Annotated in this window: 113 protein-coding genes and 1 pseudogene (1 of these 114 only partly in view); 67 read left to right on the top strand and 47 right to left on the bottom strand. The window is 64.3% G+C overall.

Features of this window, described 5'->3' with window-relative positions:
* Positions 1-105 precede the first annotated feature (105 nt).
* From AC1RR3_RS32040 to AC1RR3_RS32055, 4 genes are all read left to right on the top strand, one after another.
* Positions 106-1,824 (top strand): AMP-binding protein, encoded by a 1,719-nt coding sequence (locus AC1RR3_RS32040; RefSeq protein ID WP_492828193.1) that lies wholly within the window; start codon positions 106-108, stop codon positions 1,822-1,824.
* Positions 1,825-2,304 (top strand): MaoC family dehydratase, encoded by a 480-nt coding sequence (locus AC1RR3_RS32045; protein WP_211409380.1) that lies wholly within the window; start codon positions 1,825-1,827, stop codon positions 2,302-2,304.
* A 221-nt stretch (positions 2,305-2,525) separates the two neighbouring features.
* Complete coding sequence (locus AC1RR3_RS32050) at positions 2,526-3,443, top strand: SDR family NAD(P)-dependent oxidoreductase (protein ID WP_492828195.1); 918 nt, start codon at positions 2,526-2,528, stop codon at positions 3,441-3,443.
* The gene (locus AC1RR3_RS32055; RefSeq protein WP_492828522.1) at positions 3,440-4,657 is read left to right on the top strand and encodes a BaiN/RdsA family NAD(P)/FAD-dependent oxidoreductase; all 1,218 of its coding nucleotides are present in this window, start codon (positions 3,440-3,442) and stop codon (positions 4,655-4,657) included. Before AC1RR3_RS32050 ends, AC1RR3_RS32055 begins: the two co-directional genes overlap by 4 nt.
* Before the next feature lie 109 nt (positions 4,658-4,766).
* Here the strand turns inward: AC1RR3_RS32055 and AC1RR3_RS32060 are convergent, their stop codons facing one another.
* From AC1RR3_RS32060 to AC1RR3_RS32070, 3 genes are all read right to left on the bottom strand, one after another.
* A complete protein-coding gene (locus tag AC1RR3_RS32060; protein WP_492828197.1) occupies positions 4,767-5,846 on the bottom strand; it encodes a D-TA family PLP-dependent enzyme in 1,080 nt (359 codons plus the stop codon).
* 64 nt (positions 5,847-5,910) lie between these two features.
* Positions 5,911-7,722: an ABC-F family ATP-binding cassette domain-containing protein gene (locus tag AC1RR3_RS32065; RefSeq protein WP_492828198.1), complete on the bottom strand. Its 1,812-nt coding sequence runs from the start codon at positions 7,720-7,722 to the stop codon at positions 5,911-5,913.
* Between the two features lie 2 nt (positions 7,723-7,724).
* Positions 7,725-8,216, bottom strand: a complete 492-nt coding sequence (locus tag AC1RR3_RS32070; RefSeq protein WP_492828200.1) for a YaiI/YqxD family protein — start codon at positions 8,214-8,216, stop codon at positions 7,725-7,727.
* Between the two features lie 106 nt (positions 8,217-8,322).
* Here AC1RR3_RS32070 and AC1RR3_RS32075 point away from each other — a divergent pair, with 106 nt between their 5' ends.
* Positions 8,323-9,123: a hypothetical protein gene (locus tag AC1RR3_RS32075; protein WP_492828202.1), complete on the top strand. Its 801-nt coding sequence runs from the start codon at positions 8,323-8,325 to the stop codon at positions 9,121-9,123.
* Positions 9,124-9,299: 176 nt separating this feature from the next.
* Here AC1RR3_RS32075 and AC1RR3_RS32080 read toward each other — a convergent pair whose 3' ends face one another.
* Positions 9,300-11,672 (bottom strand): xanthine dehydrogenase family protein molybdopterin-binding subunit, encoded by a 2,373-nt coding sequence (locus tag AC1RR3_RS32080; RefSeq protein WP_492828204.1) that lies wholly within the window; start codon positions 11,670-11,672, stop codon positions 9,300-9,302.
* A 212-nt stretch (positions 11,673-11,884) separates the two neighbouring features.
* Here AC1RR3_RS32080 and AC1RR3_RS32085 point away from each other — a divergent pair, with 212 nt between their 5' ends.
* Positions 11,885-12,970 carry a Ppx/GppA phosphatase family protein gene (locus AC1RR3_RS32085; protein ID WP_492828206.1) on the top strand — a complete coding sequence of 362 codons (1,086 nt, stop codon included), beginning with the start codon at positions 11,885-11,887 and terminating at the stop codon, positions 12,968-12,970.
* 1 nt (position 12,971) lies between these two features.
* The gene (locus AC1RR3_RS32090) at positions 12,972-13,658 is read left to right on the top strand and encodes an RlmE family RNA methyltransferase (RefSeq protein ID WP_492828208.1); all 687 of its coding nucleotides are present in this window, start codon (positions 12,972-12,974) and stop codon (positions 13,656-13,658) included.
* Between the two features lie 19 nt (positions 13,659-13,677).
* Here AC1RR3_RS32090 and AC1RR3_RS32095 read toward each other — a convergent pair whose 3' ends face one another.
* Positions 13,678-15,168: an MFS transporter gene (locus AC1RR3_RS32095; RefSeq protein ID WP_492828210.1), complete on the bottom strand. Its 1,491-nt coding sequence runs from the start codon at positions 15,166-15,168 to the stop codon at positions 13,678-13,680.
* A 441-nt stretch (positions 15,169-15,609) separates the two neighbouring features.
* Here AC1RR3_RS32095 and guaB point away from each other — a divergent pair, with 441 nt between their 5' ends.
* The 3 genes from guaB to AC1RR3_RS32110 all read left to right on the top strand — a co-directional run bounded on the left by guaB (position 15,610) and on the right by AC1RR3_RS32110 (position 18,796).
* Positions 15,610-17,100 (top strand): IMP dehydrogenase, encoded by a 1,491-nt coding sequence (gene guaB / locus AC1RR3_RS32100; RefSeq protein ID WP_492828212.1) that lies wholly within the window; start codon positions 15,610-15,612, stop codon positions 17,098-17,100.
* 225 nt (positions 17,101-17,325) lie between these two features.
* A complete protein-coding gene (gene curA / locus AC1RR3_RS32105; protein ID WP_492828214.1) occupies positions 17,326-18,348 on the top strand; it encodes an NADPH-dependent curcumin/dihydrocurcumin reductase in 1,023 nt (340 codons plus the stop codon).
* A 151-nt stretch (positions 18,349-18,499) separates the two neighbouring features.
* On the top strand, positions 18,500-18,796 hold the full coding sequence (locus AC1RR3_RS32110) for a hypothetical protein (RefSeq protein WP_492828215.1): 297 nt from the start codon (positions 18,500-18,502) through the stop codon (positions 18,794-18,796).
* A 10-nt stretch (positions 18,797-18,806) separates the two neighbouring features.
* Here the strand turns inward: AC1RR3_RS32110 and AC1RR3_RS32115 are convergent, their stop codons facing one another.
* The 10 genes from AC1RR3_RS32115 to AC1RR3_RS32160 all read right to left on the bottom strand — a co-directional run bounded on the left by AC1RR3_RS32115 (position 18,807) and on the right by AC1RR3_RS32160 (position 27,261).
* Positions 18,807-19,871, bottom strand: a complete 1,065-nt coding sequence (locus tag AC1RR3_RS32115; protein ID WP_492828217.1) for a LacI family DNA-binding transcriptional regulator — start codon at positions 19,869-19,871, stop codon at positions 18,807-18,809.
* A 41-nt stretch (positions 19,872-19,912) separates the two neighbouring features.
* Positions 19,913-20,941, bottom strand: coding sequence for a succinylglutamate desuccinylase/aspartoacylase family protein (locus AC1RR3_RS32120; protein ID WP_492828219.1), 1,029 nt, complete (start codon positions 20,939-20,941; stop codon positions 19,913-19,915).
* Between the two features lie 62 nt (positions 20,942-21,003).
* Positions 21,004-21,348, bottom strand: a complete 345-nt coding sequence (locus AC1RR3_RS32125; protein WP_092183004.1) for a RidA family protein — start codon at positions 21,346-21,348, stop codon at positions 21,004-21,006.
* 57 nt (positions 21,349-21,405) lie between these two features.
* Positions 21,406-22,203: a transporter substrate-binding domain-containing protein gene (locus AC1RR3_RS32130; RefSeq protein WP_492828221.1), complete on the bottom strand. Its 798-nt coding sequence runs from the start codon at positions 22,201-22,203 to the stop codon at positions 21,406-21,408.
* 31 nt (positions 22,204-22,234) lie between these two features.
* The gene (locus AC1RR3_RS32135; RefSeq protein ID WP_492828223.1) at positions 22,235-22,963 is read right to left on the bottom strand and encodes an amino acid ABC transporter ATP-binding protein; all 729 of its coding nucleotides are present in this window, start codon (positions 22,961-22,963) and stop codon (positions 22,235-22,237) included.
* A complete protein-coding gene (locus tag AC1RR3_RS32140) occupies positions 22,950-23,600 on the bottom strand; it encodes an amino acid ABC transporter permease (RefSeq protein WP_492828225.1) in 651 nt (216 codons plus the stop codon). Before AC1RR3_RS32140 ends, AC1RR3_RS32135 begins: the two co-directional genes overlap by 14 nt.
* Positions 23,601-23,610: 10 nt before the next feature.
* Entirely contained in the window at positions 23,611-24,270 is a 660-nt protein-coding gene (locus AC1RR3_RS32145; protein WP_492828227.1) for an amino acid ABC transporter permease, read from the bottom strand.
* Between the two features lie 8 nt (positions 24,271-24,278).
* Positions 24,279-25,574 (bottom strand): amino acid deaminase, encoded by a 1,296-nt coding sequence (locus tag AC1RR3_RS32150; RefSeq protein ID WP_492828228.1) that lies wholly within the window; start codon positions 25,572-25,574, stop codon positions 24,279-24,281.
* Positions 25,575-25,715: 141 nt separating this feature from the next.
* Positions 25,716-26,555, bottom strand: coding sequence for a metallophosphoesterase family protein (locus AC1RR3_RS32155; protein ID WP_492828230.1), 840 nt, complete (start codon positions 26,553-26,555; stop codon positions 25,716-25,718).
* A gap of 70 nt (positions 26,556-26,625) precedes the next feature.
* On the bottom strand, positions 26,626-27,261 hold the full coding sequence (locus tag AC1RR3_RS32160; RefSeq protein ID WP_492828232.1) for an acriflavin resistance protein: 636 nt from the start codon (positions 27,259-27,261) through the stop codon (positions 26,626-26,628).
* Between the two features lie 155 nt (positions 27,262-27,416).
* Between AC1RR3_RS32160 and AC1RR3_RS32165 the strand changes: the two genes are divergently transcribed.
* Both AC1RR3_RS32165 and AC1RR3_RS32170 read left to right on the top strand, forming a co-directional pair.
* Entirely contained in the window at positions 27,417-27,839 is a 423-nt protein-coding gene (locus tag AC1RR3_RS32165) for an MAPEG family protein (RefSeq protein WP_492828234.1), read from the top strand.
* A 34-nt stretch (positions 27,840-27,873) separates the two neighbouring features.
* On the top strand, positions 27,874-29,175 hold the full coding sequence (locus AC1RR3_RS32170) for an RsmB/NOP family class I SAM-dependent RNA methyltransferase (protein ID WP_492828236.1): 1,302 nt from the start codon (positions 27,874-27,876) through the stop codon (positions 29,173-29,175).
* Positions 29,176-29,293: 118 nt separating this feature from the next.
* On the opposite strand, the gene AC1RR3_RS32175 is transcribed toward AC1RR3_RS32170, so the two are convergent.
* The 3 genes from AC1RR3_RS32175 to AC1RR3_RS32185 form a co-directional block, all read right to left on the bottom strand.
* Entirely contained in the window at positions 29,294-29,503 is a 210-nt protein-coding gene (locus AC1RR3_RS32175) for a cold-shock protein (protein WP_008141931.1), read from the bottom strand.
* A 268-nt stretch (positions 29,504-29,771) separates the two neighbouring features.
* The gene (locus AC1RR3_RS32180) at positions 29,772-30,104 is read right to left on the bottom strand and encodes a DHCW motif cupin fold protein (RefSeq protein WP_492828241.1); all 333 of its coding nucleotides are present in this window, start codon (positions 30,102-30,104) and stop codon (positions 29,772-29,774) included.
* A gap of 345 nt (positions 30,105-30,449) precedes the next feature.
* Positions 30,450-30,821, bottom strand: a complete 372-nt coding sequence (locus AC1RR3_RS32185; protein ID WP_492828243.1) for a nuclear transport factor 2 family protein — start codon at positions 30,819-30,821, stop codon at positions 30,450-30,452.
* 149 nt (positions 30,822-30,970) lie between these two features.
* Here AC1RR3_RS32185 and guaA point away from each other — a divergent pair, with 149 nt between their 5' ends.
* The 9 genes and pseudogenes from guaA to AC1RR3_RS32230 all read left to right on the top strand — a co-directional run bounded on the left by guaA (position 30,971) and on the right by AC1RR3_RS32230 (position 38,757).
* Positions 30,971-32,569, top strand: a complete 1,599-nt coding sequence (gene guaA, locus AC1RR3_RS32190) for a glutamine-hydrolyzing GMP synthase (RefSeq protein WP_492828244.1) — start codon at positions 30,971-30,973, stop codon at positions 32,567-32,569.
* Between the two features lie 208 nt (positions 32,570-32,777).
* Positions 32,778-34,247 carry an Eco57I restriction-modification methylase domain-containing protein gene (locus tag AC1RR3_RS32195; protein WP_492828246.1) on the top strand — a complete coding sequence of 490 codons (1,470 nt, stop codon included), beginning with the start codon at positions 32,778-32,780 and terminating at the stop codon, positions 34,245-34,247.
* 77 nt (positions 34,248-34,324) lie between these two features.
* Complete coding sequence (locus tag AC1RR3_RS32200) at positions 34,325-35,344, top strand: hypothetical protein (RefSeq protein WP_492828248.1); 1,020 nt, start codon at positions 34,325-34,327, stop codon at positions 35,342-35,344.
* Between the two features lie 62 nt (positions 35,345-35,406).
* Positions 35,407-35,758: pseudogene (locus AC1RR3_RS32205) on the top strand (6-aminohexanoate hydrolase); the annotation flags it as partial.
* Between the two features lie 145 nt (positions 35,759-35,903).
* Positions 35,904-36,305 (top strand): transposase, encoded by a 402-nt coding sequence (locus AC1RR3_RS32210; RefSeq protein WP_492828250.1) that lies wholly within the window; start codon positions 35,904-35,906, stop codon positions 36,303-36,305.
* Positions 36,302-37,159, top strand: a complete 858-nt coding sequence (locus AC1RR3_RS32215) for an IS3 family transposase (RefSeq protein ID WP_492828252.1) — start codon at positions 36,302-36,304, stop codon at positions 37,157-37,159. Before AC1RR3_RS32210 ends, AC1RR3_RS32215 begins: the two co-directional genes overlap by 4 nt.
* Before the next feature lie 429 nt (positions 37,160-37,588).
* Positions 37,589-37,831, top strand: coding sequence for a ribbon-helix-helix domain-containing protein (locus AC1RR3_RS32220; protein WP_492828254.1), 243 nt, complete (start codon positions 37,589-37,591; stop codon positions 37,829-37,831).
* Positions 37,828-38,229 carry a type II toxin-antitoxin system VapC family toxin gene (locus AC1RR3_RS32225; protein ID WP_492828256.1) on the top strand — a complete coding sequence of 134 codons (402 nt, stop codon included), beginning with the start codon at positions 37,828-37,830 and terminating at the stop codon, positions 38,227-38,229. The genes AC1RR3_RS32220 and AC1RR3_RS32225 overlap by 4 nt, the downstream gene beginning before the upstream one ends.
* A 54-nt stretch (positions 38,230-38,283) precedes the next feature.
* Entirely contained in the window at positions 38,284-38,757 is a 474-nt protein-coding gene (locus AC1RR3_RS32230; RefSeq protein ID WP_492828258.1) for a hypothetical protein, read from the top strand.
* Positions 38,758-39,037: 280 nt separating this feature from the next.
* Here the strand turns inward: AC1RR3_RS32230 and AC1RR3_RS32235 are convergent, their stop codons facing one another.
* Both AC1RR3_RS32235 and AC1RR3_RS32240 read right to left on the bottom strand, forming a co-directional pair.
* Positions 39,038-39,631 carry an NADPH-dependent F420 reductase gene (locus AC1RR3_RS32235; protein ID WP_492828260.1) on the bottom strand — a complete coding sequence of 198 codons (594 nt, stop codon included), beginning with the start codon at positions 39,629-39,631 and terminating at the stop codon, positions 39,038-39,040.
* Positions 39,632-39,647: 16 nt separating this feature from the next.
* On the bottom strand, positions 39,648-40,382 hold the full coding sequence (locus tag AC1RR3_RS32240) for an SDR family NAD(P)-dependent oxidoreductase (protein WP_492828524.1): 735 nt from the start codon (positions 40,380-40,382) through the stop codon (positions 39,648-39,650).
* A 281-nt stretch (positions 40,383-40,663) separates the two neighbouring features.
* Between AC1RR3_RS32240 and AC1RR3_RS32245 the strand changes: the two genes are divergently transcribed.
* Positions 40,664-41,560: a LysR family transcriptional regulator gene (locus tag AC1RR3_RS32245; RefSeq protein WP_492828262.1), complete on the top strand. Its 897-nt coding sequence runs from the start codon at positions 40,664-40,666 to the stop codon at positions 41,558-41,560.
* A 152-nt stretch (positions 41,561-41,712) separates the two neighbouring features.
* On the opposite strand, the gene AC1RR3_RS32250 is transcribed toward AC1RR3_RS32245, so the two are convergent.
* Both AC1RR3_RS32250 and AC1RR3_RS32255 read right to left on the bottom strand, forming a co-directional pair.
* Complete coding sequence (locus tag AC1RR3_RS32250) at positions 41,713-42,144, bottom strand: type II toxin-antitoxin system VapC family toxin (RefSeq protein ID WP_492828264.1); 432 nt, start codon at positions 42,142-42,144, stop codon at positions 41,713-41,715.
* Positions 42,141-42,440, bottom strand: a complete 300-nt coding sequence (locus tag AC1RR3_RS32255; RefSeq protein WP_492828526.1) for a hypothetical protein — start codon at positions 42,438-42,440, stop codon at positions 42,141-42,143. Before AC1RR3_RS32255 ends, AC1RR3_RS32250 begins: the two co-directional genes overlap by 4 nt.
* A 221-nt stretch (positions 42,441-42,661) precedes the next feature.
* On the opposite strand from AC1RR3_RS32255, the gene AC1RR3_RS32260 reads away from it, so the two are divergent.
* Positions 42,662-43,024, top strand: coding sequence for a hypothetical protein (locus tag AC1RR3_RS32260; RefSeq protein ID WP_492828266.1), 363 nt, complete (start codon positions 42,662-42,664; stop codon positions 43,022-43,024).
* A gap of 58 nt (positions 43,025-43,082) precedes the next feature.
* Here the strand turns inward: AC1RR3_RS32260 and AC1RR3_RS32265 are convergent, their stop codons facing one another.
* Positions 43,083-44,555, bottom strand: coding sequence for an NAD-dependent succinate-semialdehyde dehydrogenase (locus AC1RR3_RS32265; RefSeq protein ID WP_492828268.1), 1,473 nt, complete (start codon positions 44,553-44,555; stop codon positions 43,083-43,085).
* Between the two features lie 161 nt (positions 44,556-44,716).
* Between AC1RR3_RS32265 and AC1RR3_RS32270 the strand changes: the two genes are divergently transcribed.
* The 3 genes from AC1RR3_RS32270 (at position 44,717) to AC1RR3_RS32280 (ending at position 47,531) form a co-directional block, all read left to right on the top strand.
* The gene (locus tag AC1RR3_RS32270; protein WP_492828270.1) at positions 44,717-45,976 is read left to right on the top strand and encodes a serine hydrolase domain-containing protein; all 1,260 of its coding nucleotides are present in this window, start codon (positions 44,717-44,719) and stop codon (positions 45,974-45,976) included.
* Between the two features lie 130 nt (positions 45,977-46,106).
* Positions 46,107-46,985 (top strand): AraC family transcriptional regulator, encoded by an 879-nt coding sequence (locus AC1RR3_RS32275; RefSeq protein ID WP_492828272.1) that lies wholly within the window; start codon positions 46,107-46,109, stop codon positions 46,983-46,985.
* A 96-nt stretch (positions 46,986-47,081) separates the two neighbouring features.
* Positions 47,082-47,531, top strand: a complete 450-nt coding sequence (locus AC1RR3_RS32280; RefSeq protein WP_492828274.1) for a GNAT family N-acetyltransferase — start codon at positions 47,082-47,084, stop codon at positions 47,529-47,531.
* 27 nt (positions 47,532-47,558) lie between these two features.
* Here the strand turns inward: AC1RR3_RS32280 and AC1RR3_RS32285 are convergent, their stop codons facing one another.
* Positions 47,559-48,698, bottom strand: coding sequence for an FAD-dependent oxidoreductase (locus AC1RR3_RS32285; protein WP_492828275.1), 1,140 nt, complete (start codon positions 48,696-48,698; stop codon positions 47,559-47,561).
* An 81-nt stretch (positions 48,699-48,779) separates the two neighbouring features.
* On the opposite strand from AC1RR3_RS32285, the gene AC1RR3_RS32290 reads away from it, so the two are divergent.
* Together AC1RR3_RS32290 and AC1RR3_RS32295 are read left to right on the top strand one after the other, a co-directional pair.
* Entirely contained in the window at positions 48,780-49,451 is a 672-nt protein-coding gene (locus tag AC1RR3_RS32290) for a TetR/AcrR family transcriptional regulator (RefSeq protein ID WP_492828277.1), read from the top strand.
* A gap of 667 nt (positions 49,452-50,118) precedes the next feature.
* Positions 50,119-50,322 carry a hypothetical protein gene (locus AC1RR3_RS32295; RefSeq protein WP_492828279.1) on the top strand — a complete coding sequence of 68 codons (204 nt, stop codon included), beginning with the start codon at positions 50,119-50,121 and terminating at the stop codon, positions 50,320-50,322.
* A 105-nt stretch (positions 50,323-50,427) separates the two neighbouring features.
* On the opposite strand, the gene AC1RR3_RS32300 is transcribed toward AC1RR3_RS32295, so the two are convergent.
* Complete coding sequence (locus tag AC1RR3_RS32300) at positions 50,428-51,309, bottom strand: LysR family transcriptional regulator (protein ID WP_492828281.1); 882 nt, start codon at positions 51,307-51,309, stop codon at positions 50,428-50,430.
* Between the two features lie 152 nt (positions 51,310-51,461).
* Here AC1RR3_RS32300 and AC1RR3_RS32305 point away from each other — a divergent pair, with 152 nt between their 5' ends.
* Positions 51,462-52,115 carry a hydrolase gene (locus tag AC1RR3_RS32305; protein WP_492828283.1) on the top strand — a complete coding sequence of 218 codons (654 nt, stop codon included), beginning with the start codon at positions 51,462-51,464 and terminating at the stop codon, positions 52,113-52,115.
* Positions 52,116-52,229: 114 nt separating this feature from the next.
* Here AC1RR3_RS32305 and AC1RR3_RS32310 read toward each other — a convergent pair whose 3' ends face one another.
* Positions 52,230-52,727, bottom strand: coding sequence for a peptide deformylase (locus AC1RR3_RS32310; RefSeq protein WP_492828285.1), 498 nt, complete (start codon positions 52,725-52,727; stop codon positions 52,230-52,232).
* A 76-nt stretch (positions 52,728-52,803) separates the two neighbouring features.
* Here AC1RR3_RS32310 and AC1RR3_RS32315 point away from each other — a divergent pair, with 76 nt between their 5' ends.
* The 7 genes from AC1RR3_RS32315 to AC1RR3_RS32345 all read left to right on the top strand — a co-directional run bounded on the left by AC1RR3_RS32315 (position 52,804) and on the right by AC1RR3_RS32345 (position 62,016).
* The gene (locus AC1RR3_RS32315) at positions 52,804-53,388 is read left to right on the top strand and encodes a TetR/AcrR family transcriptional regulator (RefSeq protein WP_492828287.1); all 585 of its coding nucleotides are present in this window, start codon (positions 52,804-52,806) and stop codon (positions 53,386-53,388) included.
* A 102-nt stretch (positions 53,389-53,490) separates the two neighbouring features.
* Positions 53,491-54,078 (top strand): DUF308 domain-containing protein, encoded by a 588-nt coding sequence (locus AC1RR3_RS32320; protein ID WP_492828289.1) that lies wholly within the window; start codon positions 53,491-53,493, stop codon positions 54,076-54,078.
* Positions 54,079-54,300: 222 nt separating this feature from the next.
* Positions 54,301-57,618 carry a DEAD/DEAH box helicase gene (locus tag AC1RR3_RS32325; RefSeq protein WP_492828291.1) on the top strand — a complete coding sequence of 1,106 codons (3,318 nt, stop codon included), beginning with the start codon at positions 54,301-54,303 and terminating at the stop codon, positions 57,616-57,618.
* A gap of 119 nt (positions 57,619-57,737) precedes the next feature.
* Complete coding sequence (locus AC1RR3_RS32330; RefSeq protein WP_492828293.1) at positions 57,738-59,162, top strand: amidase; 1,425 nt, start codon at positions 57,738-57,740, stop codon at positions 59,160-59,162.
* A gap of 113 nt (positions 59,163-59,275) precedes the next feature.
* The gene (locus tag AC1RR3_RS32335; RefSeq protein WP_492828295.1) at positions 59,276-60,292 is read left to right on the top strand and encodes an alpha/beta hydrolase; all 1,017 of its coding nucleotides are present in this window, start codon (positions 59,276-59,278) and stop codon (positions 60,290-60,292) included.
* A gap of 75 nt (positions 60,293-60,367) precedes the next feature.
* On the top strand, positions 60,368-60,703 hold the full coding sequence (locus AC1RR3_RS32340; protein WP_492828296.1) for a hypothetical protein: 336 nt from the start codon (positions 60,368-60,370) through the stop codon (positions 60,701-60,703).
* Positions 60,704-60,795: 92 nt separating this feature from the next.
* Positions 60,796-62,016 carry an MFS transporter gene (locus AC1RR3_RS32345; protein ID WP_492828298.1) on the top strand — a complete coding sequence of 407 codons (1,221 nt, stop codon included), beginning with the start codon at positions 60,796-60,798 and terminating at the stop codon, positions 62,014-62,016.
* A gap of 6 nt (positions 62,017-62,022) precedes the next feature.
* Here AC1RR3_RS32345 and AC1RR3_RS32350 read toward each other — a convergent pair whose 3' ends face one another.
* The 7 genes from AC1RR3_RS32350 to AC1RR3_RS32380 all read right to left on the bottom strand — a co-directional run bounded on the left by AC1RR3_RS32350 (position 62,023) and on the right by AC1RR3_RS32380 (position 71,065).
* Complete coding sequence (locus tag AC1RR3_RS32350) at positions 62,023-62,901, bottom strand: bifunctional helix-turn-helix transcriptional regulator/GNAT family N-acetyltransferase (protein WP_492828300.1); 879 nt, start codon at positions 62,899-62,901, stop codon at positions 62,023-62,025.
* Positions 62,902-63,177: 276 nt separating this feature from the next.
* Entirely contained in the window at positions 63,178-64,044 is an 867-nt protein-coding gene (locus AC1RR3_RS32355) for a Csu type fimbrial protein (RefSeq protein WP_492828302.1), read from the bottom strand.
* A gap of 109 nt (positions 64,045-64,153) precedes the next feature.
* Positions 64,154-66,517, bottom strand: coding sequence for a fimbria/pilus outer membrane usher protein (locus tag AC1RR3_RS32360; protein ID WP_492828304.1), 2,364 nt, complete (start codon positions 66,515-66,517; stop codon positions 64,154-64,156).
* Between the two features lie 84 nt (positions 66,518-66,601).
* Positions 66,602-67,318: a fimbrial biogenesis chaperone gene (locus tag AC1RR3_RS32365; RefSeq protein ID WP_492828306.1), complete on the bottom strand. Its 717-nt coding sequence runs from the start codon at positions 67,316-67,318 to the stop codon at positions 66,602-66,604.
* Positions 67,319-67,327: 9 nt separating this feature from the next.
* Positions 67,328-67,819: a Csu type fimbrial protein gene (locus AC1RR3_RS32370; protein ID WP_492828528.1), complete on the bottom strand. Its 492-nt coding sequence runs from the start codon at positions 67,817-67,819 to the stop codon at positions 67,328-67,330.
* 392 nt (positions 67,820-68,211) lie between these two features.
* Positions 68,212-69,885: a methyl-accepting chemotaxis protein gene (locus AC1RR3_RS32375; RefSeq protein WP_492828308.1), complete on the bottom strand. Its 1,674-nt coding sequence runs from the start codon at positions 69,883-69,885 to the stop codon at positions 68,212-68,214.
* 235 nt (positions 69,886-70,120) lie between these two features.
* Positions 70,121-71,065: an alpha/beta hydrolase gene (locus tag AC1RR3_RS32380; RefSeq protein WP_492828310.1), complete on the bottom strand. Its 945-nt coding sequence runs from the start codon at positions 71,063-71,065 to the stop codon at positions 70,121-70,123.
* Positions 71,066-71,781: 716 nt separating this feature from the next.
* Here AC1RR3_RS32380 and AC1RR3_RS32385 point away from each other — a divergent pair.
* Both AC1RR3_RS32385 and AC1RR3_RS32390 read left to right on the top strand, forming a co-directional pair.
* Complete coding sequence (locus AC1RR3_RS32385; protein ID WP_492828312.1) at positions 71,782-73,515, top strand: tetratricopeptide repeat protein; 1,734 nt, start codon at positions 71,782-71,784, stop codon at positions 73,513-73,515.
* A 213-nt stretch (positions 73,516-73,728) separates the two neighbouring features.
* Complete coding sequence (locus tag AC1RR3_RS32390; RefSeq protein WP_492828314.1) at positions 73,729-74,469, top strand: 2-keto-4-pentenoate hydratase; 741 nt, start codon at positions 73,729-73,731, stop codon at positions 74,467-74,469.
* Between the two features lie 13 nt (positions 74,470-74,482).
* Here the strand turns inward: AC1RR3_RS32390 and AC1RR3_RS32395 are convergent, their stop codons facing one another.
* The gene (locus AC1RR3_RS32395) at positions 74,483-74,632 is read right to left on the bottom strand and encodes a hypothetical protein (RefSeq protein WP_492828315.1); all 150 of its coding nucleotides are present in this window, start codon (positions 74,630-74,632) and stop codon (positions 74,483-74,485) included.
* Positions 74,633-74,734: 102 nt separating this feature from the next.
* Entirely contained in the window at positions 74,735-75,088 is a 354-nt protein-coding gene (locus AC1RR3_RS32400; protein WP_492828317.1) for an MmcQ/YjbR family DNA-binding protein, read from the bottom strand.
* A gap of 69 nt (positions 75,089-75,157) precedes the next feature.
* On the opposite strand from AC1RR3_RS32400, the gene AC1RR3_RS32405 reads away from it, so the two are divergent.
* The 3 genes from AC1RR3_RS32405 to AC1RR3_RS32415 all read left to right on the top strand — a co-directional run bounded on the left by AC1RR3_RS32405 (position 75,158) and on the right by AC1RR3_RS32415 (position 77,128).
* On the top strand, positions 75,158-75,709 hold the full coding sequence (locus tag AC1RR3_RS32405; protein WP_492828319.1) for a carboxymuconolactone decarboxylase family protein: 552 nt from the start codon (positions 75,158-75,160) through the stop codon (positions 75,707-75,709).
* A gap of 128 nt (positions 75,710-75,837) precedes the next feature.
* Positions 75,838-76,461 carry a PadR family transcriptional regulator gene (locus AC1RR3_RS32410; protein WP_492828320.1) on the top strand — a complete coding sequence of 208 codons (624 nt, stop codon included), beginning with the start codon at positions 75,838-75,840 and terminating at the stop codon, positions 76,459-76,461.
* Positions 76,462-76,483: 22 nt separating this feature from the next.
* Positions 76,484-77,128 (top strand): O-methyltransferase, encoded by a 645-nt coding sequence (locus AC1RR3_RS32415; RefSeq protein ID WP_492828321.1) that lies wholly within the window; start codon positions 76,484-76,486, stop codon positions 77,126-77,128.
* Here AC1RR3_RS32415 and AC1RR3_RS32420 read toward each other — a convergent pair.
* Both AC1RR3_RS32420 and AC1RR3_RS32425 read right to left on the bottom strand, forming a co-directional pair.
* Entirely contained in the window at positions 77,109-77,342 is a 234-nt protein-coding gene (locus AC1RR3_RS32420; RefSeq protein ID WP_492828323.1) for a tautomerase family protein, read from the bottom strand. The two genes, AC1RR3_RS32415 and AC1RR3_RS32420, sit on opposite strands and share 20 nt — an antisense overlap.
* A 35-nt stretch (positions 77,343-77,377) precedes the next feature.
* Entirely contained in the window at positions 77,378-78,118 is a 741-nt protein-coding gene (locus AC1RR3_RS32425; RefSeq protein ID WP_492828325.1) for an SDR family oxidoreductase, read from the bottom strand.
* Positions 78,119-78,222: 104 nt separating this feature from the next.
* Here AC1RR3_RS32425 and AC1RR3_RS32430 point away from each other — a divergent pair, with 104 nt between their 5' ends.
* The 4 genes from AC1RR3_RS32430 (at position 78,223) to AC1RR3_RS32445 (ending at position 83,109) form a co-directional block, all read left to right on the top strand.
* The gene (locus tag AC1RR3_RS32430) at positions 78,223-79,116 is read left to right on the top strand and encodes a LysR family transcriptional regulator (RefSeq protein WP_492828327.1); all 894 of its coding nucleotides are present in this window, start codon (positions 78,223-78,225) and stop codon (positions 79,114-79,116) included.
* Positions 79,117-80,179: 1,063 nt separating this feature from the next.
* On the top strand, positions 80,180-81,844 hold the full coding sequence (locus AC1RR3_RS32435) for an acetolactate synthase large subunit (protein ID WP_492828329.1): 1,665 nt from the start codon (positions 80,180-80,182) through the stop codon (positions 81,842-81,844).
* 220 nt (positions 81,845-82,064) lie between these two features.
* Positions 82,065-82,412, top strand: coding sequence for a Lin0512 family protein (locus AC1RR3_RS32440; RefSeq protein ID WP_492828331.1), 348 nt, complete (start codon positions 82,065-82,067; stop codon positions 82,410-82,412).
* A 4-nt stretch (positions 82,413-82,416) separates the two neighbouring features.
* Positions 82,417-83,109: a GNAT family N-acetyltransferase gene (locus tag AC1RR3_RS32445; protein ID WP_492828333.1), complete on the top strand. Its 693-nt coding sequence runs from the start codon at positions 82,417-82,419 to the stop codon at positions 83,107-83,109.
* Positions 83,110-83,140: 31 nt separating this feature from the next.
* Here AC1RR3_RS32445 and AC1RR3_RS32450 read toward each other — a convergent pair whose 3' ends face one another.
* Positions 83,141-83,680 (bottom strand): hypothetical protein, encoded by a 540-nt coding sequence (locus AC1RR3_RS32450; RefSeq protein ID WP_492828335.1) that lies wholly within the window; start codon positions 83,678-83,680, stop codon positions 83,141-83,143.
* A gap of 300 nt (positions 83,681-83,980) precedes the next feature.
* Here AC1RR3_RS32450 and AC1RR3_RS32455 point away from each other — a divergent pair, with 300 nt between their 5' ends.
* The 6 genes from AC1RR3_RS32455 (at position 83,981) to AC1RR3_RS32480 (ending at position 87,779) form a co-directional block, all read left to right on the top strand.
* A complete protein-coding gene (locus AC1RR3_RS32455; RefSeq protein WP_492828530.1) occupies positions 83,981-85,123 on the top strand; it encodes a serine hydrolase domain-containing protein in 1,143 nt (380 codons plus the stop codon).
* 112 nt (positions 85,124-85,235) lie between these two features.
* Complete coding sequence (locus AC1RR3_RS32460; protein ID WP_492828337.1) at positions 85,236-85,445, top strand: YgaP family membrane protein; 210 nt, start codon at positions 85,236-85,238, stop codon at positions 85,443-85,445.
* Positions 85,442-85,963 carry an RNA polymerase sigma factor gene (locus tag AC1RR3_RS32465; protein WP_492828339.1) on the top strand — a complete coding sequence of 174 codons (522 nt, stop codon included), beginning with the start codon at positions 85,442-85,444 and terminating at the stop codon, positions 85,961-85,963. Before AC1RR3_RS32460 ends, AC1RR3_RS32465 begins: the two co-directional genes overlap by 4 nt.
* A 3-nt stretch (positions 85,964-85,966) precedes the next feature.
* Positions 85,967-86,314 (top strand): carboxymuconolactone decarboxylase family protein, encoded by a 348-nt coding sequence (locus tag AC1RR3_RS32470; protein ID WP_492828341.1) that lies wholly within the window; start codon positions 85,967-85,969, stop codon positions 86,312-86,314.
* Between the two features lie 31 nt (positions 86,315-86,345).
* Positions 86,346-87,011 (top strand): DUF429 domain-containing protein, encoded by a 666-nt coding sequence (locus AC1RR3_RS32475; protein ID WP_492828343.1) that lies wholly within the window; start codon positions 86,346-86,348, stop codon positions 87,009-87,011.
* 63 nt (positions 87,012-87,074) lie between these two features.
* Positions 87,075-87,779, top strand: a complete 705-nt coding sequence (locus AC1RR3_RS32480; RefSeq protein ID WP_492828345.1) for a glutathione S-transferase family protein — start codon at positions 87,075-87,077, stop codon at positions 87,777-87,779.
* Positions 87,780-87,781: 2 nt separating this feature from the next.
* Here the strand turns inward: AC1RR3_RS32480 and AC1RR3_RS32485 are convergent, their stop codons facing one another.
* From AC1RR3_RS32485 to AC1RR3_RS32495, 3 genes are all read right to left on the bottom strand, one after another.
* The gene (locus tag AC1RR3_RS32485; protein WP_492828347.1) at positions 87,782-88,564 is read right to left on the bottom strand and encodes a sulfite exporter TauE/SafE family protein; all 783 of its coding nucleotides are present in this window, start codon (positions 88,562-88,564) and stop codon (positions 87,782-87,784) included.
* Between the two features lie 3 nt (positions 88,565-88,567).
* Positions 88,568-89,200: a TetR/AcrR family transcriptional regulator gene (locus AC1RR3_RS32490; protein WP_492828349.1), complete on the bottom strand. Its 633-nt coding sequence runs from the start codon at positions 89,198-89,200 to the stop codon at positions 88,568-88,570.
* 218 nt (positions 89,201-89,418) lie between these two features.
* On the bottom strand, positions 89,419-89,790 hold the full coding sequence (locus tag AC1RR3_RS32495; RefSeq protein ID WP_492828532.1) for a tRNA-binding protein: 372 nt from the start codon (positions 89,788-89,790) through the stop codon (positions 89,419-89,421).
* 105 nt (positions 89,791-89,895) lie between these two features.
* Here AC1RR3_RS32495 and AC1RR3_RS32500 point away from each other — a divergent pair, with 105 nt between their 5' ends.
* The gene (locus AC1RR3_RS32500) at positions 89,896-90,249 is read left to right on the top strand and encodes an ArsC family reductase (protein WP_492828351.1); all 354 of its coding nucleotides are present in this window, start codon (positions 89,896-89,898) and stop codon (positions 90,247-90,249) included.
* 24 nt (positions 90,250-90,273) lie between these two features.
* Here the strand turns inward: AC1RR3_RS32500 and AC1RR3_RS32505 are convergent, their stop codons facing one another.
* A complete protein-coding gene (locus AC1RR3_RS32505; RefSeq protein WP_492828353.1) occupies positions 90,274-90,915 on the bottom strand; it encodes a hypothetical protein in 642 nt (213 codons plus the stop codon).
* A 339-nt stretch (positions 90,916-91,254) separates the two neighbouring features.
* Between AC1RR3_RS32505 and AC1RR3_RS32510 the strand changes: the two genes are divergently transcribed.
* From AC1RR3_RS32510 to AC1RR3_RS32540, 7 genes are all read left to right on the top strand, one after another.
* Positions 91,255-92,010 (top strand): ABC transporter ATP-binding protein, encoded by a 756-nt coding sequence (locus AC1RR3_RS32510; RefSeq protein WP_200474204.1) that lies wholly within the window; start codon positions 91,255-91,257, stop codon positions 92,008-92,010.
* A complete protein-coding gene (locus tag AC1RR3_RS32515) occupies positions 92,003-92,749 on the top strand; it encodes an ABC transporter ATP-binding protein (RefSeq protein WP_492828356.1) in 747 nt (248 codons plus the stop codon). The genes AC1RR3_RS32510 and AC1RR3_RS32515 overlap by 8 nt, the downstream gene beginning before the upstream one ends.
* A gap of 62 nt (positions 92,750-92,811) precedes the next feature.
* Positions 92,812-94,032 carry an ABC transporter substrate-binding protein gene (locus AC1RR3_RS32520; RefSeq protein ID WP_492828358.1) on the top strand — a complete coding sequence of 407 codons (1,221 nt, stop codon included), beginning with the start codon at positions 92,812-92,814 and terminating at the stop codon, positions 94,030-94,032.
* 74 nt (positions 94,033-94,106) lie between these two features.
* Positions 94,107-94,970 (top strand): branched-chain amino acid ABC transporter permease, encoded by an 864-nt coding sequence (locus AC1RR3_RS32525; protein ID WP_298240777.1) that lies wholly within the window; start codon positions 94,107-94,109, stop codon positions 94,968-94,970.
* Between the two features lies 1 nt (position 94,971).
* A complete protein-coding gene (locus tag AC1RR3_RS32530; protein WP_492828360.1) occupies positions 94,972-95,940 on the top strand; it encodes a branched-chain amino acid ABC transporter permease in 969 nt (322 codons plus the stop codon).
* 156 nt (positions 95,941-96,096) lie between these two features.
* Positions 96,097-96,741: a DUF47 domain-containing protein gene (locus tag AC1RR3_RS32535; RefSeq protein WP_008143646.1), complete on the top strand. Its 645-nt coding sequence runs from the start codon at positions 96,097-96,099 to the stop codon at positions 96,739-96,741.
* 15 nt (positions 96,742-96,756) lie between these two features.
* The gene (locus AC1RR3_RS32540; RefSeq protein WP_492828362.1) at positions 96,757-97,764 is read left to right on the top strand and encodes an inorganic phosphate transporter; all 1,008 of its coding nucleotides are present in this window, start codon (positions 96,757-96,759) and stop codon (positions 97,762-97,764) included.
* Here the strand turns inward: AC1RR3_RS32540 and sugE are convergent.
* Positions 97,757-98,071, bottom strand: coding sequence for a quaternary ammonium compound efflux SMR transporter SugE (gene sugE, locus AC1RR3_RS32545; protein ID WP_492828364.1), 315 nt, complete (start codon positions 98,069-98,071; stop codon positions 97,757-97,759). The two genes, AC1RR3_RS32540 and sugE, sit on opposite strands and share 8 nt — an antisense overlap.
* 158 nt (positions 98,072-98,229) lie before the next feature.
* Between sugE and AC1RR3_RS32550 the strand changes: the two genes are divergently transcribed.
* The 8 genes from AC1RR3_RS32550 (at position 98,230) to AC1RR3_RS32585 (ending at position 107,060) form a co-directional block, all read left to right on the top strand.
* Positions 98,230-99,852, top strand: coding sequence for a peptide chain release factor 3 (locus tag AC1RR3_RS32550; protein WP_492828366.1), 1,623 nt, complete (start codon positions 98,230-98,232; stop codon positions 99,850-99,852).
* Positions 99,853-99,954: 102 nt separating this feature from the next.
* Positions 99,955-100,533: a UCP034077 family protein gene (locus AC1RR3_RS32555; protein WP_492828368.1), complete on the top strand. Its 579-nt coding sequence runs from the start codon at positions 99,955-99,957 to the stop codon at positions 100,531-100,533.
* A 190-nt stretch (positions 100,534-100,723) separates the two neighbouring features.
* Positions 100,724-101,308 (top strand): NnrU family protein, encoded by a 585-nt coding sequence (locus tag AC1RR3_RS32560; protein WP_492828370.1) that lies wholly within the window; start codon positions 100,724-100,726, stop codon positions 101,306-101,308.
* A gap of 72 nt (positions 101,309-101,380) precedes the next feature.
* Positions 101,381-102,973, top strand: coding sequence for a class I adenylate-forming enzyme family protein (locus AC1RR3_RS32565; RefSeq protein WP_492828372.1), 1,593 nt, complete (start codon positions 101,381-101,383; stop codon positions 102,971-102,973).
* Positions 102,974-103,139: 166 nt separating this feature from the next.
* A complete protein-coding gene (locus tag AC1RR3_RS32570) occupies positions 103,140-103,793 on the top strand; it encodes a tetratricopeptide repeat protein (RefSeq protein WP_492828374.1) in 654 nt (217 codons plus the stop codon).
* Positions 103,794-103,823: 30 nt separating this feature from the next.
* Complete coding sequence (locus AC1RR3_RS32575) at positions 103,824-104,366, top strand: hypothetical protein (RefSeq protein ID WP_492828376.1); 543 nt, start codon at positions 103,824-103,826, stop codon at positions 104,364-104,366.
* Between the two features lie 49 nt (positions 104,367-104,415).
* A complete protein-coding gene (gene der / locus AC1RR3_RS32580) occupies positions 104,416-105,798 on the top strand; it encodes a ribosome biogenesis GTPase Der (protein WP_492828378.1) in 1,383 nt (460 codons plus the stop codon).
* Complete coding sequence (locus tag AC1RR3_RS32585; protein ID WP_492828380.1) at positions 105,795-107,060, top strand: TCR/Tet family MFS transporter; 1,266 nt, start codon at positions 105,795-105,797, stop codon at positions 107,058-107,060. The genes der and AC1RR3_RS32585 overlap by 4 nt, the downstream gene beginning before the upstream one ends.
* A gap of 68 nt (positions 107,061-107,128) precedes the next feature.
* Here the strand turns inward: AC1RR3_RS32585 and AC1RR3_RS32590 are convergent, their stop codons facing one another.
* The 4 genes from AC1RR3_RS32590 to purF form a co-directional block, all read right to left on the bottom strand.
* A complete protein-coding gene (locus AC1RR3_RS32590) occupies positions 107,129-108,352 on the bottom strand; it encodes an ABC transporter substrate-binding protein (protein WP_492828382.1) in 1,224 nt (407 codons plus the stop codon).
* 167 nt (positions 108,353-108,519) lie between these two features.
* The gene (locus tag AC1RR3_RS32595) at positions 108,520-109,668 is read right to left on the bottom strand and encodes an NHL repeat-containing protein (RefSeq protein WP_492828384.1); all 1,149 of its coding nucleotides are present in this window, start codon (positions 109,666-109,668) and stop codon (positions 108,520-108,522) included.
* A 78-nt stretch (positions 109,669-109,746) separates the two neighbouring features.
* Positions 109,747-110,487: an SDR family NAD(P)-dependent oxidoreductase gene (locus AC1RR3_RS32600; RefSeq protein WP_492828386.1), complete on the bottom strand. Its 741-nt coding sequence runs from the start codon at positions 110,485-110,487 to the stop codon at positions 109,747-109,749.
* 156 nt (positions 110,488-110,643) lie between these two features.
* A protein-coding gene (gene purF, locus AC1RR3_RS32605; RefSeq protein WP_492828388.1) for an amidophosphoribosyltransferase crosses the window boundary here: on the bottom strand, positions 110,644-111,954 show its 3' portion. It continues 195 nt past the right edge of the window; the window shows 1,311 of its 1,506 coding nt (coding positions 196-1,506); its start codon lies beyond the right edge, outside the window; it ends in the stop codon at positions 110,644-110,646.

The raw sequence follows: 111,954 nt of genomic DNA on the forward strand, positions 1-111,954 counted from the left end.
CGACGCGCGCCATCAAATTGCGCCGTAGCGAGCGCGGCTTGGATGGAAGGCCGGGGGGCCCGTTACCCCATCTACGTTCGAAGATCAATTCGACGGGCTCGAACCATGACCACCTTTCAGGAAGCGCGTGCGTTTCTACTAAAGCACCGCACGGACTACGAGACAGCGGTCAAAGACTTCCGTTGGCCCGATCCGGTTCCCTTCAACTGGGCGCTCGACTGGTTCGACGCCGAGCTGGCGACGAATGCTGACAGCAAGGACCGGCCCGCGCTCTGGATCGTCGATGCCGCGCAGGACAAACAGACAAAACTGTCCTTTGCGGCGCTGTCGAAGCGCTCCAATCAGGTTGCGAACTTCCTCCGCGCGCAGGGCTTGAAGCGCGGCGATCATTTGTTGCTGCTGCTCGGCAATGTCGTCCCGTTGTGGGAGACCATGCTGGCGGCGATGAAGCTCGGCGTCGTCGTGATTCCCGCGACCACGCTGCTCACCGCCGACGAACTGCGCGACCGGCTTGATCGCGGCAAGGCGAAAGCCGTGGTCGCAGCGCAAGATCAGGTCGCGAAATTCGCGAGCCTTGGTGCCGAGAATGTCGTGCGCATCGTGGTTGGCGCAGTCTCTGACGGCTGGCTTGCCTATGACGAGGCGGCGAAGGCCTCGGAGAGTTTTGCGCCTGACAGTGCGACCAATGCCGACGACCCGATGCTGCTCTATTTCACCTCCGGCACCACCGCAAAGCCGAAGCTCGTGCTGCACAGCCAGCGCAGCTATCCCGTCGGCCATCTCTCGACGATGTACTGGATCGGGCTGAAGCCCGGCGACGTCCATCTCAACATCTCATCGCCCGGCTGGGCCAAGCACGCGTGGAGCTGCTTCTTCGCGCCGTGGAACGCCGGCGCCACCGTGTTCGTGGTCAACCAGCCGCGCTTCGATGCCAAGGCTCTGCTTGCAACTATTGGCCGCTGTGGCGTCACCACGCTGTGCGCGCCGCCGACGGTGTGGCGACTGTTCATCCAGGAGAACCTTGCGTCGTTCAAGGTCGCGTTGCGCGAGGTCTGCGGCGCGGGCGAGCCACTCAATCCTGAAGTGATCGACCAGGTGCAGGCGGCCTGGGGTCTCACCATCCGCGACGGTTACGGCCAGACCGAGACCACGGCGCTTGCCGGCAACTCGCCCGGACAGAAGATCAAGGTCGGCTCGATGGGCCGGCCGCTGCCGGGTTATCGCGTCCAGGTCAGCGACGCCGACGGCAACCCCGCAAAGGAAGGCGAAGTGGCGCTGGTGCTCGGTGCGAACCGTCCCGCTGGCCTGATGCAGGGCTACCAAGGCGATGACGGCCAGCTCTCCGGTGCGGAAGGCGAACTCTATCGCAGTGGCGACGTCGTATTCGCTGACGCGGATGGCTATCTTACCTTCGTCGGCCGCTCCGACGACGTCTTCAAATCCTCCGACTATCGCATCAGCCCGTTCGAGCTGGAGAGCGTGCTGCTCGAACATGAGCTCGTCGCCGAAGCTGCTGTCGTGCCGAGCCCGGATCCGATCAGGCTCGCGATTCCCAAGGCCTTCGTGCTGCTGACGGCAGACGCCGAGCGGACGCCCGAGACCGCGCTGTCGATCTTCAAGCACCTGCACACGCGCCTTGCGCCGTTCAAGCGCATCCGCCGCCTCGAAATCGTGACCGAGCTGCCGAAGACGATCTCTGGCAAAATCCGGCGCGTGCAGCTACGACGGCTGGAGCGCGACGATGATCGCAACGATCCGCTGCGTGGCCGGGAGTTCCGCGAGGAGGATTTTCCGGAGCTGCCGAAAACACGGAGTGAGACCTAAGTGAACGAAGTCTGGAAGAAGCCGCCGATCACGCTGGAGGCCTATCAGGCCATGGTCGGCAAGGAGATCGGCGTATCCTCGTGGCACCTGATCGATCAGCCTCGCATCGACACCTATGCCGACGTGATCGAGGATCACCAGTTCATCCACGTCGATCCTGAGCGCGCGAAGAAAGAAACCGCGTTCGGCACCACCATCGCGCACGGCTTCCTGACGATGTCGCTGCTGTCGATCATGTCCTACGAGGTGATGCCTGTGATCGCCGGCACCACGATGGGTGTCAATTACGGTTTCGACAAGCTGCGCTTCATCTCGCCTGTGCGCTCGGGAAAACGCGTCCGCGGCCGGTTCGTGCTGGCTGAAGCCAAGCTGCGCAAGCCCAACGAATTGCAGTCCCGCACCAACGTTACAGTGGAAATCGAAGGTGAGGACAAGCCGGCGCTGGTTGCCGACTGGCTCGGCTTGATCTATTTCGCGTAAGTCCGGCTGGGCTTGACCCGGTCCTCCATCGCTGCTCAAAAGCGTGTCGAAATCTCTCGCGGAGTGCTCTTACCCTCTCCCCCTGTGGGAGAGGGTGGCTTCGCGGAACGCGAAGCCGGGTGAGGGGTATCTCTCCGCGAGCTCCGCTGCCGAGAGATACCCCTCATCCGGCGCTTCGCGCCACCTTCTCCCACAAGGGGAGAAGGAAGAAAGGAAGCACAATGGCAATCAGGTTCGACGGACGCGTCGCCATCGTCACCGGGGCAGGCAATGGTCTGGGGCGCGCGCACGCGCTCGGCCTCGCCAGCCGTGGTGCAAAGGTTGTGGTCAACGATTTCGGCGGCGCGCGCGACGGCAGTGGCGGTTCGCTCTCTCCTGCGGAAGCCGTGGTCGAGGAAATCCGCAAAGCCGGCGGCACCGCGATGGCCGATGGTGCCGACGTCTCGAATTTCGAGCAGGTCACCGCGATGGTCGAGCGCGCCACCAAGGAGTGGGGCAGCGTCGACCTCATGTGCGCCAATGCCGGCATCCTGCGCGACAAATCGTTCGGCAAGATGGAAGCCGCCGATTTCCAGAAGGTGCTCGACGTGCACCTCGTCGGCACCTTCTACTGCTGCAAGGCGGTCTGGGCCGGGATGCGCGACCGCAATTACGGCCGCATCGTGCTGACGACGTCGTCCTCCGGCCTCTACGGCAATTTCGGCCAGGCCAATTACGGCGCGGCGAAATCCGGCATGGTCGGCCTGATGAACGTGCTGGCCGAAGAGGGCCGCAAGGCCAATATCCGCGTCAACATCATCTCACCGACGGCTGCAACCCGCATGACCGAAGAGCTGCTGCCGCCGCAGGCGCTGCAACTGATGAAGCCGAATGCGATCACGCCGGCCGTCGAGTACATGCTGAGCGAGGACGCGCCGACCCGCACCATCATGGGTGCCGGCGCCGGCTCGTTCGCGGTGATCAAGATTCTCGAGAGCGAAGGCATCAACCTGCCGGAATCCGAATGGACGCCGGATGCGATCGCCGCGCATTTCGCCGAGATCAGCGACATGTCGAAGGCCAAGGCCTTGCAGGGCGCGTTCGAGCAGACGCAGAAATACGTCGCGCAGGCCGCGGCGCGGGCGGGGATCAAGCTCTGACTGATGTTGCCATCATCGGTTCCGGTCCCGCCGGGCTGATGGCGGCGGAGGTGCTGTCGCAAGGCGGCGCCCGTATCACCGTCTACGACGCCATGCCGTCCGCGGGCCGTAAATTCCTGATGGCCGGCCGCGGCGGGCTCAACCTCACCCACAGTGAGCCGCTGCCGGAGTTTCTCGCGCGCTACCGGGAGGCGATGCCGCATCTGCGCGCGGCGGTCGAAGCGTTTTCACCCGAGGCGCTGCGCGCGTGGAGCGAGGCGCTGGGCGAGCCGACGTTCGTCGGCACCAGCGGCCGCGTGTTTCCGAAAGCGTTCAAAGCCTCGCCTTTGCTGCGCGCCTGGCTGCGGCGGCTCGATGCGGCCGGCGTGCGGTTTGCCTTTCGACATCGCTGGATCGGTTGGGATGCGGAAGGGCGGTTGCTGTTTCACGCACACGACGGCCCGATCGCTATCGCAGCTAACTCCACAGTCCTCGCGCTCGGAGGCGCAAGCTGGCCGCGGCTCGGGTCGGACGGCGGTTGGGCCGATATCCTCGCCGCAAAGGGCATTGCCATCTCAACGTTGCGACCGGCCAATTCCGGCTTCACCGTCGCATGGTCCGACGTGTTCCGCGATCGTTTCGAGGGCCAGCCGCTCAAGGGCGTGGCGCTGACGATCGGCGCGCACACGGTGCGCGGCGAAGCGATGATCACCCGCAGCGGCATCGAGGGCGGTGCGATCTACGCGCTGTCGGCGGAGCTGCGCGAGGCGGTGCTGGGTCTCGGACAGGCGACGCTCACAATCGCATTGCGGCCCGACCTCGAGGCTGAGGCGCTGACGAAACGCCTGTCAGGCACGCGCGGCAAGCAGTCGCTCGCGAACTTCTTGCGCAAGGCGGCGCAAGTGTCGCCGGTCGGGATCGGTCTGATGCAGGAGGCCGCCATCGCATCCGGCCGGCCGCTCGCAGCGTTCTCACCGGCCGAGCTTGCGCATTTGATCAACGGCATTCCGGTTCAGCTCACCGGCATCGCTGCGATTGATCGCGCGATCTCGACTGCGGGCGGGATCACCTTCGACGAGCTCGACGAGCGCTTCATGCTGCGCAAGCTGCCCGGCGTGTTTGCCGCCGGCGAGATGCTGGACTGGGAAGCGCCGACGGGTGGCTATCTGTTGCAGGCCTCGTTTGCGACGGGGGCTGCGGCGGGCAGGGGCGTGCTGGAATGGCTCAGCAGCTAACCACCGTCATTGCGAGCGCAGCGAAGCAATCCAGAATCCCTCGACGGAGATAGTCTGGATTGCTTCGTCGCTTCGCTCCTCGCAATGACGGCTGGGACAGTAGTGGCCTCTACCGCAGTTTCCCGCGCGCGGCCACCGGCAGCGTGCCGATGATTTCCTCGCCGCGCACCATCAGCACCTCGTCCATCATGTTGACGACGACGCAGACGTGGTTCGGCACGATCCGGACGACGTCGCCGACATTGGGCCGCGTGTTGCTGCGGGACAGATCAAGGAAGCCGTGCTCCTCGGCGAAGCGCGCGATCTTGGCTTCGGGATGCTCCAGGATCAGGCCGTGGCCGTCGAGGCCGCCGGTGTCCGTCGTCAGCGTCTTTGAGCCGGCATCCAGAATGCCGCGCTCGGGGGCGGCCCGGCTCACCACGGTCGAATAGATGTGCAGCGCGCAGTCGTCCCAGGTCGCCGAGCCGGCCGCGACCTGCATGCGGTCGTTGTAGATATAGGTGCCGAAGCGATGCTCGGTGCCACCCTTGAGCTTGCCGATGTTGACGAGGTTCGGCGTGCCGCCGGTCGAGACGATCTTCGCATCCAGCCCGTGGGCGCGCACGCCGGCCAGTGCCTCGTCGTAAAACTTCTGCGCATCGCCCCAGCCGGTCTCGGTCGGGTAGAGCATGAAACCGGCGAACTCGAGCCCCTTGGAGCCTGCGATCTCGCGTGCGAGTGCGATCGCTTCCGCCGGCGTCTCGACGCCCGCGCGCTTGCGGCCAGTGTCGCATTCGACCACGACGGAGAGCGGACGGCCGGACGCCGCTGCCGCCTTGGGCAGACCGGCGATGACGGTCGAATTGTCCGCGGCAACCGTCATGTTCGCCTTGGCCTGGAGCGCGCCAAGCCGCGCCATCTTCTCTTCGCCGAGGAGGTTATAGCTGATCAGGATGTCGTCGATGCCAGCATTGGCCATGATCTCGGCCTCGCCGATCTTCTGGCAGGTGATGCCTTTGGCGCCCGCTGCGACCTGCATCTTCGCGATCGTCGGGTTCTTGTGCGTCTTGATATGCGGTCGGTTGGCGATGCCGGCGTCATCGCAGGCCTTCTGGATGCGCGCGATGTTGCGCTCGACCTTGTCCATGTCGATGACGGCGCAGGGCGTGCCGTATTCGCGGGCAATCTTTGCGGCGAGGGGTGTGGTCATGGGAGTCTCTTAGTTGGCGCGCATTCTGATCGCAAAACCGGTGCCCACTTTTGCGGAATGCGCGCTAGGCCTGTTCGATTTCTTCACGGAGCATTTCAAGTTCGAGCCAGCGCTCTTCGGCGGCGGATAGTTCGTCATGTGCCTTGGCGATGGCGGCCGACGTATCGTCGAATTTCTTGCGATCCTTGATGTAGAGGTTGGGATCGTCCAGCACACGCTGCAGCTTTGCAATGTCGGCCTGCAACGTCTCCATCTTCTTCGGCAGCGTCTCCAGCGCGTGCTTCTCGTTGAAGCTCAAGCGCCGCTTGGGTGCGGAGGCGGGCGCAGCTAGCCGCTCCTCTTTCTTCTCGGCAGGGGTTTGCGCCTTCGCGGTCTCGCGCTTCAGGTCCGCGCCGCGCTGGGTCAGCATGTCACTGTAGCCGCCGGCATATTCGGTCCACCTGCCGTTGCCCTCGGGCGCGATCACCGAGGTGACGACGCGGTCGAGGAAGTCGCGGTCGTGGCTGATCAGGATGACGGTGCCCTCGTAGTCGCCGAGCATGTCCTCAAGCACGTCGAGGGTCTCGAGATCGAGGTCGTTGGTCGGCTCGTCGAGCACCAGGAGGTTCGATGGCTTTGCCAGCGCGCGCGCCAGCATCAGCCGGCCGCGCTCACCGCCGGAGAGCACCTCCACCGGCGTGCCGCGCTGCTCCTGCGCGAACAGAAAATCCTTCATGTAGCCGACCACATGCTTCGGCTTGCCGCCGACCATGATCTGGTCGCCGCGGCCGCCGGTCAGCGCCTCGGCCAGCGTCGATTTGGGATCGAGGCTTTCGCGGTGCTGGTCGAGCGTGGCCGTCTCCAGATTGGCTCCCAACCGTACGGTGCCGGAGTCAGGCTGCGCGCCGCCGGTGAGCAGATTGACCAGCGTGGTCTTGCCGGCACCGTTCGGCCCGACGATGCCGAGCCGGTCGCCGCGCTGGATACGCGTGGAGAAATTGTCGACGATGATGCGCTCGCCAAAGGCCTTGGTGATGCCCTTGGCCTCGATCACCAGCTTGCCGGATTGCTCGGCTTCGGCCGCGGCGAGACTGGCGGTGCCGGCTGTGCCGCGATAGTTGCGCCGCTGGTCACGCAGCGCATGCAGATTGCCGAGCCGCTTGACGTTGCGCTTGCGCCGTCCGGAGACGCCGTGGCGCAGCCAATGTTCTTCGTCGACGATCTTGCGGTCGAGCTTGTGCTGGTCGCGTTCTTCCTCGGCCAGCACCTCGTCGCGCCAGGCCTCGAATGCGCTAAAGCCACGGTCGATCTGCTTGATCCGGCCGCGGTCGAGCCAGGCGGTGGAGCGCGAGAGATTGGAGAGGAAGCGGCGGTCATGGCTGATGATCACCAGCGCGCTGCGGCGGCTGTCGAGCTCCTTCTCCAGCCATTCGATGGTGGAGAGATCGAGATGGTTGGTCGGCTCGTCCAGCAGCAGAATGTCGGGTGAGGGCGCCAGCACGCAGGCCAGCGCCGCGCGGCGCGCTTCGCCGCCGGAGACGTTTGCGGGGTTCTCGTCGCCGGTCAGCCCAAGCTGCTCCAGCAGATAGCGCGCCTGGTAGGGATCGTCGCCCGGCGCAAGCCCGGCCTCGACATAGGCGAGCGTGGTCTTGTGGTCGCCGAAGTCAGGCTCCTGCGGCAGATAGCGAACCGTGGCGCCCGGCTGCACGAAACGGGTGCCGCCATCGGGCTCGACCAAGCCGGCCGCGATCTTCAGCAGCGTCGACTTGCCCGAGCCGTTGCGGCCGATCAGGCAGACCCGCTCGCCTTGCGCGACATTGAGCTCGACGCCGCTCAGAAGCGGCGTGCCACCAAAGGTCAGCTTGATGTCCTTGAGTTGGATCAGTGGCGGCGCCATCGTCAACCCTGACTTGTCGCGGCTTGATCGGCGCGGCGGCGCTGGATCCGGCGCAGCGTCTGGTCGAGCGCCGAGAGGAATGCGGAGCGATCGCGCGGCGCGAACGATCGGGGCCCACCGGTGACTTCGCCCGCCGAGCGCAAATCCGTCATCAGATTGCGCACGGCGAGCGTCATCCCGATCGACTCCTCGGTGAACGGTTTCCCGTTCGGCGCGATCACGTCGGCCCCCGCCTTGACGCAGCGGCTGGCCAGCGGAATGTCCGATGTCACGACGACATCGCCCGGCTTGGCCCGCTCGGCGATCCAGTCATCGGCCGCGTCCATGCCGGCGCCGGCGGCGATGCGCTCGATGAGCGGATCCTGCGGCACGCGAATAAAATTGCCGGCGACCACGCTCACGGGCACGCCATGCCGGGTCGCGACGCGGTAGATCTCGTCCTTCACCGGACAGGCGTCGGCGTCGACATAGATACGGGTGGGCGTGTCAGTCATCGGCGGCGTGGTACCCCATTCGGGCCGCAAAGGCGAGGGGATTGACCGGTGTTCCCCGGGGCCTACGATCGGTCCGAAACAACAAGAATTTTGGGGAAGACCAGCCATGCCGAACCGGCTCGAAACCTACCGCGTTGAGGCCTACAACACCGCAAAGCAGTCCGAAAACAAGATGCATGACGACACGGTGGCGCGGCGCTTCGGCTTCTCCGGCGGGCTGGTCCCGGGCGTCGACGTCTTCGCCTACATGATGCACGTGCCGGTCGCCCGCTGGGGGCGCGATTTCCTGTCGCGCGGGCTGGTCGAAGCCCGCTTCATCAAGCCGGTCTATGACGGCGAGACCGCCGATGTCGATGCGACCGAGCACAATGGCCTGCTGACGATCGAAGTGTTCAGCCGCACCGAACTCTGCGCCACCGGGACGGCCTCGCTGCCGGCGGCCGCGCCGGCGGTTTCGCTGAACGACTATGTCGAGGTCCCCGTGGTTGCCGAGCGTAAGCCGGTCAGCCCGGCGACCTTCGAGACCGGCAAATGGCTCGGCACGATGCCCCGTCGCTGGGCCGGCCAGGACGCGACTGACTATCTCGCCGATGTCAGGGAAGCCGATCCGATCTTCGCGCGCGAGGGGCTCGGCCATCCCGGCCTGATCCAGCGCGTCATGAACCGCGTGCTGGTCGACAATACGATTCTGGGCCCGTGGATCCACGTCGGCAGTCGCATGCAGCTGCTGTCGGTCGCGCGCACCGGCGACGAGATCACCGCGCGAGCGAAGGTGACCGCGAACTACGAGAAGAAGGGCCACCGCTTCGTCGAGCTCGACGCACTGGTCGTCGCCAACGGCACCACGCCGGTCGCGCATTGCCAGCACACCGCGATCTACCAGCCGCGCGAGCAGGCGGCGGCGTAGGCACCGATGGCGATCGGGCGACAAGCGCTCGCCCCAAAGACGGTGTCATGCCCCGCGGGGGCGGGGCATCCAGTACGCCGCGGCCCATCGGTCAATCACTAAAGTCTCGGAGTACTGGATCGCCCGCCTTCGCGGGCGATGACAGCATTGTTGTGGAAACGGAAGCGAGCGCAGCCCTACGCCGCCTTGCCCTTCGCATCCTGGATCGCCCGCCACACCCGCTCAGGCGTCAGCGGCATGTCGATGTGCTTGATGCCGTAGTCGGCGAGCGCATCGACCACCGCGTTCACCACTGTCGACAGGCTGCCGGCGCAGCCGGCTTCGCCGCAGCCCTTGCTGCCGAGCGGATTGGTCGTGGCCGGTACCGGATGATCGCCGATCGCCATGAACGGCACGTCCTCGGCGCGGGGCAGGGCGTAGTCCATCAGCGAGCCCGTGATCGGCTGGCCGCTCTCGTCGTAGCGGACGTGCTCCATCAGCGCCTGGCCGATGCCCTGGACGACGCCGCCATGGAGCTGGCCTGCGACCAGCAGCGGGTTGATCACCGTACCGAAATCGTTCACCGCGCTGTAGCGCACGATCTGCACGACGCCGGTCTCGGGGTCGATCTCGACCTCGGCGACGTGGCAGCCGTTCGGGAAGGCCGAGGCGACCGGGTCGCTGGTGTGATCGACGTCGAGGCTGTCGGGCACACCGTCCGGCACCTTGCCGTCATGAAGCTTCTTGGCGAGCTCCATGATGTCGATGCTGCGGTCTGTGCCGGCGATCGTAAAGCTGCCGTCAGCGAATTCGATATCGGCCTCGGACGCCTCCAGCATATGCGCGGCGGCGCGCTTGCCTTTTTCGATGACGAGCTTGGCCGCCCCCACGATGGCCTGGCCGCTCGCGGTGATCGAGCGCGAGCCGCCGGTGCCGTTGCCGGTATGGACGATGTCGCTGTCGCCCTGCACGAGCTTCACGCTCTCGAAGGGAACGCCGAGCTGCGCGCACAGCACTTGTGCGAATGGCGTGGCGTGACCCTGGCCGTAATCGAGCGTGCCGGTGATGAGCTGCACGGAACCGTCAGGATCGAACACGATCTTGCCAAGCTCAGGGCTCGGCGGCGCAGTGACCTCGAGATAGGAGCCGACCGCGATGCCGCGCAGCTTGCCGGCCTTCTTGCTCTCCTTCTTGCGCTTGGCGAAATTCTCGTGGTCGGAGATTTCGAGCGCCTTGTTGAAGACGGCCTGGAAATCGCCGCTGTCATAGGTGACGCCGGAGGAGGCCGGGAACGGCATCTGGTTCGGCTTGATGAAGTTGCGCTTGCGCAGGGTCAGCCGGTTGATGCCCATCTCGTCGGCCGCGCGGTCGATCAGCCGTTCCATGTAGTAGTTCGCCTCGGGCCGGCCGGCGCCGCGATAGGCGCCCATCAGAGTGGTGTTGGTCAGCACCGTCTTGATGTCGACGCCCATCAGCGGCGTGCGGTAGACGCTGGAAAAATTCTTGCCGGTGTTGAGCGAGAGCGGCCCGGGCGCGACGCCAGTGATGTAGGCGCCGAGATTGCCGTAGCCAGAGAGCTTGGCCGCGAGGAAGTGCCCCTCGGCATCGAGCGCGAGCTCGGCATGGATCTTCTGCGCACGACCGTGGCTGTCCGAGAGGAAGCTGGTCGAGCGCTCGTCGAGCCACTTCACCGGCTTTCCCAATGCCTTCGCCGCGTACAAGATGCACATGTACTCGGGATAGTTGACGTTCTTCATGCCGAAGGAGCCGCCGACATTGGCGGTGAGGATGCGGACCTTCTCGTTCGGCACTTTCAGGTTCTTGGCGAGGTTGGCGCGGTTGCCCGCGACGCCCTGCGTCGGCATCTGGATGGTGTAGCGCTCGGTCTTCTTGTCGTAGGAGGCGAGCCCGACGCGCGGTTCCATCGAGACCACCGCGACGCGGGTGTTCTCGATGTCGATCTTGGTGACGTGGGCGGCGCTGGCGAAGGCTGCGTTGACCTTGTCCATGTCGCCGTAGTGGTAGTCGAGCGCGACGTTGTTCGGGATGTGGTCGTAGAGCAGCGGTGCGCCGGGCCTCGTCGCCTCTTCCGGATCGGTCACGGCGGGCAGCGGCTCGATATCGAGCTCGACGGCCTCGGCCGCATCGCGCGCCTGGGCCAGCGTATCGGCGACCACGAAGGCAACGGGATCGCCGACGAAGCGGACCTTGTCGGTCGCCAGCGGCTGGCGGTTGGTCTGGAGCAGGGGCGAGCCGTCACGGCTCTTCAGGGGCAGGCCGCAGGTGAAGGGGCCATAGCCGGCGGCATCGAGGTCCTTGCCGGTCCACACCCCGAGCACGCCCGGCATCGCCTTGGCGGTGTCGGTGCCGATGCCGCGGATGAGACCATGGGCATGGGTCGAGCGGACCACCACGGCATAGGCCTGGCCGGGCAGGTTGAAATCATCGGTGTAACGGCCCTTGCCGCGCACCAGGGTGTCATCCTCCTTGCGGCGGACGGGCTGCCCGACGCCATATTTTTGCAGTGCAATAGCGTTTTCGAGCGTGGACGATTTGGTGTGTTCTTGCATGGAATTGACCTGAAAAGCCGGCAATTGCGCGTTTTGGGGGGCGCCTAGAGGACCGGACCCTCTAAAAATAACCCACCGCCCCGTTCACGACAACGCACGAATGGGCATGGTCCCATGTGATGCGTTGTTGCGCAGGCCTGCCGCGCTGCTAATGTTTCAGGCGAAAAAGCAATTCCAGCTCGGCCCCAGCGGGCCGCGGAAAGACAATTTGTATGAATGACCACACGCGGCTCCGCGACGGCCATGGTACGCATCATGGGCCGCACGGTGAGCTCGAGGGGTCGATGGCGGCGGTGGCATTGGCCCCCGAACCGGCCGTCGCCGCGCAAGCGCCGGGAACCGGCGTCTATGCGGCGCTGGACCTCGGAACCAACAATTGCAGGCTGCTGATCGCCTGTCCGACCAGCGACGGCTTTCGCGTGGTCGATTCCTTCTCGCGCATCATCCGGCTCGGCGAGGGGGTCTCGGCGACCGGCTGCATCAGCGAAGCCGCGATCGAGCGCGCGATTGCGGCGCTCAGCATCTGCCGCGACAAGATCAATCTGCGCAAGGCGCGCCGCTTGCGGCTGATCGCGACCGAAGCCTGCCGCGCGGCCTCCAACGCCGAAGGTTTCCGCAGCCGCGTCGCGGCCGAGACCGGCATCGAGCTCGAGGTGATCAACCGCGAGACCGAGGCCGCGCTGGCCGTGCTCGGCTGCTCGCCGCTGGTCGACCCCAGGGGCCGGGGCGCGATCCTGTTCGACATCGGCGGCGGCTCGACCGAGCTGGTGCGGATCGAGCGCGATCCCGCAAATCCGGAGCCGCGCATCAAAGCCTGGATGTCGATCCCCCATGGGGTGGTCACGCTTGCCGAACAGTTCGGCGGCCGCGACGTGACGCCGGAGATCTACGCCGCGATGGAGAGCGAGGTCGCACGGCACGTCGCGCCGTTCGCCGAACAGCACGGCCACGATCTCACGGACATGCACCTGCTCGGCACGTCGGGTACCGTGACGACGCTCGCCGGCATCCATCTCAATCTCGCGCGCTACGACCGCCGCCGCATTGACAGCATCTGGATGAACGATACCGACATCACCGCGACCATCAACAAGCTGCTCGGCATGAGCTACGAGGAGCGCGCCGGCAACAGCTGCATCAGCGTCGAGCGCGCCGATCTCGTGCTCGCCGGCTGCGCCATCCTCGATGCGATCCGCCGTGCCTTTCCGCTGCCGCGCCTGCGCGTCGCCGACCGGGGCCTGCGCGAGGGCATGCTGGTCGAGATGATGCGCGAGGACGGCGCGCTCAGGAGCTGGTGAGATGGCCAAGGATACCACCGGCCGCTTGCACGTTCAGGTCAAGACTGGCGGCAAGCGCAAATTGTCGTCGAAGCTGTGGCTGGAGCGGCAGCTCAACGATCCCTATGTGGTCAAGGCGAAGGCGTTGGGTTATCGCTCGCGCGCTGCTTTCAAGCTGCTCGAGATCGACGACAAATACCGGTTGCTGAAGCACGGCATGGCGGTGGTCGACCTCGGCGCTGCGCCGGGCGGCTGGAGCCAGATCGCCGCCAAGCGCGTCGGCTCGATCGACGGCAAAGGCAAGGTCGTCGCGATCGATCTGCTGGATATGCCCGAAATTGCCGGCGTCGACTTCGCGCAGCTCGACTTCATGGACAATGACGCACCCGCGAAGCTTACTGCGATGCTCGGGGGTGGCGCCGACATCGTGATGTCCGACATGGCCGCCAACACCACCGGTCACCGCAAGACCGACCAGCTCCGCATCGTCGGCCTGATCGAGACCGCCGCCGCGTTCGCCTGCGACGTGCTCAAGCCCGGTGGGACGTTCCTGGCCAAGGCGTTCCAGAGCGGCGCAGACGCCGAGCTGCTCGCCCAGCTCAAGCGCGACTTTGCGACGGTGCGCCATGTGAAGCCGGCCGCGAGCCGGCAGGATTCGTCGGAGCGCTACGTGCTGGCGACGGGGTTTCGCGGCGAAGCGAAGGCGTAGCCGCGGACGAGAAGAGGCGCTACCCCAGCCGCTGATCCCGCACGTCCTGGGTATCCTCCGTCGCGGTCTTGACGGCGGCGCTTGCGGCACTCTTCGCGGCACCCTTGCGGCTGGAAATGTCGACCGCCTTGCGGCCGGAGATTTCATGGCCGGCATCGGCGGGCATCTGCCAGAAGAACCAGCTCGAGACCGCCGAGGTCAACGCGACCACGACGAAGGCGGGCGCGAATACCGTGGCGTTGAGCTCGCTGACATGGCTGAGCCACATCGTCGTCTCCACGGAAGCCGCGCCGACGGCGACGCCGGCGGAGACCGCGAGCTGCTGGTTGACGCTGACGAGCGTGGTGGCGCGGCTCATCTGCGGCGGCTCGACGTCGGCATAGGCGACCGTGTTGATCGCGGTGAACTCGAGCGAGCGGAAGAATCCGCCAACCACCAGGATGACCAGGATGATGAGCAGCGGCGTCGTCACCGTGAACAGCGCGCAGATGCCGAGAAAGAATGCGCTGACGATCGCGTTCACCGTCATCAAATTGCGGAAACCGAAGGTGCGGATAAGGCGCGCGGCCAGCGCCTTCATGCCCATGGCGCCGAGCGAGGAGCCGAAGGTGACGAGGCCGGACTTGAATGGCGACAGGCCGAATCCGATCTGCATCAGCAGCGGCAGCAGGAAAGGCAGCGCGCCGATGCCGAGGCGGAATAGGAACCCGCCGAGGATGGCGGCGCGCAGCGTCGGCAGGTTCAAGAGCGAGAAGTCGAGCACCGGTGATCCCGTCCGTCGCGCATGGATGACGTAGAGCGTCATCGAGATCGAACCGCCCACGACCAGCGCTGCAACCGTGCTCCAGGGCAAGAGGTTGAGGCCGGCCACGGACAGGCCGAACGCAATGCCGGCGAGCCCGAGCCCTGCGAGCAACATGCCGTAGAGATCGAACGGCTCGCGTTCCTCGCTCTTGATGGGATCGATGAACTTCAAGGCCATGAAGATGCCGAGCAGGCCGATCGGGATGTTGATCAGGAAGATCCAGTGCCACGAGGCGTAAGTTGTGATGAACCCGCCGAGCGGCGGCCCGATCACGGGGCCGATCAGGGCAGGGACCGTCACCCAGGCCATCGCATTGACCAGCGCGCTCTTGTCGACCGAGCGCAGCAGCACGAGGCGCCCGACCGGCGTCATCATCGCCCCGCCCATGCCTTGCAGGATGCGCGCGAACACGAAATCGGTGACCGAGGTCGAGAGCGCGCAGCCGAGCGAGCCCACCATGAACACGCCGACCGCGATCGCGAACACCATCCGCGCGCCGAAGCGATCGGCCGTCCAGCCGCTCGCCGGGATGAACACGGCGAGCGAGAGCAGATAGGACGTGATGGCGAGCTTCAACGTCAGCGGGCTGGTGCCAATATCGGCTGCGATCGCCGGCAGCGAGGTGGCGATGACAGTCGAGTCCATGTTCTCCATGAAGAGAGCAGTGGCCACGATCAGCGGAATGATGCGTTGCTTGTCGACCATGACGGATTGGTAATGATAATCGGAAGGAGGGGCGGCAATTGCGGCTTAACACCACGACTCGGCCGGGACCATTGCGGATCAACGCATAGCACCTAAATCCTGCGTAACAACGATGTGACCCTCTCTTCCGGGTTGCGCTCGATGGCCGGACACGTCGTTCCGCGCCGTCGTCACTCCGGGGCGCGCCACTTGGCGCGAGCGTCGCGCCCCGGAGTGACGGTGGGATGGGACGCCGCCCCGGCTGTCCACGGCGAATTTACCTAAAAAGCCTGTGCATGGCTGGCCAGCGGGCCGAATTGCTTTGATTCGTCACGCGGCCGTGCTATCGACCCGCGTCAACCCCACTGATGGGCTCCGATTCTCCGGTGATGCCGCAAGGTACGCCGAGGGCGGCGCTCATCCATAGCTATTTGCGGCAGGGCCGCAGGAAGGAGTTGGCACATGGCCACGGTGCAACAGAGCATTCGCGAAGCCTTTACGTTCGACGACGTGCTGTTGAAGCCGGGCCTGTCGGACGTCATGCCGGGCGAGGTCGACATCCGCTCCCGCGTCACCCGCGCCATTCCGCTCAACATCCCGATCATGGCGTCCGCCATGGATACCGTCACCGAATCCCGCATGGCGATCGCCATGGCGCAGGCCGGGGGCCTCGGCGTCATCCACCGCAATTTCGATCCCGAAGGGCAGGCCGCTCAGGTGCGGCAAGTCAAGCGCTACGAGTCGGGCATGGTGGTGAACCCGCTCACCATCAGCCCCGATGCGACGCTTGACGATGCGCTCAAGCTGATGAGCGACCACGGCATCTCCGGCATTCCCGTCGTCACCGGCGCAGGCAAGAACACGCCGGGCAAGCTGGTCGGCATCCTCACCAACCGCGACGTGCGGTTTGCGACCGACCGCCGGCAAAAAGTCTCCGAGCTGATGACGCATGAAGGCCTCGTCACGGTGCGCGAGAATGTCAGCCAGGACGAAGCGCGGCGGATGCTGCACCAGCATCGCATCGAGAAGCTGCTGGTGGTCGACGAGCAGTATCGCTGCGTCGGCCTCGTCACCGTCAAGGACATGGAGAAGGCGGTCGCCCATCCGCTCGCCTGCAAGGACGCGCAGGGCCGCCTGCGCGTCGCCGCCGCCACCACCGTCGGCGACACCGGCTTCGAGCGCACCGAGCGGCTGATCGACGCCGGCGTCGATCTCGTCGTGGTCGACACCGCGCACGGCCATTCCCGCCACGTGCTGCACGCCGTCAACCGCATCAAGCGTCTGTCCAACTCCGTGCAGGTCGTTGCCGGCAACGTCGCCACATCGGAGGGCGCGCAGGCGCTGATCGACGCGGGCGCTGATTGCATCAAGGTCGGCATCGGCCCGGGCTCGATCTGCACCACGCGCATCGTCGCCGGCGTTGGCGTTCCCCAGCTCACCGCGATCATGGATGCGGTGGAAGCGGCGAAGAAGTCCGACATCCCCGTCATCGCCGACGGCGGCATCAAGTTCTCCGGCGATCTGGCCAAGGCGCTCGCCGCCGGTGCCGACATCGCGATGGTCGGCTCGCTGCTTGCCGGTACCGACGAGACACCGGGCGAAGTATTCTTGTGGCAGGGCCGTTCCTACAAGGCCTATCGCGGCATGGGCTCGGTCGGCGCGATGGCGCGCGGCTCGGCGGATCGCTACTTCCAGCAGGACATCAAGGATACGCTCAAGCTCGTGCCTGAGGGCATCGAGGGCCAGGTGCCCTACAAGGGCCCGGTCGGCAACGTCATGCACCAGCTCGCCGGCGGCCTGCGCGCCGCGATGGGCTATGTCGGCGCAAAGGACATGAAGGAGCTGCACGAGAAGGCGAACTTCGTCCGCATCACCGGTGCGGGCCTGCGCGAAAGCCACGTCCACGACGTGACGATCACGCGCGAAAGCCCGAACTATCCGGGCGGGGGTTAGGGTCGCCCTCTGCTGCGCGTCGGTTTCGGCGCGCTCGCCATTTTCTCCGCTGTCATTTCCCGCGAAGGCGGGGAATCCGGTACGCCGCGGCTTCTCGGTTTAATCACAGTCGCCTCTGGAATACTGGATCGCCCGCTTTCGCGGGCGATGACAGCGAGTGTGGGATTTGCTTCATTCCCACGCACCTCCTAAATGATTGCAACAAGCATTCAGGAGGAAGCCATCATGTCCCAAGCAAAACGCATCGTTCTCGCCGCGCGTCCCGTCGGCGAGCCCAAGCCGTCTGATTTCCGCATCGAGGAATTCGCGATTCCTTCGCCCGGTGCAGGTGAGGTGCTGCTGCGCACCGTCTGGCTGTCGCTCGATCCCTATATGCGCGGCCGCATGAGCGATGGTCCGTCCTACGCCGCACCGGTGCCGATCGGCGGCGTGATGGAAGGCGAGGCGGTCAGCGAGGTCGCAGCCTCCAACAATCCTGATTTCGCGGCAGGCGACATCGTGCGAGCCCGTACCGGATGGCAATCGCACGCGATCTCCAGCGGCAAGGGCCTGATCAAGGTCGATCCCAAGCTCGGTCCGATTTCGACCTCCATCGGTGTGCTCGGCATGCCCGGTATGACCGCCTATACGGGCCTGCTCGACATCGGCAAGCCGCAAGCGGGCGAGACCGTCGTTGTCGCCGGCGCTTCCGGCGCGGTCGGTTCGGCCGTCGGCCAGATCGCCAAGATCAAGGGCGCCCGCGCGGTTGGAATTGCCGGTGGCAAGGACAAGTGCGATTACGTGGTGAAAGAGCTCGGCTTCGATGCCTGCATCGATCACCGCGACCCTGATCTCGCCGCCAAGCTGAAAGACGCCTGTCCAAAGGGCATCGACGTCTATTTCGAGAATGTCGGCGGCGCGGTGTTCGAGGCGGTGTTCCCGCTGCTCAACCCGTTCGCGCGTGTGCCGGTCTGCGGCCTGATCGCCCATTACAACGACACCGAGGCGAAGCCGCCGAAATGGGCGGCATCGATGATGCGCGCCACCCTGACCAAGCGCCTGACCTTCCGCGGCTTCATCGTCTCGGACTTCGCCAGCCGGCATGGCGACTTCCTGCGCGACATGTCCACCTGGGTCCGCGACGGCAAGGTCAAGTACAAGGAGTTCGTCACCGAGGGCCTGGAGAGCGCCCCCGGCGCCTTCATGGGCCTCCTGAAGGGCGCCAATTTCGGCAAGCAACTGGTGCGGGTCGGACCGGACAAGGCCTGATTTGGCACAACCAGCCCCCTTCAGGGCGCTGGTTGGTTAAAAAAGAGTCACCGATTGGCCACACCAGCCCGCAAAAGCCGCAGGTGTGACCGTCGGTTCATTGACGAAAAAGCGAAGGCATTGAATCATCGCACATATTTCGGGTGTTGCGATGTTAGAGATCGGTATTTTCTGCGTCATTCTTCTGGCCGCCGGCTATTGGGCGACCATGTTCGTCATGGGCCGGCGCGACGACGTCATCCATGGCAAGTTCATTCACGCCGAAGACGTGGGCGATTTCTCCCAGCCCTCGATGCCGGTGCCTCCGCCCCCATTTCCGAAGCGTCCGGTCAAGGCTGCACAGCCGGCCAGTGTCCAGCCCGCGAAGGCCGACGCTCCGCCCGTGAGCAGCGCCGCTCTGGAATCCCTGTTGGCTGCGATCCAGCAGGACCTCAAGAGCGTCGCGTAAGTCGCAACGCTCAGACGCTGCCGCGTTCGACCAGGAACAGATCGACCGCGAGCCGTTGCTCGGCAGCCGACGCTCCGGAGAGGCGCGCCAAAAGCAATTCGCCCGCGATACGTCCCACGGCCGCCGCATCGAACGAGATGGTGGTGAGGCCGGGCGTGATCTGGTCGGCGACGTCGTTGTCGCCGAAGCCGAGCACGGCGAGATCGCGCGGCACCGACAGGCCGCGGGCGCGGGCCTCGATCAGCGCGCCGGTCGCGAGCAGGTCATTGGCGCAGAACACGGCATCGACGTCGCCGCCGCGCTCGAGCAGGGCGATGAAGGCGGCACGGCCGTCGACGAGGCCAGTGATCTCACCGACGCCGATCTCGTGGACGATCTCGAGGCCGAGCTGCGCCGCTGCCGCACGAAAGCCGTCGCGGCGCAGCGCGCCACGGCCGCTGCTGCGGCCGATGAAGGCGACGCGCCGATGTCCGGCCGCGGCCAGCCTGCGCGCCGCCATCGCGCCGGCATCCGCGTTGGGCAGGCCAACCAGCATGTCGATGGGATCGCGCGGAAACGCCCAGGTCTCGATCACGGGAATGCCGAGCTCGGCAAGCGCTGCGCGGTTCTCCTCGAGCTCGATCACGCCGGTGAACATCACTGCCGCGGGCCGGATGCCGCGCAGCGACTGGATCATCGCGACTTCCTTGGCATAGGAGTAGGAGGTCTGGCCGACCAGCACCTCGAACCCCTCAGGCTCCAGCGTCGCGGCGAAGCTGCGCACCGCGAGGCCAAACTGCTGGCTGAGGATGTTGGAGACGAAGGCGACGACCACGTTCGATCGGCCCGAGCGCAGCGCGCGCGCATGCGGGTTGGAGGCGTAGCCGGTCGCCTCGATCACCTCGAGGATGCGCTCGCGAGTCTCGCGGTTGACCTTTTCGGGGTGGCGTAGGACCCGCGACACCGTGATCGGCGATACCCCGGCGCGCTCCGCCACCTCCTCGATGCGCGGCGGCCGCCCGGTCGCACTGCTGCGGCCGCGCGGCGCCGGAATGCGCACCACGTCGTCATAGGTCGGCTTTGCCGGATCGGTCATCGAATCCCGAGTGTAATCGCAGTCGGTATCGTCTCCAAAGTTTAGCGCGCCGGCAACTCGTCACGCGACAGCGCGCGGCCGACCTGGACGAGGCAGTCGCCGCTCTGGCTGTCGGTGTGCAGGCGCTGCGAGATCACGATGCCGTCGGCGGGGAAGCGCAGCACCTCTTCCGGCAACTCCGGGCGCTCGAAATCGTGATACCAGCCGGCGATATCGCCGGCCGCAACGCGCGCGCCGACCATGACCGCAGGCTCGAACCAGCCGCGCCGCGTCGCGAACACCGCCTGTGCATGGCTTTGCAGCGCCAGCAGTTCGGTGGCGCGCTCGACCGGCGCATGTGGCCCCAGCACCGGCGCCTGGACGATGCCGAGCGCGAGCAGCAGGCGATCGACCGCGCGCGCAGTGAGCGCCATGGTCTGCGGCGTGACGGTGCCGCCACCGCCGAACTCACCTGACAGCCCGATTGCGCCGGCGCGCGCGGCCGCCGCCATCGAGGTCGGCGCCGTGGCGCCGTTCTCGGCGACGAAGGCGAAGGGCATGCCGAGCCCCTCCATCAGGCGCAACGCCTGGGCGAACATTTCGGGCGGCCCCTGCCGCTCGATCAATGCGCAGGGCACATGCGCCATCGACGTGCCGCCGGAATGGATGTCGAAGACGACATCGTGACGCGGAAACAGCTCGTGCTCGAGGAAATGCGCCAGACGAAACGTTGGCGTGCCCGCGGCATCGCCCGGGAAGGCGCGGTTGAGATTGCCCTCGTCGAGCGGCGAGCGGCGGCGCGCCGCCATCACGGCGGGCCAATTGGCGAAGGGCAGGATGGTGATCTCACCCTTGATGGCGTTCGCATCGAGCCGGCGATACAGCCGCGTCAGCGTGATCTCGCCCTCATATTCATCGCCGTGATTGCCGGCCATCAGAAGCAGCTTCGGGCCGGCGCCGTTCTTGATCCGGAAGATTGGGATATTGAGCTGGTAATAGGGAGAGCGATCGATCGAGAAGGGAATGCCGAGATGGCCGGACCATTTCTGGTCCTTCCCGAAATCGATGTCGTGAAACAGTCCGGTATGCATGGGAGGCCTCATGGCCGCGTCGTCGCCGACGCCGGCCGAAGGTTGAAGGAAGAGCGGCGCCGTCAGAGCAAGGCGACAGCGGTCATCTCGACGCGCAGATCGGGATCGGCGAGGCGGGCTTCGACGCAGGCGCGCGCCGGCGGATTGGCCGGATCGATCCAGGAATCGTAGACCGAGTTCATGGTGTCGAAGTCGGTGATGTGCGGCAGGAACACATTGACCGCGATCAGCTTGGAGCGGTCGGAGCCGGCCTCTTTCAGCAGCGCGTCGATCTTGGCGAGCACCTGCTGGGTCTGCGACACGATGCCGGCCTTGCGGTCATCGGCGACCTGGCCGGCGATGTGCACCATGCCGCCGGCGGCGACGGCCTGGCTCATGCGCGATCCCACGACGTAACGTTTGATCATCTCAAAATTCTCCTGGTGAAGGTCGGCTCCCGCATGATGCGGGAGCCGTGTGCGAGCTTACAGCGTCGGAAGCGTCTGCTCTTCCTTGAACCATTTCAGCTGAAGGGCGCCGAGCTTGCCGTTGAGCTTGTTGAAGAAGATGTCGGTGTTGATCCAGTTGAGCAGGTTCTGCTCGCCCTGACGGACGCCGACATGGGCCGGCGACTGGCGGATCAGGAATTTCAGCTCGACCTCCTTGGTCGGGTTCTGGTCCTGCACCTTCAGCGCGATGGCGCTGTTCTCGGCGAAGGTGTCGGCCTGTCCGGCGAGGAAGGCGGCGAGTGCGGCCGGCGTGTCTTCAAAACGCACCAGTTTCACCTTCGGGGCATTGTCGGTGAGCCAGACGTCGAGCGTCGAGCCCTTGGCCACCGCAACGCTGCGGCCGTCGAGATTGTCAGGCTTCTTGCCGGTGGCGGCAGGAATCGACTTGGCGCCGTAGACGCCGAGATTCACCACCGCGTAGGGCTGCGAGAACATTACCTGCTGGGCCCGCTCGGGCGTGGCGCCGAGGCCCGCGATCAGGATGTCGATCTTGTCGGAGAGCAGGCTCGGGATGCGCGCGGCGCCCGTCACCGGCACGAGCTCGAGCTTCACGCCCATGTCGGCGGCGATCAGCTTGGCGAGGTCGGCATCGAGACCCGCGATCTCGCCCTTGTCGTCCTTGAAGCCCCACGGCGCGGCATCGGTCAGCAGGCCGACGCGCAGCTTGCCGGAGCCGAGCACGTCCTGGAGCTTGTCGGCTTGCGCGAGGTTCGGCGCGGCAATGACGGCAAGCGCTGTCGCTGCGATTGCAAAGAGGGATTTCAGTTGTCTCATGTCTCTCTCCTGGTGGCGGATGGGTGGATGATTATCTTGCGGAAGCGATGAAGCTTGCGAGCTCGGGGGTCTCGGGGTTGGCGAACAGTTTTGCCGGCGGGCCCTGTTCCCAGACCCGCCCCTGGTGCATGAAGACGATGCGGTTGGCGACGTTGCGGGCAAAGCCCATCTCATGGGTGACGAGGATCATGGTCATGCCTTGCTTCGCCATCGCCTCCATCACCTTCAGGACTTCACCGACCAGCTCCGGGTCGAGCGCGGACGTCACCTCGTCGAACAGCATGAGGTGAGGCGCCATCGCGAGGCAGCGCGCGATCGCGACGCGCTGCTGCTGGCCGCCGGAGAGCTGTTCGGGCCAGGCGTCGATCTTGTCGGCGAGCCCGACGCGGGTCAGTACGTCCTCGGCCAGCGCTCGTGCTTTCGCCTTGTCGATGCGGCCGGTGAGGAGCGGGGCGAGCGTGATGTTGCGCTCGACCTTCAGATGCGGAAACAGGTTGAAGGCCTGGAACACGATGCCGACGCGCTGACGGAATTTCTTCAGGTCGGGCATCCCAGCATGAACCCGCTCGCCCTCGACGCGGATATCGCCGGTATCGACGCTCTCCAGCGCATTGATGCAGCGGAGCAGCGTCGACTTGCCCGAGCCGGAGCGGCCGATGATCGTGACGATCTCGCCTTCCTCGACGTCGAGCGAGACGCCCTTGAGCACCTCGACCTTGCCGAATGTCTTGTGCACGTCGCGGATTTCAACGAGAGCCATCGAGGCGGGCCTCCAGAGAGCGGGACCAGAGCGTGAGCGGCAGGCACAGCGCGAAATAGATCGCGGCGACGAGCGCGTAGGTGAGCAGTGGCTGGAACGTCGCCGCGCTCACCACCTGGCCGGCGCGGGCGAGCTCGACGAAGCCGAGGATCGAGGCAAGCGATGTGCCCTTGATGAGCTGCACCAGGAAGCCGACGGTCGGCGGCAGCGACAGCCGCAGCGCCTGCGGCGCGATGATATGGCGGAACTGCTGCCAGGCGGAGAGGCCGAGGCAGGCGCCGGCTTCCCATTGCGCCTGCTTCACGGCTTCGAGGCCACCGCGCCAGATCTCGCCGAGGAAGGCGGCGGTGTAGAGCGTGTAGGCGACAGTGACGGCGACAAGTGCCGGCACCTGGATGCCCAGAAATACCGGCATGCCGAAATAGAAGAAGAACAGCAGGCCGAGAAGCGGCACACTCTGGATGATCTGGATCAGCGCCGCCATGGTCCAGCGCAGGCCCGCAAAGCGGCTGATGCGACCCATCGCAAGGCCAAGCGCCAGCGGCGCGCCGAAGGCGAGCGCGAGTGCGACCAGCGCGACGGTCCAGCGCAGGGCTTCGACCAGCGAGACGAAATCGATGAGGGTGAAGGATCGCATCGCCGTCCCCTCAGCGCCGCCGCGGCCAGCGGAAGGCCGCCAGACCGATAACGGCGAACAGCGCCTTGAACGACATTGCCATCGCGAAATAGACCGCGCAGATCACCGCATAGACCTCGAAGCTGCGATAGGTGCGGCTCTCGATGAAGCCCGCGACATGAAACAGCTCGTCGGCTGCGACCTGCGAGGCGAGCGAGGTGCCAAGCAACAGGAGGACGAACTGGCTGGTCACGGCCGGATAGGCGTTGCGCAGCGCCGGCGGCAGCAGGATGTGACGGAACACCTGCCAGCCTGATAGTCCAAGGCACTGGCCGGCCTCGATCTGGTTCTTCGGCACGGAGTCGAGACCGGCGCGGATGATCTCGACCGAATAGGCGCCGAAATACAGCGACAGCGCGACGGCGGCAGATTCGAATGCCGGCAGCTTCAGGCCGAAGTTCGGCAACACGAAGAAGATGATGAAGATCTGGATCAGCGACGGCGTGTTGCGGAACAGCTCGATGTAGCCGCGCACCAGCCAGCGCAGCGGCGCGATGCGGCCGTTCAGCGCGACCGCGCCGGCAATTCCGATCAGGAGCCCGGCCAGCGCGGCGATCACCGTCAGCTCGAGCGTGACGATGGCCCCGTCGATGAGCTGGTTCTGATAGCGCCAGAGCGGCAGGAAATTCATCGCTGCCCTCAGCCGAACTGGGTGGGGAGGGCGCGCGTCACGACGCCGTCGGTGTCGAGGCCGAGGATGACGCGCCAGCGGTCGAGGCAGGTGCAGGGATGCGAGATGCCGAAGGCGATGATGTCGCCGACCGCAAGCGCGCAATGGTGCGCGACGGACAGGAACGCATGCTGGTCGTTGAGACGAGCGACCGACAGGCTCTCGGCGAGGCCTTGCTGCTCGACGCCGTCGCGGAAGACCCGCAACGGGACCGGCAGCCCCTGATCGAAAGAGGCATCGCGCATACCGAAGCCGGCGATCGCAAGCCCGTCTTCGGGACGCGACAGCACTTCGGCCCAGAGCGTCAGCGCGGGGCGAAAGCCGTCCACGGCGGAGTGGCGCAGACCGTCAACGAGCAGGCCGCCGCGCCGGTCAATTTCGGCGAAGGCGCGGGCATAGATGCCGTGATCGGCAAAGAACAGCGCGCCGGAGCGTAGGAGGACGGTGGCATTGCCGTCGACCTGCGCGCTGGGTGCGAGCGCGCGGGCCACGACGTCGAAATAGGCCGAGCCGCCCGCACTCATGATCAATCGTCGCTGCGGCGCGGCGGCGCGCACCAGCGCAAAAGTCTCGATGGTACGCTCCATCAGCGCCGTGATCGCGCGCATGGTTTCGTCGGCGTCGGACGTCGCGGCCGCGCCCTCGTAGGTCGCGACGCCGCCGAGCACGAGCCGGTCGGCGGCGAGCACGGCTGCAATCGTCGCCTCGATCGCGGTGCGATCGCGCGCGCCGGCACGGCCTGCGCCGAGCTCGACCAGCACGGACAATTCACTGCGGCCCGCAATCCGCGCCGCCTCGGCGAGCGCTGCGACCGCAGCCGGTGAATCCGCAAAAGCGTGAAACTCGACGTCGGGATAGGCGCTGAGCAGCGCGCCGAGCCGACGGCCGGCCGCGAGCCCGCCGATCTCGTTGGCCAGCAGCAGGCGCCGCTCGCCGCTCGCGAGCAGCACGGCGGCCTGCTGGATGTTGGCGACCGTCGTGCCCCAGGCGCCGGCCGCACGCAGTGAGCGGGCGAGCTCCGGCGACATTGGCGTCTTGGCGTGGGGCGCGACGGCGACGCCGGCGCTCGCGCACCATGTCAGGAAGAGGTCGCGGTTGGCCGCGAAGGCGGCTTCATCCAGGGTGAGGGCGGGCAGGGCAAGATCGCCGCGTGAAGGTGACCAGCGCTGGCTGCCGATGTCCTCAGTGGCCAGGCCATCGACCAGGGGAATGCCCCTAATCGTCGTCGAAAGGCGTTTTCCATCCCACCGGGACAAGAACTGCATCGTCGCTCCCTCAGCGGCCCTCGACCGCCAAGAGAACGATATGTCGGAATGACAACGTTGTCATCAGGCCTTTCCAGCCATCCTCAAGTCAAACTTGATGCACTAAGGTATGATGGTAAGGAATACTGCCCGCGGATTGAGCTAGTGCGGTCCCATCTGGGCGAGGATCTCTTCGATATCGATGTCCGCTTGGCCGGCTGCCCTGATGTGGCGGACCTCGAGACTGTCGGGCCGGAAGCGATACTCGACGAGGCCGGTCTCCTTGATCGCGATGCGGTCCTGGCGCTGGTCGTTGATCTTGAAGCCGACCGACGGCGCCCAGACGTGGCGGGTGTGGCGCCAGGTGAAGTCGCGGCGCTGGTGCACATGGCCGCTGGCGATAAGCCGCAGATCGATAGACGCAAACATCTCGATCAATCGCGCCCGCGCCGGCTGCGGCACGTAGCGGATCGAGGTCTCGGGCGTCTCTGGATCGTCGGGCAGGTTGAGGAACAGCGGCTTGTGCAGGAACAGCGCGACCGGCTTGCCGTTCACGTGCGACACTTCGGAAGACAGCCAGTCGAACTGCTCGGCCTCGAAGGCAAGGCCGGAATTCATCACCAGCGTGTTGAGGCCGATGAAGTGCCAGCCGGCCGCTTCGAACGACCAATGGTCTTCGCCGATGATGTCGCAGAATTGCCGGCGGTGCGCTTCCATGACCGGCGGTTTTGGCGCCGGCCCGATCGCGGTCGGATTGTCGCCGATGTCGTGATTGCCCGGCAAATAGCGGCAGGCAACGGGCAGGGCGTCGTGCAGGCCTTTCGCGAATGCGACGTCATCGCGGCTGGTCGGTCCGTCGAAGGAGACGTCACCGGTGTTGATGACGAGGTCGGGTCTGTTCGCATCGACGTGTTCGCAGACGCGATCGAAGTTTGCGATCAGGCCGGGAAAGCGCCGGCCGAGATGGGTGTCGGAAATCTGGGTGAGGCGAAATTCGGACATGCGATCAGGATACGCATTGTCACACGTCGGAACGATGACGGCGCGGGCATGCATCGCCATGAAACAAAGTTTAAAGCACGCGATAGCGGATCGTGAAGGCGTCCTGCGGGGCGACCGCGCCTGTCACCGGCGATGCAATGCGATCGGCGAGATGCCAGGGGCCGAACTGCTCGGTGCGATGCGGCTCGGCGGGCAGGCGGAGGCGGAATTCGAACGTGCCCTTGCTGGGCAGGTTCACCACCAGCACGCGGTCGACGGTGCGGTAATTGAGCACGACTGCGCCGCGCAGCAGCGCGCGGCCGTCGGCGAGGTCGCGCACGCCGTCGACCAGCGCCAGCGTCTGGTTGCGGTCGGTGTGCAGCTCGATCTGGGTATCGGTTACAGCCGTCAGCGTCTCCCGGGGCATGCGGATCTCGAACTCGACCGCGGGCTTGGTCGGGTTGAGACCGAGATAGGCGAGCGCGGCATGGCGCATGTCGTAGGCGGCAAAGGTGAACAGGGCGACGGCGGCGAGCGCAGCGAGGCCATGCCTGACGACGTCGCGCCAGCTCCGGTAGCTCAGGCGGAAGTAGACCGTCATCGCCAGCGCGACCGCGAGGGCCGCCGCGATGCCTGATAGCGCCGACATCAGCATGCCGAGCTGACCGTCAGCGGATTCGGACCACGCGCCGATCAGGCTGGCGGCCGGGCTGAAGAGGGTGTTCATGGCGGTAGCTCGCCTTGCGCCCAAACGGGCTGAATCGCTTTAACTATCGACATTTGGTCGCCGGATCGGGAACGCCGGTTCAACTCGTCGATTGTCAGCGCCAACGGTCGCGGCTAATGACGGTCCGCGGCGTTCCGCAATACGGGAAAGTTCCGATGTCTGTCCAAATGATCCTGCTGCCTGTCTTCGTGCAGGTCGGTCTCACCTTCGCGCTCCTGATCGGCATGGTGTTCGGGCGCCGCAAGGCGCTGGTCTCCGGCGAGACCAAGATCCGCGACATTGCGCTGGGCGAGCCGAACTGGCCGAAGGGCGCCACACAAATCGCCAATTGCTACCGCAACCAGTTCGAGCTGCCGGTGCTGTTCTACGCCCTGATCGCACTGGCGCTTCCGTTGCGTCATGCTGATCTCTTCATCGTGCTGATGTCCTGGGTGTTCGTGGTGACGCGGTTTGCCCATGCCGGCGTGTTCGTCTCCTCCAACGATCTCGGCCGCCGCTCCATGATCTGGCTCGCCGGCGTGCTGGTGCTGCTGGCGATGTGGATCTACTTCGCACTGAAAATGCTCTTGCTGATCTGACTCTTGCGAGTCCGATTTCATCTGAAAGATTCAAATGACTCCCGCTGCCCGGCTGTCCGCAGCCATCGAACTGATCGACACCATCGAGAAGGACCGCGTGCCCGCGGCCAAGGCGCTGAAGGAGTGGGGCACCGCGCACCGCTTTGCCGGCTCCGGCGACCGCGCCGCCATTGCCGGCCTCGTCTGGGACGTGCTGCGCCGTTACGCCTCGAGCGCTTATCTGATGGACGCCGATACCGCACGCGCCCGGTTGATCGGCATGCTCCGCCTCGAGCGCAACATGGATGCGGCCACGATGGCCGCTCTGTTCGACGGCAGCCGCTTCGCGCCGGCGCCGCTGACCGAGGCCGAGCAGGCGGCGCTCAGCCATCGCTCCCTCAAGGACGCGCCCGCCGCCATCGCCGGCGACTATCCCGAATGGCTCGATTCCCATCTGGCAAAAGCGTTCGGCGAGGAGCGCGCGGCGGAAGCGGCGGCGATGGCGAGCAGGGCACCGCTGGACCTGCGCGTCAACACGCTAAAATCCAATCGCGACAAGGTGCTGAAGGCGCTTGCTCATCTTCATGCAGAACCGACGCCCTGGTCCGCAACCGGCCTGCGCATCGCGCTTTCGGCCGATGCGCGCAACCCCGGCATCCAGGCCGAGGAGGATTTCATCAAGGGCGCCGTTGAAGTGCAGGATGAGGGATCTCAGCTTGCAGCAAGCCTGACCGCGGCAAAACCCGGCGAGCAGGTGATCGACCTCTGCGCCGGCGCCGGCGGCAAGACGCTGGCGCTCGCAGCGATGATGCAGGGCAAGGGCCGCCTGATCGCGACCGACAGCGACAAGCGCCAGCTTGCGCCGATCCACGAACGCCTGTCGCGCGCCGGCGTCCACAATGCCGATGTCCGCACGCCCAAGGGGGAGGCCGATACGCTTGCCGACATCCACGCTTCGGCCGACCTCGTCGTGATCGACGCGCCCTGCACGGGAACCGGAACCTGGCGCCGCAACCCCGACGCCAAATGGCGGATGCGGCCAGGCGCGCTGGAGATCCGCTTGCGCGACCAGGCCGAGGTGCTGGACCGCGCCGTGCCGCTGGTGAAGGCGGGAGGCCGCATCGCCTACATCACCTGCTCGGTGTTGCCGGAAGAGAACGGCGAGCAGGTGAGGGCGTTCACGGCCCGCCATCCGGAATTCGCGGTCGTGCCGCCCGAGCAGACCGCCAGCGTGCTCTGGGACAAGGCAGAGGCGTTTGCGGATGCCGCGCTGCAATCGCCCGAAGGCTGGCTGTTGACGCCTCGCCGGACGGGCACGGACGGGTTCTTCGTCTCGGTGCTGAAGAAGGGCGGCTGATCAACGTTGTCATTCCGGGGCGCCCGCCCAAAACAAAAACCCCGCGAACCGAAGTTCGCGGGGCTTTCTTTTTCTAGCGTTCTGCCGGTACGTCCGTGGTCAGAACGGTGCGCGGGCGTCAGCCGACGCGGAGATTGTCAGCCGAGGACTTGCCGCTGCGACGATCGGCGACGATGTCGAACGAGACCTTCTGACCCTCGTTGAGGGAGGAGAGGCCAGCGCGCTCGACGGCGCTGATGTGAACGAACACGTCCTTCTGGCCGTCGTCCGGCTGGATGAAACCATAACCCTTTTGGGTGTTGAACCACTTCACGGTGCCCATAGCCATGGGAATTTCCTTTAGTTAGTTAGATGAGGGTACGCACGCGGGCCGGTACGCATCGCTGCGCCCATAACCCTGATGAGTCGATGTTTGGAGAATTCATCTGGAAGCGTGCGCGCCCGTCTGCAACGAAGCGAAGCGGCCCAGTCGTTCGGCCAAGTATCGATGATCACAATATAGCGAGAATTTTGGGCCACTTCAAGGCACCACCCGTTACCCGGTACGTCGTGCCGGTTTTCTATTTTGCGGTGCAAATTAACCTCTCCGGCGCACCTCAATCGACGATGAAAAGTGTGGCACCTGACGCCGTCGAGGACCGGTGGGCTGCATCGCCGAAGTCCGAGACCTGGTAGCTCATCCCGGCCGTCAGCGTGGACTTGCGCCCGTCGCGCAGCTCCGAGACGAGCTCGCCCTTGACCACGTAGATGACGTGGCCGCGGTCGCACCAATGGTCGGCGACATAGCCCGGCGAATACTCGACCATCCGCACCCGGAGATCGCCGATGTTGAGCGTGCGCCACAGCGCCTGGCCGGTCTCGCCGGCATGAATGGTCGGCTCGACCTTGCTCCAGTCGGTGACGGTGAAGGGGTGGGTGGGGAGTTTCATCGGGGTATCCTGTGTCAGAGCCGGCGGCGCCGTTGTTAGCGCACGCGTTCGCCCCAGTCTCCGTCATTGCGCGCGCAGCGAAGCAATCCAGAAATGCATCCGCGGCGGCCGTCTGGATTGCTTCGTCGCAAGAGCTCCTCGCAATGACGCTTGTGGCACGGTCACGCCTCACTCACGGTGTCATCGCCCGCGAAAGCGGGCGATCCAGTATTCCAGAGGCCGCGCCGTGATACGGGGAAGCCACGGCGTACTGGATTCCCCGCTTCCGCGGGGAATGACAGCGGTGGGCGAGGCGGCACCGTCTGCACACGACAAGCGGGGCGTCGACAGCAACGCGCGCAAGCGTCAATGCACCAAATGGTTCGCCGACCCCTGCACGATCAGCCCCGCATCATTCACCCGCAGATACTCGCAGATCTTCTTCCCCCGCTCGTTGGCGTAAAACACCACGACGCTGTCAGGGCTGACGAACACATCGATCAGCGAGAAGTGCAGCTCCGGCAGCAGCCCAAGCGCCTTGCTCCAATACGCCCGCAAGCTGTCCTTGCCGCGCACGGTGCCGCTGGCATCGAACCCCATCACCGGAATCCGGTCCGAGGTCATCACGGTGTCCTCGGCATAGAGCGTGAGCACGCGTTCGAGATCGCGCGCATTCCAGGCCTCGACCCAGGTCCGGCCAAGCGCGGCAAGCGTTGCTGGCTGATGGTGCTGTGACATGACGTTCTCCCTGATTGGCCCCTGTTTGGTCAGCCGGGCAAATTAGGTCAATAATACTTACCTATATCCGTTTGTCCATGCCCAAAGAAGGATGTGGGTGCGTGCCCCGCGCGGTTGCGGGCAGGTCGCACGTCGCGTATTTGCTTGCCATGACAGCAGCACAGCACGACCGCTCCGCGTCGACGCCCTCCGTGGCCTCGGCGCATGACAAGATTCTCATCGTCGACTTCGGCAGCCAGGTGACGCAGCTGATCGCGCGTCGCGTGCGCGAGGACGGCGTCTATTGCGAGATCGTCCCGTTCAACAAGGCCGAAGAGGCCTTCAAGGAGATGAAGCCGAAAGCGGTGATCCTCTCCGGCGGGCCGGAGTCGGTGCATGAGGCCGGCTCGCCCCGCGCCCCGCAACTGATCTTCGCCTCCGGCGTGCCGGTGCTCGGCATCTGCTACGGCCAGATGACCATGGCGGAGCAACTCGGCGGCACCGTCGAGGGCGGCCATCACCGCGAATTCGGCCGCGCCGATGTCGAGGTGAAGGCGCCGAGCAAGCTGTTCGAGGACGTCTGGTCGCCCGGCGGCAAGAACCAGGTCTGGATGAGCCATGGCGACCGCATCACAAAAATGCCGCCGGGCTTCTCGGTGGCCGGCACCTCGCCGAACGCGCCGTTCGCGATCATCCAGGACGAGACGCGCAAATATTACGGCCTGATGTTCCACCCCGAAGTGGTGCACACGCCCGACGGCGCCAAGCTCATCCGCAATTTCGTGCGCAAGATCGCAGGCCTCTCCGGCGACTGGACCATGCGCGCTTTCCGCGAGGAGGAGATCGCAAAAATCCGCGCCCAGGTCGGCAAGGGCAAGGTGCTCTGCGGCCTCTCCGGCGGCGTCGATTCAGCGGTCGCGGCCGTCTTGATCCACGAAGCCATCGGCGACCAGCTCACCTGCGTGTTCGTCGATCACGGCATGCTGCGTCTCGACGAGGCCAAGACCGTCGTCGACCTGTTCCGCCACCACTACAACATCCCGCTCGTGCACGTGGATGCCTCAAAACAGTTCCTGGGCGAGCTCGAAGGCGTCACCGATCCCGAAACCAAGCGCAAGACCATCGGCCGTCTCTTCATCGAGGTGTTCGAGGCGGAGGCCAAGAAAATCGGCGGCGCCGATTTCCTCGCGCAGGGCACGCTCTATCCCGACGTGATCGAGAGCGTCTCCTTCACCGGCGGCCCCTCGGTGACGATCAAGTCGCACCACAATGTCGGCGGTCTGCCCGAGCGCATGAACATGAAGCTCGTCGAACCCTTGCGCGAGTTGTTCAAGGACGAGGTGCGCAAGTTAGGGCGCGAGCTCGGCCTGCCCGAAATCTTCGTCGGCCGCCACCCGTTCCCGGGCCCCGGCCTCGCCATCCGTTGCCCCGGCGACATCACGCGCGAAAAACTCGACATCCTGCGCAAGGCCGACGCCGTCTACATCGACCAGATCCGCAAGCACGGCCTCTACGACGACATCTGGCAGGCTTTTGCCGTGCTGCTTCCGGTGAAGACGGTGGGCGTCATGGGCGACGGCCGCACGTATGACTTTGTGGTCGGCCTGCGCGCCGTGACTTCGACCGACGGCATGACCGCGGATTTTTATCAGTTCGACATGAAGTTTCTCGGCGAGACCGCCACGCGCATCATCAACGAGGTGAAGGGCGTGAACCGGGTGGTGTACGACGTGACCAGCAAGCCGCCCGGGACGATCGAGTGGGAGTGAGGTGGCTGCCGGAGTGGAAGCTTAGTCAAGTCAAAGCAGAGACTGACGCCCAAAACCGCGGCTCTTCGGTTTGCTTGGCCTCTAGCGGCATTGTTTAACCTTGCGAATCCGAATATTCCAGATTGTGGTTGCCGATCGATTTTGTTCTTGTTATGTTCCCACATTTTCCGGTTGCGGACGGTCGATCTGAATAGGGTGGAGTACGATAGTGGGGACTTCTCCTGAATTTTCGCAGAAGCGCTCGGGGGCTTACTTTACCCCCGGTGATGTAAGTGCAGCACTGGTCGCCTGGGCTTGCCGCAAATCCACCGACCGTATGATCGACCCCTCTTGTGGCGATGGGCAATTCTTGGCCCTTCACCGAAACAGCGTCGGCGTCGAGCAGAACCCTGTCTCGGCCCATCGCGCGATTCAGCGTGCACTTGGTGCGCAGGTGCACGAGGGCGATTTCTTCACCTGGGCTGTCGAAACTCGTGAACGGTTCGAGTGTGCGGTGGGCAATCCTCCCTTCATTCGCTATCAGACGTTCAAGGGCGAGGTGCGGCATCGTGCATTGGACATGTGCCTCAATTTGGGTGCACGCTTCAGCGGGCTGACCTCTTCTTGGGCGCCGTTCATCGTTGCGACCGCCGGCCTATTGAAGCGCGGCGGCCGTATGGCATTTGTCGTGCCAGCGGAGATTGGTCATGCGCCTTACGCGGCGCCGCTGCTCGACTATCTCATCGCGTCGTTCTCTATCGTGCAGATCATTGCCGTACGTAGGAAGTTATTTCCGACGCTCTCGGAGGACTGCTGGCTGCTTTATGCCGAGGGCTTTGGCGGCAAGGCCGAGGCAATTGACCTGACCGTTGTCGATACTTTCGTGCCGGGAAAGGTGCGGCCGAAGCCGACCGTTAGGGTCGACTTGGAAGAATGGCGTAGCGTCTGGAATCAGCGCCTGCGTCCCTATTTACTGCCCGCGTCGGTACGCAGCCTGTATGCCGCAGCGCTTGCTGATCCTCAAACGCATCGGCTGGCTGATTTTGCGGCGGTCGGGATTGGCTACGTTAGCGGAGACAACGAATTCTTTCATCTCAGGCCATCGGATGCAAAGCTCCTGCGTATCCCGTCTGCATTTCTGCAGCCGTCGCTCCGCAATGGTCGGGCAATGCCAGACAAGCAGATCACAAAGGCCACGGTTGACAACTGGAAACGGAACGACGATCCGATGCTGCTGTTGAAGCTGCCGCGCGATCAGCCGCTTCCGACCTCGGTGAGCAACTATCTCGACAGCAGTGCTGGCCGCGAGGCAAGGCAAGGGTATAAGTGCCGCAACCGTGCGCCATGGTACGTGGTGCCCGATGTCCAAATTCCTGACTTCGTCATGAGCTACATGTCTGGACGCAACGTTAATCTTGTTGGGAATGCCGCTGGTGTATCCTGCACTAATAGCGTTCACTCGGTCCGTGTGAGAGACCAGGCTCTAGCGCGCAAGCGGTTGCCGCAATGGTCATCGCCGTTTGTGAGGTTGAGCTGCGAGCTCGAAGGTCATGCACTTGGTGGAGGAATGTTGAAGTTAGAGCCTCGCGAGGCTGGGCGGATTGTCTTTCCTTCGATCGCGGCGATTGGGAAAATGAATTGCGACGAGCTGGAAGGTGCAATCGGATCGCTTCAGCGTTGGCGGCATTATGTTGATTAATTTCGCGGTCACGAGTGCAACAGCATTCGGCAAGTACACGGGCAGATTTGCCAGCCGCCGCAACGCGAGAGCAGCTAGTGGCCGCCAAACCGTCTAAGAAAGCTGAAGCATGGGTCTTCTTCGACCGTATTGTCGCCAGCGCAGCGCCTGGCGGGAAGCACAGCAATCCTTGGATCATTAGTCCAGACAGGAAATTGTGCTTCGAACCGGACTACGAGACGCTCGAGCGGTTACTTGACGTTCCCCTTCACCTCAACGCGGAAACTCAATCTGGAGTGCCTGCGCTAGCTCTCGACGTATGGCTCAGCTATGAACTTCGCAGGGCGGGTTTTGAACCAGATAAAGTTTGGCCTAGGCCCAGCAATCCGCGCATCCTTCCTGCCGCGGTAGCAGCCTTGATCAAGGCGCTACCGGGGAAGCTCCGTGAGCAAGTCAGGGATCGCGTGTCAAAGAACACGTCGATCCCCAACGTCACCTCATCGTCGGCAGCCATACTCGGAAAGAATTACCTAAAGCAAGTTGATGTAATTGTTACAGACTGGGCGACCGGTCCCGAGTTGCTTGTATCAACAAAGCGGATGGATTCTTCGTACGGCAAGAATGCCCCGAATAGGATCGAGGAGTCGTACGGCGACGCCAAGAATCTCCGGCTACGGCATCCACTCGCAGCTCTTGGTTTCGTGTTTGGGCTCCGCTCTGACATTCTTCAAAAGGAGCCTAAGACTGCGGATTGGTTGTTCGACCTACTCGCTAAGCTTGGGCGAGAAGATGACGCGTACCACGCGACATGTCTCATCTTAATGGAATATGCAGACGATGTCGCATCGCCAGAAGCGCAGATAGAACAATCCTCAGCAGGAATATTGGAGCCCGGGCCGGAGCCTGAGGAGGAGGACCTACCCGCATCCATGCCGGATGCCAAAGTCGATCAAGACATCGAGGGCCTTCCGAAGGTGACAGTTCTTAAAGATCGCACTCCAGCTGAACTCTCGCCTAGCCGTTTTCTCGCTGGGATGGTGATGCGAGTCCTCGACGCCACACCGGTCAATATGCACGAGGAGGCGCGACTCCGCCGCGCGACAGTTTTATCCAATTGATGCCAGCGCGTGGGATCGTTCGAGCACAGTGCAACTCATCGGCACAATGACAAGCGCCCCTGCCGTCGCGGGACCGCGCCATCACCTTTCAGGACGGCTCTTTCCGCAGCTTCCCAGAACTCCGCTGGGGCTTGGAGCAACATCCGCCAGCTCGTGCCGACCGTGAACGTCTCGCGCGGGGCAGGGCCGGCGTCGTCGCTTCGGCGCGAGGACCAGGACATCCGCGCGGTGGCCTCCATCACGATGGACGGCCGGCCCATGACGTTCGCAAACACGCTGGAGGAGACCTACACCGACGGCATCGCCGTGCTGCATCGGGGCAGGCTGATCTATGAGCGCTATTTCGGCGCGCTGAAGCCGCACAAGCCGCATATCGGCATGTTCGTGACAAAGTCATTCACCGGCGTGTTCGCCGAGGGCACGTTTTTAGGGGCTCCGTTTCGGTCGGTTCTGTACCATCATGGTCCATGATGGTATCTGTCATTACAGTGACAGTGCTGGACTGCACCCCTGAAGTGAGACACGATAATTACAGTGACAGGCATTTCGAGGATGACCTGTGGCAGGACGAGGAAAGAAGCGTCAGTTTCCGACGGCGTACAAATTGAAGGCGATCAAGCGGGTTGAGCGGGGCGAAGGCGTCCTCCCTGTGGCCCGCGATCTTGGTATCTCGCGCAAGATTCTCCATGACTGGATCAAGGCCTGGAACACCGATGGGCCGGATGGTTTGAACCGGAAGCCAGGGCCTAAGCCCGGTCCCCGCAAGCTCAAGCCGCTCGCAACATACGACGAGAAGCGCTCCGCCCTCGCGCGCGCGAATGCCCGTATCGCCGAGCTCGAACAGCTGGTGGGCCGCCAGCAGATGGACCTCGATTTTTTTCGGCAAGCCTTGCGCGCATTGGAGCGGCCGGCAGCGCAAGGCAAGCCCGCATCCGCATCATCGAAGTCATCCAAGCCATGACATCGGAGGCAACCGACGCTCACGCCGACGTGCGCCGCCTTTGCCATCTGGCGGGCTTGCCGCGCGCGACCTATTACCGGCATCTCAACAGGCGCAGTCGTGAGACCGCCGAGTGCGAGCTGCGCGACCAGCTTCAGCGTATTTGCCTCAAGCATCCCTTCTACGGCCACCGACGCGTGGCGGCCACTCTCCGGCGCCAAGGTATGGTCGTAAATGCCAAGAAAGTCCTGAGGCTTATGCGCGAAGACAATCTTCTCGCGCAGCGCAAGGCGCCATTCCTGAAGCCACCTGCGGCGCGGCCAACGGGCGTTCTCGTCGTCCCCAATCTGGTGCGCGGCCTCGTGCCGTCAGCCCCCGATCAAGTCTGGGTCGCCGACATCACCTATGTGCACCTCGCCAGGACCTTTGCCTATCTCGCCGTTATTCTTGACGCGTTCTCGCGCAAGGCTGTTGGCTGGGTCTTTGAGGACACGCTCGATGCCTCGCTTGCCATTGCCGCACTGGAGAAAGCCATCGTGGCCCGGGGACCGGCCCCCGGCAGCCTGATCCATCACTCCGATCGTGGCGTGCAATACGCCTCCATCGCCTATCGCCAGCGGCTTGCCGATCGCGACATCACCATCAGCATGAGCAGGCCGGGAAACCCGTTCGACAATGCCAAGGCCGAAAGCTTCATGAAGACGTTGAAGACCGAAGAGATCAACGGCAGAGCCTTCATTGATCTCAAGGACGCCCGGCGTCGGATCGACTGCTTTATCGCCGAGGTCTACAACAAGGAGCGCTTGCATTCGGCGCTCGGCTACCAATCGCCCCTTGAGTTCGAAACCGCGTTCGCGCAGAACAAGGCACGATAACGCATCATGGCAACCGCACTGTCACTGTAATTATCGTGTCTCACTTCAGGGGTGCAGTCCAGTGCACAAAACGTAATGTCCGATCCGTCATGCCAGCTCGCGGCCACCGCCTTGCCGCCGCCCGTAGAGCCGCTCGTCCCATCACTGTCATCCAGCATCGGATGCGGGCCCGGTTGAGGAGGTCGCGCACCTTCGCTTCGTCGCGGAAGTGATCGGAAGCGTCTCCTCCACTGGCGGACCTTCTGTCACGAACAAGTCGCACCACAATGTCGGCGGACCGCCCGAGCGCACGAACATGAAGCTCGTCGAGCCCTTGCGCGCGCAGTTCAAGCAAGCGCCCAGCCTGGCCAACTTGCCGGAATTTTGCTTGCCCAGGATCGGTCTCTAGATATAACCTAATGCAGGTTATATCATGGAGGGCGCTTCCTGATGAACTTCAACCTTTATCTCGACGACAAGACCGCCGCGGAATTGGACGAGACAGCGAAGACGCTGGGCGAGACCCGGAGCGGATTGATCCGCAAGGCGCTGCGCGAGTGGCTGGACAAGAAGACGCTCGGCAGTCCCGGCTGGCCGCCGGCTATCCTGGAATGGCAGGGCGCTCCCGACATTCAACCCTTCGAGTCGCATCGCGACGAATTGCTGCCGCCGCGCGAAGACGCATTGTCGTGAAGTATCTGCTCGACACCAACGTGCTGAGCGATTTCGCGCGTGGCGAGCAGGCCGTGGCGGCGCGGCTCCGTCAGGAAGCGCCATCGCAACTGGCCGTCTCGGTGATCACCGAGATGGAGATCGAGTATGGGCTCGTCCGCAATCCCAACCTGGCGCCACGTGTGCGGGACGTGATGAGGACGCTGCTGAACACGATCTCCGTCCTGCCATTCGAGCGTGAGGATGCTCGCGTGTCGGCGCAATTGCGAGCGAGCCTTAACAGCCAGGGGACTCCCATCGGGGCCTACGATTTGCTGCTTGCAGCCTCTGCCTTGCGGCGTGGACTGAAGATCGTGACGCACAATGCGCGGGAGTTCGGTCGCGTCGGCGGCCTCGGGCTCGAGGACTGGCGCACCTGATCATCCGATGTCGAGGATCGGCCTCCGCGCCGTGACAGAACGGAGAGTACGTTGTTGACCGATACGGGACTTCAGAGGCTCAAGCTTGGCGAGAAGCGTTACAAGTGCGGCGGGGAAAGTGGCGACCACACCATCAGTGCATTGATGCGCGCCGCGTTGAAAGTGGTGATGGCCGCAATATTTGCCATGCCGGCTGCGGTGGCTCTGGCGAAGTCTCCGGACTGCGCGAGTTGGCCCACCAACATGGCCCTCGTGCACCTCAAGAACGCCGGCCTGATTGATATCCCATCCGTGATCGAGGCGCAGACCAAGGCGGTTCGTCTCGCATCCGAAAAGATCGGCAAAGACCTCTACCAGCAGGTTTACGACATCACGTTTCACACCAAGGATGGCAAGACGATCGAGGTCGTCACGAAAAGCCAGGCATCAAGCGAGGAATGCTCGATGAGCGGCGTCGACGTCTACGTGGTCTCGAACAAAATCGGCGGGTCGGCAGAGCATCCATCTGATGGTACGACCAAAAAGTGATCCGGCTGCACCGAAAGCTCAAGACCTGTCATTGACCCGCAGCCGTCGCGTAGGGCGGATTAGCCGCAAGGCGTAATCCGCCATATCTCGCCGGGTCGCGCACAAGATGGCGGATTACGCTTCGCTAATTCGCCCTACGATCTCTCTTCGAACGGCGCCCATACGCCGCTAGCCCTCAACCTTCGCGACTTTGTGGCCTTCAAATATTCGGTCGCGCGCTGCTCGAAGAAGTCAGCGCGCGCGACCGGCTCTTGGCGTCGATCACACGGTCGTAGATCGATTACTGCTCCTTCCGAAACAAATCCTGGAAGATCAGCGGCCCCCAAACGCGGCCGCGTGCGTGCACCAGCGCGCCGCCCTCGTTGAGCTTGCCCAGCTTGACGGGTGCGAAGCCGAGTTGTTTGGCCAGGGCCGCCACGGGAGCGATCGCGTCCTCGTCGTCACCAGACAGGAAGACGACCCGATGGCCGCCCTCGACGACCGGATCGGCCGCCAGTTTGGTCGCACCCAAATGATTGAAGCCTTTCACCAGCCTGGCGCCGGTGAACGCCTTCGCGACGACGGCGGAGGACAGAAGGCCGTCCAGCTCTTCTCCAAACCCGTTCGTCGCGTCGATGATCGTCTTGCCTTTCCAGCTCGGCAGGGCCTTCGCAACTTCGCGATGCTCGGCGAACGGGACCGCCAGGATGATGGTGTCGGCCTCGAGGGCGTCCCGCAGTGATTTGGCGACGACGGTGGGTCCGATCGCCCGCGCCTGCGGCGCCAACGCCTCGGGCGGGCGGCGGCTCGCGACCGTGGCCTCGATGTCCTTGCGGGCGAAGGCGTGGGCGAGCGCCTGGCCTATCTTGCCGAATCCTATAATCGCATAGCTCATCATGCTTCTCCGTTTTTCAGATGGCCGAGAAGCCGCCGTCGACGGACAACTCCACCCCGTTCACGAAGCTCGAATCGTCCGACGCAAGAAACAGCGCGGCTGTCGCAATTTCCTCGGGACGCCCCATCTTTCCCCGCGGGATCAGGGATTCGAACATCCGCTTCGCTTCCTCGGTGAGAACCTGGTCCTGCATCGGTGTGGCGATCGGCCCCGGGTGCAGCACGTTCACCCGGATATTCCTGCCCTTGAGTTCGTTGAGCCACCCGCGTGCGAATGCGTGCAGCGCCGCCTTGCTCGCCGCATACACGCTGTAACCAGGAAAACCTTTGATCGAAGCAACCGACCCGGTCATGAAGATCGATCCGCCATCGCGAAACAGCGGCAGCGCCTTCTGCACCGTGAACAGCGTGCCGCGCGTGTTCAGGCCGAAGGTCGCATCGAAATGCTGCTCGGTGATCTCGCCCAGCGGGACGGCTTCGCCCGTGCCGGCGCTCGCGTACAGGACGTCGATGCTGCCTTTTTCCCGCTTGACCGTGTCGAACAGGCGGTCGAGGTCGTCGAGATTGGCCGCGTCGCCGCGCACGCCGGTCACGTTCCGGCCGATCAGTTTGACGGCCTCGTCCAGCGCCTCCTGCCTCCGGCCTGTGATGAAGACATAGGCGCCTTCTTCGACGAACCGCCTGGCGCTCGCCAGCGCCATGCCGCTCGATCCACCCGTGATGACTGCAATCTTACCTTCAAGCTTTCCCATAACTTCTCCGTTCGTGGCGTCGGGGCAGCATCTGCCCCCGAGAACCCCGAGATGGGGCCGCCGGCGTCCGGCGTGGAGTGCGGAATCGCGCACATCGGTGGTGCGAAATCGATCCGGCTGGACGATTGACGCCAGCCGCGACGATCGGTGTTCGCCGTTCAGAGTCGGGCGCTTTTCGGCATGGGCTACAATATTCGCCCCGCGCCCCCCACATACGGGATGCTGTTCGATGGGTTGGACACGGGCTTTGGAAGGCGCACCGCGCGGTGCGGGATTGCACCATGATCGACTGGGATGACGTTCGCTATTTTCTTGCCGTCGCGCGCGGCGGCTCGGTGCGGGCTGCCGCCGAGCACCTCGGTGTGAACCACGCGACCGTGCTGCGACGCATCGCCCAGCTGGAAGACCGCCTCGGGGTCCAGATGTTCGAAAAGCTGCCGTCGGGCTACCGCCTGACGGCTGCGGGCGAGGAGGTCCTCGAGTTTGCGGACCAGATGGAAGCGTCGTCGCACCAGCTGGAGACGCGCGTTTTCGGGCGCGACCAGGGCGTGCGCGGGCTTCTGCGGGTGACGCTGGCGCCGCCGCTTGCAACACACCTGCTCATGCCTGACTTCGCCGATTTCGCGCGCCTGCATCCTGATATCGAGATGGACATCCTGTCGTTCGGCGAGCTGGCAAATCTGACCAATCGGGAGGCCGACGTCGCGATCCGCGTCGTCTACGACCGCAAAACCCTGCCGCTCAATCTTCATGGCCTGAAGGGACCGAAGCTGTTCGGCGCCGTCTACATGTCCAGGGATCGACTGGCCGCGTGGCGTGCCGGCGCGCCTGATCCTGTCAGGTGGATCGTCATCAGCATGCATGGCATTCCGGATTGGGCCAGCGCGGGTGAGGTTCGCGCCGCCGAGGTTCCGTTCAGGGTCACTGATGCCGGAGCGCAGATCGCTGCTGTACGGCAGGGGCTCGGGATCACGACACTGCCGTGCTTCGTCGGCGATGCCGACCCCCTGCTGGTGAGGGTGCCGGGCACCGACCTGCACATGTACGGAACGCTCTGGCTGCTCACACAGGGGGAGACACGCAAGACCAAGCGCGTGCAGCTCTTCACGGAGTTCATATCCCGCAGGCTCGCCGCGTACGCGCCGCTTCTCGCGGGGCTGTCCGCATCGCGCGACTGATGCGCGGCAGCGTTACGGTGATAGTGCATTCAATGAAGGCTGCTAAGGCTGTCCGCGAACAGAGCGCAGGGGAGATCGAGCGTAGCGGGGCCCGTGGCGATTACAAATGAGATCGACGGGGCCGCTGCAATCCAGTCATCCTGCAAGCTGCATCAGACTCCTCCGCGTACCGGATTGAAGACCTTGATTCCGGCGAAGTCCTTTTCGCTGTCCGTTACCACGACGCACTCGTTTGCATCGGCCACCGCGGCGATGATCATGTCAAGCGCGCTTCGCGGTTTGCCCGCCGTTTTGCCTTCGGCCATCAGCTGTGCCCAGACGAGTCCTGCCTTGTCATCGAAGGACAGGATGCGGCCCGCAAAAAGCGCCCGCGGTCCGTCAGGCCCGGAGAACCATCTGTCGAGGATGTCGCGCTTCTTGCTGCGCGGCTTCTCCAGAATGCCGCGGCGGATTTCTCCAATGGTCAACGAAGCGATGAACAAATCCTCGTCGCGCTGCATCGACATCCATGACAGCAGCGATTCCGATGGCCGCGGTTTGACGACGTTGCTGATGATGTTGGTGTCGAGGAGATAGCGCGTCACAGGTCGACCTTGCGCCCCTTTTCACGAGGCCGGGAAAGATCGAGGCCGGCCCCCGCGAGCGGCGAACGACGCAGCGCTGCAAGAATTCCGCCGGGCTTGGGCGGCTCGCCCGCAATCGACTTTCTCACGGCCGCACGAAGCTCCGAGGCCTCGGGTGTATCCTCCGACAAATGTCTGGCGAACGAGCGGATGAGATCGCGGTCGGTATCCCGGCCGAGCACTTCGAAGCGCGCCAAACCGCGCTTGCCGAGGCGGGATCGGTAGTTCTGAATTGCGCGCTTCTGTGAATTTCCCATGCGGTCCACTGACATATTTCCAGTAATATACCTGGAAATGCCGAGTTTGCAAGCTGCAGCGAGGTGGGTGCCCGACCGCGCCGAATCAATCGCCCATACCAGCCGCCGAAACTCTCTTCGTGCGCCCGTCTCCAATCGCCACACCTTCGGTGTGAAGCATCTCACACGCTCGCTCGCATGGATCCTGCGATAGAGTACCTGCAGTGATTGCGCATGGCAGAATGCTGTTCGCGTTGATGACCGTCACCGACGATGAGGGGCGCGAGCGCCCGGTGCGGCCCTTCGTGATCCTGTGCGAGCACGCCAAACTGAGCGAGCTCGAGCCCGGCCAAAGCGTCACGGCGTCAGCAAAAGTGTTCTGGAGCACCGCGGGCTTCGCCTTCGAGAAGCCGGGCCGCTACCGCGTCGACGTCGCCGTGTCGTGGTCGGCGCAGGGCGTGATGGTGGGTGTGCAGTCGGGCATCGACGTGTTCGTCGATTACCCGACCAGCGCAGCCGACAACCATTCGGCCAATCTCGTGCTGCATCCCGATGTCGGCAAATGGGTGGCGCTGGGCGAAAGAGGTAAGTCAAGGCCGGATTGATCAGTATCATCGTGCGTCACCCGCGCCATGCACGGCGCGGGTGACGCGCGATGCGCTGTCAGAACGGGGCGTCGATGTCGACGACGTCGATCAGCTTGTGATTGACGAACTCCTTGAGGCCGAGCCCCAGCAATTCGCGTCCATAGCCGGAGCGGCGGATGCCGCCGAAGGGCAGGTCGGCCTCGACCTTGGTCGGATGGTTGACGAACACCATGCCGGTCGAGATCTTCCTGGCGACATCAGCGCCGTGCTTGGTGTCGGAGGTGAACACCGAGCCGCCGAGGCCGAACGGGGAATCGTTGGCGATGCGCACGGCATCATTCTCGTCCCTGGCGCGAAACAGCATCGAGACGGGGCCGAAGAATTCCCAGTAGCGCGCCGGATTGTCGTCGTCGATCTCGGTCAGGATCGTCGGCTGCACGAAGGCGCCCTGGTTGGGGACGGGCGGGCCGACCTGCTCCGCCTTGGCGCCATGGGCGACGGCCTGGCGGATCTTTTCCTTGATTTCATCGGCCGCCGCCTGCGAGGAGAGCGGGGCGAGCGTGGTTTCGGGGGCGAAGGGGTCGCCCGCTTTGAGGCCGGCCACGCCCTCGCGGTAGCGCGCAAGGAATTCGTCATAGACCGCATCGACGATGATCATGCGCTTGGACGAGACGCAGACCTGACCGCCGTTCCAGTGACGGCCGAACACCGCCCATTTGGTCGTCTTGGCCATGTCGGCGTCGGCCAGCACGACGAACGCGTCGGCGCCGCCGAGCTCCATGGTCGACTTCTTCAGCGCCTTGCCGGCCTGCGCGGCAACGACGGCGCCGGCATCTTCCGAACCCGTGAGCGCCACGCCATGGACGCGCGGATCGTTGATGATCGTCTCGACCTGCGAGCGTGTCGCGTAGAGATTGATGAAGGCGCCCTCGGGCAGTCCCGCCTCGCGCATCAGCCGTTCGAACGCCGCCGCGCTCTGCGGCACGTTGGAGGCGTGCTTCAGCAGCATGGTGTTGCCGGCCGAAAGCTGCGGGGCGATGATGCGGGCGATCTGGTAGTAGGGAAAATTCCAGGGTTCGATGGCGAGCAGCACGCCGAGCGGCTCGCAGACGATGACGGCCTCGCCCTCGGCGGGATCGGCGACATGCAGTTTTTCCGGCTGGAGCAGACGTTCGGCATTCTCGACGTAATATTCGAAGATCTTCGCCGACAGCTCGACCTCGGCCTTCGCTTCGGCGAACAGCTTGCCCATTTCGAGCGTCAGGAGTTTCGCGTAGTCGTCGGCATCCTTGCGCAGCAGGTCGGCCGCCTTCTGCAGGATCGCGCCGCGCGCAGCAAAGGAGGTCTCCCGCCAGGCGAGGAAGGCCGCATGCGCCGCGTCGATCGCGCGGGCGACCTCGGCATCGCTCGCGGCGGGGAATGTCTTGAGGGTTTCGCCCGTGTAGGGATAGGTGGTTGCGTAGGCCATGCGTCGTCGTTCCTTTCGCCAGTGCTGACGAAACGATGGATCACAATGGAGTTCGTCACGTTGAGGCAGGTCAATCGGCACGCCTCGACGCCGTTCACGAGATAGCGATCGGAGCGCGCGGCCGGTCGCCGGGGCGGGTCATCCTTAGGGTTCACTGCACAGCACCCCGGCACAAACGCGGGATGCGGGTTGCGCCGCCCCATGATACGCCGTTCGCATCATTCCCTCCGGAGCCGCCGTTCATGTCTGTCGCGACCGCCTCGAGCCAATCACCCGCGACCGCCGCCGAGACCGATCCCGAAGCGCTCGGCTGGATGAAGGGCTTCCCGCCGGCACCCGACCGCACCATCACCTTTCAGAACGGCTCGTTCCGCAGCTTTCCCGAGCTGCGCTGGGCCTGGAGCAATGTGCGACAGCTGGTGCCGACCGTGAATGTCTGGCGCGGGGCAGGGCCCGCGTCGCCTCTGCCGCGGAAGGACCATGACATTGGCGCGGTTGCCTCGACCACCATGGACGGCCGACCCATGACGTTCGCAAAAATGCTGGAGGAAACCTACACCGACGGCATCGCGGTGCTGCATCGGGGCAAGCTGATCTATGAGCGCTACTTTGGCGCCTTGAAGCCGCACAAGCCGCATATCGCGATGTCGGTGACGAAATCCTTCACCGGCGTACTCGCCGGCATCTTGGTCACCGAGGGAAAGATCGATCCGCAGGCCCCGGTGACGGATTACGTGCCGGAGCTGAAGGCGAGTGCGTTCGGCGACGCGCGCGTGCACGAGGTCATGGATATGACCACGGGGCTCGAATACACCGAAGTCTACACCGACAAGAACTCGCACGTGTGGAGCCTGCGGCGCGCCAACGGCATGGCGCCGATTCCGCCTGACTATGACGGTGCCACCACGATCTTCGATTTCCTCGTCGCGCAGACAAAGCAGGGCGAGCACGGCAAGGCGTTCGCCTACAAGACCGTCAACACCGACGTGCTCGCCTGGATCATCAGGCGCGCGAGTGGCATGACGCTGTCGGATCTTCTTTCCGAGCGCATCTGGCAGCCGATGGGTGCGGAAGAAGACGCGCATTATCACGTCGACCGCATCGGCACCGAAAGCGGCGGTGGCGGCCTGTCCACGACGCTCCGCGATCTCGCCCGCTTCGGCGAGACCATGCGCAATCACGGCCGCTTCAATGGCCGCCAGATCGTGCCGTCACAAGTTATCGAGGATATCGCGCGCGGCGGCGACCCCGAAAAATTCAAGCCGGCCGGCTACACCACCCTGCCTGGCGCGTCCTACCGCAACCAATGGTGGGTCACGCACAACGCCCACGGCGCCTATATGGCGCGCGGCGTTCACGGCCAGGGCATCTATGTCGATCCCAGGGCCGAGATGGTGATCGCGCGCTACGCCTCGCACCCCGTCGCCGGCAACGCCGCCAACGATCCCGTGACGTTGCCGGCCTATATGGCGCTGGCCAAGCAGCTGATGGCGGGCGGGTAAACGCGCACGATCTTCGTAGCCCGGATTGCGCTGCGCTCCATCCGGGCTACGGGGCCCTGCCAAACCGCAAGATCGGTCGAGCGCATCACGGCCGCCATCGCCTAACTGGAGCTGCCACGGAGGAGGGACGATGAAGGCGGCGCTGCAAAACTATCAGGACCGGATGCGACGGGTGCTGGATCATATCGACCGGCATCTCGACGCCGATCTGGACCTGGACAGCTTGAGCGCTGTCGCCGCCTTCTCGAAATTCCATTTCCACCGGCAGTTCACGGCGACCTTCGGGTTGTCGGTGCATCGCTATGTCCAGCTGGCCCGTCTGAAGCGCGCTTCGCATCGGCTGGCCTATAGTGACGCCGAAAGCGTCACTGACATCGCGATGGATGCCGGCTACGACGCGCCCGACGCCTTCGCCCGCGCCTTTCGGCAACGGTTCGGGCAATCGCCGTCGTCGTTCCGCAACTCTCCCGACTGGGAGCCGTGGCTTGTGGCCTTCGGGCCTCTCGATATTGCGAGGAGCAAGCTGATGAGGACTTTTACCACTGACGACGTGACGATACGCGATGTGCTCCCGACGCGGGTGGCGATCATGGAGCATCGGGGCGACCCGGCGACGCTCGGCGACACCATCCGGCGGTTCATCGCCTGGCGCAAGGCCGCGGGCCTGCACCCCAGGACAAGTCCGACCTTCAATGTCTGGCGGTCCGAACGGCGTCCTTCGTCGCCGGCCGTCTACAGCACGGATATTTGTGTCGGGACCGACCAGCCGATCGAGGCGAATGGCGAAGAGATCAAGGTCGGCGAGATCCCTGGCGGCCGCTGCGCGGTGCTGCGGGTCGTCGGCTACACCGACAATCTGGAGCCCGCCGCGCTCTACCTCTATCGCGACTGGCTTCCCGCGAGCGGCGAGGAACCCCGCGACTTCCCGATCTATTGCCAGCGCCTGAGCTTCTTCCCGGAGGTGCCGGAGCATGAGACGGTCGCGGATGTTTTTCTGCCGCTGAAATAGCGCCCATCCTACTATCTCAGCTTCGGCAGACTTGTCGCGAACGCACCCTGCGATCTGATAGTATCCCTGCGAGACCCTGATCCCTGGTGCCACCACATGACCGAAGCCATCATCCGCGCTGCGGCGGAGCCTGATCTGCCCGAAGCGCTGAACCTCTACCGGCACCTTCACCCCGATGATCCTCAGTTGGAGCCGGCGGCTGCCGAGCGCGTCTGGTCCAATTTGCTGACATCGGGCTTCATGACCGTGATCGTGGCGCAGGCGGCGGAACGGCTCGTGTCCTCGTGCACGCTCGCGCTCGTGCCGAACCTGTCCCGAGGCGGCCGATCCTATGGGGTGATCGAGAACGTCGTCACGCACGCCGACTATCGCCAATTGGGGCTCGGCCGGCGGGTTCTTGTCCACGCGCTCGAAATTGCATGGCAGGCCGATTGCTACAAGGTCCTGCTGGCAACGGGGTCGAAGCGGGAGACCACCCTGCGCTTCTACGAGGGCGCGGGCTTTGTTCGCGGTGGCAAAACCTACTTCGAAGTGCGCCGTCCTTAGCGGGCGGTTTTGTCGAGACTGCGTGGCTCAACCGCGCGCCGTCTCGCGCATGCCCGTGAAGAACTCCACCAGGCTGAACGGCGCGCGTTCACCCAAGCAGAGCTCCAGGATCTGATGCGCGCCGACCGCGGCTGCTCCGCTGCGCAAGAACATAACGTCTTCGTAAGTCGCAAGCGCAGCTTCAATGTCGTCGGGGCACGCGGCGATGGCCTTGCCGAGCTCGGCGCCGTCGAGCATTGCGAGGTTCGCGCCTTCGCCGGCGGGCGGCATCAAATGCGCGGCATCGCCGAGTAGCGTGACGCCGGGCACGCGGTCCCAGCGATGGTCGTTCGGCAGCGCGTGGATCATGCGCAACACCGGCGGGGTGTCGGCATCGGTGATCAGCGCGGTGAGGGCCGGCGCCCAGCCGTCGAACTCGGCCGCGATGCGCGCCGTCGTGGCGCCGACGTCGGTGAAGTCGATGCCGGCGATCCATTCGGCGGGCCGGTTCAGCGCAATGTAGGCGTGCAGCGTGCTCCCGGGCTCACGATGCGCAAAGATGCCTTTGCCAGGCGCGACCGCGAACAGTCCGCCACCACCGACGGCGTCAGCCGTCGCCTTGTGCCGCGCGTCGGCCTCGTTGAGATACATCTCGATGAAGGAGGTGCCGACATAGTCGGGCACGGCATTCGACAGTAGCGGTCTCACCTTCGACCATGCGCCGTCGGCGCCCACCAGAAGGTTTGTGCTCGCGCTGGAGCCGTCGTCGAATGTCAGTTCATGCCGACCGTCGCCGCGCGTGACAACGCTGGTGAGCTTCTTGCTCCATCGGATCGTCCCGTCGGGCAGGGAGTCCAGCAGGATTCGCCTGAGGGAGCCGCGGTGCACCTCGGGCCGGCCGCCTGTGCCGTCGTCGGGCTGGTCGAGCAACACCTGAGCGTGCTGGTCGAGTACGCGCGAGGCCTGGCCGCCCGGGTGGATGAGACCGCGGAATTCCTCGAACAGGCCAGCCGCTTTCATGGCCAGCTGTCCGCTGTCGTCGTGGATGTCGAGCATTCCGCCCTGCGTCCGCGCCATCGCGGAGGCCTCCGCTTCGTAGACCTCCGCGGCAATGCCATGAAGGTGCAGTACGCGGGCGAGGGTGAGGCCACCGAGGCCTGCACCGATAATCGTGACCGGCGGTGTCATCGGAGGGCCCTTCACCAGTAGTTATTGGAACATCGTTCCATAGTATTGGAACGTCGTTCCATTCATGTCAAGATGGCGGTCATGGCGAAGAAGATTCACCGGACCGAACGGCGTACCGACGCACTCTCCCGGGAGCGGATCATCAAGGCCGCGATCGAGATTCTCGACGCCGGCGGCGAGGGTGCCTTGACCGTTCGTGCGCTCGCGGCGCATCTGGCGACCGGAAGCGGCGCGATCTACTGGCACGTCGCCGACAAGAGCGAGCTGCTGGCTGCGGCAACCGACGCGGTGATCGCGCGTGTCATGAGCGAGATCGTCAGCAGCGTAAAGCCGCGCGAGGCGATCCGCGCGGTCGCCCTCGGCGTGTTCGACGCGATTGACGTGCATCCCTGGGTCGGCGCCCAGCTGTTCCGCGAGCCGTGGCGGCCAGCGATGCTGGAGATCATCGAGAGCGTCGGCGGACGGCTCCAGGCGCTCGGCGTGCCCCGGGCCGCGCAATTCGATTCAGCATCTGCGCTGGTGCACTACATCCTCGGCGTCGCCGGACAGAACGCCGCGAACGCCCGCGTCCACGTTGCCGGCATGGATCGATCGGCGTTCCTCACGTCCGTCGCGGCGCAATGGGCTGGGCTCGATCCCGCAAAATATCCGTTCGTGCGAAAGATGGCCGCCCAGCTGCGCGATCACGACGACCGCGCGCAGTTTCTTGCCGGCGTCGATCTCATCCTGGCCGGGATTGAGACCGTTCGATAGGCACAGCGTCTTGAAGCTGACGAGATGGAGTTGCATGTTCAACAATAAGTCAATTGGTTCAACATGAGGATTGCCGTGGCAAGAGCTCCGACAAAAGAGCCGACAACGCGGGGGCTACAGCGGTTACCGGGCAGCGTACGCTTCGAGGCGGTGATGCGGGCTGCCGAGCAATCCGGTCTCCTCAGCAGGAGGAGCGGCCGCATCGCAGGCAGGGTCAGTCCAGCGCTGATCAAGGCAGGCCAAGCGGCAGGCCGGAATCGCTACCGATACCGATTTGATCGAGTTTGCACTGGCGAGCGTCGCTCTGGAGGACAATTTCGCCGAGGACTTTCGGAAGTCACGAGGCAAGGTTGATCGTGATCTGAAACTCGGATTCTGACGTGGTCGAGTTCGATTTCGAGGCCGCGTGCAGGTGGGCTCGGTTCAGCCCCAAGCGAACGCTTTCTCGTCGCCATGATGGCGATCTTCCTTTCGTTGCCGCCGGGAAGATCGGCGGGCAGGCGCTTTGCTCGACACCTGCGTTTACATCGACCAGATGCAGGGGCGGTCGCCAGCTCTGCTGGAAGAGCTCATCGCGCAGCGGTAGGTCAATCATTCGACGGGGGCAATTCAGGAATTGATGCACACGGTCGGTGTGCTGGACCCGGTTGACAAGCGGACCCCACGGGTGGCCACCGAGATTGGCAAGCGGATCAAGGCGATGCCACCCCATCGCATCTTCACGCCCGATATCGAGGTGCTGGGCAGAGCAGCGTTGCTGTCGGGAATCCTTTGCCGGCTCCAAGGCTACGGAAACGACCTTAAATTCCGGGCGCTCTGGGATAGCGTGCTGTTTCTCCAGGCCCGAAAAAGCTCGGTCTCGTGGTGCTGACGACGAACATTGGCGACTATGACATTCTGCTTCAAATGGTGCCCGCCGGTCGGGCACTGTTCTATCGCCGTGTCTAGGCCGCTAATTCACCCGCCAGCGAGGAGCTCACGCAGGTTGCGGAGCCGGTTCGCAATACTCGATCAGTAGTTCGGTGAGCGCGCGTATCTTCCGAGCGGGATGCTGGCCCGGCGGGCGGATCACATAGGCACCCGCCGGCGGTGGGGGATAATTTGTCATGATCGGCACAAGCGCTCCGGATTCTATATATTCATAGGTGAGGCGGTCGGGGAGATAGGCAATCCCGAGTCCCGCTGCTGCGGCGGCGAGTAAAGCCGTGCCGTTGTCGGCCTTGAAGCGCCCCTGCGGATGAACTGTGATGATCTTGTCGCCGTCCGTCAGCTGCCACGCTTCGGTGCCCTGCATGAGGGCCTCATGGGCCACGAGTTCCTCTGGCGTCTCAGGCGACCCGTGCGCGTTGATGTAGTCCGGGCTCGCGACAAGCTTCCCGTGGATCGGTCCGATGCGTCTTGCGATCAAGTTGGAGTCCTGGAGATAGCCGATCCGTATCGCACAATCATAACCATCCGTGATGAGATCGACGAAGCGATCGCTGTAGCAGGTGTGAATCTGGAGCTGGGGGTGGCGTCGGGCCATTTCCGCCAGGATTGGAGCGAAGTGAGTCGGGCCGAAAGAAAGCGGCACTGCAACCCGCAAGCGGCCACGAAGGTCACCGGCAGGTAGGATCGCTTCCCTGGCCATGTCGATCTCGGCGCGGACCCTAGCTGCATAGTCTCGGAAAGTAATCCCGGCTTCCGTGAGAGCAGCCCCGCGGGTCGTTCGTGCAAGGAGCTGAACGCCGAGTTCCGCTTCAAGCCGGAACAGCCTGCGACTGACGATCGACTTGGAGACACCGAGCCGGAGGGCAGCGGACGAAATCCCGCCGGCGTCAGCAACTTCGACGAATGTCCGGATCTCTTCGATATCCAATTCAACGTTCCTCATTCTGCGACACAGTGTGTCGCAGTAAGATGCTACCGCATCGCATTTGGGAACGCCAATGTCCGTCCGAGGCAACGTCGTCGCAGGCGTATGTCTCCGAAAAACCAGTGCCGCTCACAACGGCAATAAAGGATGTAACAATGACTTTCCGTAACGGCCTTGCTTCGCTTCTTCGTCCTGAAGATTCGGTACTCGTCCTGATTGACCACCAACCGTACCAGCTCGCGAACGTGAACAGCCACGAGCCGCAGATGGTGATCAACAATACGACTGGCCTGGCAAAGGCCGCCAAGGCCTTCGGCGTCCCCACGATCCTGACCACCGTGATCGCTGAGCGAGGCGGTCTCCTCTTTCCTCAGATCACGGATGTTTTCCCTGGCCGGGAGGTGATCGACCGGACGTTCATCAACACCTGGCAGGACCGCAAGGTGGTGGACGCGGTCAAGGCAACGGGCCGCAAGCAGCTGATCATCGCTGGCCTGTGGACCGAAATCTGCGTTGCGATGCCGACGATTCAGGCCCTTGGCGAAGGCTGGGATGTTACGGTGATCACCGATGCCTCGGGCGCCGTTTCGGTCGAGGCCCACGAGGTCGCAATCAAACGCATGATCGCGGCGGGCGCGAACATGATGACCTGGCTGGCGCTTGCGGCCGAATGGCAGCGCGACTGGGCCAGGACCGAGCAGGCTGCCGCGCTGACGGAGGTGATCACGCAGCATGCCGGCGGGAGCGGCATCGCGTTCCTCTGGGAGCAGCAGCTGCTCAATACGCCTGTCCCCAGCAAGGCAAGATGATCTGAGCGGGGGACCGAGGTTTCAAGTGGCGCCAGCGGCTGCGCGAAAGCGCACGCCGTTGGCGCAATTTATCATCTCTCCCGCCGCTGGTGGATTGCGCTTCGCCAATCCACCCTACGTGCGCGCCATCTTCTCGAACTTCTTCACCAGCCGATCCCGCTTCAGCCGCGACAGCCGCTGGATCCAGAACATGCCGTCGAGCTGGTCGATCTCGTGCTGGTGACAGACGGCGCGCAACGCTTCCGACTCTTCGGTCTGCACGGTGCCGTCGAGATCCCGATAGCTGATCCGCACGCGGGCGTGGCGCTGCACCTCGTCGTTGACGCCGGGCATCGAGACGCTGCCCTCGCGGTGCATGATCATCTCGGGTGAGGCCCATGTGATCTCCGGATTGACATAGGTCCGCGGGCCGTCCTTCGGATCGAGCTCGAGCACGACGACGCGCAGGGGCACGCCGATATGCGGCGCGGTGATGCCGATGCCGGGCGCGGCGCGCATCGTCTCGAGCAGGTCCGCTGCAAGCGCGCGCAAGCCGTCATCGAAGGCGGTGACGGGGCCCGCGGGGATCGCGAGGCGGCGGTCGGGGTAACGGACGATCGGACGGATGGCCATGCAGCCTCCTACCACTCACGGATGGTTGAAGCATCCCGTTCTTGACGCTCTACCAACTAGAAGGTAGCCAACGTCCATGACTAACGTTTCCTCTACCGCCGACGACATCCTGGCCTGCGCCCGCAGTCTGATCATCGCGGGCGGCTACAACGGCTTCAGTTACGCCGACGTCGCCGAAGTCGTCGGCATCCGCAAGCCGAGCATCCACCACCATTTCGCGAGCAAGGTCGATCTGGTCCGCACCCTCGTGTCGCGTTACCGCGCGGAAGCCGAGGCGGGACTAGCGGCGCTTGAGCGCAATATCCCCGATCCGCGCGACCAGCTCAAAAGCTATGTCGGATATTGGGAGGCATGCATCTCGGACGCGACGGCGCCTTTCTGCGTCTGTGCGCTGCTGGCCAGCGAGCTTCCGATCCTGCCGGAGGAGGTGGCGCTCGAGGTCCGCGCGCATTTCCGGTCGCTTGCTTCGTGGCTGAATTCGGTGATGGAGCGCGGCAAGCGGAAAGGGCGGCTCAAATTCTCCTGCACGGCCCGGGTCGAGGCTGAAGGTTTCATGGCGACGGTTCACGGTGCGATGCTGTCGGCGCGCGCCTATGGCGATCCCAAAATGTTCGCTGTGATCACCACCCCGCTGCTGGAGCGGCTGTCAACCAAGCACTGAGACACACCGGTGAGACGACAACGACACGCCCGCAGGCAGACTGGGGGCGAGGGCGATTTGCTGCGCGTAAAACGACCAACTAGTAGGTATGGAGAGACGACAATGGTGCATGGTCAACTGGATCTCGTTCGGGCCGATCGCGAGCGATGGCTGAAGCAATACTACTTCATCCGGGCGGCGTTCTCCGTCGCCTGGGTCGCTGCCGCCTTTGCTGTCGGGCCGTCGTCGGGAATCGCCAGTGCCTTGCTCGTCCTCTATCCCGCTTGGGACGCGGCGGCGAATGTCGTGGACGCGCTCCGCAGCGGCGGCTTGAAACAGAATCGCACGCAGGCGCTCAACGTCGTCGTCAGCCTGGCGACCACTGTCGCCGTCCTCATCGCCTTGCAGATGGGCATGAACCCAGTGCTCGCCGTGTTCGGGGCCTGGGCGATCGTGGCCGGATTGCTCCAGCTCGGGACGGCGATCCGGCGCTGGAGGAGTTTTGGTGCGCAATGGGCCATGGTGCTCAGCGGTGGCCAGTCGGCGCTGGCCGGCGGCTTCTTCATCTTTCAGGCCTCGACGCCCGCGGTGCCGTCGATCGCGACCGTCACAGGCTATGCGGCGGTCGGCGCGCTCTACTTCCTGGTCTCGGCTATCTGGCTCGCCGTCAGCGAATGGCGTCAGCGCGCCAGGCGGGCTCGGTTGGGGTGATAGTATCATGTCCCGGCCTCGCGTCGTACGATGAAGATGACGGGGCCGGGATGCCGTCATTGCGAGCGCAGCGAAGCAATCCAGACTTGGCGTAGTGAAGCGCTCGTTGCGGTCGTGTCGCGCCCCGGGGATTTTACGCGACGACGCAAATTTCGCGACTACAATGCCCGTTCGAGACGGCTATGCTACAATCCAGACAAGCCAGTCGCGGAATCGCTGCAAGTGCTCTCGGACGTTCTCAAGCGCAAGGAAATCTATAGTTACTTCAGCCGATCGGCGATGGAGAAGGCGCATGTCTATCAGGCGCAGGGCCGGGTCTCGGCAGTGGATGTCAGTGACGACCTCACGCGCGTCACGTCCCGGGTGCGAGGCAGCGCGGCCAAGGATTACCGCGTCGACATCCAGTTGGAATTCGACCACGGCAGGCTCATCGACATGGAGAGCGATTGCAGCTGTCCGATGGCCCTTAACTGCAAGCATGTCGCGGCGACCCTGCTGGAAGCACTGAGCGACAAGGAGCCGTCGGAGTTGGCCCCCGTGCCATCTCCGCAGGCAGCCAAGCCCGCCAAGGTGCAAGCCCTATCGGCTCCGCCGGTTTTGGCTGTCGAGGTCAATAGCTGGATCGACACTGTTGGTCGCGCGGCGCGGGGCAGCGATTATGCCGCGGACGAGAGTCCGCGATTGCTCTATTGCCTGGGCCCGTCGGATCACCCAATGCCTTTTGCCGAGGTGTCCCTGCGATCGGTTCAGCTGCGCAAGAGTGGAGCGTATGCCGACAACTACAGCAGTCCGAGTCTGTACGAATTCAAGCCGGAACGGGCGCCCAAATACTTCCGTGATGTCGACGTCGACATCGTGACGGAGGTGAACGGCCGCATCCGCAGCCACTACGAGCAAGGGCCGTATTCGGAAGAGCTGCTGCACCGGATTGTCGCGACAGGCCGCGCATTCTGGCTCGACCACAAGCGGGCGCCGCTGAGCTGGGGCGAAGCGCGCGAGGGCCGGATCGAATGGCGCCCGGGGCGCAGGGGCATGGCACCGAACCTCGTCGTGTCGGGGGGGATCGCGTTGAATGCCGAACCGCCGGTCTATGTCGACGAAGCCAGCGGTGTGATCGGACCCGTGCAACTAGGCCTGCCGCCTCGGCTCGCCTGCCAGTTTCTGGCGGCACCCTCCATTCCCCGCGCGCAGCTCGAAGAGGTGTCGCGCCGCCTGAGCCAGAGGCTGCCCGAGCTTCACCACGGCCTGCTGCCGGTGCCGCCGGCGGCTGCGGTGCTCGTCGACGAGGATCCGCGTCCCGTGCTGCGGCTGAAGCTGGGGCATGTCGCAAGCTATTCTTACTATCAGACCAAGAGCGAACGTCCCGGTCCCGCCGGTGTGGCCAGCCTCGGTTTCCGCTACGGCGGGTTCGACATCGATCCGAGCCAGCGCGCGAGCCGGCTGGAGCTGTTCCAGGGCGGGCAGGTCTATGCGATCGCACGCCGCCTGGCGAGGGAGAAGCAGGCACGCAAGCGCCTTGCCGAGGTCGGTCTCGCCAATGCAAGGTCGGCGTTTCCGATGCTCGACTACCGCCATGTGACCGATCTGACGCTGAGCGACCAGCGCGGCTGGTTTGATTTTCTCGCGCTGCACGCCGATCAACTGCGGTCTGATGGTTTCGAGATCCTGATCGACGACGATTTTCCGTTTCGTTTGGCGGAGTCGTCAGGCGATTTCGACGCGACGCTGGAGTCCAGCGGCATCGACTGGTTCGAATTGGCGCTCGGCATCGAGATCGACGGTGAGCGGCGCGATCTCGCACCGCTCCTGGCCGCATTGGTTTCGACGCCTGGATTTTCCCCCGAAGGGCTGACGGCACTCGCAGACAAGGGCGAACGTTTCCTTCTGCCGTTGGCCGACGGTCGGCACGTCGCGCTGGCTGCCGCTCGCTTCCTGCCGCTCGTGCTGGCGCTGCATGGCCTGCACATGAGCGGGGCTTTCGATGACGCCACCAGGAAGATCAGACTGTCGCGTGCGGACGTCGTTCCGTTGCTCGATGTCGAGAACGAGAGCTTCGCCTTTCGAGGCGCCGATAGTCTTCGCCGCCTCGCAGGCCTGCTTCAGGCGAGAGGGCTGACCGCACCGGAACTGCCGCCCACCTTTGGCAGCACGCTTCGGCCCTATCAGGCGCAGGGCGTGGCATGGCTTGATCTGCTCCGCGAGAGCATGTTGGGTGGGATTCTCGCCGACGACATGGGGCTGGGCAAGACCGTCCAGATCTTGGCTTTGATCGCGCTGGAGAAAGCGCGAGGTCACCTCGCCAATCCTGTGCTGGTCGTCGCGCCGACCAGCCTGATGACGAATTGGTCCGCCGAGGCGCAGAAATTCGCGCCGGAGCTGAAGGTCCTCGTGCTGCACGGAGCGGATCGCAGGCACAAATTTCCTGCCATTGCAGAGCACGATCTGATCCTCACCACCTATCCGCTGATCGCAAGGGACCGCGAGGTTTTGCTGTCGCGGGAGTGGCATATGGCCGTCCTGGACGAGGCGCAGACGGTCAAGAACCCCGATGCCGCCACCACGCGATGGCTGCGCGAGACGAAGGCGCAGCATCGCTTCTGTCTCACGGGCACGCCGATGGAAAATCATCTCGGCGAACTCTGGTCGATCATGAGCTTCGTCAACCCGGGCTATCTCGGTGACAAGGCGGCCTTTTCGCGCCAGTGGCGCACGCCGATCGAAAAGCGCGCCGACAAGGTGCGGACCGCGGCGTTGGCGCGGCGCGTCAAGCCCTTCTTGTTGCGACGTACCAAGACGGAGGTGGCGACCGAGCTGCCTGCCAAGAGCGAAATGGTGGAGACCATCGCGCTGGATGGGCCGCAGCGCGATCTCTACGATTCAATAAGGCTCACGATGTCGCGCAAGGTTCGCGAGGCCATCGCAAAAAGCGGCCTTGCCAAGAGCCACATCGTGGTGCTCGAGGCCCTGCTCCGGATGCGGCAGGCCTGTTGCGATCCGGCGTTGCTGAAATTGAATGACGGCGTCGAACGGCCGTCGGCCAAGCTCGATCGCCTGGTCGACATGGTGGAGGAACTGCGCAGCGAGGGGCGCAAGATCATCGTCTTCTCGCAATTCACCTCCATGCTCGATCTGATCCGGAAGCGCCTCGACGCGGGAGGCTTGCGATACAGCCTTCTCACCGGTCAAACCAGGGACCGAAAGACGGCGATTGAAGCCTTCCAGGACGGCCCGGCCGAAATCTTCCTGATCAGCCTGAAGGCCGGCGGGGTCGGCCTCAACCTGACCGCCGCCGATACCGTCATCATTTTCGATCCCTGGTGGAATCCGGCAGTCGAGGAACAGGCGATCGATCGGGCGTATCGGATCGGGCAGGACAAAGCGGTCTTCGTTTACAGATTGGTGGCTGCCGGGACGATTGAGGAAAAAATGGACGAGCTCAAAGCCAGAAAGCGGGCGCTCGCCGACGGCCTGTTCGATCGTGACGGCGGGATCGCGTCGGCCCTCACGGAGGACGATGTGAACGCGCTGTTCGATGTGTAGCCGGGCGCAGGGTGGCAGGCGCCGTGAGGGCGGTGCATGGGGTTGTTTCGACATTTGCAGGTGGGGTGATCGAGAGTTGGTTTATGACGTGAGGCTTCTCCAATGCCAAAGTGCACGCCATGTCTGATGATCTGAACTGGCTTTCCGCTCGTGAGTTGGGCCGCCGCTTCGCCAGCGGCGAGCTGTCGCCGGTCGATGTGCTGGACGCAACCTTGGCGCGGCTGAATGCGGTCGATCCCGTCCTGAACGCGGTGTGCCTGTTGGACGAGCCGCTGGGGCGGCGTCTGGCGGCAGAATCCGCGGAGCGCTGGCGTCGCGGAACGCCGCTCGGGCCGCTCGACGGCGTGCCCGTCGCGATCAAGGATACCGCGCAGGTCACGGGATGGCCGATGCGCATCGGCTCCCACGCCACTGCGACCGCGCCCAGCACGCAGGATACGCCCGGTGTGGCCCGGCTGCGCGAGGCCGGGGCCGTGTTCTTCTGCAAGACGACGACCCCTGAATTCGGTTGGAAGGGCATCACGCATGGCCCGCTGACCGGCATCACCCGCAATCCCTGGGATATTTCCCGCACGCCCGGCGGCTCCAGCGGCGGCTCGGCTGCCTTGGTGGCGGCCGGAGTGGTTGCTCTTGCCACCGGAGGTGACGGCGGCGGCTCCATTCGCATCCCGGCGGCGTTCAGCGGCGTGTTCGGATTGAAGCCGAGCTACGGCGTGGTGCCGAACCTCCCCGGCATCATGGGGACGCTCGCGGTCTACGGCGGCCTGTCGCGCGATGTCGCCGACAGCGCGCTGTTGTTGAACGCGCTCACGCGCCCTGACACGCGTGACTCCTTTGCCATTCCCTATCGCCGCATCGATTATCTCGATGGCCTCGATCGCGGCGTCGCGGGCCTGCGGATCGCATGGTCGCCCGATCTCGGCTTTCCGGTCGCCGACCCCGCCGTGGTGGCCGGCATGCGGCCGGCGCTCGACGCGCTGGTGGAGGCAGGCGCCGACGTGCAGAATGTTGCTCTCGATCTGTCCGGCGCGCAGCATGCGCTGGAGGTGATCTGGGGCGCCTCGCATGCTGCGCTGGTGCGTGATTTCACCGGCGCGCAACGGGCGGCGCTCGATCCGGGCCTGCTGAGCTTGATCATCGCGGCCCAGGATATGTCCGCGAGCGAATTGCAGGCCGCCCATGTCGAGATGCGCGCGCTGAGCCAGCAGATGCAGGCGTTTCACGGGGATTACGATCTGCTGCTGACGCCGACCGTTCCCATCACCGCTTTCGCGGCCGGCATCGACACGCCCGACGCGGCGCGCTTCCCGCAATGGTTCGACTGGACGCCGCTGACATGGCCGTTCAATCTGACGCGCCAGCCTGCGGCCTCGGTGCCCTGCGGATTCGTCGAGGGGCTGCCGATCGGGCTGCAGATCGTGGGGCCGATGTTCGCCGAGGAGACTATCCTGCGCGCGAGCCGGTGCGTCGAGCAGGCCTGCGCCACCGCTGCGCGACCAAGCCTTGCCGACGGTGCCGCGCGGACGTCTCGCCAGGGTCGATGATCTCCGGTCGATCGGCGTCGCCTCGGCGTCAGCGCGAGGCGGGAATTGCCCCGCATCGGCGCATGCCCTAACAATGCTCCCAACAAGAAGCATTGATAGCGGAGGAAAACTTCATGCGCACGATCGTGATCGCACTGGCAACTGCCCTTGCAGCGGCAACGCCGGCTGCGGCCGACTATCTGGTGAAAGAAGTCGGCAGCTTCCACATTGGCGGGCACACCGAGACGCTGAACGGACTGCCGTCGAAGGAGATCGTGTTCTCGCCCGGCGCCCCGCCGATCAAGGTCGATCCGAACGGCGAGTTCGAGGTCGAGCAGATGTATGTCCAGTTCGTCAAGCAGGCTCAGCCGAAGTCGAAGCTGCCGCTGCTGCTCTGGCATGGCGGTGGCCTGTCCGGCGTGACGTGGGAGACGAAGCCCGACGGCAAGCCGGGCTGGCAGCAGTTCTTCCTCAATGCCGGCTACGACGTCTACGTCTCCGATGCGGTCGAGCGCGGCCGCGCCTCCTGGGCACGCTACCCTGAAATCTTTAAGAGCGAGCCGTTCTTCCGGCCCAAGAAGGAGGCGTGGGAGCTGTTCCGGATCGGGCCTGCTTACGAGGTCGGCGGCAAGCGCGAGGCGTTCGAGGGCGAGCAATTCCCGATCGAGGCGTTCGACCAGTTCGCCAAGCAGGGCATTCCGCGCTGGGCGACGAATGATGCCGCCACGCAAAAAGCCTATGACGCGCTGGTGCAGAAGGTTTGCCCGTGCATCATCGTGGTGCACAGCCAGGGCGGCAATTTCGGCTTCACCGCCGCGCTCAATGCGCCCGACAAGGTGAAGGCGCTGATCACCGTCGAGCCATCAGGCGCGCCCGATCCCGCCAAGGCAGACGCCGCAAAGCTCAAGGGCGTGCCGCATCTGATCGTGTGGGGCGATTTCCTCGACAAGGTCCCGGTGTGGTCGAAGCTCGTGGTCAACCCGACCAAATGGGGGCAGGCGGTTGCGGCCGCCGGCGGCAAGGTCGACACGTTCGAGCTGCCGAAGATGGGGATCAGGGGCAACACCCACATGATGATGATGGACCGCAACTCCGACGACATCGCAAAGTTGATCAGCGACTGGATCGGGAAGCAGGGACTGGCGAATTGAGCCGGGTTCGGGCTCGGCCCACTCCCTTTGCGATGCTGCGGCGACATGTGAGCTGACCCATGGAGGAGCGTCAGGATGTTCGATCTCGACTGGTCTCCGACCGAAAAGAAGATCGCACGCAAGGCCTTCGATGCCGCGTTGGAACGGGCGTTGGCCAAGGCGATGGCCGAATTCAAGACAAAGGCGAACGCAGCGTCCACGCCTGCACAGATGTGGGAGCTCGAGGATTATCTTCGGCGGCAGCGGCGGGAGATCGATGAGACGTTCGACTATCGCTATTCGCAGCTCCCTCTCGTCTTCGCGCGCCTCATCAGAATGGGTCATCTGAACGAGGATATGCTCGGCGGACTATCGGAAGAGAAGCGGGGCATCATCAACTCTCTCCTGGGCATGGGGCAGGGCAGCGAGTGAGTTCCATCGGGCCGGAAAATAGGTTGGAGGGGCTGTCGGTTTCCTTCGTTCCCGTTCGTCTTCCACCCAGACAGACCTGACGGGAGACCACAATGAACGCTTCCCCCTATCGCTGGGTGATCGTCGCCGCCGGCGGCCTGCTCGGCTGCGTCGCGATCGGCGGCATGTTTTCGCTGCCGGTGTTCTTGCAGCCGATCGCAAAGGACACCGGCTGGTCGGTGACCGGCATCTCCAGCGCGATGACCATCGGTTTTCTCGCGATGGCCTTCACCAGCATGGCCTGGGGCACGGCGACGGACAGGTTCGGGCCGCGGCCGGTGGTGCTGACGGGCTCGATCGTGCTGGCGCTCAGCCTGTTCGCGGCCAGTCATGCGACCTCGCTGATCGTATTCCAGTTCGTGTTCGGCCTGCTCACCGGCGCCTCCTGCGCCGCGATCTTCGCGCCGATGATGGCGACGGTCACAGGCTGGTTCGACACCCATCGCAGCCTCGCGGTGTCACTGGTGTCGGCCGGCATGGGCATCGCCCCGATGACGATGGCGCCGCTCGCGGCCTGGCTCGTCTCCGGCCACGACTGGCGGACCTCGATGCAGATTATCGCGCTCGTGGTCGGCGCCATCATGATTCCCGTCTCGCTTCTGGTGCGCCGTCCGCCCGCGCTCGCAAACGCAGCGGCCGCACCAACGGGCGAGGACACTGGACACAACGAGATGTCGATGGGCGAGGCGCTGCGCTCGCCGCAATTCCTCATCCTGCTCGCGACCAATTTCTTCTGCTGCGCCACCCATTCCGGCCCGATCATCCACACCGTCAGCTACGCCGTGAGCTGCGGCATCCCGCTGGTCGCGGCGGTGACGATCTACAGCATCGAGGGTTTTGCCGGCCTCGGCGGGCGCATCGCCTTCGGCCTGATGGGCGACCGTTTCGGCGCCAAGCGCGTGCTGGTCTCGGGCCTGCTGCTCCAGGCGTTCGGCGCGCTCGCTTATGTCTTCGCGCATCAGCTTGCTACGTTCTATGCGGTCGGCGCCGTATTCGGCTTCATCTACGCCGGCACCATGCCGCTCTATGCCGTGCTGATCCGCGAGAACTTTCCGCTGCGGATGATGGGCACCGTGATCGGTGGCACCGCGATGGCCGGCAGCCTCGGCATGGCGACGGGCCCGCTCGCCGGCGGCCTGATCTATGATGCGTTCTCCAGCTACGCCTGGCTCTACATCGCCTCCTGGGCGATGGGCCTAGGTGCGTTCCTGATGGCGATGAATTTCCGGCCGTTCGCCAAGCCGCAAGGCGAGGCGGCGGCCGCGACGGCGTGAGGAGGTCTAAGACTGGATGCGTTTCTCGAAGAACAAATCCGGATAGGGATCGTCATTGAAACGCGGGATCTCGCTCCATCCCGTGGCGCGGTAGAGCCGGCCGGCCTCGGGCAGCGCGCTGTTGGTGTCGAGCCGCAGCAGGGAGATGCCGAGCTCGCGCGCCGCGGCCTCGGCCGCGTCCATCAGGCGACGGCCGAGGCGCAGACCGCGCGCGGCGGGGGCGACCCAGAGGCGCTTGATCTCGGCATAACCGTAATCGGTTCCCTTCAGCCCGACGCAGCCGATCGGCAGCGTATCCGACATCGCGACGATGAAGGTGCCGCGCGGGCGGCGCATGTCCTTGGCATCCGGATCTCTCGAAAGAGAAACGTCAAAGCCCTGTTTGAAGCGGCGGCCGAGCTCGGCATAGTACTCGCCGAGGCAGTAGCGGACCTCCTCGGATCGCGGATCCATCTCCTCCAGCGCAACGCGCTCGCGCGCCAATGCGGAAGCGACCATGTCCATCGCCGCCAGCAGCGCGTCGCGCTGCGAATGATGTGCAAGGAAGCTTTCGGCCTGCGTGTTCGACAGCGCTTCATAGGCCGCGAACTCGCGTCGGCCCGCAGGGGTCAGCCTTGCCACGCGGCGGCGCGCATCGTCTTCATGCGCGCTGGTCTCGATCACGCCTTCGTCCTCGAGGCTGCGCAGCAGCCGGCTCATCAGCCCGGAATCGAGGCCGAGATAGTCGCGGATCTCCGCGACATCCGTGCGCCCGTGCCCGATCGCGTTGAGCACGCGCGCCGCGCCGAGCGGCCGCCCCCGCCCGAGGAACGAGGTGTCGAGCGCGCCGACGGCGGAGGTGACGGCACGATTGAAGCGGCGGACGCGGGAGATAGGATCGAGCATGATATCTGACTTTAGTCAGATAATATCGTCAAGTCAATCTAGGCGGTCGGACCTCACTTCACCAGCGTCAGCAGCGGCTTGGTCGAAGCGACCGGTCTCGGCGATGATTTTCCGGTGGTGCAGCAGACGGTGAGCCGCTTGCGCGACAATCTGCTGCGCGCGCCGCTCTCCGATCAGACGGGGAGGGGCTGAGCAAAACGCGCGCGGCTCACGCTGCACCTTGCGGCCGCCTCCCTGGAGAGGCGAAACCCCAGGCGGGCCCACGGTGGGCCCCAATCAGAATGTCAGGGTGATCACGACCGTGTCGGTGTATGTCGCCGGCGGAGGCGTCGATTGTGGAGCGACCCGTCCATATACGGTGAACGATTGTGCGGAGCCCGTTCCGGTGCTGCCGACGGACGCGCCATACCAGCCAGAGGAACGCGCCGCATCGGTAAAGAGTCCATATGTCACGGCGTACGAGCCACTCACCGCCTTTCGGTTGGTCGCGCTCGTGCCGCCATTCTGGCCGCCGTCGAGCGATATCGTATAGCTCGTGCCCGAGCTGCACGTTGCCGAGATCGTGGCGGTTTGATCCACGTTGCTGGTGAGCAGGCTGACCGATCCGAAATTCAGCATTGCGCCCGTGGCTGTGCACTGGGCCTGGTTGGTCGCAGAGATCGTCACGTTACGGGCCGATGCCTGTATGAACCCGCTGCAGGACGTCGCGCTGAACACGTCGAGCGCCAGCGAGAGAAACGTCGAATAGCTGCCGGGCGACACCGCGGCCTGGCCCGAGAGAACGCGATAGTAGAGCGTGAAGGTCGTGCTGCCGGCGCCGCTGGAGTTGAGGGGGATGGTGATGGCGATGGGAGTCGTGAGTGTAAAGGGAGAGCTGTAGCCTGCGTCCAGGTAGACATTGTAGTCCAAATTCTGGGATCCGTTGACCATGTGATAAGGTCCGGAATTTCCGCCGCCACCATTGTTGGATCCCTGGTTGTAGAGGCAGATATAGGTCGTTCCGTTGGCGGTGCCGCCGGAGCAACTGATGGTCGTCGTGGAGAAAGTGTCGTAGTTCTGATTTGTGCTCGTCGCGATCGATCCGAAGGCGATCGCCGCCGGTGAAAAGCTGCAGGACACCGCCGCGCTGGCGGATTGGGTCATGCATGTCAGCGCCAAAAGGCTCGCGCAAACGACCACGAGCGACGACGCAAGGCTGCGCAATCCCGCTTGCGGGTATCGATTCCATCTCATGGCAAACGTGCTCCCGCTCTCAAAGGCAACGAACCGGCCCGATTTTCTGCATCTGTCTTGCCGGATCGACTGTGATCGTCGCACTGCAATCGCCCGTGCCGAGCTGAAGTCTCGCCGTGGCTTGCTGAGCGAGCTCGGGAAGAAATGCCTCGCCGTCATATCCGACCACGAAGCGTTGGGCACCGGCGAAGCCTTCGGTGCCCGGAGGAATGGTCTTGCCGGCCTTATCGACGAAACGAACGATCACGGATCGGGCGGCGACGTCGACGCCGAAATCGGCCACGGTGCCTGCACCACCAAGTGGCGTGACATTGGCCTTTGTTCTTCGAATGGAGGCGGTCACGGGCAGGTTGGTTTCGTCGATGCTGATCTTGTTGGCGCCGTAAGATCTCAATCCGGTGACCAGCAATTCGCCATCCGAGCCCGTCGCGCCGGCGGGACGATTCTCGACCAGAACGGGGATGTTCGGTGCGCCGGTCTTGACGATGGTGAAGCCGTCGTCGATCCGCGGGCCGAAATGGACGTTGCTGTCGGACATCAGCACCATCGAACCGCTGGCTTGCGCCAGCGCGCTGTTGTTGCCGTTTGATTGGGTGACTTGCGCGCCGATCTGTCCGTAGGTCGTTCGATAGCTCGCACCGGCGCTCCTGAGCGGATTGCCGCCTTCGGAGTCCGCGATGTTCCAGCCGAAGCTGCCGGGCTCGAGCTCCATGGCTTTCGATGCCTGCGTCGTGATACGCGTCGCGCCGCCGGCGGATTGCGCTGATGTGGACAGGCTGATGTCCTTGCCGATCGGGAATGACAGGCCGGCCACGATGCTCTTGCTCTTCGTCGTACCGAAGTCCCGCAGCGCGGTCGCGAAGAACGTGCCATTGAGAGGAACCTGTGCGCTGTACGAGATGGCGGCAATACGAGAACGTCGATAGTCCGCGTCGACGTAGTTCGTGAAGGATACATTCAGCGAAGAGGCGACGCGGCTGAGCGGGATGCCGACGGACAGGCGATCGATCGCCGCTGGAGGCAAGACCGAGCCGAAATTGAAATACCCGCTCGCGCCGAACGATGGACGTGCGACTCCGTACCGATTGAGGAATTCGCCGTTTCCTCCCAGCTGGGACGGAGCCGTGACCGCCGCGAGGTCGCGATAGGCGCCGAGCGTGCGTTGCGCGTCGACATTGAAGTTGAGGCCCCAGACCTGCATCTGATACGAGCCATAGAGCAATGCTCCGCGGTTGGCGTCCTGCGTGCTTGCAGCTGCGGCCACGCTGAGCACACCAAACGAGCCCGTTCGCAAGTCGAACCCGCCGCCCAGATTGACCAGGGACCTGGTGGTCTCGGCGTGTCCCTCGAGCGTCAGCCAGTCGGTGACGCCGAGCCGTCCGCTGGCGGACGCCGCGGCGTGGTCGTCATAGTCGAACGACGACGCACCGTAGTTGAGGCGCGCGGCTCCGACCTCGACCGAATAGTCGTACAATCCACCTCGAAGCAGCTTGGTGGAGACGAAATAGGGTACTTCCTGCTGGGTTTGCTGCCCCGACGAGTCACGCAGCACGATGCGTGTCGTGCCAGCGCCGGTCATGGCGGGAATATTGTTCAGCTGAAACGGCCCCGCCGGAACCTGCTGGGCGTAGGTCTGGACGCCGTTGACATAGACGTTCAATGCCGATGGGACCGCGGCGGTCCCCGACGCGGTCGGCAGTGGCAACGTGACCAGGTCCGGACGGAGTCCGAAATCCTTCTCGACCTGAAGGCCGCCCAGGCGAACCGAGCGTGTCCAGGCAAGACCACCCGAGACCAAATCGCCGGCATTGTAAACCCGCTCGCGGTCGGGCCCGATATAAGTCAGGGTCGAGTCGAGGCGAACCCCTGAGAGCTCCGAGGAAAGCAGCGTGTTGCCGACGATTCCGGTCTGACGAAATGTTCCGTAGGGGCCGAACAGTCTCGCCTCGAGTGTCGCTGAGGCGCCATTGAAAGCCAATGTGCTGCTGCCGGCATTGCTCGATGAGGCGGCATAGACATCGTAGTTCAGAACGGCACCGAGGCCGGGTCTCGGCGTTTCATCCGGCATGATGCTGCCGCGAAGCGGGCTCAGATCGTATTCACTGGTCGCCAATGCGGACGAAGTGGCCGTCAGCGTGATCGTCTGCCGCCGCTCGTCCAGCACGTAGGTGACGCCCGGCAGCGCGTCGAGCAGGACGAAGCTATCGTCCGCCGTCCGCGGCGCTCGCAGGCCGATCTCTCTCAATTCGCGCAAACTTGCTCCGATGGTTCCGTTGGTGCCGCGCATGAAATGCCCGATCATCAGCCGCGATTCGCCGTTGAGGGTGACATCGAGGAGCAGGCTCGTCTGCTCGGGGGCCGCGCCGGCGAAATCGGGAAGCAACGCCTCCGCGACCAGGCAGACTGCAAATATGATCCGTCTGGAATGTCCTCGCATTGAGAATCGATGCCTGCATCATTCGGTCAGTCACGGCCTCCAGGAGGCGCTCGTCTGGATGGGACCTCGGTCGGTACGCCCCTCGACCGATGCAGGCCCGGCGGTCATCGTGGAGAGCTTCCAGGAAAAGGACGACCTGCCCAGCACGTAGCCGACGAGGCCGCTTCTCGCGTAGTGCACAACTCCACCGGTGCCCTTGATGACGAGTGCGGTGACCTTCTGATGGACATCGCCGCGGTTGATGCCTGTTGCGAACGAAACGGCGCCGGTCCGCGCCAGCTCGAAGGCAAGCGGCTCGACCACCGCCGCGGGCGACCGAAAGAAGACGGGGATCGATTGCCGGATCACGAAGTTGACGTTGGCTGACGGCGACCGGGCCGACGTTGGCAGCTCGTCCACCAGCAGCCTGTAGGCCTCCTCGCCAACCACGGGCTGCCGGCTGGTCCGGACCACCCGGATCACCTGCTCCGTGCCGGGCTGGATCTCGACGATTGGAGGGCTGACGGCCACGTCCTCGGACGGGTCCAGCTGATCCCGGCCATCGCGCTGGGTCCAGCGCAGCGCGCGAATCTGGACATGGACCGGCGCTGCTCCGGCATTGGTCACGGTGAGGCTGTTCGCGGCGCTGCCGACCGTGACGATATCGAGCGTGTTGGGGGTCACCGCGATCGAGCCGGCACGGGCAAGATCGCAAAGAGCGATGCATGCGGTTGCGGCCAGCGCAAATGCGAGAGTGAGGTGTTTCATCGCACAGCCTCAGAATGTCACGGTGATGAGTACGGTGTCGGTATAGCTCCCGGCACTGCCCGTCGTCTGTGACGGAACGCGGCCGTATACGATAAGCGACTGGGCACTGCCGTTCCCGGTGCCGGTGACGGTGTCGGTGCTGATCGTATTGCCCCAGTTCGTCGTTCGCCCTGAGTTGCTGTAGAGCGTGTAGTTGACATACTCGTTGTTGGAGGCGCCTCCGAGCATCTTCCGAGCAGTAACCGACGACCCGTTGGCGCCCTGGTTCAGGCCGACATTGTAGGCCGTCGAATTGGTGCAGGTGACGCTGATCGTCGCGGTCTGGTCGATGTTTGCAGCGAGCACGGTCTGCGATCCGAAGTTCAGCGTCGTCCCGGTGACGGTGCATCCCGCAGTGATCGTGATGCTCACCGTGAGGTTCGCGGTCGCGGTTCCTGCCTGGCAGGATGCGGACAGGCCGAGGACGGAGACCAGCGAACAGAGCGGGCCGATCAATAACATTCCACGCATGTCGCGCTCCATCCGATCGACCTTACTGGTCGCGCTAGTCGTTTGATCCCAACCGGTCATGGATGGTTTCGATCGCGCGTGGTTAATCGCATCCTAATAAAACGTAACAGCCGCCGCTGCGGTTACCGTAACATCGGCAGTCGCTATGCGAGCATGTGTCGAAGAGCGAGAACGAAGGCGAAGCGATGTCGGAGACGAAGATGCGCAAGCAGGCTGCTGGCCATTGACAACGATTGTCGGGCAGGCCGCGCCAAGGGAATTGAAGGCACGTTCGCAGACGACGCCCGGGACATGAGGTCCCGGCTCCCATACGCAAGGGGGGAGCGTCTTCCGCTCCCCCCTTGAATGCTTCCCGAATTCTCAACGAGATGTCGACCGGGCCATCAGGCGGCAGCCATCGCTGCTGCCTCTGCCGCCGCGCGTTGCATGCTGGTCGACATCTCGTTGGTCACGGTACTCTGTTCCTCGACCGCTGCTGCGGTCGACGTGACGTAGTGACTGACGTCGTTGATCGCCTGCTTGATGGCACCCAGCGCGCCGACGACGTCGCCGGATATGGTGTTGAGGCTGCCGATTTCCCGGCCGATCTTGTCGGTAGCCTGCTTCGCCTGATTGGCGAGGCTCTTGACCTCCGATGCGACGACGGCAAAGCCTCTGCCGGCTTCGCCCGCTCTTGCGGACTCGATGGTCGCGTTCAGTGCGAGCAGGTTGATCTGGCCGGTGATTGAATTGATCATCTCCACGATGCCGCTCATCGAGTCGGCAGCGTCAGTCAGGCGCTGCGCCTGCGCGTCTGCGCAGGAAACGCTCTCGACGGCGCCGAGTGCGGTATTCCTCGATTTCACCATCGCTTCGGATATCTCCCGAACCGACGCGTTGAGCTCTTCCGCGCCGGCCGCTACGGATTCCATCATGGCACGAACACGCTCGTTGCCGAGACGAATCAGGACCTGCCGCGTGACGTCGGTCGCGTATTTCACGACCTTGAACGGCTTTCCGTTCAGATCGAAGATCGGATTGTAGGAGGCCTGGATGAACACCTCCCTGCCATTCTTGCCGATCCGCTTGTATTCTGCGGTCTGATATTGACCTTGATTGAGGCTGGTCCAGAACTCCCGATAGTCAGGGCAATTGCGTTCGGCCTGGGCGACGAACATGCTGTGGTGCCGGCCGGCGATCTCGTCGAGCGAATAGCCCATCGCTCTCAGGAAATTCTCGTTCGCGGTGATGACGGTGCCGTCCATGTTGAACTCGATCACGGCCTGCGACTTGCAGATTGCGTCGATCTGACCGGAAAGATCGGCATTCTTCAGTTTCTGCTGGGTGATGTCGGTCGCGAATTTGGCGACGCCGAATGGCTTGCCCGCTTCGTTGCGCAGCGGATTGTAGGAGGCGAGAATCCACACCTCCTTGCCTCCCTTGCCGATCCGCTTGTACTCGGCGATTTGATGCTGTCCGCGATTGAGGTTCTCCCAGAATTCGCGATAGGCCGCGCTGTTGCGCTCGGTCGCCTCGACGAACATGCCGTGATGCTGCCCCTGAATCTCGGCGAGCGAGTAGCCCGTGACGTCCAGGAAATTCTGGTTGGCCGTCACGATCGTGCCGTCGAGCTTGAACTCGATGACCGCTTGCGCCTGCTCGACGGCGGCGATCTTGGAAGCATCCGTCATGCTTCGGATTTTCTCCTTCGTCGTGACGTTCGCGAACGTGACGATCCTGGTGGGCTTTGACGCGGCATCGAGAACGGGATTGTAGGAAGCTTCGATCCAGACGTCGTCACCGCTCCTGGATATCCGCAGGAACTCGCCCGATATGAACTCGCCCCGGTGTAGTGCTTCCCAGAAAGCACGGTACGCGGCGCTGTCGCGCTGGTCCGCCGCCACGAGCAGGGAATGGTGCCGGCCCTGGATCTCTTCCAGCCGGTAGCCAAACGCATCCAGGAAGTTCTGGTTGGCCGTTATGATCGTTCCGTCGACCTTGAACTCGATCACGGCTTGCGAGCGGTTGATGGCGGCGAGCTGCGCCACGGCATCGTTGTTGGGTCTACGGCCGAACATCTGGTTTTCCTCAATCAATGCTGATGTCAATTGGTCAATTCCGGCAACGTGGTGTCCCCCGAGCTGAAGCCAAAACGGCCTCGCGAACACGCGCGATCATCGTCGTCGTTCGCGCGAGACTGTTGCATCTCGGCCGTCGACAGCAGTTCCGGACCGAAACATGTCCGGCATTATCCGTTACACCGCGGATTTCGCGCTGCCCGATAATCAAATCTTAGGAAAATCGCTGGTGACGCTACGTGAGGCTCTGCACCCATTCCCGGAGGATCGAGACATAAAGCTCTGGTTCTTCCTCGTGAAGAGCATGCGCCTTGTCGGGCAGGGGCTTGTAGTCGAAGCGCTGTCCGGCCGTCTCGATGAGCGTGCGCGCATATTGGACCTGATGATCGGTCGTGGCGCCCTGCACGATGCCGGTGATGGGCGCGATGCCGTGGAAATGATGTGAGAACAGCATGGGCACCTTCACCGATCGCAGCATTCGCTCCTGGCTGCAGCTGGCTGTTGCCGTGCCGGTGAGGAAGGCGCGTGCTCCCTCCGGATCGAACTCTTTAAGGTTTTGCGGGGGCTCGTCCGACGCCGGGATCCAGGGCTTCATCCAGTCCGGGACCACGGAAGGAGCCCGCTCCAGCAGGCCCTTCCAGTCGCCGACAGACCATTGATCGCCGAGATAGGTGGTGAACAGGTCGAAGAGATAGCCGACGGCCGATTGGCGGATACCGGCGCCGCAGGCCGGAACGAGTTCCGAGCTGAAGAGCGGTGCGTCTTCCAGATAGACTGCCCGGATCAGTCCGGGTGGTGCATAAGCCGCGAGCCAGGCCGCCATCAAGCCGCCAGCCGAATTGCCGGCCACAATGGTTCGGCGTCCAACGGCCTGCTCGACGAACCGCACGAGATCGTTACCCCAATTGTCCAGGGTATAGCGGCCCGGGGTCCGGCTCGATCGGCCCTGACCGCGCACGTCGACCGCGTAGACCTGGAAATCTCGTTCGAGCAGCTTGATGGCGGATTCGTAGCCCCACCACGATTCGACCAGGCCGGGAATCAGCACGAGGGCCGGCGCCGACTTCGGTCCGGTCACGACAAAGTTCAGCACGACCTCGCCGAGATCGACCGTCGACTCCGGATAGGCATGCGAGACAAACGTCCGGTCGGGATGATCGGGGCCATAGCGAAAGCGCATTGTGATTGTCCTTGTGCTCGAACGGAGTGAATCCGCGCGGTTCGATGAACGGCGAGGTGATTGAACTGGGTGAGGATGGAAAGGATTGGAATGCCTGTGCCGGCGCCTCGCTGACAACGTGCTGTCAGCAGCCGCAAATCCGGCCCTCCGTTACCTGGCCGGCTGCGCTGCCGAAATTCGATCTGCCGCAGGCTTGCAGACCCCCCGATTCAGAAGCGAAGCCAGGCAGTTCGCCGATCGTTCGCGGCCATGTAACCGTTAAGCGATGGCGTGTTGCGGTAGGGACCTGCATCCGGGCCGCGCTGCGCGCGATAGCTTGCGGGTAATGTTGCGGTAACAGCCGCCGCTGTTACCCGTCGATGCTGCTATGAAGCGCCGGTCGACTCGGCTTCACGATGGTTCCTTCGTGATTGACGAGCCGTGGAGGGCAGCGTTGCTGTCCCGAGGATGTCGATCCTTGAAAGGACAATGGTCCCGCAACGGAACTTTTTGCCGCAGGATCATCGCGAATGAAACGTGCTGCGGGCGGCGATCTTCTGTCCGCGACTTGGATTCATTCCAGTTGAAAGGGCTGGTCGATGTACACCTTTTCGTGCATTGCCCAGCCGAGTCTGTAATTTGTGATTCGCAAGCGATATTTGACGTAGCAGGGATACGGTAAGGGCCCGCATCAAGAGGACCGTCCGGAGGAGGAATGCATTTCTGGAGGGTTTTTGGTGCTCGATACCACGATGGACGACCCCGCACGGGTTTTGGCGGCGCTGAACGGATTGTTGGATGATCCAGCCTTTCAAGCGTCGGCACGCAACAGGCGGTTTCTGCGCTTCGTGGTCGAAGAGACGCTGGCGGGTCGCAGCGAGCGCATCAAGTCATACACGATCGCGGTCGATGTGTTCGGACGTCCGGCGGATTTTGACGGGGCGATCGATCCCATCGTCAGGATCGAGGCCGGTCGCTTGCGGACGGCCTTGTCGAACTATTACAACAATGTTTCGTCCAATTCGCACATCAGGTTCTCCCTGCCAAAAGGCGGTTACATTCCCGAGTTCACATTGACCGGCGCAGCTGCATCAAACCAGGACGAGCCGCTCGCGGCCAGTGAGTCCGTCCGTCCGCAGTCGACGGCGCCGGTGCGACGGGAAACGCGCGCCGTCGACGCGGAGAGCCTCGGACGAGCGGTGTGGCGGCCGTCGTTTCTCAGACGCCTGGTCGCGCGCTTGTCTCGTCCGTTCGGTCGGTCGGCGACGATGCAGGCGCCGATTCTGTTCGTCGATCCGGTCGAAGCGCTGACGGATGATGCGTCGACGACGCTGCTGGCCCGCACACTCAGCCAGTCGCTGGTGACGGCGCTCGGGCAGTATGACAGCATTGCTGTGTCGCGAAAGCCGATCGAAGGAAGGCACGTGGTCGACCGCGTGCTCGAGGCAAGCCCAAATCGCGCGGTCTATCGTTTATCCTGCGAGGTGCAGATCGAGCGCGATACCGTGTATCTGTGGTGGTCGCTGAGCGACAAGCGTACGCTGGAGGTCTACCGCAGCGGCAGCGAGGAGGGGCCCTGGCGGCAGTTGTCGGGGAAGATGATCGAGGGGGAGATCGCGGAGAAGGTCGCGGCCGTCGTCGCGCAGCGCAACGGCATCATCAACTCGTTCGTCGCCCGCTCGTTCGCGGACCCGCCGCCTGCGGGCTATCCCGCAGTGCTGCGCGCGCAGCAATACACGATGACGCTCGATCCGAAGACCTTTGCCGGCGTGCGGAAGGCTCTCGAGCGAACAGTCGGTGAAAATCCCGACTATGCCGAGGCTTGGGCGTATCTCGCCTATGTCTATACGGACGAGATCCGGCACAACTACGATACCACCCGTTCTCGCGAGCAATTGGTCGCCCTTGCCAGGGAGGCGGCGGGCAATGCCTTGCGGCTCGCGCCCTATTCGGCGCTGACCTATATGGGAATAATGGTCGTCGAGTTCGTGGCTGGAAACCACCACGCCTTCGAGGACGCCGCGCAACGCGCGCTCGAGATCAGCCCGTCGGATCCAAAGATGCTCATTCTTGCGGGTAACCGCTTGTGGTTGAGCGGAAGCCGGGAGCAGGGGCGTGCCGTGATCGAGCGCGGTATCGGCATTTCGCGCCCGCCGGCGCCCCTCGACGCGCTGGTGCTGGCCATGGACGATTACGTGAATGGCGAATACGGCAAGGCGCTCGAACTTTTGAAGCGAATGCCGGATCATATCTATCCGGTCCCGATGCTGGCCGCGGCTTGCTATGGCCAGCTCGGCGAGCTTGCCTTGGCGCAGTCGCAACTTGCTCGTTTGCTGGAGGTCCGTCCGCACTTCTCCGTGAAGACGCGCGCAAGGCTTGAGGATATGGGCTTTGACCGTGAGGTGGCCGATCTCATCGTCGAAGGACTGAACAAGGCCGGGCTTTCAATTGCGGCGAGATCCGCTGCCTGAAAATGGCAGCCGCTCCTGGGCCGCCTGCGCGACAATCTGCTGCGCGCAACGAAAGCCGATGATTAGCGCATCGCCACATCGGCCGTCGGCGGCCGCTTTGGCTGCTCATTAATTTTGGAGCGATGAGAGGCTGGCATTGGGCCGGGAATTCGAGCAGAACTTTCTGCTTGGAGCGCCTGTCGGCGGAGCTGGAATACACTACGGGAGAACATCGTGAGCAATGCGAATGAAGTGGGGGAGCGGCTGGTCGCAGCCCGCAACAGCGGGCGGCCGGTCTCCTGGCATGATGTTCTGCCTTCGGATCGTGCCGCCGCCTACGCGATCCAGGATGCCACGCTGGCCCGGATCGGCCCGATCGGCGGCTGGAAGGTCGGCGCGTCGAACGCGGAGGCCGAGCCGAACTGCGCGCCGCTGCCTGTGTCGGGCCTGCTCGCTTCCGGTGCGCGACTGGGGACGGGATTGCTGCGCGGTGTGGAAGCGGAAGTCGCACTCCGGGTCGGGCGCGCGCTCACGATCGACGATGCCGCATTGCCCGATCGCGAATTGGCTGGCGCCTTTGATGCCGCGTATCCCGTCATCGAGGTGGTCGAGACGCGCCTTGCGGATTGGACCAACAGCGCGGCCTTGGCCCAGCTTGCGGATTTGCAGAGCCACGGCGCGCTGCTGATGGGACCGGCCTCGACAGTCAGCCCTGCTTCCATCGATCTGAGGAAAGTCGAGGCGCACATCTTGATCGGCGACGACATCAGTAAGCGAACGACAGGCGGCAATCCGGCAGGCGACATCTGGCGTCTGCTGCGCTGGCTCGTTCGCCATTGTGCCGAGCGAGGTACGCCGCTCGCGCGGGGCCAGATCGTCACGACAGGCTCGTGCACCGGCATGATCTTCGCACGTGAGGGGGCCAGCGTTCGTGCGCGTCTCGAAGGTTTCGGCGAGGTTGCCGTCGATTTCTGAAATCAGCGCCGATCTAATTGCAGATTGCGCGCGGAATCATCCACGTCGCAACGGTCTGCCAGATCCCGCTCTCGCGGCGCTGATAGGCGACGAAATCGGCGCCTTCACCGTGCATCAGCTCGTAGCGATGGGTCTTGGTGGCTGCAGCGCTGGACTTGGTCATGGAACTCTCCATCGGACATGGGGTTTCCGCTGAGCTAGTTGCGGTGCAGCATCGATCCAATGGGAGGATGATGGTCATCTCATCACGTTGTGGAGAGGGGCCTCAATCGAGCCCCAGCGCCTTGCGCGATTTGCGCGTGAGTTTCGCCACGATCAGTGCATGGGCCTGCGCCAGATAGCCGGTGAGCTCCGCATCAGGCAACGCGTTGTTGCTGGCGAGCTGCACCCATCTCGCCCGCGCCAGATAGGGCGCGGGCCGTGCGACACCATGTTCGATCAGCATCGCATAGGCCATGTCCGAGACCTTGAACATGTAGCCTCCGGTGCCTGCCGCAAAGCCGCCGCCGAGCGCGAACATCTTGCCGCCGACCTTGAACACGGAGGTGCCTTCCCACTGCACCACCTTGGTGGCGGCGGGCAGGCGCAGGCAGCGTGCTTCAAATGTCTTGGGTGTCATGCGATCGCGACCGGGACGCAAGGCGGGCCTTTATGGCAGCATAGGCGTTCCAACCAGGGATGAATTGCCATGTCGCGCGTTTCGATCAAGACCAGGGACGATTTGCCGGACGCACTGAAGCCGCTGTGGGACAAGATGACGACCTACGGCGCGTTCGAGAACCAGGCCGGTGTCATGGCGCACCGCCTGCCGATCTTCAAGCACATGTGGTCGCTGCTGGTCGATCTTGCCCAGGACGGTAATCTGTCGAAGCGTCATCTCGAGCTTGCGCTGGTCACGGTCTCCTTGCTCAACAAATGCGACTATTGCGTCTCGCATCACGCGCCGAAGCTGGCCGTGCAGGGCGTCTCGGAGCAGGGCGCCGCGCGCCTGATCGACTACAAGGACCATCCCGAGCTCGACGACCTCGACAAGCTCGTCGTCGAATATTCCATCGCCGTCACCAACAACTGGAACAAGACCCGCGACGAGATCTTTGCCCGCCTCCGCGCGCACTTCTCGGAAGCGCAGATCGTCGAGCTGACCTGGCGCATCGCACTGTGCGGCGCCTTCAACCGCTTCAACGACATCCTTCAGCTCGAGGTCGAGCAGGGCGTCCCTCATAGCGAAGCCGCCGAGTAACGGCGAGGCGTCTGCGCCGGGTTCCGGCCGGGGACCGGCGTCCGGGGGCCCGATCACAGAGTTGTGGGTTGCGGGAAAGGCTATCGCAAACTATATCGTAAGATATGTTTTACAAAAGGACTTACGATATGAAGCACGGACGAGACCACAGAGACTTCCATTTTGGACACTTCGCCCACTTCGCCATGGGCCGGCACGGCGGGCGGCCCCGCTTCGGCCGCGGCGGCCACGGCTTCTTCGGGCGCGGCGGCGACGATTTTCCGGGCGCCCGGCGGCTCTCGTCGCAGGACCTCCAGCTGGTGGTCCTGGCGCTGCTGGCCGAGAATCCGGCGCATGGCTACGAGCTGATCAAGATCATCGAGGAGCGATCCGACGGCTTCTACACACCGAGCCCGGGCGTGATCTATCCGGCGCTGACCTATCTCGAAGAGGTCGGGCACAGCAGCGTCCAGCAGGATGGCGGCCGCAAGCTCTACAGCATCACCCCGCAGGGAGAGGCGCATCTGGCCGAGAACCGCGCGACCGCGGATGCGATCCTGCAAGCGTTGTCGCGGATCGGCCGCCGCATGGACGAGGTGCGCGAGGCCTTCGCCGGCGTCAGCGATCTCGACGGCGGCGCCTCGGACGAGCTGCACCGCGCCCGCCACAACCTCAAGCGTGCGCTGCGCGCCAAGCACGACAGCGATTCCGCCGAAGCACGCCGCATCGCCGCGATCCTGGATCGCGCCGCCGCCGAAATCCTCGGCAAGTGACGGGCAGCAAGGGAAGCAACGCATGAACGATCGGTCCCACAGCCCGATTGCCGACCCGCGCGTCAACGCCGTGCTCGCGCGAATGCAAGGCGCGCGGCAGCGTCCGTCAGGCGGCGGCCCGCGCGGCGCATTCAACAGCCGCGATCCCCACGCCTATGCCGAGCAGGGATTTTCCATCCATCCTGAGCAGGGCGAATTGATCTACTTGCTGTGTCGCGGCCTGCGCGCCACGCGCGTGGCGGAGTTCGCGACCTCGGTTGGCATGTCCACGCTGTATTTCGCGGCGGCGCTACGCGACAATGGCGGCGGCACCGTGATCGGCTCGGAGATCGTGCCGGCCAAGGTCGAGACCGCCAAACGCAATCTCGCCGAAGCAGGCCTTGCCGACTACGCCGAGATCCGGGAGGGCGATGCGCGCAAAACCTTGCGCGATCTCGGCGGCCCCGTCGATTTCGTGCTGATCGATGGCTGGCCGGGCGAGGCAGGTCCCTCGCTGGCGCGCGAGGTGATCGAGATCGTCGCGCCGCAGCTGCGCGTCGGCGGCTATGTCATGAACGACAATGCCGAGCCCGACTATCTCGACTTCATCCGCGATCCCCAAAACGGCTTCGTCTCGATGACGCTGCCGCTCAAGGGCGGCACCGAGCTCAGCCTGAAGCTGGCGTGACGCTGTCGCGGGCGCGATAGGCGTCGGGAACGACGAACACCTCGTCGGCGCGGCCATAACCGCCGTCGGGGACTTCCTCGATCAGCACCATCGTGTGCGGCCGCGCCGCTTCGCCGAAATAGTGGACGAACAGCGCGGTGAGGTTATGTACGATCTCCGCCTTCTGCGCCTGCGACAATGCGGCCTGCGGGATCTTGATGTTGGCGAACGGCATGATGGATGTCTCCGTATGATGTGTCGTGCGGTGCGTCAGACCACGCCGCCATTGGCGCGGATGATTTGGCCGTTGACCCAGCCGCTGTCGTGGCCGGCGAGGAAGGCGACCACGCCGGCGATGTCGTCGGGCTGGCCGAGGCGGCCGAACGGGTTCATGGCGGCAATGGCGCGCACCTGCTGCTCGCTCTTGCCTTCCAGGAACAGCCGGGTCTCGACCGGACCGGGGGCCACCGCATTGACGGTGATGCGCCGGCCGCCGAGCTCCTTGGCGAGGATGTGCGTCATGGCTTCGACCGCGGCCTTGGTTGCGGCGTAGACGCCGTAGCCGGGCTGATAGAGACCGACGACACTGGACGAGAAATTGACGATGCGGCCACCGTCGCGGAGCCGCCGCGCCGCTTCGCGCAGGGACCGGAACACGCTGTCGAGGTTGATTGAAATCTGCCGCGCGAATGATTCATCGCTCACCTCGGCGAGCGGCCCGAGCTCCATCACTCCGGCATTGTTGACGAGGACGTCGACGCTGCCGAAGGCGTGCTCGGCCGCATCGAACAGCCGCGCCGGGGTTGCGGGATCGGCGAGATCGGCCTGCACGGCGATGGCGCGCCCGCCGGCGGCTTCGATCCCGGCAACGAGTGCGTCGGCAGCCGTCTTGCCACTCGCATAGTTGATCGCGACCGCGATGCCGTCCTGCGCCAGCCGGCGGGCGATCGCGGCGCCAATGCCGCGGGAGCCGCCGGTGACGATGGCGGTGCGCTGGGATGGGTTGGTCATGGCGGATCTCCTCGATGTCTTCTGGCTGGGAGATACCTGATCGTTGGGGCCGGATAATCGCCCAAGACTTGCCATCACTTGTCGGCTGTGGTGAACAATCGGCCATGGACTGTTTTGACGCCATGCGCCTGTTCGTCCGCCTCGTGGAACGGCAAAGTTTTACAGCCGCGGCGGCCGACCTCGGCATTCCCCGCTCGACAGCGAGCGAGGTGCTGCGAAGCCTCGAAGCGCGGCTGGGCGCGCGCCTGCTCGAACGGACCACGCGTCATGTGACGCCGACGCTCGACGGCGAGGACTATTACCGTCGCTGTGTCGCCATCCTGGCGGAGGTCGAGGAAGCCGAAACCGCGATGCGCGATACGCGGCCGCGTGGCCTGCTCCGCATTGACGCGCATCCGTTGCTGACCCGCACCTTCATCCTGCCGCATCTGCCGGCTTTCCTGGCGCGCTATCCGCAGCTCGACCTGCAGATCGGGCAGGGCGACCGCCTGGTCGATCTTGTGCGCGAGGGCATCGATTGCGTGATCCGGTCGGGCGAGCCCGAGGACAGCGGGATGATCCTGCGCCGCCTCGGCACCATCGCGGAGATCACGGTCGCGAGCCCGGCCTATATCGCTGGCCATGGGATGCCCGCGACGCCTGATGCGCTCGACGGCCATCAGATGGTGGCCTTCGTCTCCTCGCGCACCGGCGATGTGCTGCCGCTGGAATTTTCCGTCGCCGGCGCGCTGCGGCAAATCGTGCTGCCGAGCCGGGTTCGCGTCAACAATTCCGACACCATGGCGGATCTGGCACGGCTCGGCTTCGGCCTCGCGCAGGCGCCCCGCTATCGCTTTGCGGATGATCTCGCCAGCGGCACGCTGGTCGAGGTGCTAGCGGGCCATCCGCCGTCGCCGACACCGCTCTCGGCGCTCTATCCGCAGAACCGCCAGCTCGCGCTGCGCCTGCGCGTGTTCCTGGACTGGATAGCGGGCATTTTTGCCGAGGCGAAGCTGTAAGGGGGCGTTTCGTAGCCCGGATGGAGCGAAGCGCAATCCGGGGCCTCTTTTCCGCGGGCACGATTCCCGGATTACGCTTCGCTCCATCCAGGCTACGAGACCTTGTGTTGCCCGTCGGGCAAAACACACAAATGACGGGTCAATCCGCGCACGCGAAAATATTCCACTTTACCGAAATTCGGCTTTGGCGTATTCATGCGCCACCTCATCCCTGTCAGAGGGGCGTATCGCGATCGTCACGAACGCGGGGTGAGCTGCGGTGGACGCTCGTCACATCGGCGCGAAGGGTTTCGCAGGGCGGGCAACCGTGAGCGAAAGACGTCGCGCACACGACCGGTGTGATCTGCGTACGGCAAAACCGTGTCGTCCTGGCGCCCGGGGTCTGTGCGCCAAGTCTTGTGGTGATGTGGCGGCCCGACCGGGCACGCGCATCAGTCATCCGCAAGGCGACGGGGGCAATAGTGCAACGCTCCCCGGGGAGAGCTCGGCATAAGCCGTCAAACCACTGCGCAGGGAAGGCCGGATGTTTGGCTTCACCTGTATGCCGCTGTGCAGCTTTTCCAAGCACACGTTTCGCACAGTGGACCGCGGGTGCCCGGCCGGCACCCGGTCTTCCCTGCGCCCTCTGACATCGGAGGGTGTCGCGACGAAGCAAAGCTCGGGCGAACCACGCCGCGAGGCCGCGAACCCATATCAGCCATTCAACAACGGTCTCGTGCCCCGGACGCGCTGCAACGCCCTTCGCGTTGCTGCGCAGAGCCGGGGCCCATGTTGCAGCGAGTGCCGCAGTCTGCCGGGTCCCGGCTCTGCGCCGCACCGCTGCGCGCTGCGTCGCGTCCGGGACACGAGAGTGGCGAACGGAGTAGTTCCACACTCCGTCATTGCGAGCGCAGCGACGCAACCCAGAAACGTATCCACGGATGGACTCTGGATTGCTTCGCTTCGCTGGCAATGACGGTGCTGATGCATTTGCGCGCCTCTTTGTGAGTTGTGCATGCGGCCTGGATGGCTACCATGCGCCCGTTCTCGTGGACCACGGGAGCCAGCAGCAGGCGGAGGCGACATGAGCGGGCAGGACCACAAAGTCAAAGGATCGGACCTGTTTGTCGCGGCGCTGGAGAACGAAGGCGTCGACCGCATTTTTGGCGTGCCCGGCGAGGAAAATCTCGATCTGGTCGAATCGCTCCGCACGTCCAGAATCGAGTTGGTCCTGACCCGCCACGAGCAGGCCGCCGCCTTCATGGCCGCCACGCATGGCCGGTTGACCGGAAAGCCCGGTGTCTGTCTTTCTACGCTCGGCCCCGGCGCGCTCAATTTGTCCACCGGTGCCGCCTATGCGCATCTCGGCGCGATGCCGATGATCCTGATCACCGGCCAGAAGCCGATCATGAGCAGCCGGCAGGCGCGTTTCCAGATCGTGGACGTGGTCGCGACCATGAAGCCGCTGACGAAGCTGTCGCGGCAGATCATCAGCGCCTCCAGCATCCCGACCGTGGTGCGCGACGCCTTTCGCGTGGCGATGGAGGAGCGGCCCGGGCCGGTGCATCTCGAACTGCCCGAGGACATCGCGGGCGATGAGGTGCCTGCCACCCCCGTGATCCCGATCCATCCGATCGAAATCCCTGTCGCCCATCGTGCCGCGCTCGACCGCGCCGCCGAGATGATCTTGGCGGCAAAGAGCCCGCTGGTGATGATGGGTGCCGCGACCAGCCGGCCGCGCTCGACGCACGGTATCGCAAGCTTCGTGCGGCGAACCGGCATTCCGTTTTTCACGACGCAAATGGGGAAGGGCACCGTGCCCGGCGGCACCAATCTCTACATGGGCACCGCGGCACTGTCCGAGCGCGACTACGTTCACGACGCGATCGACGCCGCCGACCTGATCGTGGCGATCGGTCACGACCCGATCGAGAAGCCGCCCTTCATCATGGGGCCGTCGGGGCCGAAAGTGATTCACGTCAGCTATACGTCAGCCAGCGTGGAGCAGGTCTATTTCCCGGACGCCGAGGTCATCGGCGACGTCGGCCCGAGCCTGGAGCTGCTCGCCGATCGCCTCGAGGGCAAGCTGCCGCAGGCCGCGGCGCTGCTGCCGTTGCGTGAAAAGATTCTCAGCCGCATCGCCGATCGCGCCACCGAGGCGCGCTGGCCGCCGACGCCGCAGCGGATCGTGCACGACATCCGCCAGGTGATCCCGGAGAACGGCATCGTCGCGCTCGACAACGGCATGTACAAGATCTGGTTCGCACGCAACTATCGCACCCGCGTCGCCAACACGCTGTTGCTCGACAACGCGCTGGCGACGATGGGCGCAGGCCTGCCGTCGGCGATGATGGCCGCGATGCTCTATCCCGATCGCCGCGTGCTCGCGGTCGCCGGCGACGGCGGCTTCATGATGAACAGCCAGGAGATGGAGACCGCCGTTCGCCTCAAGCTCAACCTCGTCGTGCTGGTGCTCGAGGATAACGCCTACGGCATGATCCGCTGGAAGCAGGCCGTCGATCATTTCGCCGACTATGGCATGACCTTCGGCAATCCCGACTTTGCGCTGTACGCCAAGGCTTACGGCGCCAAGGGCCATCGCATCGCGAGCATCGACAGCTTTGGCCCGACGCTGGATGCCGCGTTCAAGGAGGGCGGCGTGCATCTGGTCGTGATCCCGATCGACTATTCGGAGAATGTGCGGGTGCTGGTGGATGAGCTGCGCGCGCATGAGAAGGCGAAAGCGTGAGGGCTACGGTCTCGTGCCCCGGACGCAGCGCAGCGCTCCTTCAGCGGTGTGCTGCAGAGCCGGGGCCCATGCATCAGCGAGCTCTGCGGCCTCCTGGGTCCCGGCTCTGCGCAGCAACGCGAAAAGCGTTGCAGCGCGTCCGGGACACGAGGCAACGACTTGTGTCGCGCCCTACGATCATCGACACTCCCAATCACCCAACCAACCACAGGAATATGAAATGACTCGCGTTCGCTGTATCACCGAGATGGGCATGGGCGTCGACGTCCACGGCAGGGACGCCACCAAGGCGGCGAAACGTGCCGTGTCGGATGCCATCCGGCATTCGAGCCTCGGGTTCTTCCGGATGATCGGCAAGACCGCGAACGACATGTTCGTCGATGTCACGATCGCCGTTCCCAATCCGGAAGCCGTGGACAAGGAAGCCGTTGCGAAGGAGCTGCCTTATGGCACCGTGACTGTGAATGCGGTCAAGGGCGGGCTGGAGATTCCCTCGGCCACGGAAGTGGCCAACGACCCCATCCTGATCGCCAATGCGGCCGTCATCGTCAGCTTCGACAAGGACTAGGCCAGTGTCCGACAGCGATGAGCGGCTGCTGGATCGTCCGATCTGGAGCGCGCTGACGACAAGCCAGAAGCATCTGGCGGAGGGCGGCCCACGCGCGCTGCGCTATCCCGTGGACATGACGCCGTTTGCCGACATGGTCGACATGTCGGCGACAAGCTTTGCCGCGCTCGGCGATCTCTTGTCGGGCTCGCAGGTCGCCGCGTTGTTCACACCCGAGCCAGTCGAGGTGCCCGCCAGCTTCAAGGTGGTGCTCGCCGAGACCGGCGAGCAGATGATCGGCTCCCCCGCCGACAGTTCGCTCCGCGATGCCGAGATCGTCACGCTGGGCGCCGCCGACGTTCCCGCCATGATGGCGCTGACAGAGCTGACCAAGCCCGGTCCATTCGCGCTGCGGACCCATGAGCTCGGCACCTTCCTCGGCATCCGCGCCGGCGGTGAGCTGGTCGCGATGACGGGCGAGCGGATGAAGCCGGGAAAGTTCGTCGAGATGACGGCCGTCTGCGTGCATCCGGACTATCGCGGGCGCGGCTACGCACAGGCGCTGCTTGCGGCGGTCGCGCGCCGGATCGAGGCGCGTGGCGAGATCCCGTTCCTGCACGTGTTCTCGAGCAACGCGTCCGCGATCGCCCTCTATCAGCGGCAGGGCATGCGCATCCGCCGCCGCCTGCACGTCACTGGGCTGATGAAGCAGGGATGACGGCCCGGTGGCGCGCACCGGGCCGCTGCGATCAGGTCTTGTAATCGACCAGCAGCGCGCTCGACGCGGAGGAATTGTTGCTGCCGCTGGCGCTATAGGAGGTCGACTGGCTGGTCGCGCTCTGAAGCATTGCGAGCAACTCCTTCATCATGTCCTCGGTGGTGGTGGAGGACGAGCTGGACGAGGAAGTGGAGGAGGTCGAGTCGGTGCTCGAGGAGTCGCTGCTGTCGTCCGGCGGCGGAGGCGGGCCGCCGGCACCACTGGCGCCGCCGGAGAACGTGTTGGCGAAGACGTTCTTCAGTTCGCTGGCCTGGTCGCTGGTCAGCTTGCCGCTCGACACCTCGCTCTGGATCAGGTCGTCGATCTTGGATTGCATCTCGTCGGACGAGGGCGGTGACGAGGAGCTGGATGCGCCGCTCTTGAGGGCGGAATCGATGTCGTCGAGCGCGGAGGAGAGCGCCGATTCGTCGCTCGAGCTGACGGTGCCCGCCGAGACTTCCTTGGTGAGCTCGCTCTTAAGGCGGTCGAGTGGCGAGTACGAACTGGCGGAGGTTGCGGAGATCGAGGTCATTGTGGGTTACCCATGATGAGGTCAGGAATACGCCGAACATGGGTGTGAGGCTAAAGGTCGCCCGATTAACGAGGTCTTGCCGCAAGGATTGCAGCGGTTTTCGTTGTGTTGCTCGCGCCCTGATGAACACGCGGCGAAACAAAAATGCCGATGTGACCGGCGCGGACCCGGCCCTGGAAGGGTGGGCTTCCCCGCGGCCGATTTGTCGCTATATCCATCTCAACCAATTCAGGGAGGCAGCACGTCATGGACGCCAAGGCAGACATCAAGACGGTTGATTTTTCCGCCGCGCGGACGGCGATGCAGCGCTACGTCGATCAGGAAATCATCCCCGGCGCGTCCTGGGCGGTGCTGCGCGGCGGCGAAATTGTCGACCAGCAATGCGTCGGCTTCGCTGATCGCGAGACGAAGACGGCGCTGCGGCCCGATCACATCTTTCGCGCGTTTTCCAACACCAAGATCTTCGTCACCTGCTCGATCATGCTGCTGATGGAAGAGGGGCGTATCGGGCTCGATGACGCCGTCGAGAAATTCCTGCCGCAGCTCGGCAATCGCAAGGTCTTGAAGCAGGGCGCGGCAAGCCTTGCCGATGTCGAGCCGGCTAAGGGTTCGATCACGATCCGCCAGCTGCTGACCCACACCTCCGGCCTCAGCTACGGCATCTTCGATCCCGGCTCGGTGCTGTTCAAAGGCTACAACGGGGCGGGCGTGCTCAATCCGCTGACGCCGCTGACCGACATGATCGACAAGCTCGCCGATCTGCCGCTGTCTTATCAGCCTGGCACGGCCTGGGAATATTCGGTGGCGACCGACGTGCTCGGCCGCGTCGTCGAGGTCGTCTCGGGAAAATCCCTCGATGCTTTCTTCAAGGCGCGCATCTTCGATCCGCTCGGCATGACCGATACCGGATTCTACGTGCCGGAGGCGCAGCAGGGCAGGCTGGTCGCGCTCTACAATGGTGCTGACCCGCTTGATCCCACGAAGCCCGGCCTCACGCGAGCCGACAATCTGCCTTTTCCGCAAGCCTATCGGCGGCCGTTCCCGCGGCTCTCGGGCGGCGGCGGTCTGGTGTCGACCCTGCCGGACATGCTCGCACTCGTGCGCGCGCTGGTGCCCGGCTCGGACGCGCTGCTCAAGCCGGAGACGCTGCGGCAGATGATGACGAACCAGCTGCCCGCGGGGCGGACCATCCGCTTTGCCAATCTCGGGCCGATCCCCGGCAAGGGCTTTGGCCTCGGCGGCGCCGTCACCTTCGCGCCGACGCCGTTCGATCCGCCGAATTCCACCGGCGAATTCCAGTGGGGCGGACTTGCCGGCACCCATTGGTGGATCTGCCCCGAGGCCAATACCGCGGGCGTCCTGATGGCCCAGCGCTACATGGGCTTCTGGAATCCGTTCTTCTTCGAGTTCAAGCGCCTGGCCTATCAGGCGGTCCAAAGCTGACCGCGAAAAGAGGCTCACCGCGAAAAAATTGCGCGCGCCCGCGAATCCTTTGCGGCCATCGCGCCCTCTTTGTAGTCGAGGCGATCAGCCTCGGTCTATCTCGGAGGATGCGATGGCATTTTACAGGAAGAACATCGGCGGCCTGCACCAGGCGGTGCGGATCGCCACAGGGATTGCGGTGGCAGTCGCGGCATTTGTTTACCTCGCCGGCGCTGCCGCGTGGCTGGTGGCCCTCGGCGGCGCAGGCTTCGCGCTGACCGGGCTCGTCGGCTATTGTCCGATGTGCGCTGTGGCGGGCATCGGACGAGGAGGTGTGTCGTGAGTGCGGCTGCAATCTCGCCAAACCTGTTCGAAGCCGCGCGGCTCGGCGATCCCCAGGCGATCGCGTCACTGCTCGCGACGGCACAGCCGGATATCCGCCGCTACGCGCGTGCGACCTGCCGCAGCTCGGCGGATGTCGAGGACGCGACGCAGGAGGCGATGTGGATCCTGTTCCGCCATGTCGGAACGATCCGCTCGCTGCTGGCCCTGTCCACCTGGCTGTTCAGCGTGGTCCGCCGCGAATGCTTGCGGCTCGCGCGCAAGGCCGGCCTTGCGCCGGCCGTCGATGCCAGTGAGGGGGAGGCCGTACTGCTGTCGCGGCCCGAGGCTGATCTGCGGCTCGACGTGGCCGCGGCTTTCGAGGCACTGCCGCCGCATTATCGCGATGTCGCGCTGATGCGCGACGTCAAGGAGATGACCATCGACGAAATCGCTGACGCGCTCGGCGCGACCAGGCTGACCGTGAAGGCACGCCTGCATCGCGCCCGCGCCCTGATGCGCGAATATCTGACGAGGTGAGACATGACCGATTACCAAACGCCTGACGATCTGAAGTCTGTCCCGGCCTTCGTGGCGCTGGCGCCGGTCGAGGCCAACGCATTCCTTGCGTTCAACCACGCGGTCGAGCGGAAGAACGGATTGATACCGGCCAAATATCGCGAGCTGATCTCGCTCGCTGTCGCGCTCACCACGCAATGCGCCTACTGTCTCGATGTGCATACGGCGCAGGCGGCCAAAGCCGGCGCGACGCGCGAGGAAGTCGCGGAAGCGGCATTGATCGCCGCGGCGGTGCGCGCCGGTGGCACGCTCGGCCATGCGCTGCTGGCGCAACGCCTGTTCGAGCGACATCGAGATGAGGCCTCGGGATGAGCGAGCGTTGGTTACGGGCCGGATCGCGCGCGTGAAGACCTATCTCGGCCTCGATGGATTTCGCTTCGGCTGGGTCGCGGCGTGGATCGACGAGCGCGGCGACCATGGCTTCGATTATTCACCGGGGCTCGCGCGCTTGCTCGCGTTGCCGCATGCGCGCGCGATGATCGACATGCCGATTGGATTGAAGTCGAGCGGTTATCGTGTGTGCGACCTGCGCGCGCGCGAATTGGTCGGCCCCGCCGTGTTTCTCGGCGCGCGTCGCGACCTCTGGACATTTCCTGACATGGTGGCGGCGAATCGCTACTACTGGAAGCATGAAGGCAAGGGCAGGGGTGTGTCGGCGCAGCTCTGGAATATCAGGGACAAGATCAGAGACGTCGACGAGATCATGACACCGGCACGGCAGGCGACGATCGGCGAAGCGCATCCGGAGTTGATCTTCTGGAATCTGGCCGGACGCGTGCGGCTCGACAGCAAGACGTCGGCGCGCGGGCGCCAACAGCGCATCGCTCTCCTGGAGCTGCGTGGCTTCACGCGTGTGCGAAAGTGGCTGGCGCAGCGTCATGGCACCGGCATCGGCCGCGATGATCTCATCGATGCCTGTGCCTGCGCGGTCGCGGCACGGGATAGCACCCGGCGTGTCGGCGGCGAGGAGGTCGATCCGCGTGGATTGCGGATGGAGATCAATTATTGAGCCTTGCGCCGTACGGCTCCTCGCCTAGATTAGATGCGCCTCAACAGCAGATTGTAGGTCCTCATGTCCGATCTCTCCGCCTTTCCCATCACCAAGCGCTGGCCGGCCAAGCATCCGGAGCAGCTTCAGCTCTATTCGCTGCCGACGCCGAACGGCGTCAAGGTCTCGATCATGCTGGAGGAGATCGGGCTGCCTTACGAAGTCCATCTCGTCGATTTCGGCAAGGACGACCAGAAGACGCCCGAGTTCCTCTCCCTCAATCCGAACGGCAAGATCCCGGCGATCCTCGATCCCAATGGGCCCGGCGGCAAACCGCTGCCGCTATTCGAGTCAGGTGCGATCCTGCAATATCTCGCGGAGAAGACCGGCAAGCTTTTGCCCGAAGATGCCGCGCGCCGTTATCAGACGCTCGCGTGGCTGCATTTTCAGATGGGCGGCATCGGGCCGATGTTCGGCCAGGTCGGCTTCTTCCACAAATTCGCCGGCAAGGATTTTGAGGACAAGCGTCCCCGCGACCGTTACGTCAGCGAGGCCAAGCGCCTGCTCGGCGTGATGGAGACGCATCTTGCGGGCCGACAATGGTTCATGGATGACGATTACACCATTGCCGACATCTCGATGCTTGGCTGGGTGCGCAATCTCATCGGCTTCTACGGCGCCGGCGATCTCGTCGAGTTCACCCAGTTCAAATCGGTCGGTGCATGGCTCGAACGCGGCCTCGCGCGCCCCGCCGTGCAGCGGGGGCTGAATATTCCGAAGCGGCCGTAAAGTCAGGTCAGCGCTTTATGCGTCATGTAGAGCGCCATCAACGAGACGAGGGCGATCATGGCCCGGCGCAGCACCGATTTGCTGACGCCGTTGGCCATGCGGGCGCCGAGATCGGTGCCGATCCAGAGGCCGGCAACGATGCCGATGATGGCCGGCCAGCCGACCATCAGGCCTTTGCTCCAGTAGATCCAGGCCGCCGGGATGTTGGTCGGGATCACCGAGAAGATCAGGCTGACCAGTTGCGCCTGATGCTGCGGCACGCGCAGGCCGGCGGCGAGGCCGACCGTGATCGCGAGCCCGCCGCCGATGCCCATGAAGCCGGAGGAAAATCCGGCCAGCGTACCGATGAGGAGCAGCGGGAGCCAGGGCAGTTCGTTGCGGTCGCTCGCCTCGTTGCTCTCGTCCTTGCGCTCGCGGCGCAGGATCAGCAGAGCGATCAGCGCGACGAGATAGACCACGTAAGTCCATTGCAGGACCGCGTCGGACACCGAGGCCGCGGCATAGCCGCCGCCCGCGCCACCGACGAGAAATCCGATGCCGATCCAGACGATCCATTGCAGCGGACTGCGATTGCCGCCCTGCCAGTAGCGGCGCGCACCGGCGAGACCGGTTGGGGGGATTTGCGCGATCAGCGATGTGCCCTGAGCAACGTGTTGCTCGGCCCCGAGCAACAACACGGAGAAGATCACGAGGCCGCCGCCCGGGCTTGTGCCCGTGAAGCCCGATGCCAGTCCTCCGACGAGGCCGACGCCGATACCTGCGAGGAGTTCATGAATCCAGGACATCGCTCAAACCCTGGTTCGTCGCTTGACGTCTGGCTTGGTCGTGCGGAACCCTTCGATCACGCTGGCGACAGCGGTCATGCAGGCCTCGACGTCAAAGTCCTCGCCCCAGCACTTTTGCAGCACGAAGCCCTGGAAGATCGCGATCAGCACGCGCGCGATCGCCTCTGCGCCGAGGTCGCGCTTGATGAGGCCGTCATGCTGGCCGCGCTCGACCAGCGCCACGATCAGAGCGCGCGGCATGTCGATGCCTTCAACGACGCTGGTGCGGACGCGGCGGTTGCGCAGGGCCTCGGCCCAGCCATGGATGCCGACACGGCGGCGCGCTTCACCTGCTGGATCGGTGAGCCATTGCGCGTAGACCCGGACCAGGGCGTACAGTCCTTCGATCGGATCGCCCGATCCTTGCGCGACCGAGTTGAGCACGGCCTCGCGGCGATGCCGGTCGTCGGCCAGCGCCGCGATCAGATCGTCCTTGCTCTGGAAGTAGAGATAGACCGCGCCGTGGCTCAGCCCCGACCGCTTGACGATGTCGGCCATGCCGGCCTGGTGAAAGCCGTCCTCGGCAAAGCAGGCAAGCGCTGCTTCGAGGATCTGCTGCCGCCGGCCTTCACGCTGCTTGTCGCTGATCTTGGGCATCCGCTCGGTCCATAAATAACTGACAGATCGATCGTTTTAACGTTTCGTCGGGAATGACCTCATAAAGGGTAGTTGAAATAAAAAACGATCGATCAGTCAGTTTTAATCGCGGAGCGGATTTGGGTCAAGTCCGAGCGAGTCCCGGGCCGAGCCACAGGAGGATGAAGCAGCTCATGAGCGCCGACCGGGGCGACTCTGCGGCCCTCGATCGCGCGCGGCTAGAACAGCCGCCCGCCATTCGGAACAGGCTTGCTCGGCTGCACCAGCACGACCTTGCCGTCGGCATCGGGAAAGCCGAGCGTCAGGACCTCCGACACGACCGGCCCGATCTGGCGCGGCGGAAAATTGACGACCGCTGCGACCTGTTGTCCGACCAGCGTCTCCAGCGGATGGTTCTCGGTGATCTGCGCCGAGCTCTTGCGCACGCCGATCGCGGGGCCGAAGTCGATCCAGAGACGCCAGGCCGGCTTGCGCGCTTCCGGAAACGGTTTCGCGTCCACGATCGTGCCGACGCGGATATCGACCGCGAGGAAGCTGTTGAAGTCGATGGTTGGCGAGGCGACTGCTGTGGGATCGTGGGTGACGTGCATCATGTGTCCGTTCGGAGAGCTGGCTTCGTTCGCAATATTGTCGCGCGAACCGGAGTTTCGTACAACGCTGCAACCTAGGCTTCACGCATGCGCGAGGAACGTGTCTTGTCCAACACCATCTATGGCATCAAGAATTGCGACACCATGAAGAAGGCGCGCGCCTGGCTCGACAGCCATGGCGTGGCTTACGAGTTTCACGACTACAAGACCGCGGGCGTCGAGAAGGACAAGCTCAAGCAGTGGAGCGACAAGGTCGGCTGGGAGACGCTGCTCAATCGCGCCGGCACCACCTTCAAGAAGCTGCCGGAGGCCGATAAGGAAGGCCTCACCGAGAAGAAGGCGCTGGTGCTGATGCTAGCGCAACCATCGATGATCAAGCGGCCGGTGCTGGAAGCCGGCGGCAAGCTCCTGGTCGGCTTCAAGCCGGATATCTATGCCAAGGAAGTCAAGGCCAAGTAAGTCGGCGCCAAATCGCGTTCGCGGTCAGTTCAGCTCGATGATCTCGTTGGTGACGCCGGGCTGATCGACGAACTCGACGACATCAGCGGCCGCGATGCGGCCGGGGGCGCGATGAAACAGGTCGCGCTCGATCACCGCGCTTAATTTGGGACGCGGCAGCGCGTCATTTCCGCGCATCAGATTCTCGATCTCGAAGCCGCCGTCCTCGCAGAAGGTCTTGAGCGAGGCGATGATGTGGCAGACCTTGCCGTCGGTCAGGAACGGCAGCAGCAGGCGCTCATAGGCGACGACGCGCCCGTAGATGTCGTCGACATCGGCGACGCTGTAGACCGGTAACCCGCGTGCCACGCATTCATAATAGATCGGCATCACGACAGGCACGAGTCGTGGGCCGATATACTCATCCAGCAGAACGCCCTTGCCGGTATGTCCAAAGGCGCGCGAGATGCGCGTGCCTTCGCTCTGGATGGTGAGGCGCGGCGTTGGCGTCGAAAGGTCCACCGTATAATAGATGAGATCGGACAGCTCTTCCTCGAGCCGCGCGGGCTGGTACTCCCAGATCGCCGGAGCGATCTGCTCGCGCGCATAAAGTCGCAGCCACGTGTTCAGGAGATCACGCTGCTTGATCGACTTGACGACGGAGGGCGCGGCGCTTGCAAATTCCAAGACAATATTCCCGGCGATAAAAACCCGGACATGATCGGGCTTGCGGGAAAATTTTCTATGAAGGCTGGCGTGCGGAACGAAAGACCGTTAACGACGGCTTGATGACCGGTGCCTTGCGAACCGGGAGGCCGGGCAGGCGACATCAAAACGCGTCCGACTAAGGGAGCATAAGTCTCCCGGCCGGAGGCCTGATCTGCTCAGCTTTCCGCCTTGCCTAACCCCCGTCACCTCCGGCATATTCCGCGCCCGGAGGCGGCGTTCCGGGCGGGCTCCAAGGCCTCCGGAAAGCCGAAGCAACAAGGACAGCCATGCGCGTTGCGCGGGCAGGGGGAAATCTGTTTGGCCGATGAGTTCATTCTCGAAACGGAAGGCTTGACCAAGGAGTTCGCGGGCTTCTTCGCCGTCCGCGACGTTGCGCTCAAGGTCCGCCGTGGGAGCATTCACGCGTTGATCGGCCCGAACGGCGCCGGCAAGACGACGTGCTTCAATCTTTTGACCAAGTTCCTCAAGCCGTCTGCCGGAAAAATCCTGTACAAGGGGCAGGACATCACCGCGATGGCGCCGGCCGACGTGGCCCGCTTGGGGCTGGTTCGTTCGTTCCAGATATCGGCGGTCTTCCCGCATATGACCGCGCTGGAAAACGTCCGCGTCGCGCTTCAGCGCCAGCACGGCAGCTCGTTCGATTTCTGGCGCTCCAAGTCCGTGCTCAACCGTTTCAACGATCGCGCGCGCGAGCTGCTGAACGATGTCGGCCTCAGCGAGTTTGCCAACACGCCCGCGGTCGAGATGGCTTACGGGCGCAAGCGCGCACTTGAGATCGCAACCACGCTCGCGCTCGACCCGGAGATGATGCTGCTGGACGAGCCCATGGCCGGCATGGGCCACGAGGACATCGACAAGATCGCGGCGCTGATCAAGCGCATCTCCGCGAAATACACCATCCTGATGGTCGAGCATAATCTAAGCGTCGTGGCCAATCTCTCCGACATCATTACCGTGCTGACGCGCGGGCAGGTGCTGGCGCAAGGCCATTACAGCGAGCTCACCAAGGACGAGCGTGTCAAGGAAGCCTATCTGGGAGCCGGTCATGCCTGACACTGCGATCGCCGAGGCTCCGGCCAAGGCTGCGACCGGCGGAAACATCCTTCAAGTCCGCAACCTCGAAGCCTGGTACGGCGAGTCCCACATCCTGCACGGGATCAATTTCGACGTGAATGCGGGCGAGGTCGTCACCCTGCTCGGGCGCAACGGCGCCGGCAAGACGACCACGCTGAAGTCGATCATGGGCATCATCGGCAAGCGCGCCGGTTCGGTGAAGTTCAACAACCAGGAGATCATCCGCACGACCTCCGACAAGATCGCGCGCATGGGCATCGCGTTCTGCCCGGAAGAGCGGGGGATATTCTCCAGCCTTGATGTGCGGGAGAATTTGCTGCTGCCGCCGGTGGTCCGCGCAGGCGGGCTGCCGCTCGAGCAGATCTTCGATCTGTTTCCGAACCTGAAGGAACGTCTCAACAGCCAGGGCACCAAGCTCTCCGGCGGTGAGCAGCAGATGCTCGCGATCGCGCGCATCCTGCGTACCGGTGCGAGTTTCCTGATGCTGGACGAGCCGACCGAGGGCCTCGCACCCGTCATCATCCAGCAGATCGGTCACACCATTGCACGGCTCAAGAAGGAGGGTTTTACGATCCTCCTGGTCGAGCAGAACTTCCGCTTCGCATCCACCGTCGCCGACCGCTACTACGTGGTCGAGCACGGCAAGATCATTGACGGATTTTCCAACGCGGAGCTTGCCGCCAACATGGACAAGCTCCACACCTATCTCGGCGTCTAGAACGGCCAAGCGTCAAACGGCCAAGAGAAAACGGCGAAGAGAAAATTCACGAGGGAAGTCACATGAAAAAGTCGATTGCGTCGTTTCTGCTTGGCACGGCGTTGGCCGTCACCACGGTTGGCGTAGCCTTCGCGCAGGACAAGTCCGTCAAGATCGGTGCGCTGTCCGATCAGTCCGGCCTTTATGCCGACCTCGGCGGCCCCGGCTCGACGGTTGCCGCGCAGATGGCCGTTGAGGATTCCGGCCTTGCCGCCAAGGGCTGGAAGATCGACATCATCTCCGGCGATCACCAGAACAAGCCCGACATCGGCACCGCGATCGCGCGGCAATGGTTCGACGTCGACAAGGTCGACATCATCGTCGACGTGCCGAATTCCGGTGTGGCGCTCGCCGTCAACAACGTCATCAAGGAAAAGAACGGCGTCTATATCAACTCGGGCGCCGCAACCTCCGACCTCACCAACGCGCAGTGCTCGCCCAACACCGTGCACTGGACCTACGACACCTACATGCTGGCCCACACCACCGGCCAGGCGCTGGTCAAGGCCGGCGGCGACACCTGGTTCTTCCTGACCGCGGATTATGCCTTCGGCGCGGCGCTCGAGCGTGACACCACTTCCGTCATCACCGCCAACGGCGGCAAGGTGGTCGGCGGCGTCAAGCATCCGCTCAACACGCCGGACTTCTCCTCGTTCCTGCTCCAGGCGCAGGCCTCCAAGGCCAAGATCATCGGCCTTGCCAATGCCGGCGGCGACACCACCAACTCGATCAAGCAGGCGGCCGAGTTCGGCATCGTCAAGGGCGGCCAGAAGCTTGCCGCGCTCTTGCTGTTCCTCACCGACGTCAAGGCGATCGGCCTCGAGACCGCACAGGGCCTCAACTTCACCGAGACCTTCTACTGGGACATGAACGACCAGACCCGCGCCTTCTCCAAGAGATTCTCGGAGAAGATGAAGAGCGGCGCGATGCCGACCATGGTCCAGGCAGGCGTCTATGCGGGCGTGCGCCACTATCTCAAGGCGCTGGACGCGCTCGGCGGCAATCCTCATGACGGCGTCAAGGTCGTCGAGAAGATGAAGTCGATGCCGACCGAGGACGATCTGTTCGGCAAGGGTGAGATTCAGCCGAACGGCCGCACCATCCACAGCGCCTATCTGTTCGAGGTGAAGAAGCCCTCGGAGTCCAAGGGCCCGTGGGATTTCTACAAGCTGGTCGGCACGGTGCCGGGCGACCAGGCCTTCACGCCGCTCTCCGAAAGCAAGTGCGCGCTGTTGAAGAAGTGAGATAACAGCCCGCAGGCCTAAAAGGTCTGCGGGCGACTTTCAGGGGAACGCCGAAGGGACCGGGTGCGGGATCGATGCAGGCTCTTTACGCTCAGCTACTGGTGGGACTGATCAACGGCTCGTTCTACGCGCTGCTCAGTCTCGGGCTTGCCGTGATCTTCGGCATGCTCAACATCATCAATTTCGCCCATGGCGCGCTCTACATGATGGGCGCCTTCGTCGCCTATTTCCTGCTGAACCTCGGCGGCATCAATTACTGGTGGGCGCTGCTGTTCGCGCCCATCATCGTCGGCATCTTCGGCATGATCCTGGAGCGGACCATGCTGCAATGGCTGACCGGGCTCGACCACCTCTACGGCCTGCTTTTGACCTTCGGCATCGCGCTGATCGTGCAGGGTGTGTTCCAGAACTATTTCGGCTCCTCCGGCCTGCCTTACGCCATTCCGGACCAACTCAAGGGCGGCATGAATCTCGGCTTCATGTTCCTGCCGATCTATCGCGGCTGGGTCGTCATCTTCTCGCTGGTGGTATGTATTGCGACCTGGTTCCTGATCGAGAAGACGCGGCTCGGCGCTTACCTCCGCGCCGCCACTGAAAACCCGACGCTGGTCCGCGCCTTCGGCGTCAACGTGCCGCGCATGATCACGCTGACCTACGGCCTCGGTGTCGGCCTTGCCGCGCTCGCCGGCGTGCTCTCGGCCCCGATCAACCAGGTGCGGCCGCTGATGGGGGCGGACCTCATCATCGTGGTGTTCGCGGTGGTGGTGATCGGCGGCATGGGCTCGATCATGGGCTCCATCATCACCGGCTTCGCGCTCGGTGTGATCGAGGGCTTGACCAAGTATTTCTACCCCGAGGCCTCCAACACCGTCGTGTTCGTGCTGATGGTGCTGGTGCTCTTGGTGAAGCCAACGGGATTGACGGGAAGGGCAGCCTGATATGACAGCCTTGACGGACGACACGCTGCCGGTGACCCCGCGCGCGATGCGTGACGAGATGATCGTGTTCGTGGTGATGGCGCTGTTGCTGGCGTCAGTGCCGTTCACGGGCGTCTATCCGTTCTTCGTGATGCAGGCGCTGTGCTTCGCGCTGCTCGCCTGCGCCTTCAATCTTCTGATCGGCTATGGCGGCCTGTTGTCGTTCGGCCACGCGATGTTCATGGGCACCGCCGGCTATTGCAGCGCGCACGCGCTGAAAGTGTGGGGGTTGCCGCCCGAACTCGGCATCCTCGTCGGTATCGCCGCGGCGTTCGGGCTGTCGCTCATCACCGGCTACATCTCGATCCGCCGCCAGGGCATCTATTTTTCGATGATCACCCTGGCGCTGTCGCAGCTGCTGTATTTCATCTATCTCCAGGCGCCGTTCACCCATGGTGAGGACGGTATCCAGGGCATTCCGCAGGGACGCATGTTCGGTGTCCTCGATCTGTCCAAGCCGACGATCCTGTACTATGTCGTGCTGGTGGGCTTCCTCGCCGGCTTCCTGCTGATCTTCCGCATCATCAATTCGCCCTTCGGTGAAGTCCTGAAGTCGATCCGTGAAAACGAGCCGCGCGCGATCTCGCTCGGCTACCGCACCGACCAGTACAAGTTCCTGGCCTTCGTCCTCTCGGGCACGCTCGCGGGCTTTGCCGGATCGCTGAAAGTGTTCGTGGCGCAGAATGCCTCGCTCACCGACGTGCACTGGTCGATGTCGGGCGAAGTCGTGCTGATGACGCTGGTCGGGGGGCTCGGCACCATCTTCGGCCCGGTGGTTGGCGCCTTCGTGATCATCGCCATGCAGCAATATCTGGCGAGCTTCGGCCAATGGGTGACGGTGATCCAGGGCTCGATCTTCGTGATCTGCGTGCTCACCTTCCGCCGCGGCGTCATCGGTGAAATCGCGCATTACTTCCGGCGCTCGCTCTAAGTTATTGATTTAACGTAAGGTTAACCGCCGATTGAAAGCGGTGGATGATCCGGCTCCGCGGGCGTGAGGTGAGACGCGCGCGGATCGAAAATGGTCTATGACAGTTTCATGACGGCCCGTTCGGGTCGGGCCATTTCCAACCGGTAGCCTATTCCCATGATGCGATGGTTTCGCGCGTTCCTGCCCAAGGAAGAACGGTTCTTCGACCTGTTCGACCGCCATGCCCAGACCGTGATCCAGGGCTCGATCGCGCTCCAGGGCGTGCTCAACGGGGGCGAGGAGACGCCGGTCTACTGCCAGCGCGTCAACCAGTTCGAGAACGACGCCGACAACATCACCCGTGAGGTGCTGACGGCGGTGCGCCGCACCTTCATCACGCCGTTCGACCGCGGCGACATCAAGAACCTGATCACCTCGATGGACGATGCCATCGACCAGATGCAGCAGACGGCCAAGGCCGTGATGCTGTTCGAGGTCCGCACCTTCGAGCCGCCGATGCGCGAGATCGGCGCGCTGCTGATCGAATGCGCCAATCTGGTCGGGCGCGCGCTGCCTTTGATGCAGGAGATCGGCAAGAACGTCGCCATGCTCACCGCGATCACGGAAGAGCTGACCAAGCTCGAGGGCCGGGTCGACGATCTCCACGACATCGGGATGAAGGAGCTGTTCCTCAAGCATCGCGACGGCAGCGCGATGGATTTCATCGTCGGTGTCGAGATCTACGACCACCTCGAAAAGGTGGCCGATCGCTTCGACGACGTCGCGAACGAGATCAACAGCATCGTCATCGAGCAAGTTTAGGGCAGGGGCCTCGCCGTGGATGCTGCGTTGGGTCTTCCCGTCCTGGTCGGACTGATCGCCGTCGCGCTGCTGTTCGATTTCCTGAACGGCCTGCACGACGCTGCCAATTCGATCGCGACCATCGTCTCGACCCGCGTGTTGCGGCCACAATTCGCGGTGTTCTGGGCTGCGTTCTTCAATTTCGTCGCCTTCATGGTGTTCGGGCTGCACGTCGCCCAGACCATCGGTACCGGCATCATCGATCCCTCGATCGTCGATGCCCATGTGATCTTCGCGGCCCTCGTCGGCGCCATCGTCTGGAACCTCGTGACCTGGGGCCTAGGCATCCCGTCCTCGTCGTCGCATGCGCTGATCGGCGGTCTCGTCGGCGGTGGCATGGCCAAGGCGGGGATCTCGGCGGCGGTGTGGAGCGGATTGTCCAAGGCGGTGCTGGCGATCGTGCTGTCGCCGCTGGTCGGTTTCCTGCTCGCGATGATGCTGGTGGCGATCGTGTCCTGGCTCTCGGTGCGCTCGACGCCGTTTGCGGTCGATCGCGCCTTCCGCATCCTGCAATTCGCCTCCGCCTCGCTCTATTCGCTCGGCCATGGCGGCAATGACGCGCAGAAGACCATGGGCATCATCGCGGTGCTGCTCTATTCGCAGGGCCATCTCGGCAGCGAATTTTCCGTGCCGTTCTGGGTGGTGCTGTCCTGCCAGGCGGCGATGGCCTTGGGTACCCTGATGGGCGGCTGGCGCATCGTCCGCACCATGGGCCTGCGCATCACCAAGCTGACGCCGATGCAGGGCTTCTGCGCCGAAACCGGCGGTGCCGCGACCCTGTTCATGGCGACCTTCCTCGGGGTTCCCGTCTCGACCACCCACACCATCACCGGTGCCATCGTCGGCGTCGGTGCGGCCCGCCGCGTCTCGGCAGTGCGCTGGAACGTCGCGAGCTCGATCGTCTATGCCTGGGTGATCACGATCCCGGCCTCGGCCATCGTTGCGGCGCTGACCTGGTGGGTGGTCAAGATCTTCGTCAAGTAACGAGCTTCAGCCCAGCGATGCCGGCGATGATCAGCCCGATGCTGGCGAGGCGGAACGCCGTGGCCGGCTCGCCGAACAGGACGATGCCGAGCGCGGCGGTGCCGACCGCCCCGATGCCGGTCCAGACCGCATAGGCGGTTCCGACGGGCAGCGATTTGAGGGCTATCCCGAGCAGGATGACGCTGCTGGCCATGGCGGCGAGCGTGATGACGGACGGAACAAGCCTGGTAAAGCCCTCGGTGTATTTCAGGCCGATCGCCCAGGTGATTTCGAGAAGACCGGCGATAAACAGGATACCCCAGGCCATGATGACCCTCCATTCAAGGCAGGGTCGTCCCCGCGGCTGACATTGCTGATGAATAGGAGGGCCGTCCCTCCCATGGCCGATATGGGGCTGGCCGGAAGGCACCGCAATCACCACATGAGGCTTGATCCGGCCCATTTTCCCTGCCAAACGCTCCCGCCATGTCCGACATCGCTACCACCACAGCCGAATCGCCGGCCCGTTCCCCGCTTGCTGCCGAGGTGGCGCGGCGGCGGACTTTTGCGATCATTTCGCACCCGGACGCCGGCAAGACCACGCTGACCGAAAAGCTGCTGCTGTTCGGCGGCGCCATCAACCTCGCCGGCCAGGTCAAGGCCAAGGGCGAGCGGCGCAACACCCGCTCGGACTGGATGAAGATCGAGCGCGAGCGCGGCATCTCGGTCGTGACTTCGGTCATGACCTTCGAGTTCGAGGGGCTGGTGTTCAACCTGCTGGACACGCCGGGCCACGAGGACTTTTCGGAAGACACCTATCGCACGCTGACGGCCGTCGATTCCGCCGTGATGGTGATCGACGCTGCCAAGGGCATCGAGGCGCGCACCCGAAAGCTGTTCGAGGTGTGCCGCCTGCGCGACATCCCGATCATCACCTTCATCAACAAGATGGACCGCGAGAGCCGCGACGTTTTCGAGCTGCTCGACGAAATCGAGAAGACGCTGGCGCTCGACACCACGCCAATGACCTGGCCGGTCGGCCGTGGCCGCGACTTTCTCGGCACCTATGACGTCGTCAATGGCGGCGTGCGGCTGCTCGAAGGCGGTGGCGCCAAGACTGGCGCCGCGCAGCAGATCGAGATCGCCGAGCTCGGAAAGCTCAACGCCAATCTCGACGTCTCCGCGGTGAAGGACGAGCTCGAGCTCGTCACTGCGGCCTCCAAGCCGTTCGAGCTGGAAGCCTTTCGCGAGGGGCATCTGACGCCGGTCTATTTCGGCAGCGCGCTGCGCAATTTCGGCGTCGGCGATCTGCTGGAGGGCCTCGGCAAATTCGCCCCCGAGCCGCGCGCGCAGGAGAGCGACCAGCGCAAGATCGAGGCGACCGATCCGCGCATGAGCGCCTTCGTGTTTAAGATCCAGGCGAACATGGATCCGAACCATCGCGATCGCATCGCCTTTGCACGTCTGTGTTCCGGCAAGCTCAGCCGCGGCATGAAGGCGAAGCTGGTGCGCACCGGCAAGAGCATGCCGCTGTCGAGCCCGCAATTCTTCTTCGCGCAGGACCGTTCGGTCGCGGACGAAGCCTTCGCCGGCGACGTCGTCGGCATTCCCAATCACGGCACGCTGCGCATCGGCGACACGCTGACCGAGGGAGAGGATTTCAACTTCGTCGGCGTGCCGAGCTTTGCGCCGGAAATCGTCCGCCGCGTGCGGCTGACCGACGCGATGAAGGCGAAGAAGCTGAAGGAAGCGCTTCAGCAGATGTCGGAAGAGGGCGTCGTGCAGGTGTTCCGTCCGCGCGACGGCGCGCCGGCGCTGGTCGGCGTGGTCGGTGCGCTCCAGCTCGACGTGCTGAAGGCGCGGCTCGAGGCGGAATATTCGCTGCCGGTCGAGTTCGAGGTCAGCGAGTTCCAGCTGGCGCGCTGGGTCTCCTCGGACGACCGCAAGAAGCTCGACACCTTCCTCGCCGCCAACACATCGAGCATCGCCGACGATGTCGACGGCGATCCCGTGTATCTGGCCCGGAACGAGTTTTATCTCGGCTACACCCGCGAGCGCGCCGAGGGCATCGCGTTCGCCAACGTCAAGGACGTGAAGAAGAAGGGTTAGGGCCCGCTCCAGCCATTTGCGCGCGAGCATGTGAACGCGCGTGGGCTTGACGAGGTCATTGGCGATGCCACGTTTGTTCATGTGACATCGTGGGCTCGCATCATGTGGCGCGGCATTCTCGTTTTCATCCTGCTGGCGATATCAGTGGTCGCCGCCGACGCGCGGCCGCGGCAGATCAATCCGATCCCGTTTGCGCACGAGCCGTGCAGCGTGCTCGACAACCGGCCCTGCACGCCGTCCTATTGCAGCCCGCTCCAGCCCGGCCCCTGCATTCCCGAGATCGACTATCCCTACGGCCAGAATCTCCAGCTCACGATCGAGAGCGTCCCGTCCGACGCCGACCGCGCCAAATACCAGAAGCCCGATCACGATCTCGATACGATCGGCGATCTCTTCGCCGCGCTGCGCACCTGCTGGTCGCCGCCATCGGACAATGCGCGAGCGGGCATGCAGATGGCGGTTCGCTTCAGCTTCAACAAGGCGGGTGGCCTGATCGGGCCGCCGCGCCTCACTTACGCGACCGCAGGCGTTCCGGCCGATACCCGAACGACGTATCTGGCCGCGATCAATTCATCCCTGAACGCCTGCCTGCCGCTGAAATTCACTGGCGGACTCGGCGGTGCCCTGGCCGGGCGGCCGATCGCGATCCGCTATGTGGACAATCGCGGGCTTGGAAAGTAGCTCCATCTCCTCATCCTGAGCAGCGCGCTTGCGCGCGTCTCGAAGGATGAAGGCCGAGGTGTTGCACAGCCGGGCCTGCATGGTTCGAGACGGCGCTGACGCGCCTCCTCACCATGAGGCGTGAGAGTTGCGACCGGCGGCCAATCGATGATACGCCATAAGCGGGGGCGCTGGTTGAGGGGAGGATGTCGTGGGTCTGCTGGTCATGATCCTGGGGCTGGTGCTGTTTTTCGCGGCCCATGTTTTCACGACGAAACGCGAGGCGCGCGCGCAGGCGATCGCGAGGCTGGGCGAGGGGACCTACAAGGGCCTTTATTCGCTGGTCTCGCTCGCGGGGCTGGCGCTGATCATCTGGGGCTTTGTGCACTATCGCAGCTCGGGCTGGATCGATATCTGGTATCCGCCGAAGGCGCTGAAGCACATCACGCTCGCGCTGATGCTGCCTGCGGTGATCCTGGTCGTCGCGTCTTATTTGCGCGGGCGCATCTATGCGACGCTGAAGCATCCGATGCTAGCCGGCATCAAGCTGTGGGCGGCGGCGCATCTGCTCGCCAATGGCGATCTCGGCTCCATCATCCTGTTCGGCTCGTTCCTGGGCTGGGCGGTGTATGACCGCATTTCGCTGAAGCATCGCACCGATGGCGGCGGTCCGCCGATTCCGGTGGGCGGCGTCACCAACGACCTGATCGCGGTTGCGGTGGGCGTCGTCGCGTATCTGGCGCTGGCTTTCGCGTTCCATCCTGTCGTGATCGGTGTTCCCGTCGTGGGGGTCTAGCCGATCGGCACAAGACCGGAGCCGCATGACCGTGCGCGGAAGGTAACAAGAGCAACAAGCCGAGGCGTTCTGATGGACTGGTCGCAATCTCAGATCCCGCCGATGCGGTTCGAGGCGCGCTTTGGCGATCGGGTGGTCCCGGCCTTCTGCGACCGGCCGGCAAGCCTGTGGGCGATGATTGCTGACGCCTGCGCCTGCAACGCCGACGGCGAGGCGCTGATCTTGGGCCACGTCCGGCTGAGCTGGCGGCAGGCGGTTGAGCAGGCCGTGCGCATCGCAGCGGGCTTTCGCAAGCTCGGACTACAGCGCGGCGATCGTGTCGCGATCCTGCTCGGCAATCGCATCGAATTTCCACTGCTGCTGTTCGCGGCCGCGCATGAGGGCCTCGTGACGGTGCTGCTCAGCACGCGCCAGCAGAAGCCCGAAATCGCCTATGTGCTCGCCGATTGCGGCGCCAAAATCCTGATCCACGAAGCAGGGCTTGCCGAGCGATTGCCCGATGTGCGGGATGTGCCCGATGTGATCCATCGCGTTGCCGTCGACGACGATCCGCATGTGTCGTGCTTTGCCGCGCTCGCCGACAATCCACCGGCCTCCGCGCCGGCCGACGTGAGCGAAGAGGATACCGCGATGATCCTCTACACCTCCGGCACCACAGGCAAGCCGAAGGGCGCGATGCTGGCTCATTGCAACATCGTCCATTCCTCGATGGTGTTCGTGTCCTGCCTGCAATTGACGCAAGCAGACCGCTCGATCGCGGCGGTGCCGCTCGGCCACGTCACCGGCGTCGTCGCCAACATCACGACCATGATCCGCTGCGCCGGCGCGCTGATCATCATGCCGGAGTTCAAGGCGGCCGATTACCTCAAGCTCGCCGCGCGCGAGCGCGTCACCTACACGGTGATGGTGCCGGCGATGTACAATCTCTGCCTGCTCCAGCCCGATTTCGAGAGCTACGATTTGTCGAGCTGGCGCATCGGCGGTTTTGGCGGCGCGCCGATGCCGGTCGCGACCATCGAGAGGCTCAAGGCGACGATTCCCGGCCTCGAACTCGCGAACTGCTACGGCTCGACCGAGACGACATCGCCGTCCACGATCATGCCGGGCGAGCTGACGGCGAGCCACATCGACAGCGTCGGCCTGCCGTGTCCCGGCGCGCGCATCGTCGCGATGGGATTGGATGGGCGCGAGCAACCCCCTGGCGAGATCGGCGAGCTCTGGATCCAGAGCGCCTCCGTCATCAAGGGTTACTGGAACAACCCGACGGCCACGGCTGAGAGTTTCACTGCCGGCTTCTGGCATTCCGGCGATCTCGGCTCGGTCGATGCGGAAGGATTTGTCCGCGTGTTCGATCGGCAGAAGGACATGATCAATCGCGGCGGCCTGAAGATCTATTCGGCCGAGGTCGAATCCGTGTTGGCGGGCCATCCCGCGGTGATCGAGAGCGCGATCATTGCCAAGGCCTGTCCGGTGCTGGGCGAGCGGGTTCACGCCGTGGTGGTGACGCGTGCGCCGGTCGCCAGCGAGGCCCTGCGGGCCTGGTGCGCCGAGCGGCTGTCCGACTACAAGGTCCCGGAGACCATGGCGATCACCGCCGAACCGCTGCCGCGCAACGCCAATGGCAAGGTGCTGAAGCGGCAGTTGCGGGAGCTCCTGGGACCCTGAGGCCGGCAGGCGGCTCCGGGCTCTCCCGGGTGGTTAACGCCTTGATCGGCCTCGCTTTGCCTTGCCACCGCCATATCGTTAGGGTACCTCGCCGCCACACGGGGGACGGGATTCCTGACGCGGATGCCTTGGCGCGCGCACCCGGACGGGTATGGGATTAGCATAAGTGTCTGAATTATTTGACGAAGTCGACGAGGAAGTACGTCGCGAACAGCTCAAGAAGCTGTGGGACAGATATTCGATCTACTTCATCGCCCTGATGGTGCTGATCGTGGCCGCCGTGGGCGGCTGGCGCGGCTATCAATATCTGGAGGCCAAGAAGGCCGCCGAGGCCGGCGCCGCCTTCGAGAAGGCCGTGGAGCTGTCCGAGCAGGACAAGCATGCTGAGGCCGAGGCGGCCTTCACCGAGCTCGCTGCCAAGGCGCCGTCGGGCTACCGCAGCCTGGCGCGGCTGCGCGCTGCAGCCGAGGCCGCGGCTCGCGACCCCAAGGCGGCCGCCAAGATGTATGACGATATTGCCGCGGACCGCGGCGTCGGCGGCGAGTTGCAGGATCTGGCGAAGATCCGCGCGGCCGGGCTCTTGGTCGACAGCGCCAGCTACGCCGACATGCAGCAGCGGCTGGAATCCTCTGCTGCACCCAAATCGACTTTCCGCCACAGCGCCCGCGAGATGCTGGCGCTGTCGGCCTGGCGCAACAACGATACGTCCGCGGCCCGCAAATGGCTCGACGCGATCGCCGAGGACGGTGAAACGCCGCCCGGTCTGCGCTCGCGCGCGGAGGCGCTCCAGGCCTTGCTGCCGCCCGTCGCCAAAAGCTGACGGTCCCGAGAGCTGAGACGAGACAACAATATGCGCCGCACGTCACGCTTGATCGCAGCCGCCGTCCTGATCGCCTTCACAGGCGTCCTGGGCGGCTGCTCCAGCTTCGATCCGAGCGACATGCTCGACTTCCTCGACACCAAGAAGAAGCTGCCCGGTGACCGCAAGCCGGTGTTCCCGGAGGGCGTGCCGGGCCTCGAGCAGGGCGTGCCGAAAGACATGTATAAGGGCGCCCAGCAGCAGCCGGATCCGAACGCGCCTGCCGTGGCGGCCTTGCCCGCGGAGCCACCGCCGTCAGAGGCTGCAAAGCCCGCCAAGGGGGCCAAGGCAAGGAAAACCAGGCAGCCAGCCGCTGCGGCCGCGCCGGCTGAGGCGCCCGCCGGCGAGGTTGATGGCGAGACCCAGCCCGAGGCCGCGCCGCCCGCGGCCACTCCGCCACCCAAGCAGAAGATCGTCCGCAAGCGCACCACCGCGCCGCCGCCGGACCAGCCGGTCCAGGCGCAACCGACCCAAACCACGCAGCAATCGGGGGCCTTCCCGGCGCCGATGCCGAGTGGCAGCTTCTCGCGCTAATAACTTCATTGCATTGACAGGCGCGGCCTTCGCAGCGCACGAATGACCGATGTCCTTCACGATTGCCATTATCGGCCGGCCCAATGTCGGCAAATCGACGCTGTTCAACCGCCTGGTTGGGCAGAAGCTCGCGCTCGTCGATGATTTGCCGGGCGTCACCCGCGACCGCCGCGAGGGAGAGGCCAGGCTTGGCGATCTCGAATTCACGATCATCGATACCGCCGGCCTCGACGAGGGCGCCAAAGGCTCGCTGACCGCGCGTATGCAGGAGCAGACCGAGGCCGCGATCGCGCAGGCCGATGCGCTGTTCTTCGTCGTCGATGCACGCATCGGCCTTACACCTAACGATCGCGCCTTTGCCGATTTCGCCCGCAAGGCCAACAAGCCCGTGCTGCTGGTCGCCAACAAGAGCGAGGGTAAGCACGGCGATATCGGCGCGATGGAGTCCTTCGCGCTCGGCCTCGGCGATCCCATCCAGATCTCAGCCGAGCACGGCGAGGGCATGGGCGAACTCTACGACGCGCTCGCCAAGCTGATGCCGGAGCCCGTCGTCGAAGATGAGGATGAAGACGACGAGCCACTCACCGAGGAAGAGGCCGCGACGCGTCCGATCCGGGTCGCCATCGTCGGCCGGCCCAATGCCGGCAAGTCGACATTCATCAATCACCTGCTCGGCGAGGAGCGCCTGCTGACCAGCCCGGAGGCCGGCACCACGCGGGATTCCATTGCGGTCGAGATCAACTGGAAGGGCCGCGAATTTCGCGTGTTCGACACCGCTGGCCTGCGCCGGCGATCGCGCATCGAGGAGAAGCTGGAAAAGCTCTCGGTTGCGGACGCGTTGCGCGCGGTGCGCTTTGCCGAAGTCGTCGTGATGATGATGGACGCGCAGAACCGCTTCGAGGAGCAGGACCTCCGCATCGCCGATCTGATCGAGCGCGAGGGCCGCGCGGTCGTTCTCGCCGTCAACAAATGGGACCTGATGGAAAGCAAAGGTGGCGGCGCCATCTCGGGCCTGCGCCGCGATGCCGACCACTTGCTGCCGCAGGTCAAGGGCGTGCCGATCGTGGCCGTCTCCGGTTTGATGGGCGAAGGGATCGATCGCCTGATGCAGGCCATCCAGGACGCCTACGCGCTCTGGAACAGGCGCGTGTCGACTGCGGCGCTGAACCGCTGGTTCGAGCAGGCAGTCCAGGCCAATCCGCCGCCGGCCGTCTCGGGCCGCAGGCTGAAACTGAACTACATCACGCAGACCAAAGCCCGCCCGCCGAGCTTCGTGCTGTTCTGCTCGCGCGCGGACGCGGTGCCGCAGTCCTATCTGCGCTACCTCGTCAACTCCATGCGCGAGGCTTTCGAGCTGCCGGGTACACCGGTGCGCATCACTCTCCGTGAAAAGGCCAACCCCTTCGCCCACAAGCGCAAGCGGCCGTCGTGAGCAACGATGCCGGCGAGGCGACGGCGCAAGGCGCTGCGCCGGTCCGGCGCGGTGCCGTCGCCTTCATCTTCGTGACCATCCTGCTCGACATGCTCGCGCTCGGCGTGATCATGCCGATCCTGCCGAAACTGATCGAGAGTTTTGTCGGCAACGATACCGCGCATGCGGCGCGCATCTTCGGCCTGTTCGGTACCGCCTGGGCACTGATGCAGTTCGTGTTCTCGCCGGTGCTCGGTGCGCTGTCGGATCGCTTCGGACGGCGGCCGGTGGTGCTGCTGTCGAATTTCGGGCTCTCCGCCGACTATGTGCTGATGGCGCTGGCGCCGTCGCTGGCGTGGCTGTTCGTCGGTCGTGTCATTTCGGGCATCACCTCGGCAAGTATCTCGACCGCCTTTGCCTACATCGCAGACATCACGCCGCCGGAGCGGCGCGCGGCGGTCTTCGGCAGGATCGGCGCGGCCTTCGGCGCCGGCTTCATTCTCGGCCCTGCGCTCGGCGGGCTGCTCGGCGATATCGATCCGCGGCTGCCGTTCTGGGCCTCGGCCGCTCTCAGCTTTGCCAATGCGCTCTATGGGCTCTTCGTCCTGCCGGAATCGCTGGCGCAGGAGAAGCGCGCGCCGTTCCGCTGGACCAGCGCCAATCCCGTCGGGGCGCTACGTCTGCTGCGCACCAACGTGGCGCTGGCCGGATTGTCGGTCGTCAACTTCATCGCGCAGGTCGCGCATGTCGTGCTGCCCTCGACCTTCGTGCTCTATGCGACCTATCGCTATGGCTGGGATTCCAGGACGGTGGGGTTGACGCTCGCGATGGTCGGCGTCTGCGCCATGGTGGTGCAGGGGCTCGCGATCGGCCCGATCGTGCGCGTGCTCGGCGAGCGCAACGCGCTGGTGATGGGCCTGTGCTGTGGCGCGGTCGGCTTCGTGATCTTCGGCGCGGCGCCGACCGGGCCGCTGTTCTGGATCGGTATTCCCGTGATGTCGCTGTGGGGTATCTCGGGCGCCGCGATGCAATCGCTGATGACGCGGCTGGTCGCGCCCGATCAGCAGGGCCAGCTGCAGGGCGCGACCGCGAGCGTGCAGAGCGTGTCGCAGCTTGTCGGCCCATTCCTGTTCACGCTGACGTTTTCGTACTTCATCGGCGCCAGCGCGCCGCTGCATCTGCCCGGCGCGCCGTTCCTGCTGGCGGGTGTGTTGATGGTGATGTGTGTGGGAATCGCGATGCGGGCGCTGGCCGATGAGCGTCATTCCGGGCTGGTGCGTTAGCACCAGACCCGGAATCTCGAGATCCCGGGTTCGATGCGTCGCATCGCCGCGGGATGACCGCTACGCGGTCACTTCTTCACCAGCGGGCACTCGCTGTCCTTGAGCGGCTTGGCGGCATCTTCCGCCGAGATGGTCGCGATCAGCTTGTAATAGTCCCACGGTCCCTTCGATTCCTCCGGCTTCTTCACCTCGAACAGATAGGCCGGAATGATACGGCGGCCGTCCTCGCGGAGCGGACCCTTGCCGAACAGCGGATCGTCGGTCGGAATTTCCTTCATCTTGGCGACGACCTTGGCGCCGTCATGCGGGTTGCCGCCGAGGGCATCGAGCGTCTTGAGATAATGCAGCACGGCGGCGTAGTTGCCGGCCTGGGTCATCGAGGGCATCGCCTTGTTGGCGACCCTCTCCTGGAAGCGCTTCGAGAAGGCACGCGTACCCTCGTTGAGGTCCCAGTAGAAGGATTCGGTGAAGGTGAGGCCGTGGGCGGTCTTCAGGCCGAGCGAGTGGACGTCGTTGATGAACAGAAGCAGCGCGGCGAGCTTCTGGCCGCCTTCGACGATGCCAAATTCGGCCGCCTGCTTGATCGAGTTGGTGGTGTCGCCGCCGGCGTTGGCGAGGCCGACGATCTTCGCCTTCGAATTCTGCGCCTGGAGCAGGAAGGACGAGAAGTCCGACGTGTTGAGCGGATGCTTGACGCCGCCGAGCACCTTGCCGCCGTTGGCGGTGACGACCGCACTGGTGTCACGCTCGAGCGCGGCGCCGAAGGCGTAGTCGGCGGTGAGGAAGAACCAGGTGTCGCCGCCGGCCTTGGTCAGCGCCTTGCCGGTGCCGTTGGCGAGCATGTAGGTGTCGTAGGTGTAGGAGATGGTGTTGGCGTTGCAGGCCTTGCCGGTGAGGTCGGCGCTGGCGCCGCCATTGTTGAGCAGGACGGCGTTCTTCTCCTTGACGACGTTGCTGACGGCCAGCGCCACGCCGGAGTTTGGCGTGTCGGCGATCACGTCGACCTTCTGGGTGTCGATCCACTGCCGCGCGATGTTGACGCCGACGTCGGGCTTGTTCTGATGATCGCCGCTGATGACGTCGATCTTCCAGCCCTTGGCGCGCAGGCCGGAATCCTCCACCGCCATGTTGATGGCCGCCACCGCACCGGGGCCGCCAATGTCGGCGTAGAGGCTCGACATGTCGTTGAGCACGCCGATGGTGACGGTCTTGTCCTGGGCGGACGCGGATGTTGCAAAACCGAAAGCGGCACAAGCCAGAAGGGCCGCATAGCGGCGCGCGAACGTCGTCATAAAAGGTTTCCTCCATTGTGAAATATGCGAACGGCTCTCTTGCGGAGCCTTGGTCCGGCTGATGGCTCTACCGTGTCCCAGGCCTTGCGGCAATGCGCCTAAAGCCGGATGACGCTGCGTCGTAGCGTCATCCGTCGGTTAACTTTTGGGCAAAATGCGTCAAGACGCTATTTCAGCGCGTCCGACGTCAGCTTGAATTTCTGGATCCGTTTTCCGGTATCGACCTCGGCGGTATAGACGTTACCCTTGGCGTCGACCGCCATGGCATGCACCCAGTGGAATTGACCGGCGTTGCGGCCGTTATGCCCGAAGCTGCCGACCACGCTGCCGTCCTCGCGCTTGATGATGCGGATCTCGTTGTTCTCGCCGTCGGCGCTGAGCAAATAGGTCTGCTTCGGGTCGGGCCAGATCGCGATGTCCCACACCGCCCCGTTGCCGAGCGTGTTCTTCTCGAAGAAGAACTCCTTCACGAAGCTGCCGTCCTTCTTGAACACCTGGATGCGGTTGTTGATGCGGTCGCAGACATAGACGAGGCCGTCATTGGCGAGCTTCACGCAGTGGACGGGGTTGGCGAATTGCTGCGAGACCGGCGCCTTGGGATCGTAAGGCGGCTGCTTGGCGTCATCAGGCTTGTTGCCGTAGGCGCCCCAGTGCCGCTTGTAGGCGAGCGTGCTGGCGTCGAACACGATGACGCGGCGATTGCCGTAGCCGTCGGCGACGTAAATCTCGTTCGCCTCCTTGTCGATCGTGGTCTCGGCGGGCTTGCCCAGCTGGGTCGTGTCGTTGCTGCCGAGGCTCGGCGCGATCTTGCCGATCTGGGCGACGAACTTGCCGTCGAGCGTGAACTTCAAAATGGCGTTGTCATTGTCGGCATTGCCGCCGATCCAGACGAAGCCGCGCTCGTCGACCTCGATGCCGTGCTCGCGGCCGACCCATTCATAGCCTTCGCCCGGACCGCCCCACGAGCGCAGGAGGTTGCCGTCGGTGTCGAATTCGAGCACGGGCGGCGCCGAGATGCAGCATTTCGAGCGCGGCGGGTTGAGGCTCGCGCCTTTCTCGTCATCGGTGAGCGAGCGCGGGCGATGGATCACCCAGATATGGCCCTGCCAGTCCACCGTGATGCCGCCGACCTGGCCGAGGATCCAGTTGTTCGGCAGCGGCTTGGGCCAGGAGGGATCGACGGCGAAGGTCGGCACATCGCCTGCGGCCGCAATGTTTGGAAATGCGAACGCGGTTGCCGCAATCAGAATGGAGAAGACGTGAGAGCCATTTGCGAGCGCACGGTCGAGGCCTGTGCGATTCCACCACGTTGCCATGGCAACCTCCCTTTTTGGCTTGCGGCTTTTCTGCCGCTTGAGCGCGGGCAGTCAATCGCGGGGAGGCAGCCAAGTCAATCAGGCCGGCGCGCGGAAGCTCATCAGGCTGCGGGTCTTGTAGTCGTAGAACTTGCCGGTCTCGGTCCAGCCGGGCGTGCACATCGGCACGATGAATTCGGCAACCTGCTCGGGCGTCTCCAGCGTCGCCGGATCTTCGCCCGGCATCAGCGTGGCGCGCATGCGCGTGCGGATCGGGCCGGGATTGAACAGATTGATGCGCAGTTTCGTGTTCGCCGTTTCCTGCGCCCAGGCGCGCGCCAGCGTCTCCAGCGCGGCCTTGGAGGCGGCGTAGGGGCTGACATAGGCGGTGGCCTTGTTGGCCGCGCCCGAGGTGATGAACACGGCGCGGCCCGCATCCGACTGCTTCAGCAGCGGCTCCATGCAGCGGATCAGCTGGAAGTTCGCGGAGACGTTGACCGCCATCACGTCGGTGAAGGCCTTCAGCTCGATATGGCCGACCGGCGAGGAGGGGCCGAGCACGCCGGCATTGCCGATGAGGATGTCGAGCTTGCCGTAGCGCTCGTGCAGACCAGCGCCGAGCCGCGCGATCCCGTCGGAATCGGTGAGGTTGAGCGGCACCAGCGTAGCGCTGCCGCCGTCTTTCCGGATCTCGTCGTCGAGCTCTTCCAGCCCGCCCTGCGTACGCGCCGTCGCAACGATATGCGCACCGGCCCTGGCGAGCGCCTTGGCGGTAGCAAAACCGATGCCCCGTGAGGCGCCGGTGACGAGAGCGATGCGGTCGGCGAGGGGCTTTGTCATGGCGGGGTTTTACAGGCGTGGATGGCCGGGACAAGCCCCCACCACGACGTCATTCCGGGGCGATGCGCAGCATCGAAGCCGGAATCCGGAGGTTACGAAACAATCTCGAGATCCCGGGTTCGCACTATCGCGCGCCCCGGGATGACGCCTTCGGCGTCAGCTCGCCTCCGCCAGCAGCGACAGCTGCCGCGGCTGCTGTTCGGTCTGGGTCTGGTCGGTGAGGTGGGTCGGATACGCCCCGGTGAAGCAGTGATCCGCAAACTTCGGATTGGCGGGGTCGCGGCCGGGCTCGCCCATTGCGCGGTACATGCCGTCGATCGACAGGAACGCGAGCGAGTCGGCGCCGATGAGCTCGCGCATCTCCTCGAGCGAATGCGTCGCGGCCAGCAGGCCGCCGCGGTCGGGCAGGTCGATGCCGTAATAATCGGGATAGAGGATTGGCGGCGAGGCGAGGCGGAAGTGCACTTCCTTGGCGCCGGCGTCGCGCATCATGCGCACGATCTTCTTCGACGTGGTGCCGCGCACCAGCGAGTCGTCGATCAGGATGATGCGCTTGCCTTCGATCGCGGCGCGGTTGGCCGAATGCTTCATGCGCACGCCGGACTCGCGGATCGCCTGCGTCGGCTGGATGAAGGTGCGGCCGACATAATGGTTGCGGATGATGCCGAGTTCGAACGGCACGCCGGAATGCTGGCTGTAGCCGACCGCGGCGGGCACGCCGGAATCCGGCACCGGCACGACGACGTCGACCTCGACATGGCTCTCGCGCGCGAGCTGCGCGCCAAAATTCTTGCGAACCTCGTAGACGGAGCGGCCGTGGACGATGGAGTCTGGACGGGAGAAGTAGATGTATTCGAAGATGCAGGGCCGCGGCGCCATCGGCGGGAACGGCTTGTGGATGTCCTGGCCGTTCTCGTCGAATACGATGACTTCGCCGGGCTCGATCTCACGGACGAAGCGCGCGCCGATGATGTCGAGCGCGCAGGTCTCCGACGTCAGGATGGGGCAGCCGTCGAGGTCGCCCAGCACCAGCGGGCGGATGCCGCGCGGATCGCGCGCGCCGACCAGCTTCTTGTTGGTCAGCGAGACCAGCGCATAGGCGCCTTCGATCTCGCGCAGCGCGTCGATATAGCGCTCGATGAAGCGGGCTCGCCTGGAGCGGGCGACGAGGTGCAGGATCACCTCGGTGTCGGACGTCGACTGCATCATCGCGCCGCTCTTGACGAGCTCGCGGCGCAGCGTCAGGCCGTTGGAGAGGTTGCCGTTGTGAGCGACCGCGAGGCCGCCGGCATTGAGCTCGGCGAACAGCGGCTGCACGTTGCGCAGGATGGTGGCGCCGGTCGTGGCGTAGCGGACGTGGCCGACCGCCATGTTGCCGGGCAGGCGGTCGATCACCTCGCGGCGGGAGAAGGTGTCGCCGACGAGGCCCAGGCGCTTTTCTGAGTGAAAGCGGCTGCCGTCGTAGGA

It is taken from the genome of Bradyrhizobium sp. GW821-FHT13H05, assembly GCF_058804065.1.

Bases quoted from the DNA above. Each gene is read 5' to 3' on its own strand.
- AC1RR3_RS32040 (WP_492828193.1), top strand. From the start codon at position 106: ATGACCACCTTTCAGGAAGCGCGTGCGTTTCTACTAAAGCACCGCACG.
- AC1RR3_RS32050 (WP_492828195.1), top strand. From the start codon at position 2,526: ATGGCAATCAGGTTCGACGGACGCGTCGCCATCGTCACCGGGGCAGGC.
- AC1RR3_RS32060 (WP_492828197.1), bottom strand. From the start codon at position 5,846: ATGACCACACCCCTCGCCGCAAAGATTGCCCGCGAATACGGCACGCCC.
- AC1RR3_RS32065 (WP_492828198.1), bottom strand. From the start codon at position 7,722: ATGGCGCCGCCACTGATCCAACTCAAGGACATCAAGCTGACCTTTGGT.
- AC1RR3_RS32070 (WP_492828200.1), bottom strand. From the start codon at position 8,216: ATGACTGACACGCCCACCCGTATCTATGTCGACGCCGACGCCTGTCCG.
- AC1RR3_RS32075 (WP_492828202.1), top strand. From the start codon at position 8,323: ATGCCGAACCGGCTCGAAACCTACCGCGTTGAGGCCTACAACACCGCA.
- AC1RR3_RS32080 (WP_492828204.1), bottom strand. From the start codon at position 11,672: ATGCAAGAACACACCAAATCGTCCACGCTCGAAAACGCTATTGCACTG.
- AC1RR3_RS32085 (WP_492828206.1), top strand. From the start codon at position 11,885: ATGAATGACCACACGCGGCTCCGCGACGGCCATGGTACGCATCATGGG.
- AC1RR3_RS32090 (WP_492828208.1), top strand. From the start codon at position 12,972: ATGGCCAAGGATACCACCGGCCGCTTGCACGTTCAGGTCAAGACTGGC.
- AC1RR3_RS32095 (WP_492828210.1), bottom strand. From the start codon at position 15,168: ATGGTCGACAAGCAACGCATCATTCCGCTGATCGTGGCCACTGCTCTC.
- guaB (WP_492828212.1), top strand. From the start codon at position 15,610: ATGGCCACGGTGCAACAGAGCATTCGCGAAGCCTTTACGTTCGACGAC.
- curA (WP_492828214.1), top strand. From the start codon at position 17,326: ATGTCCCAAGCAAAACGCATCGTTCTCGCCGCGCGTCCCGTCGGCGAG.
- AC1RR3_RS32110 (WP_492828215.1), top strand. From the start codon at position 18,500: ATGTTAGAGATCGGTATTTTCTGCGTCATTCTTCTGGCCGCCGGCTAT.
- AC1RR3_RS32115 (WP_492828217.1), bottom strand. From the start codon at position 19,871: ATGACCGATCCGGCAAAGCCGACCTATGACGACGTGGTGCGCATTCCG.
- AC1RR3_RS32120 (WP_492828219.1), bottom strand. From the start codon at position 20,941: ATGCATACCGGACTGTTTCACGACATCGATTTCGGGAAGGACCAGAAA.
- AC1RR3_RS32125 (WP_092183004.1), bottom strand. From the start codon at position 21,348: ATGATCAAACGTTACGTCGTGGGATCGCGCATGAGCCAGGCCGTCGCC.
- AC1RR3_RS32130 (WP_492828221.1), bottom strand. From the start codon at position 22,203: ATGAGACAACTGAAATCCCTCTTTGCAATCGCAGCGACAGCGCTTGCC.
- AC1RR3_RS32135 (WP_492828223.1), bottom strand. From the start codon at position 22,963: ATGGCTCTCGTTGAAATCCGCGACGTGCACAAGACATTCGGCAAGGTC.
- AC1RR3_RS32140 (WP_492828225.1), bottom strand. From the start codon at position 23,600: ATGCGATCCTTCACCCTCATCGATTTCGTCTCGCTGGTCGAAGCCCTG.
- AC1RR3_RS32145 (WP_492828227.1), bottom strand. From the start codon at position 24,270: ATGAATTTCCTGCCGCTCTGGCGCTATCAGAACCAGCTCATCGACGGG.
- AC1RR3_RS32150 (WP_492828228.1), bottom strand. From the start codon at position 25,574: ATGCAGTTCTTGTCCCGGTGGGATGGAAAACGCCTTTCGACGACGATT.
- AC1RR3_RS32155 (WP_492828230.1), bottom strand. From the start codon at position 26,555: ATGTCCGAATTTCGCCTCACCCAGATTTCCGACACCCATCTCGGCCGG.
- AC1RR3_RS32160 (WP_492828232.1), bottom strand. From the start codon at position 27,261: ATGAACACCCTCTTCAGCCCGGCCGCCAGCCTGATCGGCGCGTGGTCC.
- AC1RR3_RS32165 (WP_492828234.1), top strand. From the start codon at position 27,417: ATGTCTGTCCAAATGATCCTGCTGCCTGTCTTCGTGCAGGTCGGTCTC.
- AC1RR3_RS32170 (WP_492828236.1), top strand. From the start codon at position 27,874: ATGACTCCCGCTGCCCGGCTGTCCGCAGCCATCGAACTGATCGACACC.
- AC1RR3_RS32175 (WP_008141931.1), bottom strand. From the start codon at position 29,503: ATGGCTATGGGCACCGTGAAGTGGTTCAACACCCAAAAGGGTTATGGT.
- AC1RR3_RS32180 (WP_492828241.1), bottom strand. From the start codon at position 30,104: ATGAAACTCCCCACCCACCCCTTCACCGTCACCGACTGGAGCAAGGTC.
- AC1RR3_RS32185 (WP_492828243.1), bottom strand. From the start codon at position 30,821: ATGTCACAGCACCATCAGCCAGCAACGCTTGCCGCGCTTGGCCGGACC.
- guaA (WP_492828244.1), top strand. From the start codon at position 30,971: ATGACAGCAGCACAGCACGACCGCTCCGCGTCGACGCCCTCCGTGGCC.
- AC1RR3_RS32215 (WP_492828252.1), top strand. From the start codon at position 36,302: ATGACATCGGAGGCAACCGACGCTCACGCCGACGTGCGCCGCCTTTGC.
- AC1RR3_RS32220 (WP_492828254.1), top strand. From the start codon at position 37,589: ATGAACTTCAACCTTTATCTCGACGACAAGACCGCCGCGGAATTGGAC.
- AC1RR3_RS32235 (WP_492828260.1), bottom strand. From the start codon at position 39,631: ATGAGCTATGCGATTATAGGATTCGGCAAGATAGGCCAGGCGCTCGCC.
- AC1RR3_RS32240 (WP_492828524.1), bottom strand. From the start codon at position 40,382: ATGGGAAAGCTTGAAGGTAAGATTGCAGTCATCACGGGTGGATCGAGC.
- AC1RR3_RS32245 (WP_492828262.1), top strand. From the start codon at position 40,664: ATGATCGACTGGGATGACGTTCGCTATTTTCTTGCCGTCGCGCGCGGC.
- AC1RR3_RS32255 (WP_492828526.1), bottom strand. From the start codon at position 42,440: ATGGGAAATTCACAGAAGCGCGCAATTCAGAACTACCGATCCCGCCTC.
- AC1RR3_RS32260 (WP_492828266.1), top strand. From the start codon at position 42,662: ATGCTGTTCGCGTTGATGACCGTCACCGACGATGAGGGGCGCGAGCGC.
- AC1RR3_RS32270 (WP_492828270.1), top strand. From the start codon at position 44,717: ATGTCTGTCGCGACCGCCTCGAGCCAATCACCCGCGACCGCCGCCGAG.
- AC1RR3_RS32275 (WP_492828272.1), top strand. From the start codon at position 46,107: ATGAAGGCGGCGCTGCAAAACTATCAGGACCGGATGCGACGGGTGCTG.
- AC1RR3_RS32280 (WP_492828274.1), top strand. From the start codon at position 47,082: ATGACCGAAGCCATCATCCGCGCTGCGGCGGAGCCTGATCTGCCCGAA.
- AC1RR3_RS32285 (WP_492828275.1), bottom strand. From the start codon at position 48,698: ATGACACCGCCGGTCACGATTATCGGTGCAGGCCTCGGTGGCCTCACC.
- AC1RR3_RS32290 (WP_492828277.1), top strand. From the start codon at position 48,780: ATGGCGAAGAAGATTCACCGGACCGAACGGCGTACCGACGCACTCTCC.
- AC1RR3_RS32305 (WP_492828283.1), top strand. From the start codon at position 51,462: ATGACTTTCCGTAACGGCCTTGCTTCGCTTCTTCGTCCTGAAGATTCG.
- AC1RR3_RS32310 (WP_492828285.1), bottom strand. From the start codon at position 52,727: ATGGCCATCCGTCCGATCGTCCGTTACCCCGACCGCCGCCTCGCGATC.
- AC1RR3_RS32315 (WP_492828287.1), top strand. From the start codon at position 52,804: ATGACTAACGTTTCCTCTACCGCCGACGACATCCTGGCCTGCGCCCGC.
- AC1RR3_RS32320 (WP_492828289.1), top strand. From the start codon at position 53,491: ATGGTGCATGGTCAACTGGATCTCGTTCGGGCCGATCGCGAGCGATGG.
- AC1RR3_RS32330 (WP_492828293.1), top strand. From the start codon at position 57,738: ATGTCTGATGATCTGAACTGGCTTTCCGCTCGTGAGTTGGGCCGCCGC.
- AC1RR3_RS32335 (WP_492828295.1), top strand. From the start codon at position 59,276: ATGCGCACGATCGTGATCGCACTGGCAACTGCCCTTGCAGCGGCAACG.
- AC1RR3_RS32340 (WP_492828296.1), top strand. From the start codon at position 60,368: ATGTTCGATCTCGACTGGTCTCCGACCGAAAAGAAGATCGCACGCAAG.
- AC1RR3_RS32345 (WP_492828298.1), top strand. From the start codon at position 60,796: ATGAACGCTTCCCCCTATCGCTGGGTGATCGTCGCCGCCGGCGGCCTG.
- AC1RR3_RS32350 (WP_492828300.1), bottom strand. From the start codon at position 62,901: ATGCTCGATCCTATCTCCCGCGTCCGCCGCTTCAATCGTGCCGTCACC.
- AC1RR3_RS32355 (WP_492828302.1), bottom strand. From the start codon at position 64,044: ATGACCCAATCCGCCAGCGCGGCGGTGTCCTGCAGCTTTTCACCGGCG.
- AC1RR3_RS32365 (WP_492828306.1), bottom strand. From the start codon at position 67,318: ATGAAACACCTCACTCTCGCATTTGCGCTGGCCGCAACCGCATGCATC.
- AC1RR3_RS32370 (WP_492828528.1), bottom strand. From the start codon at position 67,819: ATGTTATTGATCGGCCCGCTCTGTTCGCTGGTCTCCGTCCTCGGCCTG.
- AC1RR3_RS32375 (WP_492828308.1), bottom strand. From the start codon at position 69,885: ATGTTCGGCCGTAGACCCAACAACGATGCCGTGGCGCAGCTCGCCGCC.
- AC1RR3_RS32380 (WP_492828310.1), bottom strand. From the start codon at position 71,065: ATGCGCTTTCGCTATGGCCCCGATCATCCCGACCGGACGTTTGTCTCG.
- AC1RR3_RS32395 (WP_492828315.1), bottom strand. From the start codon at position 74,632: ATGACCAAGTCCAGCGCTGCAGCCACCAAGACCCATCGCTACGAGCTG.
- AC1RR3_RS32400 (WP_492828317.1), bottom strand. From the start codon at position 75,088: ATGACACCCAAGACATTTGAAGCACGCTGCCTGCGCCTGCCCGCCGCC.
- AC1RR3_RS32405 (WP_492828319.1), top strand. From the start codon at position 75,158: ATGTCGCGCGTTTCGATCAAGACCAGGGACGATTTGCCGGACGCACTG.
- AC1RR3_RS32410 (WP_492828320.1), top strand. From the start codon at position 75,838: ATGAAGCACGGACGAGACCACAGAGACTTCCATTTTGGACACTTCGCC.
- AC1RR3_RS32415 (WP_492828321.1), top strand. From the start codon at position 76,484: ATGAACGATCGGTCCCACAGCCCGATTGCCGACCCGCGCGTCAACGCC.
- AC1RR3_RS32420 (WP_492828323.1), bottom strand. From the start codon at position 77,342: ATGCCGTTCGCCAACATCAAGATCCCGCAGGCCGCATTGTCGCAGGCG.
- AC1RR3_RS32425 (WP_492828325.1), bottom strand. From the start codon at position 78,118: ATGACCAACCCATCCCAGCGCACCGCCATCGTCACCGGCGGCTCCCGC.
- AC1RR3_RS32430 (WP_492828327.1), top strand. From the start codon at position 78,223: ATGGACTGTTTTGACGCCATGCGCCTGTTCGTCCGCCTCGTGGAACGG.
- AC1RR3_RS32435 (WP_492828329.1), top strand. From the start codon at position 80,180: ATGAGCGGGCAGGACCACAAAGTCAAAGGATCGGACCTGTTTGTCGCG.
- AC1RR3_RS32440 (WP_492828331.1), top strand. From the start codon at position 82,065: ATGACTCGCGTTCGCTGTATCACCGAGATGGGCATGGGCGTCGACGTC.
- AC1RR3_RS32450 (WP_492828335.1), bottom strand. From the start codon at position 83,680: ATGACCTCGATCTCCGCAACCTCCGCCAGTTCGTACTCGCCACTCGAC.
- AC1RR3_RS32455 (WP_492828530.1), top strand. From the start codon at position 83,981: ATGCAGCGCTACGTCGATCAGGAAATCATCCCCGGCGCGTCCTGGGCG.
- AC1RR3_RS32460 (WP_492828337.1), top strand. From the start codon at position 85,236: ATGGCATTTTACAGGAAGAACATCGGCGGCCTGCACCAGGCGGTGCGG.
- AC1RR3_RS32470 (WP_492828341.1), top strand. From the start codon at position 85,967: ATGACCGATTACCAAACGCCTGACGATCTGAAGTCTGTCCCGGCCTTC.
- AC1RR3_RS32480 (WP_492828345.1), top strand. From the start codon at position 87,075: ATGTCCGATCTCTCCGCCTTTCCCATCACCAAGCGCTGGCCGGCCAAG.
- AC1RR3_RS32485 (WP_492828347.1), bottom strand. From the start codon at position 88,564: ATGTCCTGGATTCATGAACTCCTCGCAGGTATCGGCGTCGGCCTCGTC.
- AC1RR3_RS32490 (WP_492828349.1), bottom strand. From the start codon at position 89,200: ATGCCCAAGATCAGCGACAAGCAGCGTGAAGGCCGGCGGCAGCAGATC.
- AC1RR3_RS32495 (WP_492828532.1), bottom strand. From the start codon at position 89,790: ATGCACGTCACCCACGATCCCACAGCAGTCGCCTCGCCAACCATCGAC.
- AC1RR3_RS32515 (WP_492828356.1), top strand. From the start codon at position 92,003: ATGCCTGACACTGCGATCGCCGAGGCTCCGGCCAAGGCTGCGACCGGC.
- AC1RR3_RS32520 (WP_492828358.1), top strand. From the start codon at position 92,812: ATGAAAAAGTCGATTGCGTCGTTTCTGCTTGGCACGGCGTTGGCCGTC.
- AC1RR3_RS32525 (WP_298240777.1), top strand. From the start codon at position 94,107: ATGCAGGCTCTTTACGCTCAGCTACTGGTGGGACTGATCAACGGCTCG.
- AC1RR3_RS32530 (WP_492828360.1), top strand. From the start codon at position 94,972: ATGACAGCCTTGACGGACGACACGCTGCCGGTGACCCCGCGCGCGATG.
- AC1RR3_RS32535 (WP_008143646.1), top strand. From the start codon at position 96,097: ATGATGCGATGGTTTCGCGCGTTCCTGCCCAAGGAAGAACGGTTCTTC.
- sugE (WP_492828364.1), bottom strand. From the start codon at position 98,071: ATGGCCTGGGGTATCCTGTTTATCGCCGGTCTTCTCGAAATCACCTGG.
- AC1RR3_RS32550 (WP_492828366.1), top strand. From the start codon at position 98,230: ATGTCCGACATCGCTACCACCACAGCCGAATCGCCGGCCCGTTCCCCG.
- AC1RR3_RS32555 (WP_492828368.1), top strand. From the start codon at position 99,955: ATGTGGCGCGGCATTCTCGTTTTCATCCTGCTGGCGATATCAGTGGTC.
- AC1RR3_RS32565 (WP_492828372.1), top strand. From the start codon at position 101,381: ATGGACTGGTCGCAATCTCAGATCCCGCCGATGCGGTTCGAGGCGCGC.
- AC1RR3_RS32575 (WP_492828376.1), top strand. From the start codon at position 103,824: ATGCGCCGCACGTCACGCTTGATCGCAGCCGCCGTCCTGATCGCCTTC.
- der (WP_492828378.1), top strand. From the start codon at position 104,416: ATGTCCTTCACGATTGCCATTATCGGCCGGCCCAATGTCGGCAAATCG.
- AC1RR3_RS32590 (WP_492828382.1), bottom strand. From the start codon at position 108,352: ATGACGACGTTCGCGCGCCGCTATGCGGCCCTTCTGGCTTGTGCCGCT.
- AC1RR3_RS32595 (WP_492828384.1), bottom strand. From the start codon at position 109,668: ATGGCAACGTGGTGGAATCGCACAGGCCTCGACCGTGCGCTCGCAAAT.
- AC1RR3_RS32600 (WP_492828386.1), bottom strand. From the start codon at position 110,487: ATGACAAAGCCCCTCGCCGACCGCATCGCTCTCGTCACCGGCGCCTCA.